Here is a 109,073-nt window from a genome sequence, read left to right as displayed (position 1 = left end):
GGGCGCTCAACCCCGGCTTCGGCCTCAACAACGTGAACAACCGCACGCGCTTCCACACGATCCGCGCGGGCATCAACTACCACTTCAACTTCGGCTCTCCGGCGCCGGTGTTGGCCAAATACTGATCGATCGTTCGAGCCCGATCGATCTCAACGAAGCCCGGCCCTCGTGGCCGGGCTTTTTCGTTCGTGACGGCGGCGGCGTAGCTCTAACGGCGGCAAGGTCTGTTGGCGCCCGGAGCAACCGCGCACGTCTCCTGACGGCAAGACTATTTTTCCGGCAAGACTATTTTTTAGGTGGCGTCGAGAGCGATTGTTGTGCGCGCGCCACATGGGGCTGTGCACGCAGGCGCCAGAGAGGCCGACGCGGCGACCCAACGCCCGAAGACACGGATTTCTTCGACAAACAGCGGCGTCCACGCGTCCGCGTTCAATTCCCCGGCGCGGTCCCTCAGTGACTCTCTCAACTTTGCGCCCGCCTCTCGGCTGAATCATTTGCCGAAATACGCTATCGCGCGCCCGTTGGGCGCCGAGCCGAAGCCATCGCTGCTTTAGAGCAACTTATTGATTTTTTGGCGCTCCCTAGGGGACTCGAACCCCTGTTTTCGCCGTGAGAGGGCGACGTCCTAGACCGCTAGACGAAGGGAGCGGGAAGGAGCGTTCTATAGACCGCCGCGACCCGCCGGGCAAGCCGCCGCTTTAAGCGCCGGCGGAGGATTTGCGGCCGATGAGCGCGCGCGTCGTGACGCGCTTTTCCTCGCCGTCGGCGGCGAGATAGAGACCGCCTTTGCCGCCCTTGGCGCTGCGCACCGCCTCGTTGATGCGCTCGATCGACGACGGCTTCGGCAGCGCGCCCATGACCTCGACGCGTTCGGCGCTCGCTTTCGCCGCGGACGCCGGCTTCGCGGCGCCATATTCCTCGAGCGCGGTCAGATCCCCGACGATGACGGCGCCCTTCTCGAGCTCGATTTCGCCATAGGTCACCTTGCCCTCGACGCGTCCGGTGGCGCGGACCACGAGCAGTTCCTTGATCTCGACGTGATCGGAAATCCAGCCGCTGACGTCGGCTTCCGTCGCGGTGACGCTGCCGCGGATGACGCCCGCCTGCCCGACCTGAATGACGCGCGCCGAAACATCGCCCTCGATGGCGCCGTCGACGATGATGAGATCGGAGGCCGAGATTTCGCCCTTCAGCGTCACGCCGGCGCCGATATAGGCGACATTCTCTTCCTCGGGTCGAAAAACCATCGCATTCTTCGCCATCGCCAAACTCCCTCAATCACAAATAAGCGCCGAAAAGCTTACGTTGGGCGCGTCACAACATTCAACGGGAAAAAAGCGCATGCCGGCGGACGACTGAGCGCCGTTCAGTCGCCCTCGGACAGCGGATGCAGATCGCGCACCATCGCGCGCATGCGCTCGTCGAGCACATGCGTATAGATTTGCGTCGTGGATATGTCCGCGTGGCCGAGCAGCTCCTGCACGACGCGCAGATCGGCGCCGTTTTGCAGCAGATGGCTGGCGAATGCGTGGCGCAGCGCATGCGGATGCATGGCCGCCGCCGGCAGGCCCGCCGCGCCCGCGAGCGCCTTGAGGTCGCGCGCAAAGGCCTGGCGCGTGATGTGGCCGCTGTCGCTGTCGGCGGGAAAGAGGAAGCTCGCGCCGGCGCGCCCGGGCTCCGTCTCCTCGAGCAGCTTGCGATAGGCGAGAAGCGCGCGGCGCGCGCGATTGGTCAGCGGCGCCAGACGTTCGCGCCCGCCCTTGCCGCGAATGACGACGAAGGGGTCGCGCGAATGCGCGGCGCTTCTCGGCAGCGAGACCAGTTCGGAGACGCGCAGGCCGGTGGCGTAGAGCGTTTCGAGCAGCGCATAGAGGCGCATGGCGCGCAGCCGCTCGCGCGGGGGCCGGCTCTCGTCCTCCAATCCTTCGCTCGCAACGGCGAGCAGATGATCGACCTCGGCTGTGGTGAACACGCCCGGCGCGCTGCGCCGCATGCGCGGACCCTCGAGCGCCGCCGCGGGATCGTCGTCGCGATGCCGGTCCACATAGAGAAATTTGTGAAACTGGCGAATCGCCGAAATGCGCCGCGCGATGGTCGCCGCCGACATGCGGCGCGGCTCCAAAGATGCGAGATAGGCGCGAATGTCCGCGGTCGTCGCCACGCGCGGCGCGCAGCCGTTTGCACGAAGATGCGCAATGTAATCGGAAAGATCGCGCCGATAGGCGTCCTGCGTGTTGCGCGCCGCGTCGCGCTCGGAGGCCAGCATATCGAGAAACGCGTCGATCTGAGACGCTGCGTCGGATGTCATGCGTTCAATTTCGCATCAGTTCCGTGGACGTCGAATGACAGAAGCTCCGTGGACGTCAAATGACAGACGTCATTTATTCAGCCGTTGCGCCGGGACAGTATAGGTCATCTCGCGCGGCTGCGGCGTCACATAGGTGACGAGCGCGACCATGACGCCGTAGACAATTCCGACGATGACCCCAATGATGATCAAAAAGCGAATGAGACTGGGCAAGGATTCGACTCAGCCCCCCTGTAAAGCCTGCGACTCTATTCGCCCGAACGCGCCGCGATTGCAACCCGGACGGGGTTCGAGAGGCCGCACGCCCCGGGAATCCCGGACGCAGCGGCGCGCGCCATCATGACAGGAAATTCATGTTTAACCGCCTAACGGCGCGAGGAAATTTCCTGGTCGCCCCGCATGCGAACCCGCGCCACGCGCGACTTCAGAAATGCGCTTCCGGATCTTCGTCCTCGGGCCGGATTTCATGGCGCATGATGAGCGGCGCCTGAGACACGGCGAAAATGAGCGTCAGCGGCAATATGCCGAAGACCTTGAAATTCACCCAGTCGTCGGTCGTCAGCACGCGACGCAGAACTTCATTCAATCCCGCAAGAGCGAAGAAGAACAGGCCCCAGCGCCATGTCAGCTTGCGCCAGCCGGCGTCGTCGATGTGAATCGCCATGTCGAAGACGATCGGCAACAGCAGTTTGCCGAAATAGAGCGCGCCGATCAGCCCCGCGCCAAACAGCGCATAAAGGATCGTCACCTTCAGCTTGATGAAGGTCTCATCATGCAGAAAATATGTGAGCGAACCGAAGACCAGCACCAGCGCCGCGGTGACGACCGGCATCGCCGGCAGATGCCGCGTAATCGCCCAGGACACGGCGAGCGTCAGGACGACGCCGGCCATCAGCACGCCGGTCGCGGCGAAGATGCCGTATTTCGAATTGGCGACGAAGAACAGCAGGAGCGGTCCTAATTCAAGCGCGAGCTTCAGCCAGGGATTGAGCTTTTTCTTCGCCGCGACGGCCGTTTGCTGCGTCATGTCTCTCTAGCTTTCCGCCTCTGTCGTCTCTTCAAGTCCCGCAATCGCCCGCGCGAAGTCGCGCGCCGCAAAGGGCTCCAGATCCTCCGCGCCTTCCCCCACTCCGATGAAGTGGATCGGCAGCCCGTAGGCCTCGGCGATGGCGACGAGAATGCCGCCGCGCGCGGTGCCGTCGAGCTTGGTCATCACGAGGCCGGTGACGCCAGCGACGCGCTCGAAGACATCCACCTGCTGCAGCGCGTTCTGACCGACGGTCGCGTCGAGAACGAGCAGCACCGCATGCGGCGCATCGGCTTCCGCTTTTTTGATCACGCGCACGATTTTTTCAAGCTCGGCCATCAGTTCGGCGCGGTTTTGCAGCCGCCCCGCCGTATCCATGAGCAGAATGTCGGCGTTCTGCTCTTTCGCGCGCCGGATCGCATCGAAAGCGAGCGCCGCCGCGTCGGCGCCTTCGGCGCCCGACACGACCTCGGCGCCGAGCCGCGCGCCCCAGACCTTGAGCTGTTCGACCGCGGCGGCGCGGAACGTGTCGCCCGCCGCAAGCACGACGGTCCTGCCCTCGCCGGTCCATCTGGCGGCGAGCTTGGCGATGGTCGTCGTCTTACCCGAACCATTGACCCCGACGACCAGGATCACGAACGGCTTTTTGCTCTCGTCGACGACCAGCGGCGTGGCGACCGGCTCCAGCACCCGCTCGACTTCGCGCGCGAGGATTTCGCGCACTTCCTCCTGCTCGATGTCGCGTTCGACGCGCGCCTTGCCGACGGCGTCGGTGATGCGCGTCGCGGCGCCGACGCCGAGATCGGCGCGCAGCAGCACGTCTTCCAGCTCTTCGAGCGTCAGCGCGTCGAGCTTGCGCTTGGTGAAGACGTCGGCGACGCCCTGGGTGATCGCTTGCGAGGTGCGCGAGAGGCCGCCGGAAAGACGCGACCACCAGGACCGCTTTTTCTCCTCGGGCGCCGGCTCGGGCGCAGCGTCTTGCGCGGGTTCGCTCTGGCCGCCGCCGAACAGGCGGGAGAACATGCCGCGCTTCTTGCCGTCTTCATTGCTCATGCAGGCGGATGCCTACACCAGACCGGGAGAAAGGGCCAGAAGGCGCCCGGCGTCCCGCCGGCGCTTGAAGTTAGATAGCACTCCTATATATTCTGCCTCATGATGGAGCCGACCGCCCTCCCGCGCAGACTGCACGACGGACTCGAACGTCTCGGAGCGGCGCTGCGCGCCGATCAGTGGGAGGCGTTGTCGAAGACGCCGCTCAATCCGACCCAGGCGCAGATTTTGAGTTTCCTGTCGCGACGCGGCGGCGCGCGCGTCGGCGCGGTGGCGGCCGAGCTTCGCGTCTCGCAGCCGACGGCGACGGATTCTATCGCCGCCCTGGAGCGCAAGGGGCTCGCCGAGCGGCGCGCGGAGCCGCAGGACGCCCGCGCCACCACGGCCTCGGCGACGGCGCGCGGACGCGCCCTGGCGAAGAGCCTCGAGTCGCGCGTCGGCGCGACCGAACGCGCGCTGGCGGCGCTCGACGTCGGCGAGCAGACGCAGCTGCTGGCGCTGGTCGTCAAGCTTATTCGCCATCTGCAGCGCGAAGGCGCCATCGCGCCCCAGCGCATGTGCGTCGCCTGCCGGCACTTCCGTCCCTATGCGCATGCGGACGCCGCGGCGCCGCATCACTGCGCCTTCGTCGACGCCGCCTTCGGCGACGGGTCATTGCGGCTGGACTGCGCCGATCACGAAGCGGCGCAGGATCCGGAAGAGCTTTGGCGACAGTTTTCTTGCGGCCCGCCGCCCGGCGCGGCCGCGAGAGAGACGCGGCCCAGCGCGGCCGCAGAGCCGGCGCCCTCGGGCGTCAAATGAGGCGGTCCGCCGAGTTGGCGACAGCGAACCGCCCCGATCCCGCTTCGCAGCACGAAGGAGGAATCCCACTATGTCAGAGAAAGCGATTTTCTACCACGCCGGATGCCCGGTCTGCGTCGACGCCGAGCGCAAGCTCGCCGACAGTCTCGATCCGTCGAAATATGAGGTCGAGCACGTCCATCTCGGCGTCGCCAAAAGCCGCATCGCCGAAGCCGAGAAGGCCGGCGTGAAGTCGGTGCCGGCGCTGGTCATCGCCGGACAGCCCTATCACATCAATTTCGGCGCCGATCTCGCGGCGCTGAAGTAACGGAAATCATGCGGGCCGGCCCCGCCGGCCCGCTGTCCGCTTCCGTCAGGCCGTCGCGTCGGCGCAGCCCTTCGCCATCGCCTCGCGCCCCGCCGCCTGGATCTCGTCCGGCGTCATGTCGCGCACATGCGTGGCGATCGACCAATGATGGCCGAAGGGGTCGATCACCTGCCCGTAGCGATCGCCCCAGAACATGTCGGCGACCGGCATCTTGACCGCAGCGCCGGCGGCGACCGCCTGCGCGAAGACGGCGTCGACGTCGTCGACCATGAGATGGATCGTGACCGGCGAGCCCTTGAGCGCCTTCGGCCCGAGTGCGCCCCATTCGGGCATTTCGTCGACCAGCATCACCATCGAGTCGCCGATCTTCACCGACGCATGCATCAGTTTTCCGTCCGCGCCCGGCAGGCGGAACATCTCCTCAGCGCCGAACGCCTTCTTGTAAAATTCGATCGCGTCGGACGCGCCGGCGCAGATGAGATGCGGCGTGATCGAGCGCAGGCATGGCGGAGTGTTCTCGGCTTTGGCGTTCATGGCGTCGCGTCCTTTCCTTTAGGTGTTTCAGCCCCCAATGTGCGCAGCGCTTTGCGCAGTCTTTGGCCGTCGCTTTGCGAAAAGCCGGCGTCGATCGCGGCATGTTCGCGCCGCCAGATCGGCAGCGCGGCGGCGAGCAGATCGCCGCCCGCATCCGTCAGATAGAGCCGGCGCGCGCGGCGATCCTTCTCGTCGGGCCGCGTGACCACCAGCCCGCGCCGCTCCAGCGATTTCAGCGCGGCGGTCAAGGTCGTGCGATCCATGGCGAGCGCCTCCGCGAGACGTCCGAGAGTCGGCGCCTGCGGCGCATTCAGCGACATCATCAGCGAGAACTGCCCATTGGTGAGTCCGAGCGGCGCGAAGGCGCGGTCGAAGCGGCGCGCGAGCCGGCGCGCGGCGCGCTGCGCGGCAAGGCAGAGACAGCAGTCGCGGACTTCATGAACGACCTCGATCGGCAGCTTCTTTGACATGGCGTTATTATATTGATATCAACGTTTATAGGAATTGTCCAGCTTTTCGTTCGAAGCGCAATACAATCGCAACGTGTCATTCCCGACAGGCCGCAGGCCTGATCGGGAATCCAGACTCACACCAAGCACGTCGGGTGAAGTCCTGGATTCCCGATCGCGCGCAAGCGCGCGTCGGGAATGACAGCGCCAAGGAGCAACCATGAATCCGAACGTCAGAACCTGCATCGCCTTCAAGGATCAGGCGGAGGAAGCGGCGCGCTTCTACGTCTCGGTCATTCCCGACTCGGTCTTCGAAGGCGCCTTCCGCCGCGAACCGGACGGGCCCGCGCTGCTCGTCTCCTTCACCCTCGCCGGGACGCCCTATCAGGCGCTGAACATGGGCCGCGAGACGATCCACAACGAGGCCTTCTCGATCTCGGTGATGACCAGGGACCAGCGCGAGACCGACGAGATCTGGGAGAAGCTGCTCGCCGGCGGCGGCTCCCCGATCCAATGCAGCTGGCTGAAGGACCGCTACGGACTCTGCTGGCAGATCGTGCCGGAGGCGCTGCCGCGCATGTTCATGGATGAGGATCGCGCCGCGGCCGAGCGCGCCTTTCAGGCGATGCTCGGCATGGTGAAGATCGACCTCGCCGCCGTCGAAGCGGCGTTTCGCGGCGAGTCCCCTTAGAGCGCTTCCCGATCACATGGAATCATGTGATCGATAAGGAATCGCTCAAAATAAAAACGTTGGAGCAGGTTCTCATCGAAAAAGTCTGTCAACTTTTTCGGAGCCTGCTCTAGGCCGAACGCGACATCTGCGCGGCGGCCTCGCTCTTCGCGGCGACGGCGTTCCACTCGCGCTCCCAGAAGTCGGCGACGCCGAATCGCGCGACGAACGCGCCGTTTTCGTCGAGGATGATCACCTCGTCGAAATCGACGACGTCGAGCGCCTTGGGACTGGAGAGCTCCAACTCGAAGAAGCGGCTGACCTCGGCGATGACGCTCGCCGCATCGGACGCTTCGCGCTCATATTCGCGCAGCGGCTTCAGCTTCACATGGCCGCCTTCGGTCTCGATGAATTTGACTTCGCGAACACGATAATTGTGCATTGAACCACCCTCGCTGAGCGCTGGGGCATATGCGTGTGACATTGGCTGCTTGAGCCGCAGGTCAAGAGGATAGCGAAAGCCTCGCTGTCGTTTGGAAACATGCGAGCAAGGCTGTCATTTCCCAAGCGCGGCGATGTAGCGTCATTCCCGACGCGCGCCTTTGGTGATAGGCCGTGGTGTCATTCCCGACGCGCGCGCAAGCAGCCCTGTCATTCCCGACGCGCGCAAGCGCGCGATCGGGAATCCAGAAAAGCCGATCATTCGCGATCTCTCTATTGCCGATCGCGCGTGACAGCCATCGGGGTCGTCATTGCGAGCCGGAGGCGAAGCAATCCAGAATCCGCCTGCGACTTTTGGATTGCTTCGTCACTGCGCTCCTCGCAATGACGACCCCGACGCGCACGCTTGAAATTGACCCCAGTGTCATTCCCGACGCGCGCGCAGCGCGCGATCGGGAATCCAGAAAAGCTGATCCTTCGCGAACCTGCTCTGGATTCCCGATCAGGCCTTCGGCCTGTCGGGAATGACACTGGACCCCTTTATCTGGGCCCCAAGCGCTGCATCGCTCAGTTCTGTCATTCCCGGCGCACAGCGCGACGAGAATCCACGGCTCTCGTGAAGCGCGGCGCGAAGGAAAACTCCTTTTTGGACACGAAATCGGCAAGTCGGTCCGTCTTGACCGTTTCGGGCAGTGACAGCTGGTCACCCGCCATGAGACGCTCCTGTCGCTAGGTCCGGGGCATAGTGTTTGGGTTTGCATCTTGTTAGAGAACAAACCTCATTGAGCACCGCGGATCTGCTTTCTGCCGGGAACCACCGTTCAAAACCAATGATCGGAACGCATTTCCCCTCAGAGGTTGTCTTCCCCTTTCCTTCGTCGAACGTGTGAAAAACGATGTCGTTTAAGCCCATCGCATCACGCAGGAAAAGACAAGCTGAAAGGTGAATCGCGTCAGCTGCGCCAACTTTTCGTTTCAGATCGTCGGCGATATTTGGGTCGGCTGGGTTTATCGGATCAACGTCACGGATACGGCCGGCCTCAATAAGTATGTTTGCGTTAGGGTCGATTGGGACAAACGCGCTCCCCCAGTGGTCAAAAAACTCCTCAATAGAGCCATAAGCGCTCTCCTTGAAATACCTCGGCCTGATTTCAGCGAACGCAATCGTGCAAAAATGGATTGCAATGCTGCCTTCACGCGCCTCCTTAATGTACTGCTCCATATCGGCAAGAAGTTCTGGATATCTTGTGATGAAACGAATGAAGCAACAGGAATCCCAGAAAACATTTTTCGGACGAATCATTCATCGTCCTCCGGCCAAGTCTCGACTTCAAATGGCTCAAATGCGCCAGACCATTTTGTGAAGTCCCCGTGGTCGCGAACAAGCTTGATCTGCGAAACCACTATGCGGAGCGGCAGGGGCTGAGACTCGTCATAGATTGCCTTTCCAGAAACAGTGACACGACTATCGGCCGAAACGGCTGCGCCAATTTGCTGGCGCAGTTTATCAGTGCAGATGCAGTTAATCTCAGCGCCTCCAGCTGTAAGGCAGAGCGTAATTTCTGGCAGAGAGCCACGAAGTTCGACCGCGCGGATTTTCCCATCGAATGTCCCGAAGACACTGCCGTGGAACCAACGTTTTGATGGCCCGACGATCGACTGGAGGGGAGAAGGCTCTAATACTCTGGCTGCTCTCGATTTAAGGAAATCATCTACGCGCAGGCCATCGGCGCTAGCTATTTTTACCTCGGCGTAACTAAAAGCCTTGGTCGCGGCGCCGGCGGCGAGTTTTGCGATCCGGTTCACCGTCGCCCCGAATTCCCTCGCTCTATCGAAGTCGCCTTCAATGATGGCTTCTGCGCACGACTTAAAAGCTGAAATTCCAGAATTTGCCCCGTAAATGCGTTGAGGTTTTTCTGTTTCTTCGGAAAGGATTGCAGTGGGCGTATCGGAGTGCTCTGTTGTGACGAAGTAGTCATGTATGCGCCTGCCATTTACAGCTGCGTCAGCCGCTTTCAGCGCGGAAACGAGAGCGTGCAGTTTAAGCGCGAAAATAGTACCGGAGATCCGTTCAATCTCCGACGCAGGCCCATGGAGGCAAAAGCTTATCTGGTTCCCCGCGAGGGCAGTCATACTCATTACCAAAAAATCGGGCTGTTTAGCCTCGGAGTGTCTCACAAACCCGTCGGCTTGTGAATCGGGCGCTGTAACTTGTCTCAGCGATGAATTCTCAAGTGGACGGCTATGAGGCTGCGAAACGGCTAAAGCGCCGCCTTCGAACTTCTCTGACGAGACCTCAGAATCGTGACTAAGTCTAACTGGCTCTCTTGACATCCTATGAATAAATTCCTATCATCCGCTCGCCTTCGTCAAGCGAGGGCGCGGCTCAGGGTCGAGCGGCGCCGGCGAAGGACGGATCCGGCGGGACGAACGACCCACGTTCCCTGATCCGGCGGCGCGTCGCCGGTCTGGGCTTCTCTCCTTCGCGCGGAGACGCATGAGCCCCTTCGAAGCGCCGCAAGGCGCGACGAAACTCATGTGCAGGCTTTGAAGGCCCGGACCATAATATCCGAGGTTGGCGCGGGCGTTGGTTACCCGAACGATGGGGAGCGGCTCCCTCGGCCCGGAGGCGGCGAGACGACGCGATCCGTGTCCGGGAGAAACCGGATGTCGAAGACAGTTCTCTGCGCTGCGGCCAGCGACGGCCGGGGCGTCCCGGACCGCTCGCACCCCGCGCCGCACGGCGGCGGGACATCTTCGCGCGCCCGCATTCGGGCGCGCCGGCGTCACCGCACTTCCGCGACCACCATGGCGACGTCGTCGGTCGCCGGCGCCTCGCCGCGGAAGGCGCGCACGTCGGCCAGCACCGCCTTGATGAGATCGCCCGGCGAAAGCCCGCGATGCTGCATGAAGGAGCCGGACAGGCGTTCGAGCCCGAAGAAATCGCCCTGGCGGTTTTGCGCCTCGGTGATTCCATCCGTGTAGAACAGCAGCCTGTCGCCGGCGGCGAGTTCGACGCTCCCCTCCTTGAAATCGACCGCGCGCAGGACGCCGAGCACGAGGCCATCCGCGTCGAGCTGCGCGCACGCCGCGCCCTCCGCGCGCAACAGCAGCGGCGGATTATGTCCGGCGTTGGCGTATTGCAGCATGCGCGTCTGCGGCAGGAAGCGCACGTAAAACATGGTGATGAACAGGTCGGCGGCGAACAGATCCTCGTGCAGCAGCTCGTTGAGGTCGCGCAAAAGTTCGGCCGGCCCGCTCAACGTCGCCTTGCGCGTCTCGGCGCGCAGCGTGCTGCGCACTTCGGTCATGATCAGCGCCGCGCCGACGCTGTGGCCGGACACGTCGGCGATGACGATGTCGACGACGCCGGAGTTTTCGAAATAGTCGAAATAGTCGCCTCCGACATGCGTCGCCGGCACGCAGATCCCGGCGATCTCCATATGCGGCGTGCGCAATGGCGCGTTCGGCAGCAGCGACAGCTGAATGTGCTTGGCGATCTCGAGTTCGTGACGGCTCTCCTCGACCCGGCGCCGGTCGGAAATATCGGCGTGGACGCTGACGAAATGGGTGATGCGCCCCGCCTCATTGGCGACCGGCGAAATCAGCAGCTCGTCCCAGAACGCCGTTCCGTCCTTGCGGTAGAATTTCACCGTCACCTGGCAGCTTCCGCGCTGGTGGATGGCGGCGCGAACGGCCTCGAGCGCCGCGGGATCCGTCTCCGGCCCCTCCAGCAGATGCAGGCTGTGCCCGAGCAGCTCCTCGCGCGTAAAGCCGGTGATCCGGCTGAGCGCCGGATTGACGTAGACGTTGGGCACGCCGGGGGCCTGCGCGTCCCACACCGCAATGCCGATCGGAACGGCCTCGATCGCGCGGTTGCGCACGCGCAGCAGGTCCTCGAATTTTTTGCGGGAGGTGATGTTGTGGTCGACCCCCCGCCATTTGATCAGGCGTCCGGCGTCGTCGAAGATCGGCGCGCCGGTCGACTCGGTGAAGACGTCGCCGCCGTTTTTGTCCCGGTAGTGATTGACGACGCGGTGGAAGGGCCGGCGCAGCGCGATCGGGCCCTGCGCGTCGCCGGCGTCCTGCGGCGCCCGCCTCGCGAAAAGATCGACATAGGATTTGCCGACCACCTCTTCGGGCGTCATGCCGAGCACGTCCTCGACGGCGCTGCTGCTGTAGGTGTAGCGGCCGTCCTGATCCTGCTCCCACAGCCAGTCGCCGGCCATGTCGGCGATTTGCCGGAAGCGCTGTTCGCTCTCGAGCAGCGCCTCCTTGTCGCGCTTCTGCTCCGTGATGTCCTGCTGAATGGCGAGATAATGGGTGATCTCGCCCTTGGGGTCGCGCAGCGGCGCGATGATTTCCGACGCCCAATAGAGCTTGCCGTCCTTGCGTCGGTCCTGGATCTGCCCGCGCCATTCGACGCCGGCGCTGATGCTTTCCCAGAGCCGGCGATACTGCTCGTTCTCGGTCCGCTGCGATTGCAGGATGCGCGGGTTCTGGCCGATGAGCTCATGCGCCGGATAGCCGGTCAGCGTCGCGAAGCGGCTGTTCACATATTCGATTTCGCCGTTTCGGTTGGCGATCATCAGCCCGATCGGACTTTGCTCGACGGCGGCGGAAAGCGTCAGCAATCTGTCCTCGGCCCGTTTCAGTCGGGTAAGATCATGCGTGACGCCGACGAAATAGCGCTGGCCCTGCAGCCGGATTTCGCCGATCGACAGATACATCGGAAAGGTCGAGCCGTTCTTTCGCCGGCCGACCACCTCGCGGCCGACGCCGATGATCTTCTTGACGCCGGTCTTCCGATAGGCGGCGAGATAGCCGTCATGCGCCTCGTGATAGGGCGACGGCATCAGCAGCTTGACGTTTCTTCCGAGCGCGTCTTCGGCGCGATAGCCGAACAGTTTCTCCGCGCCCCGGCTGAACAGCAAAATGTCGCCGACCTCATTGATCACCACGAGGCCGTCGGCCATGCCGTCGAAGATCGTCGCAAGCATCTGCTTGGCGTCGTCGAGCGCATCCGTCGCGCCTGACCCGTCGACCGGACGAAGCTTGAGAAGCGAGCCGCCATTGCCGTCGCCGGAAAGCGGGTCCACTTCGCAGCGAATGTCGAGCGTCGTCTGGTCCTTGCGCCGGACGCGCAAGGAGAGCCGCGCGCGCTCCCGCTGCGAGGGCGACACAGGCTCGCAATCATCCGCCGCCGCCGCGGCAATGCGCGCAAGGAACGGCTGGCCGCGAAGCTCGCATTCAGCATAGCCAGTGAGACGTTCGGCGGCGCGGTTCATCGACCGCAAGGCCCCCGACGACTCCAGAATGCAAAGAGCCTCATCGAAAGCGTCAAGGATGGCGCGATCGGCCGTGAGCGTTTCCATCCGGCTAGGGCGCTCCTGCTTCGGCTGACGCGCCCCGGCGCCCTCTCGGTTCATCGCCGCGCCCGGTCCAGCTCTTGCGATAAGCGGCGTCGCATGCGTCGACGAGCGCGTTCAGCTCGGCGACGAAAGCCGCAAAGGGCGTGAAGGTCGCAAACAGCGACGATTCGAGTTTGAACGCCAGCCGCTCCAGGCCCGCAAGACGAAATTCGAGGCCGACGTTGCGGAACAGCGCTCTCGCGTCGCCGACGCCGTTCAGCAGCTGCATCGACGCGATGCGCGCGCAGGCGTCTCGCATCCTTGCGTCGAGCGCCGCCTGCAGCTGCTGCTCCCAGCGGTCTCTCGGCTTCACATCCGCCAGGAAGCCGGTCAGCTTCTGCAAGCCGAACAGATTGGCCGCCTGATCGAAATACGCCCCGGCGACGCGCATATCCTCGCCCGATTCGCGGGTGAGCGCGACGAGGAAGGGGAAGTTCCCCAGCCGATCGAAATAGGGCGCGCCCAGCGCGCGTCCGTCAGCCGGTTCGGCGGCGTCGACGCGTTCGCGATAGGCTTTGAGATCGGACCGCCACTGCTGAATCTCGGCGCCATCCGGGCTCAGCCGATGTCCGCGCCGCATCGACCAGCGGCACATATAGCTCAGCGCGTCTTCGAGCTGCAGAAACAAGCCGTATTGGCGCGCCATGTCGGTGTCGCCGCGCGCGCCGAAACTCGTGCGCCACCTGTCGCCTTCGAAGATCCGATCGAAGGAGAAATAGAGCTTCACGGCGTAGCTGAGCAGAGTCGGCACCAGCCCCTCGCCCAGCAGCAGGAAACAGGCGCCGGCCTGATCGATCGCCTTGTTGCAGATCGTCGTCACGGCGATTTCGCGCGCCAGCGAATGCGTTCTGATGCGCTCCGGAAATTGAGACCGCAGACGTTCCGGGAAATAGCTCGCGAGCATGTCATAGGCCCATGCGCCCTGAAAAAACGTCTCGTCTTCAAGCAGTCTCTGCTTCAACGCCAGCTTCGAACTCGCCATGAGCAGCGCGAGTTCAGGCCGCGTCAATTCCTTCGTCTCGCGCGCAGACACGTCCTTGCGCGTCGGGAAGGCGTCCGCCGCGGGATTGACGTATCCGGCGTTTTCGAGCTGCTCGGCGACATCCATAAAGGCGTCGAGATTGGCGCGGCAGCGGGCCTGATCCAACGACAGGCAGAGACTTTGTCGATCATTGTCCTGCAGCACCGAGGCGCAAACCTCCTCGGTTAGCGATTCGAGCAGGCGATCGACGTCGCCATGTTCGGCGGCGTCCTGATCGGCGGCGTCCTGATCGGCGGCGTCCTGATCGGATTGCCTGCGGAGCAGAGTCTTCAGATTGACTTCATGGTCCGAGAGATCGACGCCGGCCGAATTGTCGACCGCGTCGGTGTCGATGCGGCCGCCGCGCAGCGCATATTCGATGCGCGCGCGCTGCGTAAACGCGAGATTGGCGCCCTCGCCCACGACTCTGGCGCGAAGCTGGAGCGCATCGACGCGCGCGCCGTCATTGGCGCGATCGCCGACGCTTTCATTCGTTTCGGAGCTCGCCTTGACATAGGCGCCGACGCCGCCCATCCACAACAGGTCGACAGGCGCGGTCAACAGCAGGCGCACCAGCGATTCGCCGTCGATCGCGCTGTGGCGCACGCCGAGCCACTGTCGTATCTCCGGACTGAGCGGCACATCCTTGGCGTCGCGCCGATAGACGCCGCCGCCCCCAGAGAGCAATTCGGGATTATAATCGCGCCAGGAGGAGCGCGGCAGTTCAAACAGTCGGCGGCGCTCGGCGAACGACACGAGCGGATCCGGATTGGGGTCGAGGAAGATATATTGGCCGTCGAATGCGCCCATCAGCCGAATGTTCGGCGTGTGCAGCATGCCATTGCCAAAAACGTCGCCGTCCATCGAGCCGACGCCGACGACGCTAAACGGCTCAGCGTCCACGTCGTGGCCGAGTTCGCAAAAGTGCCGCCTGACGCACACCCACGCGCCCCGCGCCGTGATGCCCAGACGCTTGTGGTGATAGCCATGCGCGCCGCCGCTGGCGAATGCGTCGCCAAGCCAAAAATTGTAGGCGCGAGAAATCTCGTTGGCGACGTCAGCCCAGGTGGCGGTGCCCTTGTCGGCCGCGACGACGAGATACGGATCGGCGTCGTCGTAGACAACAAGCTCCTCAGGCCGCACGACTTTGCCATCCTTGAGATTGTCCGTCAGATCGAGAAGGCCGCGCAGGAACTGCTCGTAGGCCGCTTTCCCGAGCTGCCGCCGCTCTGCCCCCTCAGCGAGAGTATGCTTTAAAATAAAGCCGCCCTTGGCGCCTTGCGGCACGATGAGCGCGTTCTTGATCATCTGCGTCTGCATCAGCGCGAGGATCTCGCTGCGGAAGTCCTCCGGCCGATCGGACCAGCGTATGCCGCCGCGCGCGACCTTGGCGCCCCGCAGATGCACGCCTTCCATCGAACGGGAATGAACGTAGATTTCGGCCATCGGCTTTGGCGAGGGCATGTTGAACACGCCGAGACTGCTGATCTTCACGGCGATGAAGTCGCGCGATCGATCGCCGGAAAAGTAGAAATTGGTCCGCACGGTCGCGTCGATGAGATTGAAAAGGTCGCGCAGGATACGATCGTCGCCGCCGTCGGCGACCTTGTCCAGAGCATCCGCCAGCTGCGCCCTGATCGGAGTGAGCGATTCAAGCTCAATCTGAAAAGCGTCGCGTCCGCTGTGATCCGGTTTGAACCGCGCCTCGAAATATCGATAGAGCAATTCGACCGCCGCCGGACTGCGCAAAAGCGCCTGGTAGATGCGGTCGCGGCCAAGGCGGACGCCAAGCTGCCGATAGTAATTGCAATAAGCGCGAAAGAGATCGATCTGTCGCCAGTCAAGCCCCGTGGCCAGGATCAGGCCGTTGAGCGCGTCGCTCTCGACGTCCCCCGAGAGAGCCATTCTCAGCGCCTGCAGCAAGCGCGCGCGCGATCGCGCCACGCTCGCCCCGTTCGACGCCGCAGGCTCGACGACAAAACTTCGAATGAAACGCGAGCCGACGCTGATGTCGAGTTTGAATCGGATCTGATCCGTGACGCGCAGTCCGAGGTTCTGCAATATCGGCAGAAGTTCGTCGAGCGCGCGATCCTTCGCTCCAATCAGGCGAACTTCGTAGGCCGCGTCGCCGGCCGAGGCGCCGTACAACGGCCGCAAGTCGACGATCTCGCGCGTGTCGTCTTCGTTGGCCGCAATCAATGCAAGATCGCGCGCGGCGCGCCGCGCCGGCACAAGGCGACGATAGGACTCCGGGAGCTCCTCGATCCCGTCGATCGATCGTTTGAGCCCCAGACGGCGGTCGGCGCGACGGAGGAACGCCCGCGCCGCGCCTTCCCAGCCGCCGTCGGGCGTCAATGTCTCTGAAGAGCGCAGCACGGGAGCCACAAGGCTAGGCGATCTTCTTGCGCATCTCGAGCACATTGCCCGAATCCGTCTTATGATATTGGACAGAGTCCATCACCGAACGGATGAAGAATATGCCGCGGCCGCGTTCGCGAAGCTCGTCGAAATCCGGCGTCGGCACAGCGGCCAGATCAAAGCCTTCGCCGTGATCGAAAACGCGGACGGAAAGATAGGCGTCTTCAACCGAAAGACAGATTCGAATGGAGTCGTCCGCATGCGCTGCGACGCTGTACTGGATGGCGTTGGCGACGGCCTCGGTCAGCGCAAGGTTCAGATGAAAAGCGAGAGTGTCTCGCTTATCCTCCTCAACTTCCAATTCTCTCGCAAGCTCTTCCGCAATCGCGCCCACGAGACGCAGATATCGCGTTTGATTGGGAACGACGATGTCCAAATTGACGATTGTCTCGCACATAGCGCACCGCCCGCCACTCCCGCCTCAAGCGCTCAGCGCCAATTGCAGGCTTGGATAGATGTCGAAAACCCGATGCAGCCGCGTCAGTTCGAACATCGACCTCACACGCGGCTGCAGACCCGCCAGCGCGAACCCGCGCGAGCGCAGGCTGGCGTTTTTATAGCCCGAAAGCAGCGCCCCCAGGCCGGAACTGTCGATGAATTGAACTCGCGCCAAATCAATCACCACGTTTTGAGCGCCGCCTTCGAGCGTCTTCAAAACCAAGTCCTTGAGCTCTCCAGAATTATGCGCGTCGATGCGATCCTCCTGGACGCTCAGAACCGTTCGGTCGTCCCGAACTTCCTTCGCTACTCTCATTGGCCAGTCTCAGCTCGATTTCGGATCTGAAAGACCCTTTATAGATATGTCCGCGACGCGCGATTAACAGGGCCCAGCGCGCAGCTTCCGGTTACGTCCAATTGTAGGCGCCCCCGCCGCCTTTTCAACCAAACGCCTGGATGAGATCGGCGACAAGATCATCCGGATGTTCGATGCCGATCGATACGCGAATCAGCGCCGGCGTGATGCCGATTTCCCGGCGGGCCTCTTCGCTGAGCCCCGAATGCACGGTCGTCGCCGGATGGCAGATCAGGGATTCGGTGCCGCCGAGACTGACCGCGAGCTTGAAGATCTGCAGCCGGTTGAGGAAGGCGAAGGCTTCCGCCTGTCTCCCCACGACCTCGAAGGAGAAGGTCGAGCCGGCGGAACTGGACTGACGCTCCATCAGCAGTCGCTGCGGATGGTCGGCCGGGAGCAGCGGCGGATAGTGCACCCGCGCCACCTTGGGATGAGCCGCGAGACATCCGGCGACAATCGCCGCATTTTCGGCCGCGCGGTTCATGCGCAACGACAATGTCTCGAGCGAGCGGCCGAGCATCCAGCAGGAATGCGCATCGAGCTGCGTGCCGATAGCGCTGCGCATCGCGCGAATGGCTTTGAGATGCGCACAGGCGCCGACGACGGCGCCGCCGATGAGATCGCTGTGTCCGCCGACATATTTGGTCAGCGAATAGAGCGACAGATCCGCCCCGTGCCGCAGCGGCGACTGAAAGACCGGCCCCAAGAGCGTGTTGTCGCAGCAGATGACCGGCGTCGAGCCCTGTTTTTCCGCGATATCGTCGGCGACGCGCCTGACCAGGGCGATGTCCACCAGCGTGTTCATCGGATTGGAGGGCGTCTCGATGAAGATCATGGCGACGCGGCCCGTCTGCATGGCGCGCTCGGCTGCGGCGCGGATATTTGCTTCGTCGAGACCATCCATAAAGCCGACGCCGGTCAATCCGAACGGCGCCAATGTCTTGTCGATGAGAACCTCGGTCCCGCCATAGAGCGGGCGGCTGCGCAGAATCGCTTCGCCGGGGCGCGCGAATGCGAGAATCGTCGTGACGATGGCCGACATGCCGGAGGAGAAGACGAGACCGCATTCGGCGTGCTCATAGATCGCCAGACGGTCCTCGACGATTTCGAGATTGGGATGGTTGAAGCGCGAATAGACGAGACCTGTCTCTTCGCCCTCCGCCGGCGCGCGACGGCCGGCCATGTAGTCGAAGAAGTCGCGTCCGTCCTCGGCCGTTCGGAACACGAAGGTCGAGGTCAGAAACACCGGCGGCTTGACCGAGCCTTCGGACAGCGCCGGATCATAGCCATAGCCGAGCATCAGCGTTTCCGGCTGAAGCAAACGGTCGCCGATGCTCGCCTTGTGGTAACGCGCGCTATCCATGGCCCTGTCCTCGACTCGCACGCACGCTGCAGACGGCGCCGCCACCGTAGAAATAGGGCGCTAAGGCTCCGCCCGCGCCGGGGCGTTCGATGTCGCCATCTCGGCCAGCGCCGCCAGGGCCGCGTCGATGTCCGCGGCGGTGTGGTCCGCGCTGATCTGGAATCGGATTTCCTCGTCGCCTCTCGGCACGACGGGATAGGTCAGGCCGGTGGCCAGCACGCCCCAACGCCGCAGATGCGCGACAAGCGCCAGGGCGCCGGCGCTGTCGCGCGTGATAAGCGGAACGACAGGATGCTCTCCGGGCAAGGTCTCGAACCCCAGCCTGACAAGTCCCGCCTTGAAGCGCCGGGTCATGGCGCGCAGATGATCGAGCAAGGACACGCCTTCGGGGCTGTCGAGAACATCGATCGCTCGATGCGCGGCGGCGGCTTCCGCCGGGGTGATCGGATTGGAGTAGACATAGGTCGGCGCGCGTTCGCGCAAGTAGCGAATGAGAATCTCGTCGCCGACAACATAGCCGCCGTTAACGCCGAACGCCTTTCCGAGCGTCGCCACCAGAATATCGACCGGGACTGATCGCGTGTATTCCTCGGCGCCGCGTCCCGTCGCGCCCAAGGCGCCGACGCCATGCGAATCGTCGACGACGACGATCGCCCCTTCGGCGAAGGCGCTGTCGCGACTATGCGCCAGCGTCATGATGCGATCGAGCGGCGCATGATCGCCACGCATGCTGAACACGCCGTCAGTGACGATGACGGCGCGATCGCATGATTTCGCCGATTCATCGAGACAGCGCTCGAGTTCGCCCAGATCGAGATGCTTATAGATTCGCTTTTCGGCAGGCGCCGCAAGCGAGATCGCGTTGATGATGCAATTGTGATTGAGTTCGTCGCTGATGACGGCGGTCTTCCTGCTGACGATCTGCGGAATCACGCCCAGCACCGCCGCATAGGCCGACGAAAAGATGATCGCCGCCGGACGCGAATGAAAGGCGGCGATCCGATGCTCCAGCGCAAGATGCGGCGACCAGGAGCCGCTGATGAAGCGCACAGCGCCGGGGCCAGCGCCATATGTCGCAGCCGTCTCTTCCTCGGCGGCGATCACCTCCCTGCGCAACGACATGCCGAGATAATTATTGGCGTTCATGCGCAGAAAGGGCGTGTCGCCCTCGCCTTCGACGAGAAAGCGAGGGCCGTGCCCCTCATGAGGCGGAACGACGCCGCAGAGGACGCTTTCCCTGCCCTTGAGGAGACCCGCGCGCGACAGCTCGTCGAGCTGCGACGCGAGCGCCTCAGCCAATCCCTGCGTCGGCATTTGGAGCCTCACTTGAAACGGGATCGTCAAACCGGCCTGTCGCCGCGCCAAGACGCGCGAGCATGTCCCGGGTCATGTCGGCGAGGCCGAAACGTGGGCTGAAGCCCCAATCTTCCCGCGCCGCCTCGGCGTCGAGCGATTCCGGCCAGGAATCGGCGATCGCCTGACGCTTCGGATCGACGCAATAGTCGACCGCGAATAACGACGTATGCCGGCGAATTTCGGCGGCGATCTCGCGCGGCGTGACGCTCATGGCGGTGACGTTATACGCATTGGCGTAGCGCAGGCGCTTCGGATCGGCCTCCATGAGATCGATCATGGCGCGTATCGCGTCCGGCATATACATCATGTCGAGACGCGTCTCTGGGCGCAGAAAGCAGAAATAGCGCCTGCGTCGAGCGGCGGAGTGAAACATTTCGACGGCGTAGTCGGTGGTGCCGCCGCCCGGAGGCGCCGCCCAGGACACGAGGCCGGGCAGGCGCAACCCGCGCACATCCACGCCGAAGCGCGTCGCGTAATAGTCGCACAGCAATTCGCCGGCGACCTTTGTGACGCCGTAGATCGTCGTCGGCCTCTGAATGGTCGTCTGCGGCGTATGACGGCGCGGCGTCGAGGGGCCGAACGCCGCAATCGAACTTGGGAAGAACACTTTGCACCCAAAGCGGCGCGCGGCCTCCAGCACATTGTAGAGACCATCCATATTGACGCGCCAGGCGTCCTGCGGCCGGTCCTCGGCGATCGCCGAGAGGATCGCCGCGAGGTGGTAGACGGCGCCGACGTCTTGTCGTCCGATCAGATCCGCGACCGCCTCCGCTTGCGTGCAGTCAAGTCGCTCGTAGGCTCCATCCGCAGACTGCGCCTCAGGGAGATCCGAGGCGATGACGCGCGCCGCGCCAAACGCCTTGCGCAACGCCGGCGTCAGCTCGGCGCCGATCTGGCCAAGCGCGCCGGTGACGAGAATCGGTCGCATGCGCCTTCCACTCTCGCGACGCCTCCTCAGCGGAGTTGAGCGCCATGCTCCTCAGTTATGGCTGAACCTGCCCACGCCAATAGCCGGTCAACCCGATTTTGCCGGCTCCGGAGCGGCAAGGTTTTCGATGCCGAGCGCCTGCAGGCTCGGGGCCAAGGACCGCGTCTCAGCCTCCTCATACAGCGCGAGTTCATTGAGAACCGGCGCGCCGAGCGCCGCCTCAAAGGCGCGTTGGTCGGCGCGCTCCACGCGCTCTTCCGCGCCGCGCTCCCCGAGATTCGAGCGAAAGATGCCGGCGGCGCTGACCGGCAGGAAATCCTCGTAAACGATCGGTTCGGCGCGCAGCGCCCCGGCGCCGAGGAGATCGTCCAGTGAGGCACGGGCCGTCCACTCCCTTGGCCTTGCGCGCGGATCGGCCGAATAGCGAAAGAAGGCGAGCTTGTCGCGGCCCAGCGCCGTCCACTCGTCCGGGAAGGCGGCAAAGCGCCGCGACAGCTCGTCGTGGAACGTCCGCGCATTGGCGCCGTCCGCCGCAAGCGGCGCCGCGGCCTGAGCTTCGGCGAGGAGCCTGTCGTACGCCGCCCGCCCCCGCGCGGTCAGCGCCGCGCCCCTTTGCTCGATCTCGCCGAAGCGCGCCGCATGCGCGCCGCTGACGCGCCGGCCGTCTTCCTCGATGAATGCGACGGGTTCGGGATTCGCCTTGAAGCTGGTCTGGCGCAGCAGGATCGGGCAGTGGCGACGCGGCGGCCCTTCGATGATCGCCTTGGGATTCATATCGCGCGCCGCCATGGCGCGGTGTGCGGCGTCGATGTCGAGCGCGTGCAGGGTGAGATGATTAATGTGCGGACCCTTGAAGCAGACGATGTCGGCGAGCAGCGGATGCGTCGCATGGAGCCTTTGATAGACCGCCGAGGAGACGGTCGCCCGCCCATCCCAGCGTAGGGTTTTCTTCGCTTCAACAACGAACGCGCGCGCCTCATCGTCGTCGAATCCGCGCGTTTCGAAGATTTCGATCAACGCCCGGCAGCGCGGCGTGAAGATATCTCGCTGCGCGAGAATCTTTGTCGCCATCTCGCGCGCTTCGGCGTCAGGGATGAGATCCAGTCTGAGAAGCGAGGTGAAGATGCGAAAGGGACTGGCCCGCAACGCGCTGTCGCTGATCGGCCGGAACGCCGTCGAATGTACCGGAATTCCGGCGACCGACAGGTCGTAATAGCCCACCGGCGCCATGCCCATGACGGCGAAGAGCCGGCGCAGCGTCGACAGTTCCTCGGCCGTCCCGACGCGGATGGCGCCATGGCGCTCGACGTCGAGTCGCTGGAGGTCGCCGTTCTCCGCAAGCCGCCGCGCAAGTTCTCGATCGGCGGCGAGCGTCTGCCGATTCACGTCGGCGACGAGCGTTTTCATCGCGCGATACCGCGGCGCTTCGGCCTGATACATGTCCGAAACCGCCGCGGCGAACATCGCCCGAACGGCGTCGGGAAGCGTGTCGCCCATCATGGCTTTGACCGATCGATGGTTGCGTCCTCTGTGATGACCGCCTCCCGAATCTAGTGGTCAGCGCCTGGAAACCATGCGCGCAGCGACGTTGGCGCTAGGCCTCCAGATCGAACTTGACGCCCTGCGCCAGCGGCAGTTCGCCCGAATAATTGATCGTGTTGGTGGCGCGGCGCATGTAGAACTTCCAGCAGTCGGATCCCGCTTCGCGACCGCCGCCGGTATCCTTCTCGCCGCCGAAGGCCCCGCCGATTTCGGCGCCGGAAGGGCCGATGTTCACATTCACGATGCCGCAGTCCGATCCGTCGGCGGCCATGAACCGTTCAGCTTCATCCAGACGCGAGGTGAATATCGACGAGGCGAGGCCATGCGCGACATCGTTGTTCAACTGAATGGCTTCGTCGAGGCTGCGGAATTTCACCACGTAGAGAATGGGCGCAAAGGTTTCCCGTCGCATGACGCCCGTCTGCTCCGGCATCTCCACAAGCGCCGGACGCACGTAGAACGCGTCGGGGAATTGATCGGCCAGCACGCGTTCCCCGCCGTGGACGACGCCTCCGGCGGCGCGCGCTTCATCGAGCGCCGCGCGCATCGCCGCATGGGCGCTTTCGTCGATCAGCGGGCCGACGAGCGAGGCGCCGTCGCGGGGATCGCCGACCGGAACTGAAGCGTAAGCGCGCCGCAAGCGGCCGAGAAGCGCGTCATAGACATCTTCATGCACGATCAGCCGCCGCAGCGTCGTGCACCGCTGGCCCGCCGTGCCCATGGCCGCGAAGGCGATCGCCCGGACGGCGAGATCGAGCGAGGCGGACGCGCAAATGACGGCGGCGTTGTTGCCGCCAAGCTCCAGAATCGATTTTGCAAAGCGGCGCGCGAGGCGCGGCGCGACGGCGCGCCCCATCGCCGTCGAACCGGTCGCCGAAACCAGCTGCACCCGCGCATCCTCGACGAGCGCTTCGCCTACCTCGCGGTCGCCGATGAGCAGACCTGACAGCCCTTCCGGCGCCTCGCCGAAACGCGCGGCGGCGCGCGCGACCAGCGCTTGCGTCGCCAGCGCGACAAGCGGAGTCTTTTCCGATGGCTTCCAGATGACGGCGTTGCCGCAGACAAGCGCAAGCGCCGCATTCCACGCCCAGACGGCCACCGGAAAGTTGAAGCTGGTGATGATTCCGACGACGCCGAGCGGTCGCCAGGTCTCCATCAAGCGGTGGCCGCGGCGTTCGGTGGCGATGGTCAGGCCATGAAGCTGACGGGAGAGGCCCACGGCGAAGTCGCAGATGTCGATCATCTCCTGAACTTCGCCGAGACCTTCCGTCACGATCTTGCCGGCCTCGATCGTGACGAGCCGCGCCAGCGCGTCCTTGGCCGATCTGAGCTCCTCGCCCAGCAAACGCACGAATTCGCCCCGGCGCGGCGCCGGAACGTTGCGCCAGATGCGAAACGCCTCCTCGGCGCGGGCGACAGCGTCATGCGCAGCCGTCGCATCCACGCTTTCGACGCGCGCGACGATCTCCCCGGTGATCGGCGTCCGGATCGCCAGCGAGCCGCGCGTGAGGAGCTGAGAATTGACTCCCAGTTGATTGAAAAGAGCCGCAGTTTCAGCGGCTATGTCGCCCTGCGGAACGCGCGCCTCCATTTCGACTCCCGCTGTTCGCTCGGACATTGCGGCTGGCGCCGCCCGCCGCATCTCCTATGTAATAGACACGCGCCTGTGCGCACGCATCTATCTAATGCGGGCGCGCGCAAAAGCTTCCGGATATGCACAACTCGGAGTTCAGCAACCCGCACGTCGCCCGTAACTACGCTCCGCTGCCTGTCATGCTCACGCGCGGCGAGGGCGCGTATCTGTGGGACGTCGCAGGCCGGCGCTACATCGATATGATGAGCGCCTATTCGGCCGTGAGCCTCGGCCATGCGCATCCAAGAATTCTCGCAAAGCTTGCCGAACAGGCGCAGCGGCTCGCCGTCCCCTCCCGCGCCTTTTTCGATGACAGGCTTGGCCCTTTCCTCGAAGAGCTCTGCAAAGTGACGGGGCTCGACGTCGCTCTGCCGATGAACTCCGGGGCGGAGGCGGTGGAGACGGCGATCAAAGCGGCGCGCCGCTGGGGCAATCACGTCAAAGGAATCGACAGTCCGGACATCGTCGTCGCCGACAATAATTTCCACGGCCGCACGACGACGATCATCAGCTTCTCGTCGCAAAGCCAATATCGTGACGGGTTCGGGCCGTTCACGCCGGGCTTTCGCTCTGCGCCGTTTGGCGATCTTGCGGCGTTTGAAGCCGCCGTCACGCCAAATACGGCCGCCATTCTCGTCGAGCCGATCCAGGGCGAGGCGGGCGTCATCGTGCCGCCCGACGGCTGGCTCGCGGGGCTGCGCCGCCTATGCGACAAGCGCGGGATTTTGCTGCTGCTGGATGAAGTGCAATCTGGATTGGGGCGCAGCGGAACGTGGTTCGCCTTTCAGCATGAGAATGTCGTTCCCGACGGCGTCATGCTCGGCAAGGCGCTCGGCGGCGGGGTGCTGCCCGTCTCCGCCTTCGTGGCGAAACGCGACGTGATGAACGTGTTCACGCCGGGCTCGCATGGGTCGACTTTCGGCGGCAACACGCTCGCCGCCGCTGTCGGACTCGAAGCGCTGCGCGTCATTCGCGATGAGCGGCTGGTCGAGCGCAGCCAGGCGCTCGGCGCGAGAATGCTGCAAAGGCTGCACGGCATGCGCGCCCCGGGGCTCGCCGACGTTCGCGGACGCGGCCTCTGGGCCGGCGTCGAATTGGACCCGCGCTACGCAAGCGCGCGCGACATATGCGAGGGCCTGATCGACAGGGGCGTGCTGACGACCGCCACGCATGACACGGTCGTTCGCCTTGCGCCGCCTTTCGTCATCTCCCAAGACGACCTCGATCTCGCGCTCGACGCGGTGGCGGAAACGATCTCGTCCTTTGACGCGCCGCGTAATGTCAGAGACGCGGCCGCAGGCGCAGACCGACGACTCAAGACATAGTCTCGGGACTACGAGCGAATGCGTTCGCCCTTGGGATCGTAGAACGGCGAGAGCGAAACGCTGGCCGGATGGCGCTCGCCAGCGATTTCGAGTTGATAGTCGCCCGAGAGGACGAAAGACGGATCGACGCCTTCGTCGCGACGCACATAGCCGTAGCCGATTGGCTTGCCGATCGAATAGCCATATCCGCCGCTCGACAGCCATCCCACGCGCTGGCCGTTGCGATAGATCGTTTCGCGCCCCAGAAGCACAGTGTCGGGATCGTCGAGCGTGAAACCGGCTAGAAGACGCGGCAGGGGCGCGGCGGCGGCCGCAACAAGCGCGTCTTTCCCCTGAAATGGGACGCCGGACTTCATCTTGACGGCGAAGCCCAGGCCAGCCATCGGCGGCGTGTGATCCGGACCGATATCGGAGCCCCAGGCGCGATACCCCTTCTCCAGACGGAGAGATTCGATGGCCCTGTAGCCGGCGTCGACGAGCCCGAGCGACGCGCCCGCCTCGCACAGCGCATCATAGACCGTCGCGGCGAAATCGACCGGCGTGTGAAGCTCCCAACCGAGTTCGCCAACATAAGTGACGCGGATCGCCAACACCGGCGCGCCCGCCAAATGGATTTCGCGGGCGGTCATGAACGGGAAGCCGGCGTTCGACACGTCGTCATCGCAGCATGACTGCAGGATTTCGCGGGCGCGCGGTCCCATGAGCGCCAGCACGGAATTTGCCGGGGTGACGTCGATCAAGGCCGCGTCCAGCCCCTCGGGAATCGACCGCCTGATCCAATCGAAATCATGCGTTCCGAAGGCCGTTCCCGTCACGACATAGAAGCGGTCCTTGGCGAGTCGCGTGATCGTCAGATCGCACTCAATGCCCCCCTTGTGATTCAATAGTTGCGTATAAGCGACGGCGCCCGGCGGTTTGGCGACATTGTTCGCGGCGATCCAGGAAAGCGCCGCTTCGGCGTCCCTGCCGACAATGACCGCCTTGGCGAAGCTCGTCTGATCGAAAAGCGCCGCTGCTTCGCGGCACGCGCGATGCTCGCGCCCGACCGCCTCGAACCAGCCCGGCCTGCCGAAAGAATAGCGATCGCGAGGCTCCTCGCCGGCTTTGAGATCCGCAAACCAGTTGGGCCGCTCAAAGCCCATTTTCTCGCCAAAGCAGGCGCCCTTCGCTTTCAGCCGGTCGTAGAGCGGCGAGCGCCGCAACGGCCGGCCCGACGTAAATTCCTCGAAAGGCCAGGCGATGCTGTAATGGCGCGCATAGGCTTCGAGCGTCCGCACGCGCACCCAGTTTGGATCCCTGTGCGGCGCGCCAAAGCGGCGAATGTCCACCGGCCAGAGATCGAAGGGCTGTTCGCCGTCGGCCGCCCATTCGGCAAGCGCCATGCCGGCGCCGCCCGCCGACGCGATGCCGAAGGCGTTGAAGCCGGCGCCGACGAAGAAATTGCGCACTTCCGGCGCTTCGCCGATCATCCAATTGCCGTCGGGCGTGAAGCTTTCGAGGCCATTGATCATCTGCTTGATCCCCGCCTCGGCAAGCGCGGGAACGCGGCCGAGCGCGAGATCCATGATCGGCTCGAAATGATCCCAATCGTCCTCGAGCAGCCGGAAGGCGAAATCCTCCGGCACGGCGCCCGACGCCCAGGGCACGGGATTGGGTTCATAGCCGCCCATGACGAGGCCGCCGACCTCTTCCTTGTAATAGGTGAGCCGATCGGGATCGCGCAGAGTCGGCAGGCCGCTCGTCACGCCGTCGATTTTTTCCGTCACCAGATATTGGTGATGCACCGCCGACAGCGGGACGGGCACGCCGGCGCGCGCGGCGAGCGGCGCGGTCCACAGACCGGCGCAGAGCACGAGCTTTTCGCAGGCGATCACGCCGCGATCGGTGACAACCCCGCGCACGCGCGCGTCTTCGACGACAAAATCGGTGACCGCGACGCCTTCGATGAGTTTCGCGCCCGCAAGCCGCGCCCCTTTTGCAAGCGCCTGGGTGATGTCGGACGGATTCGCCTGTCCGTCCGTCGGCAGGAACGCCGCGCCGACGACGTCATCGACATTCATCAGCGGCCACAGCGCCTGCGCCTCCTTGGCGTCGAGGAGCTGCATGTCGAGGCCGAAGCTTCTCGCCGAAGTGGCCTGCCGCTTCACCTCGATCCACCGATCGGCGTTGCAGGCGAGACGCAGCCCGCCATTGCGCCGCCAGCCCGTCGCATAGCCGGTCTCTGCTTCGAGCCGGTCGTAGAGCTCCACCGAATAGCCGAGCAGCCTGGTGATGTTGGCGTTGGTGCGCAGCTGTCCGATCAGCCCGGCGGCGTGCCATGTCGACCCGGACGTCAGTTGATGGCGTTCGATGAGCAGCGTCTCGACGCCGCGCTTGGCGAGATGATATGCGACGGAGCAGCCGACGATCCCGCCGCCGACGACGACGATCTGGGCGCTTCCTGGAAGGTCGCTCATGGTCTTTCCATCTGCTGGAACGCCGCCCAGGCGTCATCGAAGCGCAACATGTTCTGATCAGAATAGGCGACATAGTCGAAATCGATCGTCGATCGACGTTCGGAGACGAAACTCCACAGCGCCTCGCGCAACAGCGAAGCGCAGAGCATCGCCTTGAACCGCCGGCGCAGCGCCGCCGTCGGCGCCGCCTCGAAATAAGTCTCGAGCATCGCCTCATCGTCTGCGGCGTCGAAACCATTGTTTGACGACAGGCCGCCGAGATCGAACAGCGGCGTATTCCAGCCCGCATAGTCCCAGTCGACCAGCCACAGGCGTCGCCCGTCGTCGATGAAATTGGCGGCGAGAAGATCGTTATGGCCGAAAACGAGATCGATCGGACCCGTCGCCCGTTCCAGACTCTCGCTCGCGGCGAGCAGGCGCGGCAATTTCGCCGATATCCGGCTTTGATCCTCGATCAGCGTATGCGCGTAATCGCGGATGATATGAAAGACGTTGAACGCCAGCGTCGGCCCGCGCAGATGCAGCGCGACCTCGCGATGCACGCGCCTGACGAGATCGACGCAGCGTTTGCGATTCGCGCGCACGTCCTGCGGCTCATAGGTCCGGCCGACGATATATTCGAGCGCCAGCGCCATGGGCGCGGCATAAAGAACCTTCGGCGATATGCCGGCGGCTCCCGCAGCCCGGCTCGCCGCGAGTTCGTTGAATCGCATGACGCCGTGAACCGGAATGTCGCCGCCAAGGCGGATGACGACGCGGCGATCGCCGTCGGTTACGATATAATTCTTATTGGTGATGCCGCCGAGCAAGGGCGCAATGTCGATGGGCCCGCGCCAGAGCGGAAGCGCACGTATCAGAGTTTCGGAATCTGCGTTATGGGCTGACATCGGCTCCGGCGGCGCGAAAACAAACTCTGACTGGACTAATATATCCGGCCCGCGCGCAAAGGCCATGGGCTGCGAAGCGGCTGGGGAAAACCTTTCAGCGGAAAGATGACAGGTCCGCAGGGGCGCCCTAGCCTGAATGAGTCGTACGAGGTCGGCTATGTATGCGACGACGATTCGCGGAACGCGCTATGCGTTTCCGGACCTCAAAACGCTGATGGCGAAGGCGACCCCGTTGCGGTCAGGCGATTGCCTCGCCGGAATCGCGGCGACGAGCGCCGCCGAGCGGGTCGCCGCGCAGATGGCTCTCGCCGATCTGCCGCTCAGCGCTTTCCTGAATGAAGCGCTCGTTCCCTATGAAGAGGACGAGGTCACGCGACTGATCCTCGACGGTCATGACCGCGAGGCATTTGCGCCGGTCGCGTCGCTGACCGTCGGCGCATTTCGCGACTGGCTTCTCTCCGACGCCGCCGACGAGGAAGCGCTCTCGGCTCTGACCTACGGGCTGACGCCTGAAATGGCGGCGGCGGTCTCGAAAATCTGCCGCAATCAAGACCTGATCCTGATCGCCGCCAAGCGGCGCGTCGTCACGAGATTCCGCAACACGCTCGGCCTGCGCGGGCGTCTGTCGTCGCGCATCCAGCCGAACCATCCGACCGACGACGCGCGCGGCGTTCTCGCCAGCGCCATCGACGGGCTTCTCCTGGGCAACGGCGATGCGGTGATCGGCGTCAATCCGGCGTCGGACAGTCCCGAGCAATGTTACGAACTCCTGAACCTGCTCGACGAATTGCGTCAGACGCTCAAGATCCCCACCCAGTCCTGCGTGCTTGCTCATGTCACGACCACGCTGCAGCTGATGGAGCGCCGCGCGCCTGTCGATCTGGTGTTTCAATCGATCGGCGGAACGCAAGCCGCCAATGCGAGCTTCGGAATCGATCTGGCGATGTTGCGCGAGTCGCGCGAAGCCGCGCTCGCCCTGAAGCGCGGGACGATCGGCGCCAATGTTATGTATTTCGAAACCGGCCAGGGCAGCGCGCTTTCGGCTGACGCCCACTGGGGGTGCGACCAGCAAACGATCGAAGCGCGCGCCTATGGCGTCGCGCGGATGTTCGAGCCTCTGCTGATCAATACGGTCGTCGGCTTCATCGGCCCGGAATATCTTTTCGACGGCAAGCAGATCACGCGGGCGGCGCTCGAAGATCACTTTTGCGGCAAGCTGCTCGGACTGCCGATGGGCTGCGACGTCTGTTACACGAACCATGCCGAAGCCGATCAGAACGACATGGACGATCTGTTGACGCTGCTCGCTGTCGCCGGCGTCAATTACGTCATGGGCGTTCCCGGCGCGGACGACGTGATGCTGAATTATCAAAGCACCTCCTATCATGACGTGCTCGCCGTCCGGCGCATGCTGAATCTGGCGCCGGCGCCCGAATTTGCGCAATGGCTGGCGGAGACGGGACTGACGAACGGGCGCGGCGACCTGCAGCCGCAAGATCTGCCCGCACAATTCCTGCCGCTGCTCGAAGGAGCCTGATCGATGGCCGACAATCGCCTGTCGCCTCTCGACATGATTTCGAAGCTGCGTTCGGCGACGTCGGCGAGAATTTTTCTCCCGCGCGCCGGGGCGGCGCTGACGACGCGCACCACCCTGGATTTCCAGCTCGCGCACGCCGAAGCGCGGGACGCCGTCGGAGAGCGGCTGGACGCCGAGTCTCTCGTCGACGACCTGACGTCGCGCGGGCTGACGGCGGTGCGCGTGAAGAGCGCCGCGCGCGATCGGCGCAGCTTTTTGCTGCGTCCTGATCTCGGGAGAAGACTTGATGACGACTCCCGCGAGCGGCTGAAGTCCTTCGCAGGCGACTATGACCTCGCCTTCGTGATCGCCGAGGGGCTATCCGCCCGGGCGATCGCTCGCCACGCCCTACCAGTCCTCGAACAGACGCTGCAGTCGCTCGATCGGTCTTCGTGGAACATCGCGCCGATCATTCTCGCCGAACAGGGACGCGTCGCGCTCGGCGACGACATCGGCGAAACGCTTGGCGCAAAGCTCGTCGCGGTGTTCATCGGCGAGCGGCCGGGGCTCTCCTCTCCCGACAGTCTGGGCGTCTATCTGACATTCGCGCCGCGCGTCGGGCGCACCGACGCCGAACGCAATTGCCTCTCGAACATCCGGCCGCAAGGCCTCTCCTATCCGGAAGCGGCGCGGAAACTGCTCTATCTTTGCAACGAGGCGCGACGGCGCCGATTGACCGGCGTGGATCTCAAAGACGAAGCCGAGACGCTGGCGTCGGCAGAGTTGCGTGAGATCGACGCCAAGAAATAGGCTCCGCCTGACGACGCGGCGCTTCACGCTCCGCGCATCGCGTTGATGACGAGCAGCTGGTCGTCAACGATCGCGCAAACTTTGGCGTCGCGTCCGCGCACCAATGCGCCGCCGGTAAATGCGCCGAAGGCCGGCAAGATGATTTGCCTCTCCTGCAGCACGAAACAGGGCAGACGGACGCTGTCGCGCGCCGCGCCGTTCAGGCGGACGCTCGGGTGCAGATGTCCGGCAAGAACGGTTGCGCGCTCCCGCCGGCATTCGTCGGGCGCAAGCGGATGGTGGCGCGCGACGACGCCTGCCGACTCATGAGGTTCGTCGACGAGCGCAATTCCAAGTTCAGGCGGCGGATCGCCCGCGCGCAGATCATGATTGCCGCGAACGAGCCTCAGCTCCAGAGCGGCGCGCCGCCGCCGCCAGTCGAGAAAGGCGGCCGCCACGCCCGGCGCATGCGCCTGACGCGCGTGAAACAGATCGCCAAGGAAGACAATCTGCGCAGGATCGAAGCGCGCGACCAGCGCGTCGAGCCGGTCGAGATTGTCGCGCGTCGTCCCTTTCGGCGACGGCTGGCCCAGCGCGCGAAAGGCCGCCGCCTTGCCAAAATGCGCGTCGGCGATGAATAGCGTGCGGGTCTCGGCGCGCCAGACGGCGCGCTGCGGCAGCAGCGAGAGGCCGCGATGCTCATGATGGGAAACGAGCCGGGCGTCGGCCCGCTGCGCCGAAAGCTCTAACATGTGTCCGCAGCGCGCTCGAGTTGCGATGTCATGCGTTCGATGCGGGCGGCGAGCGTTTCATTGCTGAGGCGTTCGCGCATTCTTTCGACCATCAGAGGAAAAGCGAGCGGCGAACAGCGCTTCAGCGCGACATGAACGAGGTCTCTATTGTGCAGCCGCTCGAAGCTTTCGGCAAGTCGCGCAATATCGAGCGCGTCTTCCAAGACTTCGCGCTCAGCCTGGCGCAACAGGCCATTGTCGGGGTCGAATTTACGAAACACGTCGTAGAACAAGCTGGACGAGGCCTGGAGCTGGCGCAGGCTCTTATGTCGACCGGGATAGGCCGTGACGACCAGACCGGCGATCTGCGCAATGTCGCGAAAGCGACGGCGCGCCAGCTCCGCCGCATTGAGGCTGGCGAGCGTTTCGATCGTCAAGTCAGGCGCTGCGCGCGGCGCAATCAGTTCGGGCAGCATCGCCGCCCAGTCGCGCGCATCGGCGCTCAGCAGTTCGAACCCGTAATCATTCACCGCAATCGAAAAGGTGCCCGCGTTCTTCTGTGCGGCGCGCCATGCGATGAGGCTCGCCATGCCGACATGGGCGTTGCGTCCGGCGAATGGATAAAGAAACAGATGCCAGCCGTCGCGGCTTTTCAGAGTCTCGGCAAGCAGAGTGGCCGGCGTCGGCAGCTGGGACCACCGCGCCTGCAGTTTGAGCATCTTCTCGGCGGCGCGCAGTTCCGGCGTGTCGAAACGGCCTTCGGCCGCGCGCTGCAATTGCTCGACCATGGCGTCGGCGAGCGTGGTCGACAGCGGCATGCGTCCGCCGTCCCAGCGCGGCACGGCGCCGCTGCGCGCCTTTGCCGGCCGCACATAGGCGACGAGGTCGCGCAGCCGCACGAATTCGAGCAGTCGTCCTGCAAACCAGAAACTGTCGCCGGGCTTCAGTCGCGCGATGAAGCTTTCCTCGACGACGCCGAGCTTCTGGCCCCGGGGCGCGGGTCCGTATTGCACGAGCACGCTCGCATCCGCGGCAATCGTCCCGATGTTGAGACGATGACGCAACGCGACCTGCTTGTTCGTCACACGCCAAACACGGTCCGCGTCAGGGCCGCAGCGCCGATATTCGGGATAGGCCGCAAGGCTCGGTCCGCCGCCGCTGACGAAATCGAGACACCAGCGCCAGCTTTCGTCGGAAAGAGTTTCATAGGCCGCCGTCGAAGCGATTTCGTCGCGCAGTTCTTCCGGCGTGAAGCCGCCGCCAAGTCCGATGGTGACGAGATGTTGCGCCAATACGTCAAGCGGCGCGTTTGGACTATGGCGGCTTTCGATGCGACGCTCCCGCACCGCCTGCTGAACAGCTGACGATTCGACGAGCTCCAGCGCATGGCTCGGCACGAGCGTGATGCGCGAGGCGCGCCCCGGGGCATGGCCGCTGCGGCCGGCGCGTTGCAGAAGCCGTGCGACGCCCTTCGGCGAACCGACCTGCAATACGCGTTCGACCGGAAGAAAGTCGACGCCGAGATCGAGACTCGAAGTGCACACCACCGCTTTGAGCTTGCCGGCTTTAAGTCCGTCTTCAATCCAGTCGCGCGAGTCTTGCGCGAGCGATCCATGATGAACCGCAATCAGTCCGGCCCAGTCCGGCCGGGCGAGCAGCAGATTGTGATACCAGATTTCAGCCTGCGAACGCGTATTGGTGAAGACGAGCGCGGTTGCGGATTTGTCGATTTCTTCGACGACCTGAGCCGCCATTTTGATCCCGAGATGCCCGGCCCAGGGAAAGCGCGCGGAATCTTGCGGCAGCAGCGTGTCGACGATCAATTCTTTTCGCAGACGTCCCGCGACGATCACGCCGCGCGGCGCGTCGTTCGGACCAAGCAGCGCGCGCTTCGCTTCATCGAGATTGCCGAGCGTCGCCGACATTCCCCAGATGAGCAGATCCGGGCGCCAGCGTTTCAATCGCGCCAGCGCCAGCTGAGTCTGCACGCCGCGCTTATTGCCGATGAGCTCATGCCATTCATCGACCACGACGCATCTGACCGCGCCGAGAAAATCACGCGCGTCCGCGCGTGACAGCATGAGCGACAGACTCTCCGGCGTCGTGATCAACACGCTTGGCGGACGGCGCGCCTGGCGCGCGCGCTCGGCCGAAGGCGTGTCGCCGCTGCGCACCCCGACGGCCCATCTTTGTCCCTTGGCGGAAAGCACGTCGAACGCCTCGCCCAGCGCGCGCGCCGTGTCGGCGGCAAGCGCCCGCATCGGCGTAATCCAAAGCATGCAGAGCTGCGGCGGTTCTTGCCCTTCGTCGGCGAACGCCTGCCATGCGCCAAGCGCGACCGCCAGAGTTTTGCCGGCGCCGGTTGTGGCGTGCAGCAGGCCGCTGCGCCCCTCCGCCATTTCGCGCCACACCTCGCGCTGGAAGGCGAAGGGCTTCCAGCCGCGTTCTGCGAACAAGGCTTTGACCGCGGACTGTCTCCGGCGCTGGCCCGTCATGCGCGAACGCCGGGCAGCAGCGCGCGCAACGCGTCGATCGTGTCAGCGTCCTCGACCGGCTTGTCCTGCCGCCAGCGCAACATGCGGGGAAATCGGACGGCGACGCCGCTCTTGTGGCGATTGCTCGGACTGATCCCTTCGAAGCCGAGCTCGAAAACCATCGTCGGGCGCACGCTGCGCACAGGGCCGAAGTTTTCGATCGTCGTCTTTCTGATGGTCGCGTCGACCCTGCGCATCTCCTCGTCCGAAAGCCCGGAATAGGCCTTGGCGAAGGGCAACAGAATGCGGTCGGTCTGCTCCGGCGGCCCGCTCCACACAGCAAAAGTATAATCGCTGTAGACGCCGGAGCGTCGTCCATGGCCGCGCGCCGCATAGATCAGCACGGCGTCGACACTCATCGGATCGAGTTTCCACTTCCACCATAGATTGGCGCCGCTCTTCTGGCGGCCGACGCCATAAGGCGCGGCCATCGCCTTCAGCATCATGCCTTCCACGCCGCGCGCCCGCGCCTCCTCGCGCCGCCGCGCGAAGCGTTCCCAGTCGGGCTGGGTCAGCGCTGGGCTGAGCCGTAACGGCAGATCGGCGCCGACCTGCGTCGCGGAATAATGCGCGCGCGATACGACGTCTTCCAGCAGCGCGCGCCGCTCGCGCTGCGACTTCTCGCGCAGATCGTGGCCGTCTTTCTCGAGCAGGTCATAAGCGATCAGCGCCACCGGCCGCTCGCGCAGCATTTTTGCGGTGAGAAGCTTGCGTCCCAAACGCTGCTGCAACTCCGAAAAAGGCCGCAGGTCGTTGAGATCGTCCGGCGCGCAACGCGGGGCGGAGTCGGACGCGACCACGACGAGTTCGCCGTCGAACACGATATCGTCCGGCAGAAAATCGACGAGCGCGGCAAGCTCCGGAAAACTGTCGCTGACAAGCTCTTCGCCGCGCGACCACAGCCACCACGCGCCGGCGCGATGGATGAACTGCGCGCGTATGCCGTCGAATTTCCATTCGACGAGCCAATCGTCGACAGGGCCGAGCAGGTCCGGAAAGGCGGACAATGGCGCCTGCAGCGGATGCGCGAGAAAGAACGGGTAGGGCTGGCCGCGCAGAGGCCGTCCGTCTTCCGCCGTCTCGGCCGGCGCAACGAGCGCGACGAAATCTTGCGCCTGTGGCGTGCGGTTCGCCTGCGTATAGCCCATCATCCGCTGCGCGACATGCTTGGCGTCAAGCTGCGTGGCCTCGGCGATCGCCTGCGTCATTTGCAGTTTCGACACGCCGATGCGCAACCCGCCGGTGACCAGCTTGAAGAACGGCAAGCGGTCCCCGGACGGCATGGCGTAGATCCAGTCGCGCAGCGCCGACAGCCGCGCCGCTTCATCAATCTCGCGCAACGGCAAAAGCCGCGCGTTCATCCACACGTCGAGCGGAACGTCTTCGCCGCGGGTCGGCGGCGGCAGCAGAAGCGCCAGCGTCTCGGCGAGATCGCCGACGCTGTGGTAGCACTCGTCAACGAGCCACTCGGGCAGGCCGGTCGCCTCCAGCGTGAACTGGCGCAGGAGCTTGGTCGAGATCATCTGGCGCGGCTTGCCGCCGGCGAGGAAATAGACGATCCAGGCGGCGCTGGCGTATTGCGCCGGATCGCCGACCGCGACGCGCAGATAGTCGACCAGCGCCTGTCTCTTATGCTGCGTCGAGGTCGCGGCGTCGATGCGCCGGTAGAGCGTGGCGAAGGTCCTCATGCGCGGTCAGCGTCGGCCTCGCCGGTCGGGTCAGCCTCACCTTCCTCGTCGCCATATTCGGTGGCCAGCGGCCGCGCGTCATATCCCTTCTCGCGCAGATAGCGCGAGAGCGCTTCCCCGCTTCCGTGCGTGACAAGAACCCGCTCGGCGCCAGTCGCGGCGATCGCCTGCAGCAGCCCCGGCCAGTCGGCGTGATCCGAAAGCGCGAAGCCCTGATCCACTCCGCGACGTCGACGATTGCCGCGCAGCTGCATCCAGCCGCTGGCGAAGGCGTCGGCATGCGCGCCGAACCGCTTGATCCATGGACTCTCGATCGCCGAAGGCGGCGCAAGCGCGAAGCATCGCGCCACCGACGATTTGTCGAGCGCCGCAACATTCACGGTCGGCGGCAGCGCGACGCCGAGATCGCGATGGATCTGATTGAGCGGTTCGATCGCCCCGTGGCAGACGATCGGCCCGACGCTGGCGTCGAGATGTCTGAGCAAGCGCTGCGCCTTGCCGAGCCCATAGGCCTGCATGACGCTCGCCCGCCCCGCGCGCGCATTTTCCGCCCACCATGCGTTGACGTCGGCCATGACTTCGGCCTGCGGGCGCCAACGATAGATCGGAAGGCCGAAGGTCGATTCGGTGATGAAAACGTCGCATTGAACAGGTTCAAAAGGCGTGGAAACCCCATCCGCCTCGAGCTTGTAGTCGCCGGAAGCGACCCATGTTTCGCCGCGATGTTCGATGCGCGCCTGCGCCGAGCCAAGGACATGGCCCGCCGGATGCAACGAAAGCCGCACGCCGCCGATGTCGCGGATTTCGCCGTAGCGCAGCGTCTCGATGCGCACGTCGCCAAGCCGCTTGCGCAGGATCGGCGCGCAATCCTCGTGACAGAGATAGGCGCCACTGCCCCATCGCGCGTGATCGGCATGGCCATGCGTTATCACCGCCAGGGCGGCCGGGCGCCAGGGATCGATGTGGAAGTGTCCTGCGGGACAGTAGAGTCCCTCTGCGGCGGGAACGATCAGATCCTGATTCATTTCGTTGAAGGCATGATAACCTCGCCGGGCGGCGGTCAATCCCCGACAGCATAGATAGGGATTCGATCGGATCTCTTCACCTCAGTCCTCGATCGCCGGGGATTGCGCTTCGAACGCTCAGCGTCGCAAGGGAAATCCTTGATTGATTGCAAAGCTTGCGCTCCCCTATATGATTCCCGCCGATAAGATCGTCCGCCCGTCGCCGGGCTCACTCACGCTGAAGTGGAGCGTCGAATGCCTCTAGGGGTCGATTTCATCCTCGAAGCGCTGGCGTGCGAAGGACTCGACCATCTGTTCATGGTCCCCGGCGGGCTCGTCGATCCTTTTCTGCCGGCGTTCGGACGGCAGACGGCGCTCACCCCGATCGTCGCCGCGCAAGAAGGCGGCGCCGCCTATATGGCCGACGGCTATGCGCGGGCGAGCGGAAATTTCGGGGCCGCGCTCTGCATCGGCGGACCGGGCCTCGCCAATACCGTCACAGCGGTCGCGACCGCGCAGTCCGACGGTTCGCCGCTTCTGTTGATGAGCGGCGAAGTGGCGACGGTCCTCGAAGGCTTGGGCGTCTTTCAGGATGCGAGCCCGCAGACGCTGGACGACGTCGCGATCATGAAACCGCTGACGCGCTATTCCTCTTCGATCGACAATCCGAAGAATATGCCGCATCTCATTCAGCATGCGCTGCTGCAGCTTCGCACACGGCCCGCTGCGCCGGTGCATCTCTCATTGCCGGGCGACTGCCTGGCCGCAGAGCTTTCCGTCAGCCATTCTCCGATCGATCGCGCGCTGGTCGACTACAATGCTCTGTCGATCGCCTCAGCCGAATCGTCGCTTCGACATTTTTCGGGCGACTCCACGGGCCAACCGCCGGTGAAAGTGGCGATTCTCGCCGGCGCCGGCGTCGAGCATGCGAACGCCGCCAGCGCGCTGAAAGAGTTCGCCGAGCTCTGGCAGATTCCCGTCGCGACGACGCTGCGCGGCAAAGGGGTCTTTCCGGAGGACCATCCGCTTTCGCTCGGCGTCTTTGGCTATGCCGGGACGCACCATGCCCGCGCCGCGCTGATCGACCCGTCCCTCGATTTGCTGATCATACTGGGATCGGGACTGAACGAGCGCGACACGATGCATTGGGCGCTGCAGGTGAAGCCCAATGCGGCGATCTGCGTGAATTTGCTGCCCTCGGCGATCGGCACGCACGTCCAGGACGGCGGCATCGTCGGAAGCTGCGGCGCCTATCTTCGCTATCTGCTCGATCACAGCGATCGGCTGCTCGGCGCGCTGGAACCGACAATCGTCCAGCGTGTGAACTGGGTCTCGGAGATTCGCGCCATGCCGCGACTGCAAGACCCCGAAAATTGCGAGAGCGACGCCGTTCCAATTCATCCGGCGCGCGTCGTCAGCGAGCTGCGAAAGGCGTTCCCGCGCGATGGCGTTCTGGTGGTGGATTCCGGCGCGCATCGCGCGTTCGCCGGGCATTATTGGGAGGCGTTCGAACCGAGAACCTATGTTTCCGCCACCAATCTCGGCCCGATGGGCTGGGCGATCGGCGCCGCGATCGGCGTGCAATGCGCGCAACCGAGCCGGCGCGTGGCGGTCATCACCGGCGACGGCTGCATGCGCATGGGCGGCATGGAGATCGCGACCGCTGCGCGCTATCAACTGCCAGTGATCTATGTCGTCATCAACAATGCGGCGCTCGGCAATGTCTGGTTGCGCGCGCATGGACTCGGCCCCATGCCCGACGAACTGACCAGATTGCCGGATCACGACTGGGCCGGTTTCGCGCGCGCTTTGGGCTCTCGCGCCGAAAGCGTTCATGCGCCTGGCGATCTTGCCGGCGCCTTCGAGAGCGCCTTGCAGGGGAAAGGCCCCTGCCTCATCGACGTCAAAGCCGACAAGGCCTTCACGACGCCGGTGAAGGATTGGGCGGAGGCGATTGCCGCCTACTCCTACCACGAGTGAGAGAACGCCAATGGCTCAGCTGCCTTTCGATCCTTCAACGTTGTCGCCGGCCGATCGCGCGCGCTACGATCGCATGGTCGACCGGCGAAAAGCGCAAGGCGCAGGTTTCGGCGGGCCCTACGCCGCTCTGATGAACCATCCGCAGCTTTGCGAAAAAATCGAAGATCTCGGCTATTATCTGAAGTTTCAGGGTCACCTGCCGCGGGACGTCTATCAATTTGTCGTGTTGTTCGTGTCGCGTCGGACCGGCGCAGCCTTCGAATGGGTCGACCACATTCATCACGCCGAAGCGGCTGGAGTTCCGTCCTCACTCATCGGCGCGCTGCAAAGAGGCGAGGACCTGGGCCCCGTCGCAGCGCCGCCCTATGATTTCGTCGTCCAAGCGCTCGAGTCGACGCTGTCATGGAAAAACATTCCGCAGCCCGTTCAGGATAAAGCCATCAAGGCGTTCGGCGTCGAAGGCTTCGTCGAACTCGTCGTCTTGTCCGGCTTTTATCAAATGTTTTCGTCGATCAACGAAGGCTTCGACGTCGCTTTGCCGCCGGGCGTGGAGACGCCGTTCAAGTGACAGGCCGACGTTCCGCCGTTCAGGGAACATTGGCCGTTCCCGTTGAGTTTACCTCTCCGGCGAACCGCCGCGCTTACCGGTGCTCAACTTGCAGACGCAGACCCTCCAGGATCAGCCGCCGCTCGAACCCTCGCTCGATCTCCAGAGACTGACGTCCTGGGCGATCGTCGGCATCTTCGTGCTGATGCTCGCCGTGTCGCTGAACCTCGCCCGAACCCTGTTGGTGCCGATCGTTTCAGCGGGCGTGCTCGCCTTCATGCTCGGTCCCTGGGCAAGCGCGATGCGACGCTGGGGCGTCCCGCCCGGCGTCTTCGCGGCGGCGATCGTCTTCGCCGCATTGTTGATCATTCACGCAGCGCTTGCTCAGGGTTCGGCAATAGCCCTCGATTGGATTGGCCGCGCGCCTGAACTGCTCGACTCGTTCAGCGACAAGCTGCGATCCGCCTTCGGTCCGGCGTTTTCGCTGGACCGGCTGCAAAACACATTCGCGCGAAGCGAGGGCGGGCCCTTTGACCCCGCCGCGGTGCTGGAATCGGCGATGAATTTTCTCACGCCCACCATTGGCGAGTTGATCGTATTCCTCGCGGCCTTGTTCTTTTCCTTCTCGGGACGAGAGCAGTTTCGGCGCTCTCTCGTTTTTTTCTTCGAGGAAAAGGAGATGCGGCTACGTACGCTGCGGCTCCTGAACGACATCGAGCGAGATCTCAAGAGCTATATCGCCGTAGTCGCGGGCATCAATCTGACGCTGGCGCTGATCGTGGCGGCGACCGCTTTTGCCGTTGGTCTGCCCAATCCCCTGCTCTGGGGAATCGTCGCCTTCGCGCTCGAATTCATCCCTTACGTCGGGCCGATCACAATCTATGCCGGGCTGTTTCTGGTCGGCTTCGCCACCTTCGGTTCAATCGCGCAGGCGCTCGTCGCGCCGCTGATTCTCCTCGTGGCCGATACGTTGGACTCCTACGTCGTGACGCCGAGCGTCGTCGGCAGGCGGCTGACGTTGAATCCCGGAGTGGTGTTCCTCGCGCTCGTGTTCTGGACATGGCTCTGGGGGCCGGTCGGCGCGGTCCTCGCGACGCCGCTGCTGATCGCCGGCACAGTCACGCTCAGCCATGTGTTCCCTCAACACGAAATTAACCTTCCCGAGTAGGCGTTTGCCCGAGCCTGCGAGGATCCGGCGAGGAACAATCAACCAATCTGGACGTTCAATATCCGTAGAGCGGGGCAATAACAGCGGAGAAGAGGACATGAGCGTAACATCGCAGGTCACGAACAAGGTTCACGAGGCGCAGGACGCCATCAGCAAAGCGTCGGCGAACGCCGCGGCGAGAGCGGCCGCCATTGCCGAGGATGTGAACGCCAGGGTTGACGAAACGATGGACAAGGCTGGCGCGGCGTTGACCACCGTGAGCGAGCAATCCCGGCAGGCCGCGGAGAAGGCCAAGTCAGCGGGCGAGGACGCCAAGACGACGGTCGAAGACGTCGTGCGTCAGCAGCCGATCGCAGCGCTTCTGTTGGCGGTGGCAGGCGGATTCCTGGTCGGCGCCATGTGGAAGGGCCGCAGCTAATCTCAAACGCAGCTCGTCAGGTCGCATCATGATACTGGATCCGGTGTTTCGAAAGGTTGACGAAAGCGTCGAGAACGCGACGCGCGGCGCGTCGCGGCTCGCCATCGTTTGGATCCTCTCGCTGCTTGCGCTCGGCTTTGCGACGGCCGCCGGGCACGGCTACGCAACCCGCATGTGGGGCGAGATTACTGGCAATCTCGTGATCGCCGGAGCCTTTCTGTTCGCGGCCTTCGTCGTTTACTTCGCGACGGCGAATAGACAAACGGGGCTTGGCGAGACCCAAGCTTCAACAACAGCCGAGCTGGAACACGGCGGCCTGTCGGCTCTGCCCTTCGCCGAACAGCTCTTGAACCCGGACGGAGATCTGATGCGTTCGCTCGGCGCTTCGATCACCGCAATGGCGCCGGCGGCCGCGAAAGCTGTCGCGCAACGCGTGACGCCGAACCTTCATCTGATCGCCGGCGCCGCCGTAGGGCTGATGGTCGCGTCAAAACTCGCGGAAAAGCTTGACAGCACGAAGACTCCGGAAACGTAATCAGAGTGCGGGCGCCCCGCCCGCAAGCGTAAGAGGTGTGCGTTGGCGCCGAGAGCGAACTGGAAGGGCTCTCTCAGGATTGCGGAGCTCGCCTGTCCGGTGGCGCTCTATTCCGCGACCTCGACATCCGACAGGATCGCGTTCCACACGATCAACCGAGCGACCGGCCATCGCGTCCGCCGGACCTTTGTCGACAGCGAGACGGGCGCGCCCGTCGAATCCGCCGATCAGGTCAAGGGCTACGAAGTCGACAAGAACGAATATGTCGTTCTCGAGCCGGAGGAGATCGCGCAGGCAAAGCCACAAAGCGATAAAGTCCTTACGATCGAATCTTTTTTGGACGGCGACGACATCGACGACGTTTATTTCGACAAGCCGTACTATCTGGCTCCCGCGCAGAGCGACGCGAACGAGCTGTTCGTTCTGATCCGCGACGGCATGCGCAAGAACAACGTCGCCGCCGTCGCCAAAGCCGTGTTGTTTCGACGCGCGCGCACAGTGCTGGTCAGCGCTTATGGCGACGGGCTTCTCGCAACCACGCTGAACTTCGACTACGAGGTGCGCTCGGCGCAGCAGGCGTTCGACGAGACGCCCGAAGTCAAAATTCAGGGCGAGATGCTTCAGCTCGCCAAACACATCATCGACACCAAGCGCGGCGTCTTTGATCCATCGACATTCGAAGATCGCTATGAGAAAGCCCTCGCCGAATTCGTGAAGGCGAAACTCGAAGGCAAACCGATTGCGACCCCGCGCAAGGCGCGGGAGGCCAAAGTCGTCAATCTGCTAGAGGCGCTGCGCGAAAGCGCCGCGCTCTCCGAGAAGAGCCGCGAATCTGCTTCCAGGAAGCGCGCGACGCCGCCGCGCAAGGGCAAAACCGCCGCAACGCGCCGGAAAGCGAGCTGACCTCGCATGTCGCTGGCCGACTATCGCAAGAAGCGCGACTTTTCGGCGACGCGAGAACCGCAAGGGCGAGGCGCTCGAAAGACCTGCAGCAGCTTCGTCATCCAGAAACATGCGGCGCGGCGGCTGCATTATGATCTTCGCCTGGAGATGGACGGCGTTCTGAAAAGCTGGGCCGTCACCAGAGGCCCGAGCCTCGTGCCGGGCGAAAAGCGGCTTGCCGTGCACGTCGAGGACCATCCTCTCGACTATCGCAATTTCGAAGGCGTCATTCCGAAGGGGCAGTATGGCGCGGGCGAAGTGATCGTTTGGGACAAGGGCGTCTGGATTCCGGAAGGCGACCCGCACAAAGCCTATGCGAAAGGCCATCTCGATTTCGAGCTGCGCGGCGAGAAGCTCCGTGGCCGTTGGCATCTCGTGCGCATGGCGCGAAAGCCGCGCGAGAAGCATGACAACTGGCTTCTGATCAAGAGCGACGACGCCTTCGCGCGGTCGCCAGAAGACGAAGACATTCTTGAAGAATCGCCGCAGTCGGTGAAGACGGGGCGAACGATCGGCGATGTCGTGGCCGATCCCGCGCCGCCCTCCCCGAACAAGGGCGCGAGGCCGAAACGCGCCGCCGCATCGCGGTCGGTCAAGACAAGCGCGCCAACGGAGCCGCCCGCGCGCGACATCGATCCGTCGCGCGTGAAGGGCGCAAGAAAGGCGCGGTTGCCGAACTTCGTTGCGCCGATGCAGGCCCGTCCCGGCGCCGCGCCGACGAGCAAGGCATGGGTTCACGAAATCAAATTTGACGGCTATCGCGTCCAGGCGCGGATCGAAGCGGGGCGCGTTCGGCTGCTCTCGCGCAGCGGCCTCGATTGGACGAAGAAATTTGGCGACGAGATCGTCGCGGCGCTGCGCGCTCTGCCTCTGGGCGCCGCGCTCATCGACGGCGAAATCGTTGTCGAGACGGGTTCAGGCGCTTCGGATTTCTCCGCGCTCCAGGCTGATCTGAGCGCGGGGCGCACCGATCGCTTCGTCTATTGGGCCTTCGATCTGCTTTACCTCGACGGCTATGATCTGCGCGCGGCGACATTGCTCGAACGCAAAGACGTTCTGGAACAACTTGTCAGCGATGTCGGCGACAAAATCCGCCTGAGCGGTCATTTCGAAGACAGCGGCGCGGTCGTGCTGTCGCATGCCTGTCGGCTCGGGCTCGAAGGGGTTGTGTCGAAGCTGCGGGATTCGCCTTACCGCTCCGGCAGGGTAAAGAGCTGGATCAAGGCGAAATGTTTCGCGCGTCAGGAATTCGTCATCGGCGGCTATACGCCTTCGACGGTGTCGCGACGCGCGATCGGCGCCCTGGCGCTTGGCGTCTACCAGAATGGCGTGCTCCGCCATGTCGGCCGCGTCGGCACGGGATTCACCGACGAAATGGCGCATGATCTTTTCAACCGGCTCGATCCCATGCGCATCGCCTCGAGTCCTTTCGGCGCCCGCCTGAGCGCCGAGGCCGCGCGCCATCTGCGCTATGTGCGTCCTGAGCTCGTGGCGGAGGTCGAATTTCGCGGCTGGACGGCCGATCACGTTCTTCGGCACGCCTCCTTTCGCGGTCTGCGCGAAGACAAGGACGCGCGCGACGTCGTTCGCGAAAAAGCGCCGCGCGCCGAGCGCACCGCCGCGGCGCGAGCAGAGGGAAGCACGGTGAAGCTCACCCATCCCGATCGGCTCTATTGGCCCGATCAAGGCGTGACGAAGCAGGGCCTCGCCGATTACTACGCCGAGATCTGGCGCCATATCGCGCCCTTCATCGTCGATCGCCCGCTGGCGCTGCTGCGCTGTCCAAATGGCGTCGAGGGCGAGAAGTTCTTCCAGAAACACGCCTGGAAAGGCATCGATCCCAGCATCTTCCTCATCGACGACCCCAGGGAGACGGAAGAAGAGTCGTTGCTCAGCATCAGGGATCTCGATGGACTGATTGCGCTGGTTCAATCCGCGGCTCTGGAAATTCACCCCTGGGGCTCGACGGCGTCGGACTGGGAACGTCCCGACGTCATCGTCATGGATCTCGATCCCGGCGAACAGGTCGCATGGGAGTCCGTCATTGCGGCGGCGCAAGAAACGCGGGATCGTCTCCAGGAGTTCGGACTCGCGGCATTCGTCAAGACATCCGGCGGAAAGGGGCTCCATGTCATGGCGCCCCTGACGCCCAAGGCGGAATGGCCGCAGGTGAAGGCGTTCACGAAAAGCGTCGCCGACGCCATGGCCAAGGACAGTCCGGGCAAATTCGTCGCGACGATCGCGAAGTCCAAGCGCCACGGCAAGATACTCGTCGACTATCTGCGCAATCAGCGCGGCGCGACGGCTGTCGCGCCATATTCGACGCGCGCCCGTCCCGGCGCGGCGGTGTCAGTCCCGCTCGCCTGGGACGAGCTCAGTCCGGCGATTGGGCCCGACTATTTCACGATCGTGAAAACCCTGGCGCGTCTCGACTCGCTAAAGAGCGATCCCTGGGCGGATTTTCGTCAAGCGGGGGCGCCGATCGAAACGCCGAAACCGCGCAGGACGAAAAAGGCCTAACGGCGCTTCGGGCTGCGCTTGTCCGCATCGATGCTCTTGCGCAGCGCATCCATGATGTTGACGACATTGCTCAGCGTCGCGGGCGATTGTTTTTTGCCGCGCGCCGGCCTGTGCTCTTTCTTCTTTTCGGAAATGATGTCGAGCAATTGCTCCTGAACCGGATCGCGAGTCATCACGGGGTCCCAATGGCTCTTGCGTTCCTCGATCAATTTCGAAATCAGGCCGAGGGCTTTCGCGCTCGGCGGCGCGGCAAGCGCTTCGTCGAAATACGCCTTGGCGTCACGCACTTCATCGGCGAAACGCAGCGTCCAGAGCACGAGTCCCTTGTCGCGCGGCTCGATCATCACGGCGCGCTCGCGCCGATACATCACCAGTCGCGACAGGCCGACCGTGCAGGTCGCTTTCATGGCGTCGCGAATGACCGAAAAGGCCTCGACTCCGATCGGATCGTCGGGAACGAGATAATGCGGCTTATCGAACCAGATCCAATCGACGCTCGCCGCCGGCGCGAATGTGTCGATATCGATCGTTCGCGTGCTGTCCAGACTCAAGGCGTCGAGCTCTTCGTCTTCGAGCAGCACATATTCATCCTCGCTGCGCGGATAGCCCTTCGCCGCGTCGTCTTCGCCAATCGGCGCGCCGCTGACCGAGTCTACATATTGGCTGACGACCCGATTGCCGGTGTTTCGATTCAGGATATGGAAACGCAGTTTTTCGCCTTCTGTGACAGCCGGCGTCATCGCGACCGGACAGGTCACGAGCGAGAGTTTCAAATAGCCTTTCCAGAAGGACCGCGGCGCCATTCCCCATTCCTCTCAGTAGGGGAAACTCTCACATAACGCTTGAGGAAGCGCATCGTTCCGCTTGCGCCTCAGCGCGACTTCAGCGTCTCGGTTCTGAAAACGAAAGACAGATGGCGTCAAAAAAAGATTGCCTGTCGTAGCGACAGGCAATCACCGGTGAGTCAATGTCGGTTGCGCAGCCAATCTTCGATTTCCGCGCGCCTGGGTTCGCGCACATAGATGCGCCGCTGGCGAAGTTCGTCATGATCTTGAATAAAAAACAGCATCCTGGCGAACGCGCCGCAGACTTCATGAATAAACTGTCGCCAGTTCACTCCAACTTTGGGTTTCGAACTCATTTCGCTCTCCTATCATCGGAGACGGGTAAGAAGAAAACTCTCGCTTCTAGAGAATGTTCCAAAGTCGATGGCCAGGCGCTGACGCAAGTTCTGTTGGATGCGTGGGGCGAATGACGAGCGTGGCGTGCCTGACCCGAGGGGCCGCGCAACAAAAAAGCCCGAACCTAAAGGTTCGGGCTGAGGCGCCAAGGAGAACGCGTCGCTCGAGAACTGCGACGCGCCAAAACTCGATCTAGTTCAGGGTCTTCAGCCAGCTGTCGACCTCTTCGCGAATCCGATCCCGGCCTTCGCCGTAGCGCTCCTGGAGAATGCCCTCGAACTGCTCGCGCTTGCCGTCCATGCGCGCGAGATCATCGTCGGTCAGCTTGCCCCATTGCTCGCGCACCTTGCCCGAGAACTGTTTCCAGTTGCCTTCGATGCGATTCCAATCCATCACGATTCTCCCAAGGTTAAGAAGCGCTCCATGCCCACAAAACGCGGGCGGAGCCGTCCTGTTCCAGACCTTGGCGTTTAAGAATCGTGATGGCTCGCACGGCGCCGTCAGACCAAGTCGATCGTCAGGCTGCGGCGCCGCAGCACTTCTTGAACTTTTTTCCCGAACCGCAGGGACAGGGATCATTGCGGCCGGCCTGCTTGCCCTTCACGATCGGCGCATTCTTGCGATTGGCTTCTTCAAGGAAATACCAGCGGCCATCCTCCGCGTCGTGGCGGAACAAGGATCGCTCGCGATGCGCATAGCGCTCGCCTTCGCTGGTGAAATGCGCAACGAATTCGACATAGCCCGTCGCGTCGCCGGGCAGTCCCTGCTCCACGGACATGATCTCAAGTCCGTGCCATTGCGAATTGCGCGACCAATGCGTGATCGCCTTGCGATCGAAATCGTACCGCGATTCCGGCGCGAGCGAATCGACGAGATAGTCGATGTCGCCGACGACGAAGGCGGTGTACCGCGAGCGCATCAGCGCTTCGGCGCTCGGCGCCGGCGACCGTTGTTCGATATAGGGGGCGCAGCACGCCGCGTAGGAAAGCTGTTGCGCGTCCATGGCGCGGCAGGGGCAGGTCTGATCGGTCATCGCTCGGTCGGCGTAAGAAGTATCGCGCGGTCGCTGCGCCTAGGCTTTCAGACCTAGGCGACGAAAGCGGCGGCGTCCAATGTTTTTGCGGCTTCGCTTTTCGCGCCGCGGTTCGGCGCAAGCCCCGAACATGCGTCAGCCGTCGGCGCCGCCCTCGCCCGGACGCAATCCGGAAGCGGCCGCGCCGGCCCGATGTCTCAGGCGCCGCACCGCCTCGATCGCGATCGGATCAAGTCCGGCGCCGCCGTGATCGACATGCGAGATGATCGCCTCGCGCATGCGAGGGTCCCAGAACTTCTTCAAATGATCCGTCATGCTCGCGACGCCTTCGGGATGCTTCTGCGCCACGAAGAACTTGCCGATCTGGTTAGCCATTTTGACGAGCTTATCGACCGAATCATGCGACATGTGCGGAAACCTGTTCGAGAATGCGTCCTGGATGGGTGAAGATTTCAAAGTCTCGGCCGCGCATGATCGCCACGAGAGTCATGCCGCAGTGCTGCGCGCTGCGCACGGCGAGCGCGGTCGGCGCCGAGACGGCGGCGATGATCGGCGCGCCCATGCGCGCAGCCTTTTGCACGAGTTCGACGGAGACGCGGCTCGTCATCAGCACCACGCCTTGCGTCGCTGCGATCGCCTGACGCGTCAGCGCGCCGGCAAGCTTGTCGAGGGCGTTGTGGCGGCCGACGTCTTCACGCGCGATCAGCGCGCCCGAGGCCGGATTCCAGAAGGCGGCCGCGTGGATCGCGCGCGTCTCCTGATTATACGTTTGTATCGCCGGCAGCCGCTCCATTGCCTCGATCAACGCCTCGGCGCGCACCGAGAGCGTCGTGTCCAGCATCGGCAGCGCGCGCGTCGCCGCCTCCAGACTCTCGATGCCGCAGAGTCCGCAGCCGGTCGGACCCGCCATCGAACGGCGGCGTTCCGCGTAGGCTTCCTGGCGCCCGCCCTTGAGCCAGGCGCGCAGCTCGATCCCCGCTTCGGAGACGACGATCTCGACGTCGCCGGCCTGTTCCGGCGAATCGATGAGCCCTTCGGTCAGCGCAAAGCCGATCGCAAAATCTTCGAGGTCCGCCGGCGTCGCCATCATCACCGCATGCGTGGAGCCGCCATAGGTGAAGGCGATCGGCGTCTCTTCAGGGATCACGCGAGAAGAACGCGCCGTCACATCGTGACGGCGCGCCAGGCATTCCACCCGAAGAGTCGGCGACGGCGTTCCTGTCATTCCGCCGCGTCGATTGCGCTCGCGATGCGGCGGCTCTGCGCCGTCAGCTCGCGATACTGATGCTGCCATTCGGTCGGCCCGTTCGACGTCGAGACCTGCACCGCCGTGACCTTGTATTCCGGACAATTCGTCGCCCAGTCCGAATTGTCGGTGGTGACGACATTGGCCTGAGTGGCCGGGTGGTGGAACGTCGTATAGACGACGCCCGGCGCCACGCGATCGGTGATCTTGGCGCGCAGCGTCGTTTCGCCGGCGCGGCTCGCCACCTTCACCCAGTCGCCGTCGCGCACGCCGCGATCCTCGGCGTCATGCGGATGGATCTCGAGGATGTCCTCAGGATGCCACTGGCTGTTCTCGGTGCGTCGCGTCTGCGCGCCGACATTGTATTGCGACAGGATGCGGCCGGTGGTGAGCAGCAACGGGAAACGCGGCCCCACCTTCTCGTCGGTCGGGACATATTCGGTGATGACGAATTTGCCCTTGCCGCGCGCAAAGCCGTTGATGTGCATGATCGGCATGCCGTCCGGCGAATCGGCGTTGACCGGCCATTGCAGCGAACCGGCTTCGTCGAGGCGCTTGAACGACACGCCGGCGAAGGACGGCGTCAGCCGCGCGATTTCGTCCATGATCTGGCTGGCGTCGGTGTAATTCCAATCCAGCCCGAGCTTGTTGGCGAGCAGCTGGGTGACTTCCCAGTCAGCGTAGCCGTTCTTGGGCGACATCACCTTGGTGACGCGCTGGATACGCCGCTCGGCGTTGGTGAAGGTGCCGTCCTTCTCGAGGAAGGTCGCGCCGGGCAGGAAGACATGCGCATAATTCGCCGTCTCGACCAGGAAGAGGTCCTGAACGATGACGATGTCCATATTCGAAAGCGCGCGCGACACATGGCGCGTATCGGGGTCGGACTGCAGAATGTCTTCGCCCTGGACGTAGAGCCCCTTGAAGGTTCCCTCGATCGCCGCGTCGAACATATTCGGGATGCGCAGACCCGGCTCCGGATCGAGGGACACGCCCCAATCCTTCTCGAAAGTCTCGCGCGCCGCTTCGTTGGAGATGTGGCGATAGCCGGGCAGTTCATGCGGGAACGAGCCCATGTCGCAGGAGCCCTGCACATTGTTCTGCCCGCGCAGCGGATTGACGCCGACGCCGCGGCGGCCGAGGTTGCCGGTCGCCATGGCGAGGTTGGCGATGCCCATGACCGTCGTCGAGCCCTGCGCATGCTCGGTGACGCCGAGGCCGTAATAGATCGCCGCGTTGCCGCCCGTGGCGTATAGCCGCGCAGCGCCGCGAACGTCGGCGGCCGGGACGCCCAGCACGCTTTCCAGCGCCTCGGGACTGTTCTTCGGCAGCGAAACGAATTCCGCCCAATCCTGATATTCGTCCCAGTCGCAGCGCGACTTCACGAAATCGAGGTTGACGAGATTTTCCGTCACGATGACATGCGCGAGCGCCGTGATCATCGCGACATTGGTGCCGGGCTTGAGCGGCAGATGAAAATCCGCCTCAATGTGCGGCGACTTCACGAGGTCGATGCGGCGCGGATCGATGACGATCAGCTTCGCGCCCTCGCGCAGACGCTTCTTCATGCGCGAACCGAACACCGGATGCGCGTCGGTCGGATTGGCTCCCATGACGAGAATGACGTCGGCGTCGTCGACCGAGTCGAAATCCTGCGTGCCGGCCGACGTGCCGAAGGCCTGCGCCAGGCCATAGCCCGTCGGCGAATGACAGACGCGCGCGCAGGTGTCGGTGTTGTTGTTGCGGAAGCCCTGGCGGGCGAGCTTCTGAACGAGGAAGCTTTCCTCATTCGTGCAGCGCGATGAGGTGATCACGCCAACGGAGTTCTTGCCGTATTTCTCCTGCGCGGCCCTCAGCCGGTCGGCGGCGAAGCCGATCGCTTCGTCCCAGGAGACGACGCGCCAGGGCTGATCAATCGACTCGCGGATCATCGGATCGAGAATACGGTCGCCGTGATGCGCGTAGCCGTAGGCGAAGCGGCCCTTGATGCAGCTGTGGCCGTGGTTGGCCTTGCCGTCCTTCCAGGGCACCATGCGGACGACTTCCTCGCCGCGCATCTCCGCCTTGAAGGTGCAGCCGACGCCGCAATAGGCGCAGGTCGTCACTTCGGAATGTTCGGGCTGGCCCACGGCGATGACCGACTTCTCGATCAGCGTCGCGGTCGGGCAGGCCTGAACGCAGGCGCCGCAGGACACGCATTCCGATTCCATGAAGGCTTCGTCCATGCCGGGCGAAACCCGCGAGTCGAAGCCGCGGCCGGAAATCGTCAGGGCGAAGGTGCCCTGCACTTCCTCGCAGGCCCGCACGCAGCGGTTGCAGACGATGCACTTCGACGGGTCGTAGCTGAAATAGGGGTTCGACTCGTCTTTCGGCTTCCAGTTGAAATTCGCGTCGCCGCTGTTGCGGGCGAAGACGTGATTGGCGCCGTCATAGCCGTAGCGCACGTCGCGCAGGCCCACCGCGCCGGCCATGTCCTGCAGTTCGCAGTCGCCGTTGGCGGCGCAGGTCAGACAGTCGAGCGGATGGTCCGAAATATAGAGCTCCATCACGCCGCGGCGGATGGCGGCGAGGCGCGGCGTCTGGGTCTTGACCGAGATGCCCGGCGCGACCGGCGTGGTGCAGGAGGCCGGCGTGCCGTTACGGCCCTCGATCTCGATGACGCACAGTCGGCAGGAGCCGAAGGATTTGATGCTGTCGGTGGCGCAGAGCTTGGGGATTTCGGTGTCGACCTCCATCGCCGCGCGCATGATGGACGTGCCCTCGGGCACGGTGACGCTCTTCCCGTCGATGGTCAGCGTAACCAGTTTCTCGGATTTTGATTCGGGCGTGCCGTAATCGATTTCCTTGATAAGCGTCATGGCTGCTACCTCACTCAGCGGCTTCAAGGGCCGGCTTGTGGAAGTCCTCGGGAAAATGTCGAAGCGCGCTCTCGACCGGATAGGGCGCAAAACCGCCCAATGCACAGAGCGAGCCAAACTTCATGGTGTGGCAGAGATCCTTCAGGAGCTCGATATTCGCCTCGACGTTCTGGCCGTCGCGAATTTTGTCGATCGTCTCGACGCCGCGCGTCGATCCGATCCTACAGGGCGTGCATTTGCCGCAGCTTTCGATCGCGCAGAACTCCATGCCGAAGCGCGCCATCCAGGCCATGTCGACGGTGTCGTCGAATACGACGATGCCGCCATGGCCGATGAGGCTGTCCTTCGCGGCGAAGGCCTCATAGTCGATCGGAAGGTCGAAAAGCGACACAGGCACATAGGCCCCGAGCGGGCCGCCGACCTGAACCGCCCGGATGGGCCGACCCGAGCGGGTGCCGCCGGCGATCTCGATGACGACCGTGCCGAGCGGAATGCCGAAATCCGTCTCGAAGAGGCCGCCATATTTGACGTTGCCGGCGATCTGCAGCGGCATGGTGCCGCGAGAGCGGCCGACGCCGAGATCCGCGTAATGCTGGGCGCCTTTCTCCATGATCATCGGCACCGTCGCCATGGACAGCACGTTGTTGATGACCGTGGGCTTGCCGAAGAGGCCGACATGGGCCGGAAGCGGCGGCTTGGCGCGAACGATGCCGCGCTTGCCCTCGAGAGATTCGAGCAGCGAGGTCTCCTCGCCGCACACATAGGCCCCGGCGCCGATGCGCTGTTCGATGTCGAAGTCGAACCCCGAGCCCTTGATGTTCTTGCCGAGCCAGCCGGCCTCATGCGCCTTCTCGATCGCGGCCTGGAAGACCTTGGCGACAATTGGATATTCGGAGCGCAGATAGATATAGCCCTTGGAGGCGCCGACCGCGTATCCGCAAATGAGCATGCCTTCGATCAGCGAAAGCGGATCGCCCTCCATGATCATGCGGTCGGCGAAGGTGCCGGAATCGCCCTCGTCGGCGTTGACGACCACATATTTCTGGCCGGGCGGACAGTCCGCCACCGTCTTCCATTTGATGCCGGTCGGAAAGCCGGCGCCGCCGCGGCCGCGCAGGCCCGACTTGGTGACTTCCTCAACGACCGCCGCAGGCCCGATCTCAAAGGCGCGCTTAAGGCCCTTGAATCCGTCATGCGCCTCATATTCGGCGACCGACAGCGGATCGATCACGCCGCAGCGCACGAAGGTGACGCGATTCTGCTTCTTCATCCAGGGATGTTCGTCGACGATCCCGACGCAGAGCGCATGCGCGCCGCCGGCGAGGAAGCCGGCGTCGAACAGCGACGCGACGTCGCTGACCTTGGCCGGGCCGTAACCGACACGGCCCGCGGGAGTCTCCACCTCGATCAGGGGCTCGAGCCAGAGCATTCCACGCGAGCCGTTTCTCACGATCTCGATATTTTCGCCGCGCGCCGCAGCCTCCTGCGCGACGGCGGCGGCCAATTTGTCGGCGCCCATCGCGACGGCGGCCATGTCCAGCGGAATATAAACCTTCGCCATCAGTCGCGCGCCTCCGCGGCGAGTTCATCAAGTTTTTCGGCGTCCACGCAGCCGATCGGCGCGTCGTCGTAAAGCGCCGAAGGGCTGTGGGCGCACAGGCCCAGACAATAGACCGGCTCGACGGTCAGGCCGCCGTCCGGCGTCGTTCCGCCCCAGTCGAGCTTCAGCTTGTCGAGAAAGGCCCGCGCCTGTCGCTCCGCGCCCATCGACTGGCAGGATTCCGCGCGGCAGATCTTCAGGATATGGCGCCCGTGCGGGGCGCGATGGAAGTCGTGGTAAAAGGTCACGACGCCATGCATTTCGGCGCGCGAAATATTGAGCGCCTCGGCCAATTCTTTAACGGCGGCGTCCGGCACATAGCCGAATTCTTTCTGAAACGCGTGCAGAATGGGCATCGCGGGTCCCTCGAGACCCATGTGGGCGGCGATGATTTCCCGCGCGCGCTCGTCGCTATACTGAGCAGCGCCAGCCATTTCTTCCCTTTCAGTCTGGGCGTTGCGCACAGGCGGCCGCCCTTTTTAGATTAATTCCGAGGACACTGCCGGAAATCCAGGGCGCGATCAATAGCGACCATTCGTTACCCGATAGGGCGAACCTATCAAGCGACGAGCGCTTGGCTTTCGGCCAGCTTCTTCGCCTCGGCGACCAGCGCCGCCACCAGCGGGATCACCGGCTCGCGCTGCGGCGCGACAAGGCCGATTTCATGGACGGCCTCAGGCTCGACGATCGGGATCGACCGCAACGGCGCCGTCACGTTCAGCGTCTTGACGAGCTTTTCCGGCAGCACGGTCGCCCAATGGCCGAATTTCACATGGTCGAAGAGCAGGATGACGCTGTTCGATTCGAGAATCGGCGACGGCTCCGCCCCGCCCTTGCGAATGAGCCGTTCGATGATGCGGCGGTTTTGCATGTCCGGCGTCAGCAGGCAGAGATCGATGCGCCCGATCTCCGCCCAGGTCACCCGCTCGCGGTCGCCAAGCGGATTGTCGGCGAAGGTCAGGAGCCGGTAGCGTTCGGTGCACAGCGGCACCGCGCGCACGCGGCCGAGCGGCTCATTGTCGAGATAGGTGATGCCGGCGTCGATCTCGAGATTGTCGAGCATCGTCAGCACCTCGCTCGACGAGGCGGAAATCACCGAAAAACGGACGCCGGGATGCTTCTCGCGATAGGGCGTGGTGAGCGCCGAGACGATGCCGAGCGCGGTGGGTATGACCGCGATCTTCAACTGGCCGACAAGGCCTTCCTTGAGCGTGCGGACTTCCTGGCGCATGGCCCGCGCGTCGCCGACGATCCGCTTCGCCCATTCGAGCACGCGCTCGCCTTCCGCCGTCAGCCCGTGGAAGCGCGACGAACGGTTGATGAGCAGCACGCCGAGGGAATCTTCGAGCTGCTTGACGCCGGCGGAAAGCGTCGGCTGGGTGACGCCGCAAATCTCAGCCGCGCGCGAAAAGCTTTTCTCTTTTGCGACGGCGATCAGGAATTCAAGCTTTTCGATCACGACCGGAGTCCACAGGCGCGGGACGCGCCAAGATGCGCAGATCCCCTCGCCGGCCAATTTGAGCGACCCGCCGCATCTCGGCCGGTCCAGGGCGTCGCTGGCGCTTTCTTTGACCGCGCAGGCTTCACAATAGCATATCCGCTCCGGCAGCGCCGAAATTTTCCAAGGAATACAAATCCGCTACGGACGATCGGGCATTTTGCCCGATATAGGCCCGCAAGCCGTCGCGCGCATTGGACCGCATTGCGATTCCTGCTCTACTGAGCGGCGGATCCTCAACGGGGAATACGCCCATGCGACTGATCATCGGGCTCGTCCTGCAGCTTGTCGGCATCGCCCTCCTGTGTTTCACGCTCACGGCGGGCTGGGTGATGTTCGACGCGCATCGCGCGGTCGAAGCGGAAGCGACGACCTCGGCGGATCGCGTCGCGCATCAGCTCGAAAATCTCTACTGGCACGCGATTCTGTGGCGCGGCAGCATGCGCCGCGACAACATTCTGCCGATTCCCGAATGGCAATCCCTGACCACTTTGAAGCTCGTCTCGCCGGGCGTCTGCATCAGCTATGCGCCGGGAGCGCAGGAGCCGGACACGCTGTGTAGTCAGCTCGAAGGCGTCGGCGCGGCGGCGCCCGCATGGTTTTCGAACGCCTATGAGCGCATCTTCGGCGCACATGCGCCGATCGTTCGGCCGCTGACCGTGCGGCAACCGGAGACCGGGGCGATCGTCGTCAGGGCGGATCCCGACGCGGCCATCCGGCAAGCCTGGCGACAGATCTCAATCATCGTGAGCGTCGCGGCGTCGATGGCGTTCTGCATCTGCGCGCTCGCCGCCATCGCCATCGTGCATGCGCTGGCGCCGACGCGCGCCATCGTCGACGGGCTGCGCCAATTGGAGCAGGGCAACTACGGGAGCCGGCTCAACGCCGTGACCAAGGGCGAATTCGGCCTGATCGCCCGCGCGGTCAATGACCTCGCCGAACGCCTGGCGCAGACGACGGCGGAGCGCGCAGCGCTCACCAAGCGGCTGTTCGAGGTCCAGGAAGAGGAACGCCGCGCCCTCGCCCGCGACCTCCACGACGAATTCGGCCAGTGCCTGACCGCGACCCTGGCGTTCGCAGGCTCGATCGAGGCGGCGGCCGCCAAGACTGACCCGGGCGTCACTGAAGACGCGCGTTCGATCGCGCGCGTCGCCAAGCGCATGATGACCAGCCTGCGCGACGCGCTGGCGCGACTGCGCTCGCAGGACCTCGAAGAGCTCGGGCTCGAAACCTGTCTGCTCCAGCTCGCCGCGACCTGGAACGCCAAGGCCGGACGGAAGGCCGTCGTCCACGTCAGACTCTTCGGCGAGCTTGGCGACGTGCCGCAGACCATTTCGACGAGCCTCTACCGCATCGCGCAGGAATGTCTCACCAATGCGATGCGGCATGGCGATTCGAAAAACGTCTATCTGCGCGTCGAGCGCGGGACGGCAAACGACGGACTCGTCGCGCTGACGGTCGAAGACGACGGCGGCGGCGACGCCTCGCGCCTCGCCGCCGCCTCGGGCCATGGCATTCTCGGAATCCGAGAACGGATCGCGGCCTTTGGCGGAAGCCTCTCGATCAGCGACGCCGCGCATGGCGTGCGCGTCGTCGCGCGCATTCCGTTCGCCGGCGGCGGCGTGGCGGCGATGAACGGTCTCGCGCCGGCATGAGCACGATTCTTCTCGTCGACGACCACCCGATCGTTCGAGAAGGGTATCGGCGGCTCCTGGAGCGACAGCCGGGGCACAAGATCGTCGCCGAGGCCGACAACGCCGCGGAGGGCTATCAGGCCTATCGCCGTTTCTCGCCCGACGTCGTCATCATGGACCTTTCTCTGCCGGGCGCGAGCGGCGTCGAAGCGGTCCGTCATATCCGGCAATGGGATAAGGGCGCGCGCATTCTGATCTTCACCATGCACAGCGGCGCGGCTTTTGCGCTGAAGGCCTTTGAAGCCGGCGCGTCCGGATATGTCACGAAAAGCAGCGACGCCGCCGAGCTTCTACGCGCGGTCGCGATCGTCGCCAAGGGCGGCCGGGCGCTGAGCGACGACGTCGCGCGCGAAATCGCCGCGGAACGGCTGAGCGAGGGATGCGCGTTCGTCGACGAGCTGGGCCCGCGGGAGACGGAGATCCTGCGGCTTGTCGCGTCCGGGCGCACCACGGAGGACATCGCGGCCCTCCTGAATCTCAGCCCGAAAACCGTTCAGAACTACCATTATCAGATCAAATCCAAGATCGGCGCGCGCACCGACGCCCATCTCGTCTGGCTCGCGATCGGCGCCGGACTCGTCGACGACGCGTCGGCGCCCTGATCCGCCCCGGAAGGGAAAATTGCCCAAGCCGCCATGGGCGAAAGGCCGAAGCCGGAACGGCGGCGCGCGGCTACGCCTGTCCCGGCAGGGAGAGCGGAGCTTGGCCATGAGAACCACGGGAAAAAAGACGCGCTTGCGAATCGTCATGTCGGCGCTGATCGCGATCATGATCGCCGGAGCCGCACAGGCCCAGTCTTCTCCGCTCCTCAAACTCGCGGTCTTCGGCATTGAACTCGACGATTTCACCGCCGGAGGGCCGATCGCCGGCGAAAGCCCCGAAGAAACCGCGCGCCTTGAACGGATGACCGCGCTCGCCCGGGAGCTTCTGGCGCAATCCGGACTGTTCGAGATCGTCGACGGAAGCGTTTCGACGGACCAGAACGTCAAGGACCATTGGCTGCGCAAGTGCAACGGCTGCGACGCGGACATCGCGCGCGATCTCGGCGCAGACCTGTCCTTCGTCGGCTTCTTTCGAAAAGTCAGCGTGATGGAGCAATATCTCGAACTGCGCATCCGCGACGCGCGCACAGGCGGCCTCGTGCATGTGTCGCAAACCGATCTGCGCGGGGAAACCGACCAGTCGTGGAGTCGCGCGCTGAAGTTCCTGATCCGATACCAGCTTGTCGAGCCGGAGCTTGCGCGCCACAATCGTCCTGCTCAGCCGTGAAGACCGCGCCGCGCCTTGCGAAAATGAGGTGAAGATCAGGGTTAAGACTTCGCTAATTGCCCCCGAATCGCCCTATTCGCCGCCTATTTCGGCTGTGCGCCTCCGGCGCTATTATGAATGCGGCGTTTTCAAGCGAGCCTGCGCGTTTCGGCGTCTGGTGATGGGGCTATGCGGATGATCTTCTCGAAGTCCACATTGATTGCGGCGACGAGCGCGGCATTGATTGCTTTCGGCCTCGTCGCGCCCGCCCGCGCCACGCCGTCGATCGTCGTCGACGTCACGTCGGGCGCCGTGCTCTCGCATGATCAAGCGACCGCCTCCTGGTATCCCGCCTCTGTGACGAAACTGATGACCGTCTATGTGGCGCTCGAGGCGGTGCGCCAGGGCCGGATCTCGCTCGACACGCCGGTGATGATGTCGCCGCGCGCCTGCCGCGAGGCGCCTTCCAAGATGGGCTTCAGACCCGGCTCGGAAGTCACCCTGCACAATGCGCTCGTCATGCTGATGGTGAAGTCCGCGAACGACATCGCCGTCGCGATCGCCGAAGGCGTGTCCGGCTCGGTTGAAGCCTTCGCCGACGAGATGAACCGCGCTTCCGCCGCGCTTGGCATGACGCAGTCGGTGTGGGTCAACCCCAACGGCCTGCCCGACGCGCGGCAGGTCACGTCCGCCCGCGACCTCGCCATTCTCGGCCGAGCGCTGTACCTGCAGTTTCCCGAGCACGCCAATCTGTTCAACATCGGCGCGATGCAGCTCGGCAAGCAGATCATTCCCACGCATAACCACCTTCTCGGCCGCTATCCCGGCGCGGATGGCATGAAGACCGGCTTCACCTGCTCGGCCGGCTTCAATCTTGTCGCGTCCGCCAGCCGCGGCGGCCGGCGTTTGATCGCCGTCGTCCTCGGCGCGCCCAACCCCATCTTGCGCACCGCGAAGACGGCGGCGCTGCTCGATCGGGGATTCCAGAGCGGCGCCGTCGCTTCGCTCGCCACGCTGGCGAGTTCCGGCCCGACGGCGGCGCCTGACTTGCGCGAGTCGGTCTGTCACCACCGCGGGCCGGCGGCGGCGGAATTCATGGCGGAGATCGAGGACGCGTCCGTCCCGGTCGGCTCAGGCGTTCCGCTGCTCGATACGCTTGGCGGCGTTCAGCAACAACGCATGACCGCCAAGGAGATTGCGCACCTGCCCCGCCCGCGCTTCGATCCCGTGACCGTCTATGTGGGACGCGCGCCCGGCTATGTCGGACCGGTGGCGCGGACGCGCGCGCCGGGAGCGCCCGTGGGCGAGCAGACTGACCTTGCGGCTTACGCGTCGCAGTCCGAGCCCAGCGGCGCGGGCGCTTCGCCAATCAGCAAGCCGGCGCCGGACGCCGTTTCGCTGCGCCGAGGCGCGAAGCGCGCCAAGGCCGGGAAAGCGGCGCGCGCCGCAAAGGCGGCCAAGGCTGCCAAAGCGGCCAAGTCGGAAGCCCCGAATGTAGAGATCATTAGCGACGAGCCGCGCCCGAAGCCCAAGGCGCAGAAAAGCGCGACGAAGCCGAAGCCGGCGGCGCCGCGCGCCGAAGCTCAAAAGCCGGCCGCGCCGAAGACGCGCTCCGCCGCCGAACAGGGCAAGAGCTGACGTCGTCGAAGCGTTCGTTCTGGAAGCGCGCGTCGTTTTCGGCGAAGATGCGCGTCTTCGGCAAGCGGAAAATCTCTTCCGCTCCGACGCGAGTTCCGCCTGAATGAATGACCTGACCAAGCCCGCCGCCGATCCGGCGACGCGTTCCGCGCCGCCGCCAATTCCGCTGACCGTCGTCACCGGATTTCTTGGGGCCGGCAAGACGACGCTGCTCAATCGGCTGCTCGCCTCGCCGGCGCTCGCGGACACGCTCGTCCTCATCAATGAATTCGGCGAGATCGGCCTCGATCATCTCTTCATCGAGAAGATCGACGGCGACATGGTGCTGATGAGTTCGGGCTGCGTCTGCTGCACGATCCGCGGCGATCTGGTGAATACGCTCGAAGATCTGCTGAAGCGCCTCGACAATGGCCGGATCAAGCCGTTCCGGCGCGTGGTTCTGGAGACCACCGGCCTCGCCGATCCCGCGCCGATCCTACACGCGATCATGTATCATCCCTATCTGATGATGCGCTATCGGCTAGACGGCGTCGTGACGCTCGTCGATGCGGTCAATGGCGAGGCGACGCTCGACGCGCATGAGGAAGCCGTCAAACAGGCCGCCATCGCCGACCGGCTCGTCCTCACCAAGGCCGATCTGCCGGAGGGCGCGAAGCGCCTCGACGCGCTGAAGGCGCGGCTCGCGCACCTCAATCCGGGCGCGCTGCAGCTTGACGCCGCCAAGGGCGAAGCGACGCCCGAGGCGCTCATCGACTGCGGCCTGTACGACGCCGAAACCAAGACGCCGCGCGTGAAGCAATGGCTGAACGCGGAAGCGGTCGAAGCGGCGCAATCGCATGATCATGCCGACCACGATCATAGTCACGGCCACGATGATGATCATGATCACGACCATCATCACGGCCGCCATCGACATGACGTGAATCGCCATGACGCGCATATCCGCGCGTTCTGCTTCTCGGCGGATACGCCGCTGACGCCGGCCTCCTTCGACATTTTCATCGATCTTCTGCGTCACACGCATGGGCCGCGCATGTTGCGCGTAAAGGGAATCGTCGCGCTCGCCGACGATCCGTCGCGTCCCGTGGCGATCCACGGCGTGCAGCATGTCTTCCACCCGCCGCACCGCCTCGACGCCTGGCCGGACGACGACAGGCGCACGCGCATTGTCTTCATCGTCAAGGATCTCGACGAAGCCTTCGTCCACGGGCTCTACGGCGCGCTCGTCAATCACCCCGCGCCGGACCGTCCCGACGCCCAGGCGCTCGCCGATAATCCGCTGGCGCCGAAAGCCGGCGGCCTGCTCGGCTGACGCGCGCGACCCCTATTTTGCCGGACCGCTGAACAGGTTTCGAACGCGCTGCTCGAATCCCTGCAACTCGTCGCGCCATTGCGGGGAGAGCCTGGCCAGTCCGCTGGACGCCTGCGTCGAGAACCAGTCGGCGACGGCGTGGGCGACCAGCGAGACGCCGCTCTCGAAACGGGATTTTTCGTGCGGTCCGCGAAGCCAAAAGGCCACGGTCGGAAACGCCGTGACGGTCACCATCGCGGCGCCGACAAGCGCCGAGGCGGTCTCCGGCGTCAATTGACCTCTCGCGACGCCAAGATAGGTCAGCGCGACGACCAGCGGCAGCGTGGTCGACGACAACAGCGCCAACGCCGGCATATCCTGATCGGGCAGCGTCCCGCGATACAGATTGAGCGGCGCCAGGCGGATGACCAGGAACGCCGCGCAAAAGACGATGAATTGCACGACGCTGGCCGGACTCGAGACCAGCGCCGGCAGATCGAAGGACGCGCCGCTCTCGATGAAAAACAGCGGGATGAGGAAACCGGAGCCGATGGCGGTCAACCGTTCTTCGAGAATCTCGGCCTTGGTGCCATGCACCAGGACGGCGACGGCCATGCCCGCCATGTAGGAGCCGACCACAAGCTCCATGCCCAGCCGGTCGGCGAATGAGATGAAGCCGAGCAGGATGACCAGCGAGATTCGAATGGGAAGCAGCTCGCTGTCGCCAAGCCAGCTGACGACGCTATCCGCAAGACGATCGGAACGCGCGCGCTTGAGAAACACGATCGTCGCCAGTCCGATCGCCATGAACAGCGCGCTCAACAGCGTCTGGTGGAGATGATGATCGTGTCGCGCGAGAGCGATCGATGCGAGAATCAGCGGCCCGATTTCGCTGACGGCCGCGACGCCAAGGACATAATGTCCGAATTCATTGTCGAGCTCGCCGGACTGCCGCAGCATCAGGATCAATATGCCGAACGCCGTGGTCGGCAGGATCAGCGCGACAAGAAGCGGCGACTCCACGAGGCCGACGACGTAAAGCAGTCCGGAAATGACGATCGAAAGGCCGAGGGACACAAGCCAGGCGTAAAGACCGAGCCGAAGCGGCTTTCCGGTTATCTCCATCTGGTTGAATTCGAAACCCGCCTGAAAAAACAGATAGGCGAGCCCGAATTCCCTGAGAAAGTCCAAGGCGCTGTCGGCGCTGACCAATCCCACGCCGCTTGGGCCGACCAGCATGCCGAGCAGAAGTTCGATGGCGACGATCGGCGCGCGCGCAAAAATCGGAATTCGATTGAGCAGCGGCGCCAGCACCGCGATGCAGGAGATGACGAAGATCGCGTGGAACTCTTTCATATGCGTCTGTCTCCTCCTGGGCCGACGTCGCACGGCGCCCGTGCATCGCCAAGGGCGCGACGCGGACAAGCGATTCTTTTCCGGGTCGGCACAATGCGTTAGAGTTCCGTCCGCGCTCAACCCCTGATTTCGCAAGCGCGGCAAACATTCATTTGGAAGGATGGATTGACCGGGTTTCGACCCTTGACGCGGGGCGCCGCGACCGGCCTCTCTCGACGCCTTGCATCGGCGGGACAGGCGCTACTCGATCTCGTCTATCCGCCCTCCTGTCTTGTCTGCCGGAAGGCCGTCGCCGCGCATGGCGCGATCTGCGCCGAATGCTGGCGCGACATCGCCTTCATCGAGCGCCCCTATTGCGAGCGGCTCGGCACGCCGTTCGAGCGCGATTTGTCGCAGCCGGGCCTGATCTCGCTGGAAGCGGCGGCCAATCCGCCGGCTTTCGGCCGCGCCCGAGCGGTCGCCCGCTACGACAGCGACAAGGCGCGCGCGCTGGCGCACCGGCTGAAATATTACGACCGGCTGGAGCTCGCCGAGCCGATGGGCCGCTGGATGGCCCGCGCCGGCGCCGAACTCCTCGCCGACGCCGACGTCATCGCGCCCATCCCGCTGCATCGGCTGCGGATTCTCGCCCGGCGGTTCAACCAGTCGGCGGCGCTTGCCCAGGCGGTCTCGCGCGCCAGCGCCGTGCCGGTGGAGACCATGGCGCTCGAGCGCGTCAAGCCGACCGCGCCGCAGGTCGGGCTGACGCGGGCGCAGCGCGCCGCCAACCTCTCCGGCGCCTTCCGCGTCGCGCCGGAGCGCGCCGACGCCGTCCACGGCCGCAATGTCGTCCTCGTCGACGACGTGCTGACCACCGGCGCGACCGCCAACGCCGCGACGCGCGCTCTGCTCAAGGCGGGCGCGGCGCGCGTCGACCTCCTCGTCTTCGCACGGGCCGTGACAAGCGCATGAAGGCCGGCGTATAAGCGCGCCATGGCCCCGCGCATCGAAATCTACACAACGCCGACCTGCCCCTATTGCATCGCCGCCAAGCGGCTGCTGACGCAAAAGGGCGCCGAGTTCGAAGAAATCTCGGTGGCGTGGGATCCGCTCGGGCGCCGCCGCATGAGCCAGCGCGCCAACGGCCGCTCGACCGTGCCGCAGATCTTCATCGACGACCGGCACATCGGCGGCTGCGACGATCTCTACGACCTCGAACGCGGGGGCGAACTCGACGCGCTTCTCGCCGGCGGAGCGGCGGCATGATCCGCTATTCGCTCATCTGCGACGCCGGCCACAGCTTCGAGAGCTGGTTTCGCGACAGCGCCAGCTACGAAAAGCAGGCGGCTGAGGGACGGATCGCCTGCCCTTTTTGCGAGTCGACGAAGATCGCGCGCGACGTGATGGCGCCGAACGTCGCCAAGCAGCGCGACGAGGCGGCGCGCGATCTGCGCGTGAAGCTGCGCGAGCTGCACGACACCCTGGTCGCGAACTCGGAAGACGTCGGCGACCGCTTCCCCGAGGAGGCGCGCGCCATGGAGGACGGCGAAACTGAACGGCGCGCGATCCGCGGCCGCGCCACCTTCGAGGAAGCGAAGGCGCTGCTCGAAGAGGGCATCGAAATTCTGCCGATCCCGGGACCGCCCAGCGACGGCAACTGAATTTGTCCACGCCGGTCGTCATTGTCGGCGCCAGTTTTTCTGGGCTCGCCTGCGCTCAGGCGCTCGCCGAACGCGGCGTCGCCACCACCATCATCGAACGCAAATCCGAACCGGGCGAAAAGCCGCATACGACCGGCATTCTCGTGCGCGAGGCGGCGCACGCCATCGATTGGCTCGGGCCGCTGCCGGAACATGTCGCGCGGCGCGTCGACGGCGTGCGGCTCTATGCGCCCGATATGCGCTGCATCGATCTTTCAGCGCCGGGCTATTACTTCCTCGCGACCGACACGCCAGAATTGATGCGCCTGCTCGCGCGGCGTTGCGAGGCGGCCGGCGTGCGCATTCAATATGGCGCGCCGTTCACCAAAGCGGCAGCGCATGCGAATGGCTATGCGCTGCCGGATGGAACGGTCGCCTGCTATCTCGTCGGCGCCGACGGCCCGAAGTCGCATGTCGCGAAAACGCTCGCGCTCGGCGAGAACCGTCACTTCATCTTCGGCGTCGAACATGAATATGAAGGCGCCGATTTCGACGCGAGCGACCGGCTGCATTGCTTCATCGATAAGCGGCTGGCGCCGGGCTACATCGGCTGGATCATCGCCGGCGTCGGCGTCACGCAAGTGGGACTGGCCCGCAGGCTTGGCGCGACTTCGGCCGCGGAGGCGAAGAGCGCCATGGCGGCGTTCCTGGAAAAAATCGCGCCCGTCGCCGATTTTCGCGATCGCGCGCCGACCAATGTGCGCGCCGGACTTATTCCGTGCGGCGGCCTCGTTTCGCCGCTCGCGGCGCCGCGCGCGCTGCTTGTCGGCGACGCCGCCGGCATGGTCTCGCCGGTCACCGCCGGCGGCATTCACACGGCGCTGCGCCATGGGCGCGCCGCGGGCGTCGCCATCGCGGATTTTCTCGACGGCCGCGCGCAGGACCCAGCGCTTTGGCTGCCAAAGTCTTATCCGCGTTTTCGCTTAAAGCGGACTCTACGCTGGAGCTACGACAACTTCCAAAACGACGCGGCGTTCAATCTGCTGCTGCGCTCGTCCGCCATGCGCGCGGCCGCCAGCGTCGTGTTCTTCCACAGAATGCGCGCGCGATGAGGCGCACATCCCGCGCCGTCCTTACAATTGTCCTTCATTTAGTTCGCCAATTTCGAACGTGTCCAAAAGCTGTTCCAGCTTGCGCTTGATCTCCGGCCACATCGGCATGAATATTCGTGGAAAGTCGGCTTTAATCACCGCGTCCAGGCGCGCATAGCGGAAAAACATCTGGCATTCGGGGCGACGATCCCATCCCGAATCTTCCGTGTGATCCTTGATTTCCTCCGCCTGACACTCAAAAAATAGATCGATCGGCTTTCTGTCGACATAGTAGAAATCGACGGCCTCACCCCCACCCAGCTCGGTCTTGTAGCGGGACATATCTCCGATGACGCCGATGCGCTTCAAATTGAACTTGTCCGGCTTCGGACCAACCGTCAGGTTTCTGGATTTCAAAGAAACATTGTCAGGGTCGAGAGAAATCCGTTGTCTGCCATAGAACATTTTCTGAATCACTCGAACCTTTTCAGCCTCCCCACCCTGCACTTTTACTTCGGAATCCACGCTTACAATCATCTTTGTCCTGTCGAGGCCTCGACGTCGGATGTGTCGATCTGTCGGTTGCAGGACCGTGAAATCCGGCAGATCCACGCCGATGCTGAACCCATGCGCATAAACGTCCCGATAGTTCGGATCTGGATAGCCGGGCATTGTCGCGGACTCGCACCCGACATCCGCCCATGTCACATATTCGGCGGGCACGCGCAGGCGGACGCGCCAGCCCGGCGGGTCCATCAGCCAGCGCAGTTCGAGAAAACGACGCCCGTCCGGATCATTGACGAAGCGTTCGTTCGGGACGCAGTCGGTCTTCTCGGTTTTTCCCGCGAAGACAGTGCGGCCGATATGGTTCGCCACCCAAAAAAGCGCGGCGACGATTGCGAGAGGGCCAACAACCCAGCCCACAAACCGATGAACGGAAACGCCGGTAAGCGCCGATGTGAACGCAGCGAAGCGGATGCGGCTCCAGGCGAATAGGCTGGTCAACATGTGAAGCCCGCGCGGCCGAACGACGCCGCTCATGTTTTTCTCCGGCGAAAGGGTTCAGCCACATTCCGACGCGACGCTTTCACTGGAATTTACGGCAACAGCAACATAATGATCGACCACATAAAAATAGCTGACCCAATGAAAGGACCAACAAGCTTTTGTTTGGCGTCTACGATATCAAAATCTCGACTATTGCGCGGGTTAACCATCACCCTGACGCGCTCGCCCTTTTTTCTCTTGGTCAAGCCACTCGTGACGCTAACAATTTCAACTTGCTCTCCATCCTTCAACTCTATCAGACATTCATAGACGATGTTGTTGTCTCCTTTAAGAGAGCCCTCACAATCGACTACGGCGCCGTCTAACTTTTTCCAATTTTTAAGCCGCAAGTAATACGCAAATCCGCTGTACGTCATGAACGCGACCGCAAATCCTGCGGGAACAATCCATATATATTTATCATTGCCAGGCATTAAGTGGATATAAACGTTGTGAAAGCGTCGACCAACTGAAACCGGCGCGCATTCCAAATCACTTGCACATCTCCTCAAGAGCCGCTGTCGCGTCAGCTCTATTCAAGCCAATCTTAATTTTATCGCTATAAAGCAGCGCCACCGATTTGCTTAAAAAGAAAGATCTTTTCTCATCTGTGACAGTCTCGTTTGACGCATTCATCAGATACGCAAAGGATGGCGCATTCCACGCTCCGATCGCCTCCGAAACGGCTACCTGCGCGCACAACATAGATTGATTGATATTTATCAAAGAGTACGAACGAAAAATTAAAGATCTGCCAGCAATGTAAAGACTTCCACATCCACCAGATCTTTTAATATGATCCGCGACAACCACAGGATCTAGAACTTTAGCCTGTTCGACTTCCGGGAGACTGTCTAAGGTTTCTTTAACTGCGGGCGAACTTATAAGGAATTCCGTTAGATAACCGATTCGTTTGCCGATATAGCCTTCGACGTCAGTTGTCATAACTATTACATAGTCGACTTCTCCATGGTCAAGAAAACGAACGCCCAGGTTGGCTATTTGAAACCAACTTGCGATTTGTGATTTTATTTGTTCGATTTTTCCAATTTCATGGTCTTGCGTCATCCTCTCGTCGAGGACAATCCTTACCTTTATGATGGCGTCTTTTGGCCATCTTTGAACCTCTGCAATCCCATCTGACGAATCAAGCGCGGGCAACCACGCCTTTGCAATAAACTTGAATGATAGACATTTCCTACTCTCCGCATGCGCATCAGACAAAGGAAGCGCTAATGACAAAAGAGCGAACAAAACGGCGCCCGCCGCCTTCTTCGTCCCGCTCGACGCGTCAATTCGACGTAATTTCCTTGCAGTCCTCATCCAACTCGCCTGCCTTCTCGGGCTAATCTAGTCCAGCTGGGATCGCGTTGACCGCGCATAATCAGTCACTGACATGGCTTGGTCGGGGGAGATCCGCATGCCTGCAGACGCTCTCATTCTGAACCTGCAATATTGAGGCGCTTTGGGTTTTCGTCCGCGCATGCACCGATTCTCCGCCGCACCTTCAACCGCCGACTGCGTCATGCGCCGCCTTTCCCCCTGAAAACGACAGACCGGCTCTCCGGCCAAAAAACGGACGTCTCATGCCGCGCGACGATCTTTGTCGCCGCGTCCGATCGAAATCACTTGCACATCTCCTCAAGAGCCGCTGTCGCGTCAGCTCTATTCAAGCCAATCTTAATTTTATCGCTATAAAGCAGCGCCACCGTTTTGCTTAAAAAGAAAGATCTTTGCTCGTCTGTAATAATCTCGTTTGGAAAATTCATTAGATACGCAAAGGATGGGGCGTTCAAAACTCCCATCGCCTCCGAAATGGCCACCTGCGCGCACAGCACCGGTTTACCAACATCGATTAATGAATATGAACGAACAATCACAGCGTTATTAGCAATATAAAAACTTCCACATCCACCAGCTTTCTTAATACGGGCCACGATTACCGCAGGATCTGAAAATCTAGCCCGCTCTACTTCAGTGAGACTAGCTAAACCTTCTTTGATCGCAGGCGAACTTAACAGGAAACCCCCTACGTAGTCGAGCTTTTTACCAATATAACCTTCGACGTCAGTTGTTAAAACTAAGACATAATCGGTATCGGCATCGCCTTGGTCAAAAAAACGAACGCCTAGGTTAGCTAATTGAAACCAACTTGTTATTTGCGATCTTATTTGTTCGATTTTTTCAATTTCATTGTTTTGCATCGTCATATCGTCGAGGGTAACTCTTACCTTGATGATAGCTGCATTTGGCCATTTTTGAATTACTGTAATTCCATCTTCCGAATCATTTTTGGGCAACCACGCCTTTGCAGCAAACTTGAATGATAGACATTTCCTACTCTCCGCATGCGCATCAGACAAAGGAAGCGCTAATGACAAAAGAGCGAACAAAACGGCGCGCGCCGCCTTCTTCATCCCGCTCGACGCGTCAATTCGCCGTAATTTTTTCGCCGTCCTCATCGAACTCGCCTGCCTTCTCGGGCTAATCTAGTCAAGCTGGGATCGCGTTGACCGCGCATGCGTCTGTCGAGTTTTCGGGTGATGAACTCAAGCGCGGAGCAGCAATTTCCTGCTGGAAGTCGGGCGGTCGGAGCGAGCGCTGATTTTTGTTCAAGATCAGTGCGCCGAGTGTGCAGAGCGCGACCGCTCACGCGATGAGGTTCATCGCCGATGAAGGCGCCTTATCCCTGCGGCAGATCGAAACGCTGGCAGCTGATCGCGCTTAGGCGGCCGCGCGCGCGCTCCTGATCGGAGGCGCGCTTCGCCAGAGAGCGGATCAAGATGAAGCCGCGCTTGGTCGGCGCCGTGAGCCGCACTTCCTGCGGCGGCGGGGCGTCGCCCTCATCCGCGCTCGCCATGGCGTCGATCTGGCGCGCGTCGCCGACGACGATGTCGATCTTGCCCTTGATCGCCGAGCGGTCGGTCATCGCATGATAGATTCGGCCGGCGTTGGCGTGAAAGGACAGGCCGAGAAAATCCTCGCCGTCGACGCTGGTCTTGACCCGCAGCGGACCCTTGGCGAGATCGTAGACGCAGACCGCCTCGGCGAAGGCCGGATCCTCGAAGGGCAGCGTCTCGGCGCCCGGCGCCATCGGCGGCAGCATCACCAGCCCCTCGGCCGGCGCGGCGCTCTTCACATAGGTCGCCAGTCGCGCCAGCGCGTCATTGGGCGCCACGGTCGGCATCAGCAGCACCGATATGATGTGCACGATGCCGGCGACGAGCAGCGTGGCCACCACCCAGGGCAGGAATTCGAGAATGCGATCGGGAATGTTCAGGCGCATCCGACTTTCACGATTTTCGGGAAGGAATTCGAATCCGCAGCCGCTTCGGTGTCGAGCGGCGTATCATAGAGCCGCAGCATGACGACGAAGCCCTGCGCCCCGCCCGGCGAGAGCCAGTTGCCGGGCCGCGCGTCGCGCGCGACGTCGATGTCAAACGCGCCGCCCTCCTTGCGCAGAATGTCGATCGAAGAATAGCCGTAGCGCTCCGCCGGATTGGCGAGCAGACGGCCGTCGGGGCTTGCGAGCGCGATGGTCCAGAAGCGCGCGGTGGGCAGCGGATCGATAATCCGATATTCGCAGTCGGCCTTGAGCGGCGCGCCGTTCGAATCGGTCCGCGCGATGAAGGCCAGCCCCTGATCGCGGCCGAGCGGCGCCTCTCCCGAACGCGACACCACCGCCCGCGCATAAGGATCGATCGTCGCGCCGCCGATGTCCGGCCAGGCGGTCCACGGCCCGGCGCGGAAGGCGTTGAACCCGTAGCCGGCGTTGAGCGACAGAACGGTCGCCCCCAGGCCGATGACGAGGCCGGCGATCATCGCCGAGGCGGCGCGCAGATAATTGGCGTAAGGCTTGAGGTCCAAGACGCGCTCCCGCTATCGAATCACGCCATCGGCGGCGCCGCTCGCGCGCTGCGCCTCGCGCCGCACGGCGTCCGACCCGGCGGGTTCGGGCGCCTCGAGCGCGCTCTGCTTGTCGCCCGCGACCGCCTTGATCTTCGACTGAATCGATTCGAGCGCCTGCATCGCGCCCTTGGACAGGGTGGCGGGACGCTGCGGCGCGCCGAGCTCGAGCGGCTTGACCGTGTTGGCGTTGGCGGCGGCCGTCGCACCCTTGGGATCCGGCCGCAATCCGACGATCGGCTTCAGGATCGCGCCTTGATGCGCATAGGCCATGATGTCGTGCCAGGTGCCCGCCGGCAGCGAGCCGCCGGTCATGTTGTTCATCGACGTGTTGTCGTCATTGCCGTACCAGACGCAACCGCCCATCGTGCCGGAAAAGCCGCAGAACCAGGCGTCGCGATAGCCGTTGGTGGTGCCGGTCTTGCCGATGACGTCGATCCCCTGCCCGAGCTGCGCGCGCCTGCCGGTGCCTGCCTCGACGACCTTCTTCATCATGCCGGCGAGTTCGACCACCTTGCTGAACGGCACGGCCTGCGTCTGCGGCGGCGCATCGCGATCGTGGCGATACAGCAGATCGCCCTGGCGGTTGCGGATTTCGACGGCGGCGTAGGGCGTGACTCTCTTGCCGCCGTTCACGAAGGATCCATAGGCCGCGGAATGTTCGAGCAGGATCACGTCGCTCTGTCCGACCGGAAGCGACGGCGTGTCTTCGAGCGGCGTGCTGATGCCGAGCCGCCGGCAGGTCTCGATGATCTTGGCGCGGCCTTTCCGCGAATCGCCGCCGCCGATCGCCTGCGAGAGCTGGATGGCGATCGTGTTCAAGGATTTCGCCAGCGCCATGGCGAGCGGCATGGAGCCGGCGTAGCCGCCGCTGTAATTGTGCACGCAATAATTGCCGATGCAGGTCGGCCGGTCGGTGACGATGGTCGTGGGCTTGAATTTGCCGGTCATCAGCGCCGTCAGATAGACGTACGGCTTGAACGAGGAGCCGGGCTGGCGCGCGGCGTCGGTCGCGCGGTTGAATTGGCTCGCACCGTAATCGCGCCCGCCGACGACGGCGCGCACGGCCCCGTCAGGCTCGATCACGACCGCCGCGCTCTGCTTGACCCGGAAGCTGCGGCCCTGCTCGCGCAGATTGGTCTCGATGACCTCCTCGGCGCGCTTCTGAACATTGGAGTCGAGCGTGGTGCGCACGCTGAGCACGCGATTGTCGCCGAGCTTGCCCTCCTGAGCGAACTTGCGGATCTCGCTGTAGGCGTAGTCGAGATACCAGTCGGGGCTCGTCTCGCGCGCGCGATCGATCGGCGTCGCCGGACTGCGCAAGGCGGGGATGACCTGGCTTTCGGTCATGAAGCCGGCGTCGACGAGATTGTTGAGCACGTCGTTGGCGCGGGCGCGCGCCGCCGGCAGGTTGACGTGCGGGGCGTATTTCGTCGGGGCCTTGAAGAGGCCGGCGAGCATCGCCGCTTCGGACAGGGTGACGTCCTTGACCGACTTGCCGAAATAGAATTCGGCCGCGGCCTGAATGCCGAAGGCGCCGCCGCCCATATAGACGCGATCGAGATAGAGCTTGAGGATCTCGCGCTTGGTCAGATGATGTTCGAGCCACAGCGCGAGGAAGGCCTCATTGATCTTGCGGGTGATCGTGCGCTCGTTCGAAAGGAAAAGATTCTTGGCGAGCTGCTGGGTGATCGAGGAGCCGCCCTGCACCACGCCGGACGAGCGCGCATTGACGGTCAGCGCCCGCAGCGTGCCGATCGCGTCGATGCCGAAATGCTCGTAGAAGCGGCGGTCTTCCGTCGCCAGCACCGCCTTGATGAGATGATCGGGATATTGTTCGAGCGGCACGGCGTCGTCATGCTTGATGCCGCGCTGGCCGACTTCGGCGCCGTAGCGATCGAGGAATGTGACGGCGAGATCGGTCTGCTTGAGCCAATTCTCGTCGCTCGTCATCTGAAAGGCCGAGGACGCGAGCGCCATGGCGACGATGCCGGCGCCGAGCCCGAGAGTCAGCGCCTCGCAGGACAGCTCCACGCCGACCCGCGCGAGGCCGGAGACGTGAAACCGCTCCATGAAGGTCGAGAAATCTTCATAGAGCTCGCGGGCCCGCCGCCCGCTCTGAAACATCGCGGAATCGATCAGCGCGTCGAACGCGAGCAGGATGCGCTTGACGCGCTTGGTGAAAGCAGAAGCCTGGAAACGCTTCAACACAGCGCAGATGCTCCCTGCGTCCGATAAACCTACCGGCGCTTCATGGACTTTAACACTTTTTAAACCATCTTGACGACCGTCCGCGCGGCCCACATTGCGTTATGGTTTCTGTCACGCAAAGCGCAAGTCGAAAGCGAAGGATGGCGTTAAAAAAAGGCGAAAAAGCTTCCGATCGCGCCGCATCTGAGCGGAATCGCCCAAATGCGGACAATGCGATCAGTTCCGCGAAAGCAGCGCACGCGTCGCGCGAAAATCCGGGTGTGGCGCTTTCGCAGCGCGCGGGCGCGGCCGCGCAAACCGAGACGCCGTTCTGGGCCAAGCCGCTCGCGGAGCTGACCCGCGCCGAGTGGGAAAAGCTTTGCGACGGCTGCGGACGCTGCTGCCTTGTGAAGCTCGAGGACGACGACACCGGCGCGATCTACCACACGAGCGTCGCCTGCAAATTGCTGGATCAGGAGAGCTGCCGCTGCGGCGATTATCCGCGCCGGCGCCGCTACGTGCCCGACTGCGTGCGGCTAACGCTTGAGAAACTCAAGGATATTCGCTGGCTGCCGCCGACCTGCGCCTATGTCCTGCGCTTTCAGGGCAAGCCGCTGCCGCCCTGGCATCCGCTGATCTCCGGCGATCCGGAAAGCGTCCATCGCGCCGGCGTGTCGGCGCAGGGGCGGATCGAAGCGGGCGAGGACGACGTCGAGACCGAGGATCTGCCGGACTACATCCGTCTCTGGCCGAAGCGCTGGCCGAAGAAGGCGCGATACTAGGGGAACGCCGGAGGGCACTTCTCAGCAATGAGGCGCCGATAGAAATTCTCCTCAAACAGCAGCATTTCCGGCGCTGAGTCCTGGCGCGCAGCGCCGAACGGGCTCTGGCGCATCAACATTCCTCGACACCTCAGGCCTGCCGAGCGGGCTTTGGCCAGCGCGCCGACATGGGAGCGATAGGCGCCGCAGCGGCTGGCCCCGGGTCGCTCGGAGAGCGTCAAGACATTGGCGCGGCTTTGGTCCATGGCCTCGACAGTCGCTGCATATTCCCGGCAGTCGCTTTGGTCCGCCGTCCCCGGCAGATAGGCCATGTAACCCAAGCCTCCCAACAGGGTTGCGAAGATCGCCAGGCAGCCGAGACAGTCCAGCGGAATCAGACGCTGCGCGCGCCTCAGGAATTCGATCCTTGCGCGTCGCACGGGTTCGACCGCGCGCCGACGGATTGCGAAATTCAGGTCTGCGCCCACGACGACTCCGATGCGCAAAAGGCAAGGAAAGAGCCCGGCGCATTCAATCCCGCTCGCGCGTCGTCATCCGTGCCCTATCGCACAGGCCGATGGCGGCCCGCCCCAACAGGCGCGGGCGCATCCAAAAAAATCGGCAAAAGTTTCGGCAAAAAACTTGGCGTTCCTGAATATATTCCTTGACAGCGGGACGGTGGTCCTATAGAAAACCGCCATGCTCCAAAATTGCGCTTGAGCGGCGCACCCCCGGTTCCCACGGCGCGGCGTCCTCTCCTCCCGTTCCCCGCGCCCGCCTAGATCCCCTCGCGCCTTGAGACGCATTCGCGTCTTGCGGCCGAGGGGATCTTTTTTGGCCCGTCCAATATTGAAAGCGCCGCAGCGCTGTCATGCCCGACGCGCGCAGCGCGATCGGGAATCCAGCGGCGACATCAAAGACCTTCCAGCCACTCTGGATTCCCGATCAGGCCTTCGGCCTGTCGGGAATGACAGACCTGATGCCTAGTTATTCAGATCAAAATAGAGGTCTTTCCATGTGGGATTGAGCTTCTCGATCAATTCGAGCTTACAGCGGCGCTCCCACTTCTTGAGCTGCTTTTCTCGCGCGATGGCTTCGTTCACATCGCCATAGGTTTCATACCAGACGAGCACGTGGACGTTGTATCGTGATGAAAAACCGCGGACTCGTTTCGTCTTATGCTCGTGAATGCGCCGGGCCAGATCATTGGTCACGCCGATATAGAGCGTGCCGTTTCGCGCACTCGCGAGAATATAGACAAAATAGGTCTTCTCCATCTTCGATGCTTCCACGGCTGTCATTCCCGACGCGCGAAGCGCGATCGGGAATCCAGGGGCAAGATCAGACATGGTTGTTGCGACTCTGGATTCCCGATCAGGCCTTCGGCCTGTCTAGAATGACACGCTAATCGCCTGAGCAAACACAACTTCGACGTTACAAACAAATTTTCGGAGACCGCTGATGGCGGCCAAATCCGTCCCGCCGTGCGACGAAAAGATCGCGCAGGCAAAACTTCTCTATGACTCGGGCGTGGCGCCGATCGGCGAAATTCTCGAACTGCTCGGCATGAGCGTCGGGCAGTTCCGACGCTTTCGCGAGGCGCACGGCTGGCCGCTGCGCGCTTCCGCCTGCGCGCCGCGCAAGAAAGCGGCGAACGCCGCCGCGAAGAAGCCGCGCGACGCGAACCGGCTCATCGCGCGGCTCGAAGACGCGGTCGAACAGGAATTCGCCCGCGCCGAAGCGGCGCTCGCCAAACATGCGCCAAAGACCATCGAGGCGAGCGCCCGCACCCTCGCAAGCCTCGTCAAGACGCTCGGCGAATTGAAGCGCATGCGGCGCGAGAACGAGGCTCACGAGAACGACGCAGACGATGACAGCGACCACGCCGCGAGCGAGCGAGACGGCGACGAGCCGCCGCGCGAATTGGCCGAACTCCGCGCGGAGCTTGCTCGACGGCTTGAGCGGCTGCGCGGCGCAGGGCCGGCTGAATGACGCGCTCGACGGTTTGAGCGCGCGAGAACTCCAACGGCTTCTCGACGATTGGGAATTCGTCGCGCGGCGCGATCAATGGCCGCCGTCATTGGCGGCCAATGGCGCGCCGTGGCGCAGCTGGCTCATTCTCGGCGGACGCGGCGCAGGCAAGACGCGCGCCGGCGCCGAATGGGTGAAGGCGCTGGCGCTTGGCCGCGCGCAATTTTCGATGCGCCCGCTCGGCCGCATCGCGCTCGTCGGCGAAACGGCCGCCGACGTTCGCGAGGTGATGGTCGAAGGCGTCTCCGGGCTTCTCGCCGTGCGCGGAAGACGCGAGCGGCCGCGCTGGGAGACGACGCGGAGACGACTTGTTTGGGATTCCGGCGCCGTGGCGCAGGCCTTCTCGGCGGAAGATCCGGAGAGCCTGAGAGGCCCTCAATTTCACGCCGCCTGGTGCGACGAACTCGCAAAATGGCGCTACGCCAGGGAGACATGGGACATGCTGCAATTCGGCCTGCGTCTCGGCGACTGGCCGCGTCAGCTCGTGACGACGACGCCACGGCCGCTGCCACTCTTAAAGGAGCTTATCGCCAATCCGACGAGCGTCGTGACGCGCGCGCTGACGCGTGAGAACGCCGCCAATCTTGCGCCGTCCTTTCTCGAAAGCGTCGTCGCGCAATATGCCGGCACGCGATTGGGCCGCCAGGAGCTCGATGGCGAAATCCTTGACGAGCGCAAGGACGCGCTGTGGACGCGCGACATGCTGGAGCGCGCCCGCGTCCAAGAGGCGCCGCCCTTGAAGCGCATCGTCGTCGCGGTCGATCCGCCGGCGAGCTCCGGCAAACGCGCCGACAATTGCGGCCTCGTCGCCGCGGGGATTGAAGAGAGCGGGACGCTTTACGTTCTCGCCGACGCAACTTTGTCAGCGGCGCGGCCGGCGCAATGGGCGCGCGCGGCGATCGCGCTCTATCACAAGCTCTCGGCCGACGCGCTTGTCGCGGAAGTCAATCAGGGCGGCGAAATGGTGCGCGCCGTATTGAACGAAGCCGATACTTCCGTGCCGGTGACGATGACGCGGGCGACGCGCGGCAAATATTTGCGCGCCGCGCCGGCTGCGCAGCTTTATGAACAGGGACGCGTCAAACCTGTCGGCGCCTTTCCGGCGCTCGAAGACGAGATGTGCGACTTCGGCGCCGACGGACTTTCATCCGGCCGCAGCCCCGACCGGCTCGACGCGCTGGTCTGGGCGATCACCGCGCTGGCGCTGACGCCGAAAGCGCCGGAGCCGCGCATGCGGCGGGTGTGAACGCGGAATTCGCTCTCCCTTGGGGAGAGAGTTAGCGCGAAACTCTTTGCGCGGGCCAGACGCTTTCCTTTCAAAGGATCTTTCATGCTCTCTCTGCTCTCGCGCCTCATCGGCGCGGCGCCCGCGCGCGAAACCAAATATTCGCGCGCGGCGAAGCTCCTCGCCATGCATGCGCTCGGACAGCCGCATTGGAGCGCGCGCAATTCGACGACGCTGACGCGCGAAGGTTATGAGCGCAACGCCGTCTGCCATCGCTGCGTGCGCATGGTGGCGGAAGCCGCCGCATCCGTTCCCTGGCTCGTCTATGAGGGCCGCGAGGAGGCGATCGACCATCCGCTGATCTCTCTTATCGAGCGGCCTAATCCGTTCGACACCAGCGCCTCCTTCATCGAGACGATCTGCGCCAATCTGCTGCTTTACGGAAACGCCTATGTCGAATCCGTTTTGATCGACGACGAGCTGCGCGAGCTTTACGCGCTGCGGCCCGACCGCATGAGCATCGAGGCGGGGCGCAACGGCTGGCCCGCCGCCTTCATCTATCGCGCGCTCGGACAGGAAGCGCGCTACGAAATGCGCGGCGAAGGGATCGAGCCGATCCTGCACATCAAATTCTTCAACCCGCTCGACGATTATTACGGCTTTCCGCCGCTCGCCGCCGCGCAGGTGGCGCTCGACACGCATAACGCCGCGAGCTTCTGGAACAAGGCGCTCTTGGACAATTCCGCGCGGCCTTCGGGCGCGCTCGTCTATGCGGGGCCTGAAGGCGCGCATCTCACCGACGCGCAATTCTCGCGCTTGAAAGAAGAGCTGGAGGAAAATTTCTCCGGCGCGACCAACGCCGGCCGGCCGCTGCTGCTCGAAGGCGGGCTCGACTGGAAGGCGCTGTCGCTTTCGCCAAAGGACATGGACTTCACCGAGTCGAAGGCGGGCGCCGCGCGCGAGATCGCGCTCGCCTTCGGCGTGCCGCCGCTGCTCTTGGGTCTTCCGGGCGACAACACCTTCAGCAATTACACTGAAGCCAATCGCGCCTTCTGGCGCCAGACCGTACTGCCGCTCGTCGCGCGCGTGCAGAAGAGCTTCCAGGCCTGGCTGCAACCGGGCTTCGGAACCTTTCGTCTCGACTATAACGCCGATCGTCTCGAGGCGCTGGCGAGCGAACGCGCAAGCGAATGGGAGCGCGTCGGCAAGGCGGCGTTCCTCACGCGCGACGAACAGCGCGAAGCGCTGGGCTATGGACCGGGGCCGAAAGAAGTGCTCTTCGCCAAACGCGATGTCGCGCTGGAGCGCCGCTATAGCGCGGATCAGCCGCGCGTGCCGGCGGGAAATTCCGATGGCGGTCGATGGACAAGCGGCGGCGGCGGGTCTGGCAGCGTGCGAGATGTGGGGGGCCGCGTCCAGACTGCGCAGAACACAGATCCGAGAGTGGCGAGCGACGTGGATGGGTCCATCACGTTGGCCCAGGCGCGTGGCGGCCGCGGCAGAGGCGGACGCTTCAGCGGACCCGGCGAAGCGACTCCCTCGCAACTCGATCGACTGGAAGATACGGCGCGCCTGGCGAGAGAAGCCGAGACCCGCGTGCGCGAAATCGATCCAAGCTGGAAACCCGAACCTGCGCTCATCGATCCAAACAACATTGAAGCGCGCATCGCCCGCAACGAAAGCGCAACGCGACAGGCGAATGCGCGCTATTCGGAACACTTGCGAGAGCTCTATGGAGACCTCGCGTTGCCTGACCAGCGGGACAGCGCACCGAGAGGCGATCTGACTGGGCCGCGCGCGCTCGTGCGAAGACAAGACGATCCTGAAACGAGGCGCGGCGCCGAACAGGAAAATAAGTCAGCCCACATCCTCTGGCTAAATGGCCACAACGTGGAGCAAAAGCCGAACGTTCCTGGACCGAAACGACCCGATTATCGGATCGACGGCGAGGTGTTTGACAATTACGCCCCGAGGACTGGAAACGCGAGGAACATATGGGATTCTGTAGCCATAAAGGTTAGTGAGAAGCAGGCGCCAAACATAATTTTCAACCTGAGCGACAGTTCCATTTCGACCGCGGAAGTGGAAGCGCAATTTGGAAGGCATCCGATAGACGGCTTACACCGGCTCTGGGTTATCGATCGCAATGGTAAACTGATTTACCTAAAGGGGGGATTGTGATGTCAATTTTTGTAATATGTTCGAGCGCTTACTCCCCTGAAGAAACTCGTCGAAAAATCGGAGAGGCTGACGAACGTTATCATGACGTTCTAAAGCACTTTTGGATTTCGGGCGTCGGTGCGGCTCAGAAGCACGACGGAGCGCGTGCAGCCGAGCACGGCCTCATCGCCCATAGCACTTTCCTCATTCAGTGGAACAAGGAGGGCGGATCGGAGTATATTCCGGAAATCCCTCGCATCATTTACGAGGTCTTCGGCCGGGACAAGGTATTGGTGTTCGACCTAGACTACGAACTCATTCCACCTTCCTGAAGGCGCCCACGATGGTGGGCTGAGGTGAATTATGTCATCGCTCGTCACGTTCAATGCAATCCAGAAGAACTGGTTGCCGATTTCTCGGGGCCAGTTCGAAGCGGTCTTGGGGGGCGCTTATGAGCTTTATCTCGATCGCCGAGTAGCGCCTCTCGTCGCGAGAGAGCTGGCGCCAATTTCTACCGAGTTTCAGCATGACTACTGGCCGGATAAGTACCCTGAACCCGATGGAGCCGACATGGACTTCTTCAAATTCAGCGACTATCCGCGCGAGGAGCGGATAGAATTGTTGCGTGCGATTGAGGCCTATTACGCTGATTTTCAGCGCGACCAACTCGACCCTGGGGTGACCTGGATGCGCGAGCGCAAGGAGATTTTCACCCCTGCTTTCGAGGAGGTGATCACGCTCATGCGCGAGGAGCTCGCGGCGACATCATAGGCGACGCCCGCGCCTAAGCGAGCGTCGCGCGCGAGATTGCGCTCGCCTTCGGCGTGCCGCCGCTGCTCCTGGGTCTTCCCGGCGGCGGCGCCCGTCGCTTCTCGATAACGAAGCGAGTGGGAACCAGAGCAGAAAACGAGACTCCTGATTGCCGTCCTGGATTCCCGTTCGCGCGTCGGGAATGACGCCCAAACACGTCGCCAGCCCAAAGCCGACCGCCCATGTCCGACATTCTGAACGCCATCTTGGACCGCGGCGATCTCGCGCATCTCGCGCTGTTTCTCTGGGCCTGCGCGGCGACCGCGCAAGCCTATCTCGCCATGCGCGAACTCGGCGACGCGACCCGACGCCTCGACGCCTTCGTGCGCGAACTCGCGCGCTTCAACCGACGCTGCAGGAGCGATCCATGAGTGGGAAAAACTGGCTGCCGTCTCTCGTCAGGCGTCCGCGCGCGCGCCATACGCGCCTGCGCGAGGACCCTTCCGCCGTCTTCAAGACCTTTGTCGAATTGCTGGCGCAACTGCGCGCCGACGCGCGCGCGGCAAGCCATGCGCCGATCAACGCCCAGGCGGAGAAGAGCTGATGGCGGCGCTGCGCTTAAAGGACGCGCCGGAAGTGAAGCGCGTCGAACTGCCGCTGCTGCGGACGAACGAGGCCGGAGTGTTCTCCGGCTACGCCAGCCTGTTCGGCGTCGTCGACTCCGGGGGCGACATGGTGATGGCCGGCGCCTTCGCGCGTTCGCTGATCAAACGCGGCGCCGCGGGCGTCAAAATGCTGTGGCAGCATCAGGCGGCGGAGCCGATCGGGACGTGGGTCTCGATCGTCGAAGATTCGCATGGACTGAACGTCGAAGGCCGGCTCGATCTCTCCGTGGCGCGCGCGCGCGAAGCGCTATCACTGATGCGCAAGGGCGCGATTGACGGACTCTCGATCGGCTTTCGCACGCTGCGCGCCACGACGGAAAAGTCGAGCGGCGTGCGCCGCCTGCATGAGATCGACCTTTGGGAGATCTCCGTCGTCACTTTTCCGATGCTGTCGCAGGCGCGCATTGGGGCGGTGAAACAAAATTGCGGCGCCGCGCCGAGCATCGAGGCGCTTGGCGCGAAGCTCTCGCGTCTGAGAGCGCAACGCGCCGCGCTTGAATTCGCCCATGCGCTGTGGCGCATGTCCGAAACTTCCTGAACGCTCGCATTGATCCGCGCTCCCGCCGTCGGGCGCAAATACATTTCAAGACGGTCTTCCCAAACGCGGACGCAGCCGCCGGCGCGAGCCGCGCGGCTTTTTTGTCGCCCGCATCAGCACGAGGCGCTTCCCCATGTCAGCACTTGAAACGAAATCCGCCGGCGACGACATTCTCGCCGATCTCAATCGCGCCTTCAGTGCCTTCAAGGAGACGAACGACGAACGCCTGACGCAGCTCGAAAGCCGTCTCGGCGTCGATGTCGTGACCGAAGAAAAGCTCTCGCGCATCGACCAGGCGCTCGACGACACCAAAAGCCGGCTCGATCGCCTGGCGCTCGAAATGTCGCGGCCGCGCATCGGCGGCAAGCTCGTCGACGACGTGAGCGGCCGCGAGCACAAGAGCGCCTTTAATCACTACATGCGCTCGGGCGAAGCCAGCGGCCTGAAGGCGCTCGAAGCCAAGGCGCTGTCGCGCGGCTCCGGTCCCGACGGCGGCTATCTCGTGCCGCTGCCGACCGAACGCGAAGTATTGCGCAGGCTCGCGAAATTCTCGCCGATCCGCGCCATCTCCAGCGTGCGCGAAATCTCCGGCGCCTCGCTGCGCCGCGCCTTTTCGACGACGGGACCCGCGGCCGGATGGGTCGCGGAAGCCGACCCGCGTCCGCAGACCAATAATCAGCAGCTCGCCGACATGACCTTCCCGGCGATGGAGCTCTACGCCATGCCGGCGGCGACTCAGGCGCTGCTCGACGACTCCGTCGTCGACATCGAACAATGGATCGCCGAAGAAGTGCAGACCGCCTTCGCCGAACAGGAGGGCGCGGCTTTCGTCAATGGCGACGGCGTCAACAAGCCGAAGGGCTTTCTTTCCTATGCGACGATTGACGACGCGAGCTGGAGCTGGGGCAATGTCGGCTATGTGCCGACAGGCGCGGCCGGCGCCTTCGCCGCTTCGAATCCGTCCGACGCGCTCGTCAATCTCGTCTATGCGCTGCGCGCCGGCTTCCGCCAGAACGGCAAATTCGTGATGGGCCGGCGCGCGCAATCGCTCGTGCGGCAGTTCAAGACGACGACGGGCGATTATATCTGGGCGCCGCCGGCAACCGCCGACGGCGCCGCCGCGCTGATGAATTTCCCCGTCGTCGAGGCGGAGGATATGCCCGACCCCGCCGCCGACTCGTTCTCCATCGCCTTCGGCGATTTCGAGCGCGGCTATGTCGTGGTCGATCGCGTCGGCATTCGCGTGTTGCGCGATCCCTATTCCGCCAAGCCCTATGTGCTCTTCTATACGACGAAGCGCGTCGGCGGCGGCGTGCAGAATTTCGAAGCGATCAAGCTGTTGAAATTCGCGGCGTCGTAAACGCCCTGCGACGTCGGCCGCGATGATGCGATCGCGGCCTTTCAATTCTCACAAAAACAGGATGCGCAATGCGACCGATGCTCTTCGGCGCGCCGGCGATCGAGCCCGTCTCGCTCGCCGACGCCAAGTCATGGCTGCGCGAAGACGGCGCCGAAGAAGATCAGCTGATCCAGGCGCTGATCGTCGCCGCGCGCATGACGCTCGAGGCCTATACGCGGCGCTTCTTCATCACGCAGAGCTGGCGTCTGATTTTCGACGGCTGGCCGTCCTCGGTGGCGGCGCATGCGACGCTTTACATCCCCTTCGCGCCTTTTCAGGCCGTGACGGCGGCGCGCGTGTTCGACGCCGACGATGTGGCGCAGACGCTCGCCGCGCCGCCTATCGCGCGCCGTCCTCGATCGAGGGCGGCCGCATCAGCTTCACATCGGCGCCGCCGGCGCCGGGACGCGCCACGGACGGCATTGAAATCGATTTCGACGTCGGCTTTGGCCCGCTCGCGAGCGACGTTCCGCAACCGCTGCATCAGGCGATACTGACCCTCGTCGCCCATTGGCGCGACCATCGCGGCGATGACGCCGAAGACGCCGTGCCGAAGGCCGTCGCGCAGCTCGCTGCGCCATTTCGCCGGGAGCGTTTGCGGTGAGCCTGCTGCGCATCGCCGCATTGCGCTATCGCGTGACTTTGGAGGCGCCGATCGATACGCCCGACGACGCCGGCGGATATGCGCGCAGCTTCACGCCGGTCGCGAGCCTTTGGGCGCGCATCGCGCCGTCGGGCGCGCGCGAGGATTTCGTCGAACAGCGCGCGGAACAGGCCACGACCCATATCGTGACGATCCGCTGGCGCAGCGACGTTGCCAAGGACATGCGTTTCGTCCATCGCGGCCGCGAGCTGCGCATTCAATCGGCGTTCGATCCCGATGAGCGGCGACGCTTCTTGATCTGCCAGTGCGAAGAGATTTCTTGAAGGACTCGCCATGAGCGCTTCACCTGTCGTCGCGCTGCGCAAAGCGATCCGCGTCCATCTGCTCGCAGACGCCGGCTTCGCCGCCGCGCTTGGCGAGAAGCTTTACGACGAAGCGCCGCGCGGAGCCGACCCGCCCTATGCGCTCTTCGCCGAAGCGCAGCTGCGCGACTGGTCCGCCGATCTCTCGCGCGGCGCCGAGCAATTGTTCGCCATCGGCGTCACGTCGACGATGCGGGGATTGTCCGAGGCGCTCGAACTCGCGCAGCGCGTCGCCGATCTCCTCGATGAAGCGCCGCTCGCTCTGCAGGATCACAGGCTGATCGACCTGCGCTTCCTCTCCATGGAGACGCGGCGGGATCAGAACGGGCGCATCGCGCGCGTCAATCTGCGCTTTCGCGCCACAACCGAATATCTCTAGAACATTCTCGTTCTGAGCATGTTCCACAGTCTTCCGGTTTACGCATTTTCTGCGCCGATCCGGCATTCCCTTTATCAGAAAATGCTTTCGAACGGAGCCCACCGATGGCCGCCCAAAAAGGCAAGGATCTGCTCTTGAAAATCCATGACGGCGCAAGCTTCGTTACGGTCGCCGGATTGCGCACGCGACGCCTGGCGCTCAACGCCGACACGGTCGATGTGACCGACGCCGAGTCGAGCGGCCGCTGGCGCGAACTGCTCGACGGCGCCGGTCTGAAACGCGCAAGCGTTTCCGGAACAGGCGTGTTCAAGGATCAATCGTCCGACGCGCTGTTGCCGCAGACGTTTTTCGACGGTCTGTTGCGCGAATGGCAGATCGTCATTCCGGATTTCGGCGTCCTCTCCGGCCTGTTTCAGATCGCCAATCTCGACTATCGCGGAGAATATGCCGCGGAGGTCACCTTCGACCTTTCGCTCGAATCGGCGGGCGCGCTCGCCTTCGAGGCGCTTTGATGTCCTGCCGGCGCATCCGGATGGACTGATGTCTCCCCATTGAGGATCTCATGGCCAACGCAAAACGCGGCGAAATCGACGCGACGCTCGACGGCAAGACATTTCGGCTTTGCCTGACGCTCGGCGCCCTTGCCGAACTCGAAAGCGGCTTCGGCGCCAGCGACCTTGTCGCGCTCGCCGGTCGCTTCGAGGAACGACGGCTCGCCGCGCGCGACATTCTGCGCATCATCGGTTGCGGATTGCGCGGCGCAGGGCACGACATCAGCGACGAAGAGGTCGCGAGAATGAAAGTTTCGGGGGGGCTTGCGGACTATGTGCGCATCGCGGCGAACCTCCTCGCCGCGACCTTCGGCGATCCGCCGGAGCAAGGCGCGCCGGCAAACCCTCCGACGCCGCAGGACGCCTGACGCAAACGACTGAAACGGTGCGCGACGCCTCTCCTCGCGCGCCCTTTCCCTTTGCGCGCGCCATGGCCTTCGGGCTCGGCGTCCTGCGGCTGTCGTCACGCGACTTCTGGTCGATGACGCCGCGCGAACTCTTTCGCGCCGTGGAGGGCGTCTATGGCGTCGCGCCGGGCGCGCCGCCGCGCGCCGCGCTTGAGGAACTCATGCGCCGCTTCCCTGACTCGACAGGATCGACATGACGACGCGTTTCAACCCATTTCCGGACCCGTTCAATGCGGCCGGCGCGAATGAGCCTTTCGCCGCCGCCGATCTGCAGGCGACGAAACTGCTGCTCGATCAGATCAACGTCTCCGCCGGCAATGTCACGAAAACGCTTCAACTGGGCTTTGGCTCCGCGGCCGCAAGCGGCCGGAGCTTCAACGACGTGCTCTCGACGATCGCGCAGTCGCTCGCGCGGATGGCTCTGCGCGCGGGAACCAAGGCGCTCGCGGAAGGGCTGGTCAGCGGATTGAGCGGCATGTTCTCCAGCGGCTTCGGCGGCGCCGGAACGGTTGCGCCCTTCGCCGAAGGCGGCGTGGTCGCCAGTCCGACCTTTTTCGCTAATGGCGGCGCGATGGGGCTGATGGGCGAGCGCGGCGCTGAAGCGATCATGCCGCTGGCGCGCGGCGCGGACGGCCGACTCGGCGTCGTCGCGCAAGGGTCCGGCGCACGTCCGGTTGCGGTCACCGTCAATATCGCCGCCCAGGACATCGAGAGTTTCCGTCGCTCCGAAGCGCAGATTACCAGCGCGCTGGCGCGGGCCGTGGCGCGCGGCCAGCGCAATCTTTAATGGGGTCAAGTCGGCATGAGCGATTTTCACGAGGTTCGCTTCCCGCTCGACGTCTCGTTAGGAGGGCGCGGCGGTCCGGAGCGGCGCACCGAGATCGTGGCGCTTGGCTCCAATCGCGAGTCGCGCAACGCCCGCTGGGCGCATTCGCGTCGCCGCTATGAGGCGGGCTATGGCGTCAAGAGCCTCGCGCAGCTTTCGCAGATCATCGCATTTTTCGAGGAGCGACGCGGCCGGCTCTATGGCTTTCGCTGGCGAGATCGCGCGGACTTTGCCTCCTGCGCCGCCGGCGCGACGCCAGGCCCGACGGACCAAACGCTCGGCGCTGGCGACGGCGCACGGGCCGCATTTCATCTCGTCAAGACTTACGGCGGCGCGTTTGCGCCCTATACGCGCGACATCGCAAAGCCTGTCGCCGGAACGGTGCGCGTCGCAATCGACGGCGTCGAGAAATCTGCGCCGGATGTGAGCGTCGACGTCACGACCGGAGTCGTAACCTTTGCGCCCGGCGCCATTCCCTCGGAAGGCGCCGTCGTCGCCGCGGGATTTCTGTTCGACGTGCCGGCGCGCTTCGATTCCGATTATCTCGAGATCGACATGCAGGCGTTCGAGGCCGGCTCGATCCCCAATATTCCGATCATCGAAATCGTCCCATAGCCGGCGCGCCACGACATCGGCGAACATGTCCGTCAGGAAGGCCCTTCATGCTGTCGCTCTCTCCTTCCATGCAGGCGAAGCTCGATCACCGCGCCACGACCTTCTGCCATTGCTGGCGAATCTCACGCCATGACGCCGCGGTGATGGGCTTCACCGATCATGATCGCGATCTGACCTTCAATGGCGTGACCTTTCGCGCCAATACGGGTCTCTCCGCTTCGCAAGTCGAATCGAGCGTCGGCTTCGCGCCGGGCGCAGGCGACGCCGCCGGCGCGCTGAGCGACGAAAGCCTGACCGAGGTCGATCTGCTGAACGGCCTTTACGACGGGGCGTCGGTCGAAACATGGCTCGTCGATTGGAGCGAGGTCGCTGACCGGGTCTTGCTGGATGTCGCCACGATCGGCGAAGTCCGTCGCGGCGAGACAGCCTTCTCCGCGGAGCTGCGCTCCAGCGCGCATCTCTTCGATCAGCAGCAGGGCCGCGCCTTTCAACGCAGCTGCTCGGCCGATCTCGGCGACGCCCGCTGCGGCTTCGACCTCATGACGCCCGGCTTTCACGCGACTGGCGTCGTCGTCGCCTTTGCTGGAGGCGTTCTGGACGTCGATCTTTCGGAAAGCTTCGACGGCGGATTCTTCGCAGGCGGCGCGCTGACATTCGCGAGCGGCGCAAATGAAGGCGCCCGCTGCACGCTCAAATCGCATCTGCAGGATGATCTTCGCGCGCGCGTCACGCTCTGGACGCCGCCGGGCGGCGCGGTCCTCGCCGGCGACGCCGTTCTGGTGACGGCGGGATGCGACAAGTCGCCGACAAGCTGTCGTTTGAAATTCGCCAATATCGTCAACTTCCGCGGCTTCCCCCATATGCCGGGCAATGATCGAGTCATCGCCTATCCAAGCACGCTCGCGCCGGCGATGGACGGCGGGAGCTTTTTTCGTTGACCCGCGCCGACATTGTCGCGGCGGCGCGCCGCTGGGTCGGAACGCCTTATGCGCATCAGGCCTCGCTCATTTATGTCGGCTGCGACTGTCTCGGACTCGTGCGCGGCGTCTGGCGCGAGATGATCGGCGAAGAGCCGGAAGCGGCGCCGGCGTATACGCCCGACTGGGCGGAGGCGTTGGGCGCAGAAACCTTGCTGGACGCCGCGCATCGGCATTTCCGCTCGATCGCTTCGCGCGATTTTCGTGAAGGCGATGTTCTTCTGTTCCGCTTTCGGGAGCATCTGCCGGCGAAGCACATCGGCGTCGCGACATCGCCGACGCATATGATTCACGCGCATGCCGGCGCGTGCGTCGCCGAGGTCGCGATCGGCGCGCATTGGCGCAAACGGATCGTCGCCGCCTTCGCTTTTCCCGGCGTCGCGGATTGAAGGCTTCCGGTTTGTCGGTCCCGGCAGCTCGGAAATCCAGAGTCGCGACGCGCGCCATTCAAACGCGTTCCGAATTCCCGATCGCGTGCAAAGCGCGTGTCGGGCGCGCTTCGGGAATGACATCGCAAGACTCGATAAGAGGCCTTCATGGCGACGCTCGTATTGCAGACGATCGGCTCCGTGGCCGGAGGCGCCATCGGCGGGCCCGTCGGCTCCTCGATCGGCCGGGCGCTCGGCGGGTTCGGCGGCTCCTATGTCGACGCCGCGCTGCAGCCGCACGCATCGCCGCGCTATTCGATCGGCCCGCGGCTGAAATCCATGGATGGGATCACCTCGACGGAAGGCGCCGGCGTGCCGCGCATCTACGGTCGCGCGCGCATCGGCGGCCAGATGATCTGGTCGACGCGTTTCATCGAACGCGTCAATGTTTCCTTCGAGCAGAGCCAAAGCCAGGGCAAAGGCGGCGGCGGCGGCGTCCAGACCATTCGCTTCACCTATTCCTATTCGGCGAATTTCGCGATCGGCCTCGGCGAAGGGCCTGTCGCGTTCGTGCGGCGCATCTGGGCCGACGGCGCCGAGCTCGACATGACGACGCTGCCGATTCGCATTTACCCGGGAACGGAAGATCAGGAGCCCGATCCGCTGATCGTCGCCAAGGAAGGAGCTGAAAACGCGCCCGCCTATCGCGGCCTCGCCTATATCGTTTTCGAGGATCTGGCGCTCGCGCCCTTCGGCAATCGCATTCCGCAATTCACCTTCGAAGTCGTCAAACCTGTCGAAGGCCTTGGCGCGATGATCCGCGCCGTCGATCTCATTCCCGGCGCCACGGAGGCGGGCTACCACCCCGCCCTCAAGCTCAATTTCTATTCGCCGGGCGCCACCGCTGCGGAAAATCGCCATCAGCTGACCGCCGCGACTGATTGGGCCGCGTCGATCGACGCGCTGCAAGCGCTCTGCCCCAATCTCGAGAGCGTCGCGCTGGTCGTCGCCTGGTTCGGCGACGATCTTCGCGCCCAACATTGCACGATCGCGCCGCGCGTCGACGCGACGTTCAAGACGATCGGACAGTTCAATTTCATTGTCGGCGGTTTCTGGCCGCCCGACTGGTCGGTCGCGGGGCTGACGCGTTCGACCGCGCGGCTCGTGTCGCAAATCGACGGACGTTCGGCCTATGGCGGCACGCCGAGCGACGCGTCGGTCGTCGCCGCGATCGCCGACCTCAAGGCGCGCGGCCTCGCAGTGACCTTCTATCCTTTCGTGATGATGGACGTGCCGCCGGAAAACGCCTTGCCCAATCCTTACGCCGGAGAGGTTGGACAACCGGCGTTTCCCTGGCGCGGCCGCATCACCTGCGACCCTGCGCCGGGCCAGCCGGACTCGCCCGACGCGACCGCGACGGCGGGGACGCAGGTCGACGCCTTCTTTGCGCGATATCGCGATTTCATTCTGCATTACGCCAATCTTTGCGACGGGGCGGGCGGCGTCGACGCTTTCCTCGTCGGCTCCGAGCTGATCGGCTTGACGCGCGTGCGTTCGGGCCCGGGCGACTATCCCGCGGTCACGGCGCTGACGAGTCTCGCGGCGGACGCAAAGGCGATCCTCGGCGCGCAGACAAAAGTCTCCTACGCCGCCGACTGGACGGAATATGGCGCGCATGCGCCTGCGGCCGGCGAAGCGCGTTTTCCGCTCGATCCGCTCTGGGCGTCGAGCGCCGTCGATTTCATCGGCGTCGACGTCTATTGGCCGCTCTCCGACTGGCGCGACGGCGACTCGCATCTCGACGCGCAGGACGCGGCGAGCATCTATGATCTCGCCTATCTCACATCTCGCGTCGCCTCGGGCGAGGCTTACGACTGGCATTACGCCGACGGGGCGGCGCGACAGGCGCAGGATCGCGCGCCGATCAGCGACGGACTCGGCAAGCCCTGGATCTTCCGCCAGAAAGACATTCGTTCATGGTGGTCGCAACCGCATTACGAGCGCGTCGGCGGCGTCGAACTGGCCGAGCCTACGGCATGGGTTCCGCAGTCCAAGCCGATCTGGATTGTCGAAACGGGATGCCCGGCGGTCGATCGCGGCGCCAATGCGCCGAACGTCTTTCCAGACCCGCGCTCGAGCGAGGGCGGGCTGCCTTATTTCTCGCGCAACGGCCGCGACGATCTCATGCAGGCGCGATTCATCGAGGCGATGATCGCGCATTTCGATCCGACGTCTCCCGACGGCGCCGCGCGCAATCCGACGTCGGCGCTCTACGGCGGGCCGATGGTCGATCCGGCGCGGCTTCACATCTGGTGCTGGGACGCGCGCCCCTTTCCCGCCTTTCCGACGCAGGCGGACGCTTGGAGCGACGCCGCCAATTGGGAGACCGGCCATTGGCTGAACGGCCGCCTCGAAGGCGCGCCGCTCGACCGTCTGCTCCCGGCGCTCGCCGGCGCGGTTTTCGCGCCAGAACTCCTTGCGCAGCGGCCCAACGTCGCCGGCTTTCTCGACGGCTATGTGCTGGAGCGGCCGATGTCGCCGCGCGAGGCGATCGATCCGCTCGCCGCGCTCTTTTGCTTTGACGTCGTCGCCGGCGCGGGCGCGTTGCGCTTCGTCGATCGGCGCGGGAAACCCGTGCGCGACATCGACGAAGACGATCTGGTCGCCGGCAAATCCGCATCGCTGGCGACGCTGACGCGGGCGCAGGAAAGCGAGCTGCCGCAGGAAATCGCCCTCTCCTTCTCCGATTCCGAAAATGATTTCCAGATGGCGCGCGTGACGTCGCGGCGGCTTGAAGGCCGCTCGTCGCGCCAAAGCGAAGCGCAGGCGGCGGCGATGACGCATCGCGCCAATGCGCAAGCGCTCGCGGAAATTTGGCTGCAGGATCTGTGGGTCGGACGCGAAACCGCGGAATTCGCGCTGCGGCCCGGACTCATCGCTCTGCAGCCCGGCGATCTGGTACGGATCGGCGCGGCCGGGGCCGATCGGCTGTTCCAAATTCAGCGCATGACGGACGGCGCCGCGCGGCAGGTCACCGCCCGGGCGGCGGACGCTTCCGTCTATGACGCTGCGGCGCCGCTGCTTGGTCGCGCCAATGTCGCATCGCCGAAGATGGTCGGCCCGGCGCGGGTGGAAATCCTCGACCTCGCGATCGCGCGCGACGAAGAGGCGCTTTCTTATGTCGCGGCCTTCGCCGATCCCTGGCCAGGGCCGCTTGCGATCTGGAAGATGACGTTCCAAGGCGGCTTCGAGCAGATCGCGATTATCGACAAGCGCGCGACGATCGGCGAGACGCTCGAAATTCTGAGCGACGGTCCGGTCGGACGCTTCGACAATGGAAACGCTGTCACCGTCAGAATTGGCGCCGGACAGCTCTCGTCGGTCGGCGATCTCGCCGCGCTCGGCGGCCGTTCGGCGATGGCGATCCGCGTCGACGACGCCTGGGAGATCTTCGCTTTCGCGCAAGCCGAGCTGATCGGCGACAGGACCTATCGGCTGTCGCGACTCATTCGCGGCCTCGGCGGCGAAGAACATCTCGCCAAGCGCGATGCGCCCGCCGGCTCGACGGTCGTGCTGCTCAATGACGCGATCACGCCGCTTGCGCGCAAGGTCGCCGAGATCGGCGCGCCGATCGCCTACCGCATCGGCCCTGCGGATCGCGATTATGCGGAGCCGATCTTCGTTCAGCCGACGGTCGCGGCCACGAACAAGGCGTTGCGCCCCTATGCGCCAACCAGGGCGCGCGCGCGCCGCACGCCGGCGGGCGTCGTCATCGACTTCGTGCGGCGCGGGCGCCTCGACGCCGACGCCTGGGAAGCGTTCGACATTCCGCTCGGCGAAACCAATGAATCCTATGAAGCCGAAATCGCGCTGCCGGCGAGCGAAACGCGCACGCTCACGGGCGACTCGCCATCGCTGCTTTATCCCGCGGATGAAGAACTCGCCGATTTTGGCGCGCCGCAGAGCGCGCTGACGCTGTCGATCTATCAAATGAGCGCGACGGTCGGACGCGGCTTTCCGCTGACGATGACGCTGCCGATCCGATAGGAAAAAAGATGACGCAAACGACGCATCTTGCGCTGCCCTTCATCGACGCTGCGCAAGCGCAGAAGCACGTCACGCATAATGAAGCTCTGGCGCTGATCGACGCGCTGACGCAGCTTTCGGTCGCGGCGCGCAATGTGACGTCGCCGCCGGAGACGCCAATGGAAGGCGACCGCGTGCTGGTCGGCGCCGGCGCGACGGACGCATTCGCGGATCGAGACGATTGGATCGCGACGTTTCTTGCCGGCGGCTGGAGCTTTCTCGCGCCGCAGGCCGGCTGGCGCGCCTATGTCGAAGCGGAATCGCTGCTGCTGCTCTATGACGGCGCAGGATGGATCGACTGCGGCCTGTCGTTCCGACAGCTGCAAAATCTCTCTTTGCTCGGGATCGGCGCGACCGCCGACGGCGCCAATCCGCTTCTCGCGAAACTCAATGCGACGCTGTTCACGGCGAAGGGCCTCGGCGAAGGCGGCTCCGGCGATCTGCGCTTTGCGCTCAATAAGGAGAGCGCCGATCGAACCGTCTCGCAGCTTTATCAGTCCAACTATTCGGCGCGCGCCGAAACCGGACTGACCGGCGACGATCATTTCCATGTCAAAGTTTCGCCGGACGGCGCGGCGTGGAAAGAGTCGATCGTGGTCGACAGCGCGAGCGGCGAGGTCGCCTTCCCGAGCGGCGGGCCGACGAAGGTCCGCCTCTTCGCGGCGAGCGCAACCTACACGCCGACGCCAGGACTGCGCTTTGCTGAAGTGCTGCTGTTTGGCGGCGGCGGCGGCGGCGGCTCAGGCGCCAGAACCGCGCCAGGCGCCGCTGCGTCGGGCGGCGCGGGCGGCGGCGGCGGCGGGCTGGCGCGCGGACGATTCACCGCGGCGCAGATCGGCGCCTCGAAATCCGTGACGATCGGCGCTGGCGGATCGGGCGGCGCGCCGCAGACGACAAATTCCACGAATGGAAGCGCCGGCGCTCCCGGCGGCGCCACGACATTCGGAACGCTGCTCCATGCTGGCGGCGGCGGCGGCGGCGCCGGCGGCCAGATCGGCGGCGCCTCGGGCGGCGGCGGCGCCGGCAGCCACGCCTCGTCGGGCGTCTCGGGCGCGGGCGGCGCGGGCGGCGTCGGCTCTTTCGGCATTGGCTCGGGCGGTTCGGGCGCCGCGGGCGGCGCCGGCTCGCAATTCTTCGGCGGCAGCGGCGGCGGCGGATGCAACGCCGCCGGCGCGACGGCGGCGGCTGGCGGAACATGCCTCTACAGCGGACCAACCGGCGGCGGCGCCGGCGGCGGACTCACCGCGGCCAACGCCACAGCGAACGGCGGCGCCGGCGGCATTGTCTACGTGGCTGGATCGGCCATAGCCGGCGCGACGGGCGTAACCGGCGGCCCCGTCAACGGCGGCGCGGGCGGCGCATGGGTCGCCGGCGCCGGACCGCTCGAACAGGGCGGCGGCGGCGGCGGCGGCGGCGCGTCCAGCCTGACCGCGCCGGGCGCAGGCGGCGCCGGCGGTCTTGCAGGCGGCGCCGGCGGAGGCGGAGGCGCCGTCCAGAACGGCGCCAACTCCGGCGCAGGCGGCGCCGGCGGAGACGGCTACGCCGTCATCTTCGAATTCTTCTGATCTGTCCGCGTCGCGCCAAAACGCCTGAAGCCTGATGAGCTGAGGGCGCTTTCCGCTCTCAGGCCACTGTCTGCGAACGCGCCTCGCGCAACCCGCGCAGGCGCCGGGCGCATTCAGCCGCATCCACCCAACCCATCGACGAAACCGAAGGAGTCGGCTCATGGCCTTCGCCGTGAAGAATCATGTCCTGCATCGCGACGGCAAGCCCGTCGCTCAAAAGCAAACGCCGAACATCGGCGGCGCGTTGAAGCCGTCGTTGTTGATCATGCACTACACCGCATCGCAATCGGCGAAGAGCGCGATTTCCTGGCTGTGCAATCCGCATGCGAAGGCGTCGGCGCATCTCGTCATCGATCTCGACGGCGCGGTGACGCAGCTCGCGCCTTTCAATCGAGTCGCATGGCACGCAGGCAAGAGCGTCTGGAGGCGGCGCGCAAACTGTAACGGCTTTTCGATCGGCGTCGAGCTCGCCAACGCCGGACCGCTGACGAAACTCGCCAACGGCAAATTCGCCGACGCATACGGACGAAGCGTGCCGGCAAGCCAGGCGGCGATGCTCGCGCACAAACTCGACAAGGGCCGAGAGAAGCCCTGGATGATCTATCCCGCCGTTCAAATCGCGGCCGCCATCGATATCGCGAAGGCGCTTTGCGAGACATACGGCATCAGCGACATCGCCGGCCACGACGACATTGCGCCGACGCGCAAACGCGATCCCGGCCCCGCCTTCGCCATGGACGCGTTTGTCTCGCGAGTCCTTGGCCGCAAGTGAACCCGCGCCGGCGGCTTTCCGGCATTATGAAAGGAAATTCGAACATGCAAGGCTATCGCACATACATCGCTGCGGGGCTCGTTGCGCTTTTCGGCGCGCTCGCCTCAACCGATTGGATCGCCTTCCTCAATGATCCGAAGGCCGGCGCCGTCGCCCTCGGTTCGGCGGCGCTCATGGCGATCATGCGCAGCATCACGTCGACCCCGCCTGGAACGGCCTGACGATGACGAAGCTGATCGCGCTCGGTCTCGTCGCAGCCGTCGGCGTCGTTCTCTATGCGCTGGGACGCGCGGTCCTCGCGCGTCTCGTCGCCGGCGGCGCCGATCGCGAGAAGGCGCGCCGCGCCGAAGCCGACCTGAGCGCCGCGAAGCGACAAGCCAAAATCATGGTTGAGCGCAGGAGCGTCGAAGATGTTGCGCAAGATCTCGATCACGGGCGCTTTTAGCCTCGCGCTCGCCGCATGCCACTCGACGGGTGGAGGCTGTCCGCCGCTCGTCGCCTATTCGCTCGAAGAGCAGAAGATTGCGGCGAAGCAAATGCGGGCTTTGCCCAAAAACGCGCCTCTCGCCGCCATGATTGTCGATTACAAGAAAATGCGTGACGCCTGCCGCGCCTCGGGAAGCTGAAACGCGCGGCCCGATTGACTATACTATTCATTGCGCATTCATGGCTTTCGGCCGAGTATGCGCTTGGGAGAGGCGCATGCGGGCCGCTGGACGTTCTCGGAGACGGGCGTTTACTGTCGCCGCCCTCGCGGCGACGGCCGTCGCTGCGCGTCCGAACGCCGCCCGCGCCGAGGAAGCCGTTCAGATGCGCCTGCAATGCTTCACCATGGCGCAGGCGCGCGCCAAAATGGAAGCGAGCAAGCTCGCCGACCCATTCCAGTGCATGCGGGAGGCCGCCCTGCGCCTGCAGGGCGAGCCGCTCGGCGCGCGGCTTTGCCAATTGGGCGAAGGACTTATCTATGAGATCAGCTTGCTGCGCAAGGATGGGCATATCATCAAACTGCTTGTCGATGCGTTCAGCGGCCGACCTCATTCCAGTTCCATAGGCGCCGGCGCGATCAGCAAGTGAATCGAACCAGGCAGGGAGGACGCATTGCGGCTGCTCGTCGTTGAAGACGACAAGGATTTGAACCGTCAGATTGTTCGCGCTCTTGAAGAATCGGGCTATGCGGTGGACCGCGCCTTCGACGGCGAAGAGGGATGGCATCTCGGCGAGACCGAACCCTACGACGCCGTCGTCCTCGACATCGGCCTTCCAAAGAAAGACGGCGTGACCATTCTCGAAGAATGGCGCGCGGCCGGTCGCGACATGCCGGTGTTGATACTGACCGCGCGCGACCGCTGGAGCGACAAGGTGCAGGGCTTCGACGCCGGCGCCGACGATTACGTTTCGAAGCCCTTTCACATGGAGGAAGTGCTCGCGCGCATCCGCGCCTTGTTGCGCCGCGCAACCGGCCACGCGACGAATGAAATCGTCTGCGGCGCCGTGCGCCTCGACACCAAGGCCGGCCGCGTCGTCGTCGACGGCGCGCCGGTGAAGCTCACTTCGCACGAATACCGGCTGCTTGCCTATCTCATGCATCACAGCGGCCGCGTCGTTTCGCGCAGCGAGATCATCGAGCATCTCTACGATCAGGACTTTGACCGGGACTCGAACACGGTCGAAGTCTTCGTCGGCAGGCTGCGCAAAAAGCTTGGCGTCGATCTGATTCAGACGGTGCGCGGTCTCGGCTATATGGCGGCGCCGCCGGCGAAAAACGCCGGCGACAAACGCTAGGCGCATGCGCCTGTCCTTCGTCACCATCCGCTCCATCGCGGCGCGTCTTTTCCTGACTGCGGCGGCGATGAGTTCGGTCGTGCTGCTCGTCGCCAGCATTCTTCTGACCGCCTACTACCGAAGCGAAGCGCAGGAGGTGTTCGAGCGGCGTCTCGATGTTTACCTGCGCGCCATCGTGGCCGACGTTTCGGAGTCGGGTCAGGAGGGACGCACCGGCCCGGGCCAGCTTGGCGATCCGCAATTCGAGCTGCCGGGTTCGGGCTGGTATTGGCAGATCACGCGGCTCGACGACAAGTCGCATGAGATCAAGGCTTCGCGCTCGCTTTTCGCCGGCACGCTGCCGAAGCTTTCGGATCTCGGCGTCCCGGCGGAGGTCGGCGGCTTTCGCCGCGGCTACGGACTCGGCCCTGACGGACGAAGACTGCGCATCGTCGAGCGCGTCATCGACGTCGGCGACGTCGGCATCTATCTCGTGCAGGTCGCCGGCAGCGGCGAAGAGATGGAAGAGCAGATCGCGCGCTTTCGCTTCGCGCTGATCGTCGCCTTCGCCGCGCTCGCCATCGCGCTCGCCATCGGCGCCGCCTTTCAGGTGCATTTCGGCTTGCGCCCGTTGCGACAGCTGCGGCGCGAACTCGCGACCATACGCCGCGGCGAACGCGAGCGCATCATGGGCGGCTATCCGAGCGAAGTCGCGCCGCTCGCTGACGAACTCAATCTGCTGATCAGCGCCAATCGCGACATTCTCGAACGCGCCCGCACGCAGGTCGGCAATCTGGCGCATGCGCTGAAGACGCCGCTTTCGGTGATCGTCAACGAAGCCGATGCGGCGCCGGGGCAGCTCGCGGGGAAAGTTCAAGAGCAGGCGGAGATCATGGGCGACCAGATCTCCTTTTATCTCGACCGGGCGCGCGCGGCGGCGCGCGGCGGCGCGCTCGGCGCCGCGACGCAGATCGCGCCGTCGATCGACGCCTTTCTGCGCGCCTTCAGCAAAATCTACGGCGACAAGGGCGTGATCTTTTCCGGCGGCGCCGATCCGCGTCTGCGCTTTCTCGGCGAGCGCCAGGACCTCGAGGAAATGATCGGCAATCTGCTGGACAACGCCGGCAAATGGGCGAAGAGCCAGGTGACCATCAACGTCAGCGTCGAAAACGACGGCGACGGCGCGGCGCGCCCGTCGCTGCGCGTCACAATCGACGATGACGGACCAGGACTCGCGCCGCACTTGCGCGCCGCGGCGACCCAGCGCGGGCGTCGTCTCGACGAAACAAAACCTGGATCAGGTCTCGGCCTGTCGATCGTCGTCGATCTCGCCGCGGCCTATGGCGGCTCGCTGCAACTCAATGACAGTCCGAGCGGCGGTTTGCGCGCGGAACTTCGACTGCCGGGATTTTAGCGCGTCCCACGCCGACGACGCGCGCGCTCTGGGCGGATCGGCGATCGCGTATCGCCGATTTTGTCGCGTCACTCTTCTTCGAGATCGAAGTCGAGTATGGCGACTTGCAGCGTGAAGCTCGAGAGCTTCGGATCGTCCGCCGAAATGACGCCGAGAAACTCGCCGTCGGCGTTGAGTTCGACGGAATCGGTCTTGCGGCCGCGCGCCGCAATCGAGAGACGATCGTTTTCGAACAGCTTGCGCAGATAGGACTGCAGCACTTCGCGTCCGACCGGAACTTTCATCTCGAACGCAAAGGAGCGATCGCCGTCTTCGTCGTCGACGGAAATCGACGCGATCCTTCGCTCGCCGAGATGCACGGCGGCGTTGTCGGGATTCTTCGGATCTGCGGAGACGCGAATGCCGTCGTTGCCCAGCGAGCGGCGCAGAAAAGACTGCAGTTTTCGTAATTCTGTTTTATCCAAACGCCGCTCCCGTTTTTCGATCTGCTTTTTCATTCCTCTGCCACGACGCGTTGCGCCGGGCAAGATTGCATGAAAAAGCCCGGCGGCAAGCCGCCGGGCGATCGCAAAAAGCGCAGCGCCTTATTCGCCTGCGGCCTTCAGCTTCTTGTTGCAGTCGCTCCAGAATTTAGGCCAGGTGATTTTCGGGTTGGACTTTTTCAATTCGCGTCTCGTCGACTTCCATTCAACGCTGCATTTCTTTTGGCGCGCGCGCATCGCGGCCTTCGTGTCGGCTGCGGGTTTCGGCGCGGGAGCGGCTTCAGCCGCGGGCGGCGGCTCGGTCGGCTTCGTCTCCGCTGCGGCCGGCGGCGGCTCCTCGGGCTTCGCTTCGACAGGCTTGGCGGCTTCCGCCGGCTTCTCTTCGGGCTTCGTTTCCGCTGCAGCCGGCGGCGGCTCCTCGGGCTTCACTTCGACGGGCTTCGCGGCTTCCGCCGGCTTCTCTTCGGCGGGCTTCGCCTGCTCCGCCAGTCGCGCGCGACAGGCCTTCAGAAATTCCTGCCAGCTCTGGCCGCCGAGCTCGTTGGCGGCCTTGGCGGCTTGATATTGCGATCCGCATTCCTTCAACACATTGGCCTGCGCATACGCGTCCCCTGAGGTCGCGGCGACAGCGGCGGCGATGGCCAGAGCGCCGGCCGCGGCGTGAGAAACAGCGATACGGATCCCCATATAAATCTCCATTTTGATGGACGGCGCGAACCGAGCCGCAGCCATTGCGACCGCGCAGGGAAGCAGGACGCGCGCCATCTGCGTCCGCCGAGGCGACGATAGTCCCAACTTGGTTGTGAACGCAAATCGAACGCGCGATAAAGCCCCCGCACAACAGCGTGATCCGCATATATCCGAGGAGGGAGCCGTTTTGACGAGCGTCAGGGAACAACCGGCGCGTTGGCGCGGCCTCGTGGTCGTCTCTCACGTCGACGGGCTGAAGCGCTGTCCCTGGCCCGGCGTCGACCCGCTCTACATCCGCTATCATGACGATGAATGGGGCCGTCCCGAACGCGACGGCCGCGCGCTCTTCGAGAAACTGATCCTCGACGGCTTTCAGGCCGGGCTGTCCTGGATCACGATCTTGCGCAAACGCGAGGCGTTTCGCGCAGCCTTCGCCGGATTTGACCCGGCGATCGTCGCGAGATTTGATCAGAAGCGCATCGCCCAACTGATGCGTAATGATGCAATCGTGCGCAATCGCGCAAAAATCGAAGGCGCCGTGCACTCGGCGCAGGCGTGGCTGGAGATTGAAGCGGAAACCGGCTTTTCGGATTATCTCTGGGATTTCGTCGACGGCCAGCCGATCGTCAATCATTGGACGCGCATGAGCGACGTGCCGACGCAAACGCCGCTGTCCGAACGGCTCTCCAAGGATCTCAAGGCCCGCGGGTTCAAATTCTGTGGACCGACCATCGCCTACGCCTTCATGCAGGCCGTGGGGATGGTCGACGATCACCTGGCGGGCTGCCATCGTCACTCGGGAAACGGCGACGGCTGACGCGATGCGCGCACCTTCCACGAAGCGCGGGCGCGCGACGCCCGCCGAAGCGCCCCGCGCCTGGCAGCGCATGCTGTCGGGACGTCGGCTCGATCTGCTCGACCCTTCGCCGCTCGACGTCGAGATCGAGGATATCGCGCATGGGCTGGCGCGCGTCGCGCGTTGGAACGGCCAGACGGTCGGCGCGCATATTTTCTCCGTCGCGCAACACAGCCTGCTTGTGGAAAAGGTGGCGGGCGCGCTCGATCCCGCCATCGGCCGAACGGAGCGGCTCTACATGCTGCTGCACGACGCCCCGGAATATGTGATCGGCGACATGATCTCGCCCTTCAAGGCGGTCATCGGCGAGGCCTACAAGGCGGTCGAGGATCGCATATTCGGGGCGATTCTGCTGCGCTTCTCCCTGCCGCCGACCGCCGCGCCGACGGTCAAGCGGCTGTGCAAGGAAGCGGATCGCGCCGCCGCCTTTTTCGAAGCGGTGACGCTTGCGGGCTTTACACGCGCGGAAGCCGAGCGCATCTTTGGCCGCCCGGCGATCTCGCCGAAGCCCTTCATGGACGAACTCGCCGCGGCTCCCATCGACGAGACCAAGGCGCGTTTTCTCGCTCGGTTCCGGGCGGTCGACGAAAATTGAAGAAGAACGTCGGGGAGAGAAATGCCGAATGGGCGCCTGTACGTCTGTTCCCTGACTAAAGTGGTCGACACCGTTCGGGCGAGCGGCGCGCGCTCGCTCGTGACCATTTTGACGGCCGGGGCCTCGCTTGTTCGACCTTGCGAAATCGCCAGAGAGCGCCATTTGCGGATCGCTGTCTCCGATATCGACGCGCCGCGGGAGGGGCATATTCTCCCCGGCGAGGAACATATCGATCGGCTGCTAGCTTTCCTTGACGCATGGGACCGCTCCGCGCCGCTTGTCATTCACTGTTATGCCGGGGTGAGCCGTTCGCCCGCGGCGGCCTATGTCGCGGCCTGCGCCCTGGCGCCGCGTCGCTGCGAACTGGAAATCGCGCGCGAACTGCGCCGCGTGTCGCCGACCGCCACCCCGAACAGACGGCTGGTGGCGCTCGCCGACGAAAGGCTGGGCCGAGGCGGCAGGATGTCCGCAGCCATCGCTGCGATCGGACGCGGGGCCGACTGCTATGAGGGAGCGCCTTTCGCCCTGGAGTTCGCCGACGTCTAGCCAAGCCGTCGAAGAGCGCGCGTCTCTATCCCCGCCCGTCGAAATCGGCCTCACCGCCGCAATCGTCGCCATCCGAGAGGACGAGCCCCTCATTCTGACGACGCGCGCCGATGGGCCGGCCGGCGTCGCCGCCCTTCCCTCCGGACCTTTCGATCCGATCCGCCACCGCACCTTCGAAATCGGGCTTCGCGCGTGGGTCGCCGAGCAGACCGGCGCGCCCCTGGGCTATGTCGAGCAGCTCTACACATTCGGAGACCGCGGCCGGCATGCGCGCGCCGGGGACCGCGATCCGCATGTCGTCTCAGTCGGCTATCTGGCGCTCACCCGCATCCGCGACGACGCCGACCGGCGCGCCGGCGTCTGGAGGAACTGGCACGATTTCTTTCCCTGGGAGGATTGGCGCAAGGGCCCGCCCCCGATCATCGATGAAACGATCGCGCCCGGACTGTCGAGCTGGGTCGCGGAAGCGCCCGACGCGGTTTCTTCCTCGGGTCTCTCCCGCCATGTGCGCGTCAGCCTGCTCTTCGGCGGCAAGGGCCGCGCCTTCAACGAGGAGAACGTGCTCGAACGCTACGAACTTCTGTACGAAGCTGGCCTGCTCGAGGAAGCGCTGCGCGACGGCCGCGAATCGGCTCAAAAAAGGATCCATCCGGCGCCGCTCGGGACGCCCATGCGCCATGATCATCGCCGCATTCTCGCCACCGCCATGGGGCGACTGCGCGCCAAAATGAAATATCGGCCGGTTATCTTCGAGTTAATGGCCCCGGAGTTCACGCTCACCGAACTGCAGCGGGCAGTAGAAGCCATCGCCGGCCGGCATCTCCACAAGCAAAACTTCCGCCGTCTTGTCGAAACAACGGCCATTGTCGAGCCTACCGGCGAGATGTCCTTGAAAACAGGCGGACGGCCGGCGGCTCTATTTCATTTTCGCCGCAATGTTCTGCAAGAACGGCCTGCGCCAGGGCTTCGCGTCGGCATTCGAGGCTGACCTCGCGCTTTAAGCCGATGTTCACCGAGAGATGGTGAATGTTTGCTGAAGCGTAAGCCCGCCATGCGTAGGGTAGAGGTGCGTTTTGGGCTATTTGTCGCCGCCTCCGATGCCGGCGCCGGTCGTCGTCTACAAGGACGTCGGCGGACTCGTCAGCGATTATGAGGCGATCACCGAACGATATCGCCGCGAGAACCGCGAGGTCAGGCTGCACGAATGCCGCTCGGCCTGCACGCTGGCGCTCAGCCTGCCGAACGTCTGCGTCTATCCTGACGCCAAGGTCAAATTCCATCAGGCCTACAACGCCATCAACAGAGAGGTCGACCTCGGCGTCTCGTCGCAGCTGTTCTCGTCCTATCCGGCCGCCGTGCAGGCGCGCCTTGGCCATCTGACCAGGGAATATCGCGTGTTGACCGGAACGGAGCTGATCGCTCTCGGCATGCGCAACTGCGAGGGCGGCCCGACCATGATCGCCAGCCGCAAGCAGCGGGCGCCTGCGACGCGCGTCGCCAGCGCACAGCCCAGCGGCGGCGGCCTCTCCTCCTTCGGCGACATTGCGCAGAAGGTGCAGTCCGCCGTCGCCACCGCCCTTGCGAGCGGCGGCCAGCCCGCCGCGCCGATACGCGTCGCTGTCGCCGATCGGCGGCAGCTCACGAGTTTCGCCCACGGCGACGAAGCGGCGACTGCGCTTCCCGAACCCGCGCCGCTGCCGCCGCGCCGGCCGTCGTCTGAGGCCTTCCGGCTGCAACGCGTGGCCGCGCTGTCGCCGGCCTATCTGCAGCTCATCAGCGGCGCGCAGCCAATTCTGGAGACGCAGTTTGTGCGCACGGTGGCCTCGAATTGAGATGCGGCGAAGCTTGAGCAACTTTTCGCCATGATGTTGCCCTAGCCTCGAAACTGGCGGGGAAATCAGGGCGGTAGCGTCGCCTGAGGGGCAAAACGCGTCTAACTGCGTATTCCGTATGTGATTCTCGCCATCAGCCTTGCGTCGTCCGGCGTAAGGCTCGCCTTGCGGCCAAAAGGCCAAAGGTTTTTGTGAGTTCTGGGGCGGCGTCGGTTGAGGCGCGCTTCAAGCGAGACGGGAAGCGACCTATTGACGACGCCTCGCTCCAATACGCGCCTGCGTTTTTTGCCGCTTTCGAGGGCTCTTGGCCTCGTGATCCTCTGTCTGGCGACGTTCGCCCCGAAGATCACCGAAACGGCGGTCGCAAACGGCGACACGAGGACGATCCATCTCTTCCACGCCCATACGCATGAATCGATCTCGGCGACATATCTCGTCAACGGCCAATACGACCCCAACGTCCTGCAGCAGCTGAACTGGTTCCTTCGCGACTGGCGACGCGACGAGCCGACCAATATGGATCCGCGCCTCTTCGATGTCGTGTGGGAGGCTTATCGCTCTGCGGGCGGCGGCGAACAGTTCGTGCATGTGGTCTCCGCCTATCGCTCTCCCGAGACGAACGCCATGCTGCGCTCGCGCTCGCGCGCCGTCGCCAAATATTCGCAGCACATGCTGGGCAAGGCGATGGACACCACCATGCCGGGAATGCCGATGTCGCAAATTCGCGAGATCGGCATGCGCATGCAGCGCGGCGGCGTCGGCTATTACCCCACGGCGGGCACGCCTTTCGTCCATCTCGACGTCGGCAATGTGCGGCACTGGCCGCGCATGCACTATGACGAGCTGGCGCGGCTTTTCCCCGACGGCAAGACGGTGCATTTGCCGACCAACAATCAGCCGCTGGCGCGCTACGATGAAGCGCGCGCCGAGATCGAAGCGCGCGGCAACGGCGCCTATGTCGTCACGCCGAGGCGCACGGCGCGCAACTTCTTCGCCATGCTGTTTGGCGGCGGCGGCGAAGAGGACGATTCCGAAGCGGCGGCGCCCGCGCCAAGCACCCGCAAGCAGTGGGCTTCGCTCGCGCCGCGGCCGACCCGCGACGCAGGAGGCGAAACATACGAGCAAAGCGCCGGCGCCGAAACCGGCGGCTACCGTTATGGAACGGACGAGCTGGCGCGCGCGGAGGCGGATCTGCCGCGAGGCGAAACCACCCTCTCGGCGCCCGGCGCCGAACCCGCAGCACAAGAGTCTTCCGCAAGCACTCCGAGCGTTCGAGCGCCGTTGCCGCCGCAGCGCCCGGCCTCGCTTGCCGCCGGCGGGACGCGTGAAGCGCGAAGCGCGAAGCCGTCCCAGCAAGCCAGCAGCGCCGCCGATCGGGGGTCGAGCGCAACCGACGCGGCGCGCCGCCGGACGAAGGTCGCGGCCAAGCCCGTCCCTCCGGCGCGTCCCCCCTTCGCCGGCGCAAAGGCGACGAGCGCGATCGCGAGACTGGTCGATTCGCCGAAATCCGAAGCCAGAACGCCCAGAGCGGCGGCGCGGCATGAATCGCTCGCCTACGCGCCTGAACCTGCGGCGGCGGCGTCAGTGGCGACGCCCGATCAGGGCAAGAAGAGCAATTCCAAGGCGGTCGCCGCGAAAACGGAATCGCGCGGCGCCGCCTCGCTCCTCGGCCCGTCCACCGGTCTCCGATCCGCCGCCCGCGCGCGCGGCCTGTCCAACAAGGACGGCCAGGCGAAAGAGAGCGCAACCGCCGCGCGCTAAGACATTTCGCGCAGAGCGCCAAGGCTTGGGCGGGCGACGCCAATAACGCTTCATTTCAGACGATTTATCAGCGCGCAGGCGTGCGTTCGAGCGCCTGAAACGTCAGTATTGCTTCTCCGCCAAAAGACAAACTACTCAGGGCAATAGAGCGATCGCATTTATTGCGGCCGCTCCGATAAGAAGCGCCGCCCTCGCCGCAAAGTAGAGCGCGCCAGCAAGCGCAAGCATTTTGACAAAGCCATAAGCGTCAGGGTCGAACATGGCTTCCAATCCATTCCAACAAGCCTGATCCTCTCAAGGAGAATCAGTCTTCCAGACAGACTAACCCTATCTTGCAAAGAATGTTCCGGCCGCCCGGCGGCTCCCTTGGAGCGCCGTCAGCGCAAGCGCATACACTAAAATTTACCGGAGGCCGACCGTCGGCGGGTCGGCTGAAACCTTCAGGCGAAAGCGGCGTCCAGCGATTTTGCCGCTTCGATCAAGGTCCGCACGGACGCGACCGATTTCTCAAACATCGCCCGCTCAGTCTCGTCGAGGCGAATCTCCATCACCTTCTCGACGCCATTCGCGCCGATGACGACGGGAACGCCGACGTAAAATCCGTTCACGCCATACTGGCCCGTGAGGTAGGCGGCGCAGGGCATCACCCGTCGCTTGTCCTTGAGATAGCTCTCGGCCATCGCGATCGCAGCGGTGGCCGGCGCATAATAGGCGGAGCCGGTCTTGAGCAGGCCGACGATCTCGCCGCCGCCCTTGCGCGTCCGCTCGACGATCGCGTCAATGCGCGCCTGCGTGGTCCAGCCCATGGCGACGATGTCCGGCAAGGGCACGCCCGCCACCGTCGAATAGCGCACCGACGGCACCATATCGTCGCCGTGGCCGCCGAGCACGAAGGCGCTCACATCCTCGACCGACACGTCGAGCTCCTCCGCCAGGAAATAGCGAAAGCGGGAGGCGTCGAGCATGCCGGCCATCCCAACGACTCGATGCGTCGGCAGGCCGGAGGCCTTCTGCAGCGCCCAGACCATCACGTCCAGCGGATTGGTGATGCAGATGACGAAGGCGTTCGGCGCATAGCGCTGAATTCCCGCGCCGACCTTGGCGATGACGCCGAGATTGATCGACAGGAGATCGTCGCGGCTCATGCCCGGCTGGCGCGGCACGCCGGCGGTGACGATGATGACGTCTGCGCCCTCGATCGCCGCATAATCCGAGCCGCCGGACAATTTGGCGTCGAAGCCTGCTACGGGAGAGGACTGGGCGATGTCCAGCGCCTTGCCTTGCGGCACGCCGTCGACGATGTCGAAAAGAACGATGTCGCCTAATTCCTTGAGGCCCGCGAGATGGGCAAGCGTTCCGCCGATATTGCCGGCGCCGATCAAAGCGATTTTTCTTCGCGACATAATCAAACTCGTTCTTTGCTTCTATGAAACAGCTACCCCGGTTTTGCGGCGGTGGGAAGTCTTCTCGCCGCTTTCCCAAGCAGAGCTTAACGACGCAGGCGCAGGCGCCCCTGAACGCCAGCGCGCGTCGGCCACGGCGGGCGTACGTCGCTGGCTGCGCGGCCGCTCCCCCCGAGCGCGGCGCCGAAGCCAGACGCCGCGACGGTTGCGGCGCAAAAACGGACGCCGAGACCGCCCGCGTTGGGAACGTTCTACGGGATTCCTGAGCTGATCTTGTGACGAAACCCGGCAAATCCGGAAATTGCGCGCGCCCGACTCGGCTCAGTCGGAGCGGAAATTGCCGGATGGAGGCGCGGAGCGCTGGACAGCGGCGACCAGGTTTGATATTCGCACCGCTCGTTCGGCTGAGCGCCGCGCTCGCGGCGCGCGCGGAACGGGCGCATAGCTCAGTTGGTAGAGCAGCTGACTCTTAATCAGCGGGTCCAAGGTTCGAGCCCTTGTGCGCCCACCAATAAAATCAAAGACTTAAATACACATCTGCCGCGGCCGCGTTAGCTACGGCGTGGTCTGGTAAGCAGTCGGTAAGCAGAATTGCCGAATTGGCTCAGCCTGCGGACAAATTTTCGATTCTGGCGAACCGGCTCACAAATCACGCCCGGACAGGCGATGACATATTGATCCCGCGTCGGCGATGTATCGTTGCCCTCAGCATCGACGCTCATTGAGAGGAGGCAAACGGTGCGCGTCATGATTCTCGTGAAAGCGACGCTGGAAAGCGAGTCCGGTCTCCTCCCGTCGACCGAGCTCCTGGAGGCGATGACGAAGTTCAACGAGGAACTGGTCAACGCCGGCATCATGCTCGCCGGCGAGGGCCTGCAGCCCTCCTCAAGCGGTAAGCGCGTAGCGTTCAACGGGGCCGACCGAACCGTCTATGACGGCCCATTCGACGAGACGACCGAGTTGGTTTCTGGCTATTGGCTCTGGGAGGTTAGGGACATGGCTGAGGCGGTCGAATGGGTGAAGCGCTGCCCTAACCCGATGCCCGGCCCAAGCGAGATCGAAATCCGTCCGCTCTATGAAGCGGCGGACTTCAGCGAGACCATGACGCCCGAGATAGCTGAAGCGGAAGACCGGATTCGCAAGAAGCTGTCAGACGTCTAGACTCGACCGGCCACGCTCGCGTCGTGCGCCCTGCCCCTCCGACGATCGCCGGTCTTCGCGCTGAGGGGCGTCGCTAGGGCTTGGGGTCGCCGCTCAACACATTGCGTTGAGAAGGACAATGGCGTCGTGCTTATCGCTCACGCCGGCGTCAAGATCGCTCTCCCCAGGCAGTTGCGCGGATCAAAGTGATGGCGGCTTAGCTATTTCTCTTCCTCGGAACCCCGCAGATCGATTGATCTACAGAACCGTACCGGGTCTTCCGCGCGCAGTGCATTGGACTCGACCCGGAAACCGTCTGCAGACCAGGCTCTTGTCGCAGGCTTTATCAAAGTCCGCCCAACGCGGCCCGTCATGTATTCTCGCTTGCCGTTCCCACGCGCTCACAGCGTTGTTTCGAACCCGCGCAACCGACCATCCGCGAGCATTCCCGGTACGGAAGTGACTTTTACATATATCTCGCGCCTGTACACCCGCTGCGGACGCGGCAAGCATTATCGCTATTGCACCCGCAGCGGTGTTTCGAATGACTGTTAGCGCCCTCATATTCTTCCTCCTCAAAATCATTTTTTGAAGTGCCCGATTGACGGACGTTGAACGCACTCGCCGAGATACCACTCGCAAAAAGCGCGTGACTACCGAAATAGTCGCACTGTGCAAGGATTTCGCGGACGAGCGAGCACACGAAAAAGCCCAGCCATTGCTGACCGGGCTATAGAGGAACTATGGGAATGCCGGCCCGTGGACCGGCGCATGCGCGTCAGGTAGGGGCCCATGCCCGGAATGCAAGCCGATCGCCCACGAAAAAGCCCGGTCGTCGCCGGCCGGGCTGGAGGTGGTCTTTTAGACAGTCGAACAGCGCCGGTCCTGTATGGCCACGGCGCAGGTCATTTATAGGCGAGCAGAGCAGCCGAAGCAATGCGCGTCGGCCACGCTTGTCTTGTTGCGCTTGTTTGCCAAGTTGACGAATGCGCCGTTCTCTGAGCCGTCCGGGAACGACGCCATTTCAGCAATCTCGCCCGCGGCGACTCGACCCGGGTTTTTCCCGTGCAATATCGGCGCTGCGATCACGCTGCCCTATGCCCTGCCCCTGCGCGAGGAACTGACCTCTATGCAGCACAACGTCCGGCGGTCGGGCTCGATCGCCTACAGCGCCCCTTCTGGAAAGCACGACGACCTGATAATGGCGCTCTCGCTCGCAGTATTCGGCTTACGACGGATCGGGGGAGCGCCGGCGAGGCGGCGGGCTCAAAAGCGCGATGCGCCGAGCGCGCTCGGGTGGACGTGAAAGTCCCAGTTCGCTTCATTTTCCAGGGCGGGTACGGCTCCCACGCCGAAGTCGACGCGGCAGTGGCGGATTCTTAAGGTTGCCCAGCTAATACTCCGGAGAACGACGTTTTAATGCGTCAGCTGGCGTTCAATTTGGACTGAACGCCGTCGAAATCGAAAGCGGGCTTGCTTCAGTTCTACCGATTCCGGAGGAACCATGAGCTTCACCAATACTAGGCTCGATAAAATTCAGAGAATACTGAGCGAGGCGAGTCAGGCCTTTTCATCGCTGAATGGCGAGCTCGCCGTCCTAAAGTTCAGCCAGAGCGACGCCGCCAGTCTTGGAGTAGCGATCATACAGATGGAAGAGGCCGTCGATGCAAAACTCGCCCCCTATCAGGGGAACATGTTGGTTGACGGAATTCGGAGGCAGATGAAAGAAAAATGCCGCGAGCAAATCCTCGAAGCGGCTACGGGGAAGCGAGGCAAGAGCGGCCCGAAAACAGCAGGTTCGCCGGCTTTCGATCCGCTGATACTGCGACAGATCGAAAACACGGTGGAGGAGCTACGCCGGGCCGACTTCAACTCATTCGCGCGGCGAATAAAGAAGCTATCGAGACTCATGCACTCAGACAGCTTGGAACCACTTACCCAACAGTTGATTGCAGACATTGACATTGATGCGTGGTTAGAAACCGGCCGGAATTCGCCGAGCAGCATGACAGGAAGCGCTGATCCAGACTGGCCGACCGACGAAAAAGAAGGACTTGGCACCGTCGCGCTTCTCGTTGATCGCTTTGCCGAGGATACCCGTCACGCTTACGAGTTTGCGCTTACCTACTATTACAATGGCAAAGATATAGGTTCGATCCTGCAAAATATGACTGGGCGGATGATCGTCCCGTTCTGCCGCAATTATGCAGACTTCGTTAGGTCGGGGACGGCAGGATTTGAGAGTGCTACGAAAGCGCCCGTGCGGTTACCTCATCAGTTAAGTTCGTCCTCTGCGGATGATCGCCTCTTGCCGCGGGACAGAACTACAGCGGCAATACCGGCCCCATAGCGCGCTGGTGTGGACCTAGGCATAGACGAAGGCGAGAAATGCGACAGGCGGCAGAAGAACGCACAAGCCCAAGGCGAAAGGCAGGTAGCGATTGATAAACGCCAAGAATAGAGCGGGGGCGACGAATGCGAGGTATGGCAGACCAAATATTATAACTGCGCCCCATGCCAGCTCACGGCTAAGTGGCTCCCCCGAAGTAAGCTGTCCGCTCGCAACCACGATACCGATGACAACTGTAATAGCGATGGCTTCCAACCCGGATATAAAAAATACTAAACTGCGCAACACTTTACCCCTGTCCCCGACCGTAACCCTGCCTGAGAAGAGCGGCGGTCATCGGCCGAGCGCTTCACTGCGTTGTCGACTGTAGGCCTTACTCAAAGATTGAGTGCCCGGGAGTTTCCGCCTGTCAACTCACCAGCGATTTCGAGAAACAGTAAGACGTTGAGAACAACTGCGACCGTCACCAGCACTGCCGCAAGTTTGAGCCATCGTCCATCTTTGCTCATCACGAGCGCGGGACTGACTAAGCCGAAGAAGATGAACCCGAAGGGCATGACGGCAACCCATTCCATTCCGTCGCCCATCCAATTCGTATTCACGTAAATCAGACGGAAGGTATAGAGCCAGTACAAGCCCTGAGCGCCGCCGAGGATCAGCGAGTAATTACGAAGGAAGCGATTCATCGGGTCATCCATGAAAATTCAAGCTTTGTCACCTTGTGTAATTATAGACGCGAATGATCGACGCTGACGATCATACTTACTTAGCTCCAGCCCGCGCCAACCCATGAGCGCAGGCTAAACGAGTTCCTGGAGCGCTGGAAGAGATGACGCCCCCGCCCTATGCCCTGCAGCTGCGCATCCGCAAGGCCGCTGAGTTCGTTGTGGAAGACGCCGGCGGCGTGGCGCTTGCCTACGTCTATTTCGAGGAAGATCCGGGCCGGCGGAGGCTCGTCAATCGGCTCTCCACCGCCGACGCCAAGGCGGTCACGCAGACGATCGCGCGGGCGCTGACAGTCTCGACAGAATCGACGAAATTTTAAGTAAGTGGCGGGACGATCATTTTGGGGCTTGGGGAGCGCCTGAAAGGGGCGCACGCGTTCAAACGGAGTAGCGTCCATGCAACGCTTTGTTTCCACTATTAGTGCTACCGTTGCCTCGGCTGTGGTTCGCAGTCTCGGAAAATCCCTCACGTATGTCGTCTGGCGGATCAGGGCCGCGCGCGACGCGTTTGTCGACGCGTTAGGTCGTGTGGACAGTTATCGCATCCACAGGACGATTGCGGCGATTGTTATGACTGCCCGATAATTTTGGGCGGTCTTCTCGAAACGGGTTGCGACGCGGCGGAACTGCTTGAGTTTTGAGAAGCAACATTCGACGAGATGTCGCTGGGCGCAGAGATTCTTGTCGAGCGGATATTTGATCGCACGCGACGGGTTGTTGGGGATGACGGCGCGCGCCCCCTTGGCGGCGATGACGTGACGCAAATGATCGGCGTCATAGGCGGCATCGGCCATGACGACCTCCGCAGGCAATCCCTCGATCAAAGCGGCGGCTTGCGGCGCATCGCCCTTCTGACCTGCGGTCAGCGTGAACCGCACAGGGCATCCCAAGC

General features: G+C 63.9%; 112 protein-coding genes, 2 tRNA genes and 1 pseudogene. 65 read left to right on the top strand and 50 right to left on the bottom strand.

Annotated features, from left to right (window positions below; all coding sequences use genetic code 11):
* Window positions 1–125: pseudogene (locus tag AB7F41_RS03370) on the top strand (porin family protein); the annotation flags it as partial.
* Window positions 126–572: 447 nt separating this feature from the next.
* On the opposite strand, the gene AB7F41_RS03365 reads toward AB7F41_RS03370, so the two are convergent.
* From AB7F41_RS03365 to ftsY, 6 genes are all read right to left on the bottom strand, one after another.
* Window positions 573–648 (bottom strand) — tRNA-Glu (locus AB7F41_RS03365).
* 50 nt (window positions 649–698) lie between these two features.
* Window positions 699–1,262 (bottom strand): bactofilin family protein, encoded by a 564-nt coding sequence (locus AB7F41_RS03360; RefSeq protein WP_428406439.1) that lies wholly within the window; start codon window positions 1,260–1,262, stop codon window positions 699–701.
* Window positions 1,263–1,366: 104 nt separating this feature from the next.
* Window positions 1,367–2,308, bottom strand: a complete 942-nt coding sequence (locus AB7F41_RS03355) for a tyrosine recombinase (RefSeq protein ID WP_428382222.1) — start codon at window positions 2,306–2,308, stop codon at window positions 1,367–1,369.
* A 69-nt stretch (window positions 2,309–2,377) separates the two neighbouring features.
* A complete protein-coding gene (locus AB7F41_RS03350) occupies window positions 2,378–2,521 on the bottom strand; it encodes an oxidoreductase (protein WP_428382223.1) in 144 nt (47 codons plus the stop codon).
* Window positions 2,522–2,732: 211 nt separating this feature from the next.
* The gene (locus AB7F41_RS03345; RefSeq protein ID WP_428382225.1) at window positions 2,733–3,335 is read right to left on the bottom strand and encodes a septation protein A; all 603 of its coding nucleotides are present in this window, start codon (window positions 3,333–3,335) and stop codon (window positions 2,733–2,735) included.
* A 6-nt stretch (window positions 3,336–3,341) separates the two neighbouring features.
* Window positions 3,342–4,388, bottom strand: coding sequence for a signal recognition particle-docking protein FtsY (ftsY, locus tag AB7F41_RS03340; RefSeq protein ID WP_428382226.1), 1,047 nt, complete (start codon window positions 4,386–4,388; stop codon window positions 3,342–3,344).
* 99 nt (window positions 4,389–4,487) lie between these two features.
* Between ftsY and AB7F41_RS03335 the strand changes: the two genes are divergently transcribed.
* Window positions 4,488–5,186 carry a MarR family winged helix-turn-helix transcriptional regulator gene (locus AB7F41_RS03335; RefSeq protein WP_428382228.1) on the top strand — a complete coding sequence of 233 codons (699 nt, stop codon included), beginning with the start codon at window positions 4,488–4,490 and terminating at the stop codon, window positions 5,184–5,186.
* A 70-nt stretch (window positions 5,187–5,256) separates the two neighbouring features.
* Entirely contained in the window at window positions 5,257–5,493 is a 237-nt protein-coding gene (locus tag AB7F41_RS03330) for a thioredoxin (protein ID WP_428382230.1), read from the top strand.
* A 45-nt stretch (window positions 5,494–5,538) separates the two neighbouring features.
* Here the strand turns inward: AB7F41_RS03330 and AB7F41_RS03325 are convergent, their stop codons facing one another.
* A complete protein-coding gene (locus tag AB7F41_RS03325; protein WP_428382232.1) occupies window positions 5,539–6,027 on the bottom strand; it encodes a VOC family protein in 489 nt (162 codons plus the stop codon).
* Window positions 6,024–6,497: a MarR family winged helix-turn-helix transcriptional regulator gene (locus tag AB7F41_RS03320; RefSeq protein ID WP_428382234.1), complete on the bottom strand. Its 474-nt coding sequence runs from the start codon at window positions 6,495–6,497 to the stop codon at window positions 6,024–6,026. The genes AB7F41_RS03325 and AB7F41_RS03320 overlap by 4 nt, the downstream gene beginning before the upstream one ends.
* Before the next feature lie 199 nt (window positions 6,498–6,696).
* Between AB7F41_RS03320 and AB7F41_RS03315 the strand changes: the two genes are divergently transcribed.
* The gene (locus AB7F41_RS03315) at window positions 6,697–7,167 is read left to right on the top strand and encodes a VOC family protein (RefSeq protein ID WP_428382236.1); all 471 of its coding nucleotides are present in this window, start codon (window positions 6,697–6,699) and stop codon (window positions 7,165–7,167) included.
* A 109-nt stretch (window positions 7,168–7,276) separates the two neighbouring features.
* On the opposite strand, the gene AB7F41_RS03310 is transcribed toward AB7F41_RS03315, so the two are convergent.
* The 12 genes from AB7F41_RS03310 to amaB form a co-directional block, all read right to left on the bottom strand.
* Window positions 7,277–7,588, bottom strand: coding sequence for a hypothetical protein (locus AB7F41_RS03310; protein WP_428382237.1), 312 nt, complete (start codon window positions 7,586–7,588; stop codon window positions 7,277–7,279).
* A 702-nt stretch (window positions 7,589–8,290) separates the two neighbouring features.
* The gene (locus AB7F41_RS03305) at window positions 8,291–8,890 is read right to left on the bottom strand and encodes a type II toxin-antitoxin system VapC family toxin (protein ID WP_428382239.1); all 600 of its coding nucleotides are present in this window, start codon (window positions 8,888–8,890) and stop codon (window positions 8,291–8,293) included.
* Window positions 8,887–9,726, bottom strand: coding sequence for a hypothetical protein (locus AB7F41_RS03300; protein ID WP_428382241.1), 840 nt, complete (start codon window positions 9,724–9,726; stop codon window positions 8,887–8,889). Before AB7F41_RS03300 ends, AB7F41_RS03305 begins: the two co-directional genes overlap by 4 nt.
* Before the next feature lie 647 nt (window positions 9,727–10,373).
* Window positions 10,374–12,962 (bottom strand): PAS domain S-box protein, encoded by a 2,589-nt coding sequence (locus tag AB7F41_RS03295; RefSeq protein ID WP_428382242.1) that lies wholly within the window; start codon window positions 12,960–12,962, stop codon window positions 10,374–10,376.
* A gap of 4 nt (window positions 12,963–12,966) precedes the next feature.
* Complete coding sequence (locus AB7F41_RS03290; protein WP_428382244.1) at window positions 12,967–16,404, bottom strand: NAD-glutamate dehydrogenase domain-containing protein; 3,438 nt, start codon at window positions 16,402–16,404, stop codon at window positions 12,967–12,969.
* Window positions 16,405–16,408: 4 nt separating this feature from the next.
* On the bottom strand, window positions 16,409–16,834 hold the full coding sequence (locus AB7F41_RS03285) for an ATP-binding protein (protein WP_428382246.1): 426 nt from the start codon (window positions 16,832–16,834) through the stop codon (window positions 16,409–16,411).
* Window positions 16,835–16,858: 24 nt separating this feature from the next.
* Entirely contained in the window at window positions 16,859–17,191 is a 333-nt protein-coding gene (locus tag AB7F41_RS03280) for an STAS domain-containing protein (protein ID WP_428382247.1), read from the bottom strand.
* 124 nt (window positions 17,192–17,315) lie between these two features.
* Window positions 17,316–18,593: a cystathionine gamma-synthase family protein gene (locus AB7F41_RS03275; RefSeq protein WP_428382248.1), complete on the bottom strand. Its 1,278-nt coding sequence runs from the start codon at window positions 18,591–18,593 to the stop codon at window positions 17,316–17,318.
* Window positions 18,594–18,653: 60 nt separating this feature from the next.
* Window positions 18,654–19,907, bottom strand: a complete 1,254-nt coding sequence (locus tag AB7F41_RS03270; RefSeq protein ID WP_428382250.1) for an aminotransferase class I/II-fold pyridoxal phosphate-dependent enzyme — start codon at window positions 19,905–19,907, stop codon at window positions 18,654–18,656.
* Window positions 19,885–20,877 carry an NAD-dependent epimerase/dehydratase family protein gene (locus AB7F41_RS03265; RefSeq protein WP_428382252.1) on the bottom strand — a complete coding sequence of 331 codons (993 nt, stop codon included), beginning with the start codon at window positions 20,875–20,877 and terminating at the stop codon, window positions 19,885–19,887. Before AB7F41_RS03265 ends, AB7F41_RS03270 begins: the two co-directional genes overlap by 23 nt.
* 87 nt (window positions 20,878–20,964) lie before the next feature.
* The gene (gene hglS / locus AB7F41_RS03260) at window positions 20,965–22,374 is read right to left on the bottom strand and encodes a 2-oxoadipate dioxygenase/decarboxylase HglS (RefSeq protein ID WP_428382338.1); all 1,410 of its coding nucleotides are present in this window, start codon (window positions 22,372–22,374) and stop codon (window positions 20,965–20,967) included.
* 97 nt (window positions 22,375–22,471) lie between these two features.
* Complete coding sequence (gene amaB, locus AB7F41_RS03255) at window positions 22,472–24,010, bottom strand: L-piperidine-6-carboxylate dehydrogenase (protein ID WP_428382339.1); 1,539 nt, start codon at window positions 24,008–24,010, stop codon at window positions 22,472–22,474.
* A 122-nt stretch (window positions 24,011–24,132) separates the two neighbouring features.
* Here amaB and rocD point away from each other — a divergent pair, with 122 nt between their 5' ends.
* The gene (rocD, locus tag AB7F41_RS03250; protein WP_428382254.1) at window positions 24,133–25,377 is read left to right on the top strand and encodes an ornithine--oxo-acid transaminase; all 1,245 of its coding nucleotides are present in this window, start codon (window positions 24,133–24,135) and stop codon (window positions 25,375–25,377) included.
* 8 nt (window positions 25,378–25,385) lie between these two features.
* Here rocD and AB7F41_RS03245 read toward each other — a convergent pair whose 3' ends face one another.
* Window positions 25,386–27,833, bottom strand: coding sequence for a GcvT family protein (locus AB7F41_RS03245; protein WP_428382256.1), 2,448 nt, complete (start codon window positions 27,831–27,833; stop codon window positions 25,386–25,388).
* The gene (locus AB7F41_RS03240) at window positions 27,830–28,720 is read right to left on the bottom strand and encodes a phosphotransferase (RefSeq protein ID WP_428382257.1); all 891 of its coding nucleotides are present in this window, start codon (window positions 28,718–28,720) and stop codon (window positions 27,830–27,832) included. The genes AB7F41_RS03245 and AB7F41_RS03240 overlap by 4 nt, the downstream gene beginning before the upstream one ends.
* A 157-nt stretch (window positions 28,721–28,877) precedes the next feature.
* Here AB7F41_RS03240 and AB7F41_RS03235 point away from each other — a divergent pair, with 157 nt between their 5' ends.
* The gene (locus AB7F41_RS03235; protein WP_428382259.1) at window positions 28,878–30,257 is read left to right on the top strand and encodes an ethanolamine ammonia-lyase subunit EutB; all 1,380 of its coding nucleotides are present in this window, start codon (window positions 28,878–28,880) and stop codon (window positions 30,255–30,257) included.
* 3 nt (window positions 30,258–30,260) lie between these two features.
* Window positions 30,261–31,046, top strand: coding sequence for an ethanolamine ammonia-lyase subunit EutC (gene eutC / locus AB7F41_RS03230; protein ID WP_428382261.1), 786 nt, complete (start codon window positions 30,261–30,263; stop codon window positions 31,044–31,046).
* A gap of 23 nt (window positions 31,047–31,069) precedes the next feature.
* On the opposite strand, the gene pdeM is transcribed toward eutC, so the two are convergent.
* Genes pdeM through AB7F41_RS03210 form a run of 4 tightly spaced genes read right to left on the bottom strand, consistent with a single transcriptional unit; the run spans window position 31,070 to window position 37,003 of the window.
* Window positions 31,070–31,777 carry a ligase-associated DNA damage response endonuclease PdeM gene (pdeM, locus tag AB7F41_RS03225; protein ID WP_428382263.1) on the bottom strand — a complete coding sequence of 236 codons (708 nt, stop codon included), beginning with the start codon at window positions 31,775–31,777 and terminating at the stop codon, window positions 31,070–31,072.
* On the bottom strand, window positions 31,771–34,212 hold the full coding sequence (locus AB7F41_RS03220) for a ligase-associated DNA damage response DEXH box helicase (RefSeq protein ID WP_428382265.1): 2,442 nt from the start codon (window positions 34,210–34,212) through the stop codon (window positions 31,771–31,773). Before AB7F41_RS03220 ends, pdeM begins: the two co-directional genes overlap by 7 nt.
* A gap of 35 nt (window positions 34,213–34,247) precedes the next feature.
* Entirely contained in the window at window positions 34,248–35,978 is a 1,731-nt protein-coding gene (locus AB7F41_RS03215; protein WP_428382267.1) for an ATP-dependent DNA ligase, read from the bottom strand.
* Complete coding sequence (locus AB7F41_RS03210; RefSeq protein ID WP_428382269.1) at window positions 35,975–37,003, bottom strand: ligase-associated DNA damage response exonuclease; 1,029 nt, start codon at window positions 37,001–37,003, stop codon at window positions 35,975–35,977. Before AB7F41_RS03210 ends, AB7F41_RS03215 begins: the two co-directional genes overlap by 4 nt.
* Before the next feature lie 234 nt (window positions 37,004–37,237).
* Here AB7F41_RS03210 and AB7F41_RS03205 point away from each other — a divergent pair, with 234 nt between their 5' ends.
* The 7 genes from AB7F41_RS03205 to ligD all read left to right on the top strand — a co-directional run bounded on the left by AB7F41_RS03205 (window position 37,238) and on the right by ligD (window position 45,092).
* Window positions 37,238–38,962, top strand: a complete 1,725-nt coding sequence (locus AB7F41_RS03205; RefSeq protein ID WP_428382271.1) for a thiamine pyrophosphate-binding protein — start codon at window positions 37,238–37,240, stop codon at window positions 38,960–38,962.
* Between the two features lie 10 nt (window positions 38,963–38,972).
* Window positions 38,973–39,530 (top strand): carboxymuconolactone decarboxylase, encoded by a 558-nt coding sequence (locus AB7F41_RS03200; RefSeq protein ID WP_428382273.1) that lies wholly within the window; start codon window positions 38,973–38,975, stop codon window positions 39,528–39,530.
* A gap of 79 nt (window positions 39,531–39,609) precedes the next feature.
* Window positions 39,610–40,677, top strand: a complete 1,068-nt coding sequence (locus AB7F41_RS03195) for an AI-2E family transporter (protein WP_428382275.1) — start codon at window positions 39,610–39,612, stop codon at window positions 40,675–40,677.
* A 97-nt stretch (window positions 40,678–40,774) separates the two neighbouring features.
* The gene (locus AB7F41_RS03190) at window positions 40,775–41,095 is read left to right on the top strand and encodes a hypothetical protein (protein WP_428382277.1); all 321 of its coding nucleotides are present in this window, start codon (window positions 40,775–40,777) and stop codon (window positions 41,093–41,095) included.
* 43 nt (window positions 41,096–41,138) lie between these two features.
* Window positions 41,139–41,630 (top strand): hypothetical protein, encoded by a 492-nt coding sequence (locus AB7F41_RS03185; protein WP_428382278.1) that lies wholly within the window; start codon window positions 41,139–41,141, stop codon window positions 41,628–41,630.
* A 42-nt stretch (window positions 41,631–41,672) separates the two neighbouring features.
* On the top strand, window positions 41,673–42,533 hold the full coding sequence (locus AB7F41_RS03180; RefSeq protein WP_428382280.1) for a Ku protein: 861 nt from the start codon (window positions 41,673–41,675) through the stop codon (window positions 42,531–42,533).
* A gap of 6 nt (window positions 42,534–42,539) precedes the next feature.
* Window positions 42,540–45,092 carry a DNA ligase D gene (gene ligD, locus AB7F41_RS03175; RefSeq protein ID WP_428382282.1) on the top strand — a complete coding sequence of 851 codons (2,553 nt, stop codon included), beginning with the start codon at window positions 42,540–42,542 and terminating at the stop codon, window positions 45,090–45,092.
* Here ligD and AB7F41_RS03170 read toward each other — a convergent pair.
* The gene (locus AB7F41_RS03170) at window positions 45,089–45,895 is read right to left on the bottom strand and encodes a Ku protein (protein ID WP_428382283.1); all 807 of its coding nucleotides are present in this window, start codon (window positions 45,893–45,895) and stop codon (window positions 45,089–45,091) included. The genes ligD and AB7F41_RS03170 overlap by 4 nt on opposite strands.
* A gap of 164 nt (window positions 45,896–46,059) precedes the next feature.
* Here AB7F41_RS03170 and AB7F41_RS03165 point away from each other — a divergent pair, with 164 nt between their 5' ends.
* Window positions 46,060–46,347, top strand: a complete 288-nt coding sequence (locus AB7F41_RS03165) for a hypothetical protein (RefSeq protein WP_428382285.1) — start codon at window positions 46,060–46,062, stop codon at window positions 46,345–46,347.
* 118 nt (window positions 46,348–46,465) lie between these two features.
* Here AB7F41_RS03165 and AB7F41_RS03160 read toward each other — a convergent pair whose 3' ends face one another.
* The 8 genes from AB7F41_RS03160 to AB7F41_RS03125 form a co-directional block, all read right to left on the bottom strand.
* Window positions 46,466–46,666 (bottom strand): CsbD family protein, encoded by a 201-nt coding sequence (locus AB7F41_RS03160; protein ID WP_428382287.1) that lies wholly within the window; start codon window positions 46,664–46,666, stop codon window positions 46,466–46,468.
* Between the two features lie 124 nt (window positions 46,667–46,790).
* A complete protein-coding gene (locus tag AB7F41_RS03155; RefSeq protein WP_428382289.1) occupies window positions 46,791–47,306 on the bottom strand; it encodes a YchJ family protein in 516 nt (171 codons plus the stop codon).
* A gap of 135 nt (window positions 47,307–47,441) precedes the next feature.
* Entirely contained in the window at window positions 47,442–47,714 is a 273-nt protein-coding gene (locus AB7F41_RS03150; protein ID WP_428382291.1) for a formate dehydrogenase subunit delta, read from the bottom strand.
* A complete protein-coding gene (fdhD, locus tag AB7F41_RS03145; protein WP_428382293.1) occupies window positions 47,704–48,531 on the bottom strand; it encodes a formate dehydrogenase accessory sulfurtransferase FdhD in 828 nt (275 codons plus the stop codon). Before fdhD ends, AB7F41_RS03150 begins: the two co-directional genes overlap by 11 nt.
* Window positions 48,528–51,407, bottom strand: a complete 2,880-nt coding sequence (gene fdhF / locus AB7F41_RS03140) for a formate dehydrogenase subunit alpha (protein WP_428382294.1) — start codon at window positions 51,405–51,407, stop codon at window positions 48,528–48,530. Before fdhF ends, fdhD begins: the two co-directional genes overlap by 4 nt.
* 10 nt (window positions 51,408–51,417) lie before the next feature.
* A complete protein-coding gene (locus AB7F41_RS03135; protein WP_428382296.1) occupies window positions 51,418–52,968 on the bottom strand; it encodes a formate dehydrogenase beta subunit in 1,551 nt (516 codons plus the stop codon).
* Entirely contained in the window at window positions 52,968–53,441 is a 474-nt protein-coding gene (locus AB7F41_RS03130; RefSeq protein WP_428382298.1) for a formate dehydrogenase subunit gamma, read from the bottom strand. The genes AB7F41_RS03135 and AB7F41_RS03130 overlap by 1 nt, the downstream gene beginning before the upstream one ends.
* Before the next feature lie 125 nt (window positions 53,442–53,566).
* Window positions 53,567–54,466, bottom strand: a complete 900-nt coding sequence (locus AB7F41_RS03125; RefSeq protein ID WP_428382300.1) for a LysR family transcriptional regulator — start codon at window positions 54,464–54,466, stop codon at window positions 53,567–53,569.
* 293 nt (window positions 54,467–54,759) lie between these two features.
* On the opposite strand from AB7F41_RS03125, the gene AB7F41_RS03120 reads away from it, so the two are divergent.
* The 5 genes from AB7F41_RS03120 to AB7F41_RS03100 all read left to right on the top strand — a co-directional run bounded on the left by AB7F41_RS03120 (window position 54,760) and on the right by AB7F41_RS03100 (window position 60,397).
* Complete coding sequence (locus AB7F41_RS03120; protein ID WP_428382302.1) at window positions 54,760–56,160, top strand: histidine kinase; 1,401 nt, start codon at window positions 54,760–54,762, stop codon at window positions 56,158–56,160.
* On the top strand, window positions 56,157–56,801 hold the full coding sequence (locus AB7F41_RS03115) for a response regulator (RefSeq protein WP_428382303.1): 645 nt from the start codon (window positions 56,157–56,159) through the stop codon (window positions 56,799–56,801). Before AB7F41_RS03120 ends, AB7F41_RS03115 begins: the two co-directional genes overlap by 4 nt.
* Before the next feature lie 106 nt (window positions 56,802–56,907).
* Window positions 56,908–57,468: a DUF3280 domain-containing protein gene (locus AB7F41_RS03110; RefSeq protein ID WP_428382305.1), complete on the top strand. Its 561-nt coding sequence runs from the start codon at window positions 56,908–56,910 to the stop codon at window positions 57,466–57,468.
* 174 nt (window positions 57,469–57,642) lie between these two features.
* Window positions 57,643–59,085, top strand: a complete 1,443-nt coding sequence (locus AB7F41_RS03105; protein WP_428382307.1) for a D-alanyl-D-alanine carboxypeptidase family protein — start codon at window positions 57,643–57,645, stop codon at window positions 59,083–59,085.
* A gap of 103 nt (window positions 59,086–59,188) precedes the next feature.
* Entirely contained in the window at window positions 59,189–60,397 is a 1,209-nt protein-coding gene (locus tag AB7F41_RS03100; protein ID WP_428382309.1) for a CobW family GTP-binding protein, read from the top strand.
* Window positions 60,398–60,409: 12 nt separating this feature from the next.
* Here AB7F41_RS03100 and AB7F41_RS03095 read toward each other — a convergent pair whose 3' ends face one another.
* Entirely contained in the window at window positions 60,410–61,732 is a 1,323-nt protein-coding gene (locus AB7F41_RS03095) for a cation:proton antiporter (RefSeq protein WP_428382310.1), read from the bottom strand.
* Between the two features lie 183 nt (window positions 61,733–61,915).
* On the opposite strand from AB7F41_RS03095, the gene AB7F41_RS03090 reads away from it, so the two are divergent.
* Genes AB7F41_RS03090 through AB7F41_RS03075 form a run of 4 tightly spaced genes read left to right on the top strand, consistent with a single transcriptional unit; the run spans window position 61,916 to window position 64,463 of the window.
* Window positions 61,916–62,683 carry a ComF family protein gene (locus AB7F41_RS03090; protein WP_428382341.1) on the top strand — a complete coding sequence of 256 codons (768 nt, stop codon included), beginning with the start codon at window positions 61,916–61,918 and terminating at the stop codon, window positions 62,681–62,683.
* A 21-nt stretch (window positions 62,684–62,704) separates the two neighbouring features.
* Window positions 62,705–62,977 carry a glutaredoxin 3 gene (gene grxC, locus AB7F41_RS03085; RefSeq protein WP_428382312.1) on the top strand — a complete coding sequence of 91 codons (273 nt, stop codon included), beginning with the start codon at window positions 62,705–62,707 and terminating at the stop codon, window positions 62,975–62,977.
* A complete protein-coding gene (locus AB7F41_RS03080; protein ID WP_428382314.1) occupies window positions 62,974–63,372 on the top strand; it encodes a DUF1178 family protein in 399 nt (132 codons plus the stop codon). The genes grxC and AB7F41_RS03080 overlap by 4 nt, the downstream gene beginning before the upstream one ends.
* A gap of 2 nt (window positions 63,373–63,374) precedes the next feature.
* The gene (locus tag AB7F41_RS03075) at window positions 63,375–64,463 is read left to right on the top strand and encodes an NAD(P)/FAD-dependent oxidoreductase (RefSeq protein WP_428382316.1); all 1,089 of its coding nucleotides are present in this window, start codon (window positions 63,375–63,377) and stop codon (window positions 64,461–64,463) included.
* Window positions 64,464–64,484: 21 nt separating this feature from the next.
* Here the strand turns inward: AB7F41_RS03075 and AB7F41_RS03070 are convergent, their stop codons facing one another.
* The 7 genes from AB7F41_RS03070 to AB7F41_RS03040 form a co-directional block, all read right to left on the bottom strand.
* Window positions 64,485–65,483 (bottom strand): hypothetical protein, encoded by a 999-nt coding sequence (locus tag AB7F41_RS03070; RefSeq protein WP_428382317.1) that lies wholly within the window; start codon window positions 65,481–65,483, stop codon window positions 64,485–64,487.
* Window positions 65,484–65,539: 56 nt separating this feature from the next.
* On the bottom strand, window positions 65,540–65,866 hold the full coding sequence (locus AB7F41_RS03065; RefSeq protein WP_428382319.1) for a hypothetical protein: 327 nt from the start codon (window positions 65,864–65,866) through the stop codon (window positions 65,540–65,542).
* Window positions 65,867–65,981: 115 nt separating this feature from the next.
* Window positions 65,982–66,812 (bottom strand): hypothetical protein, encoded by an 831-nt coding sequence (locus AB7F41_RS03060; RefSeq protein ID WP_428382321.1) that lies wholly within the window; start codon window positions 66,810–66,812, stop codon window positions 65,982–65,984.
* Between the two features lie 302 nt (window positions 66,813–67,114).
* On the bottom strand, window positions 67,115–67,951 hold the full coding sequence (locus AB7F41_RS03055) for a hypothetical protein (protein WP_428382323.1): 837 nt from the start codon (window positions 67,949–67,951) through the stop codon (window positions 67,115–67,117).
* 221 nt (window positions 67,952–68,172) lie between these two features.
* Window positions 68,173–68,775: a DUF1254 domain-containing protein gene (locus tag AB7F41_RS03050; protein ID WP_428382325.1), complete on the bottom strand. Its 603-nt coding sequence runs from the start codon at window positions 68,773–68,775 to the stop codon at window positions 68,173–68,175.
* Complete coding sequence (locus AB7F41_RS03045; RefSeq protein WP_428382327.1) at window positions 68,766–69,356, bottom strand: DUF1214 domain-containing protein; 591 nt, start codon at window positions 69,354–69,356, stop codon at window positions 68,766–68,768. The genes AB7F41_RS03050 and AB7F41_RS03045 overlap by 10 nt, the downstream gene beginning before the upstream one ends.
* 12 nt (window positions 69,357–69,368) lie before the next feature.
* On the bottom strand, window positions 69,369–71,603 hold the full coding sequence (locus AB7F41_RS03040; protein WP_428382343.1) for a transglycosylase domain-containing protein: 2,235 nt from the start codon (window positions 71,601–71,603) through the stop codon (window positions 69,369–69,371).
* A 263-nt stretch (window positions 71,604–71,866) separates the two neighbouring features.
* Here AB7F41_RS03040 and AB7F41_RS03035 point away from each other — a divergent pair, with 263 nt between their 5' ends.
* A complete protein-coding gene (locus AB7F41_RS03035; protein ID WP_428382329.1) occupies window positions 71,867–72,367 on the top strand; it encodes a YcgN family cysteine cluster protein in 501 nt (166 codons plus the stop codon).
* Here the strand turns inward: AB7F41_RS03035 and AB7F41_RS03030 are convergent.
* Together AB7F41_RS03030 and AB7F41_RS03025 are read right to left on the bottom strand one after the other, a co-directional pair.
* Entirely contained in the window at window positions 72,364–72,834 is a 471-nt protein-coding gene (locus AB7F41_RS03030; RefSeq protein ID WP_428382331.1) for a hypothetical protein, read from the bottom strand. The genes AB7F41_RS03035 and AB7F41_RS03030 overlap by 4 nt on opposite strands.
* Before the next feature lie 495 nt (window positions 72,835–73,329).
* Window positions 73,330–73,623, bottom strand: coding sequence for a GIY-YIG nuclease family protein (locus AB7F41_RS03025; RefSeq protein WP_428382344.1), 294 nt, complete (start codon window positions 73,621–73,623; stop codon window positions 73,330–73,332).
* Between the two features lie 184 nt (window positions 73,624–73,807).
* On the opposite strand from AB7F41_RS03025, the gene AB7F41_RS03020 reads away from it, so the two are divergent.
* The 29 genes from AB7F41_RS03020 (at window position 73,808) to AB7F41_RS02880 (ending at window position 95,801) form a co-directional block, all read left to right on the top strand.
* On the top strand, window positions 73,808–74,338 hold the full coding sequence (locus AB7F41_RS03020) for a hypothetical protein (protein ID WP_428382332.1): 531 nt from the start codon (window positions 73,808–73,810) through the stop codon (window positions 74,336–74,338).
* Window positions 74,292–75,623, top strand: a complete 1,332-nt coding sequence (locus AB7F41_RS03015; protein WP_428406438.1) for a DNA-packaging protein — start codon at window positions 74,292–74,294, stop codon at window positions 75,621–75,623. The genes AB7F41_RS03020 and AB7F41_RS03015 overlap by 47 nt, the downstream gene beginning before the upstream one ends.
* Window positions 75,624–75,707: 84 nt before the next feature.
* Window positions 75,708–77,783: a phage portal protein gene (locus AB7F41_RS03010; protein ID WP_428406437.1), complete on the top strand. Its 2,076-nt coding sequence runs from the start codon at window positions 75,708–75,710 to the stop codon at window positions 77,781–77,783.
* Window positions 77,783–78,094, top strand: a complete 312-nt coding sequence (locus tag AB7F41_RS03005) for a hypothetical protein (RefSeq protein WP_428384849.1) — start codon at window positions 77,783–77,785, stop codon at window positions 78,092–78,094. Before AB7F41_RS03010 ends, AB7F41_RS03005 begins: the two co-directional genes overlap by 1 nt.
* 31 nt (window positions 78,095–78,125) lie before the next feature.
* Entirely contained in the window at window positions 78,126–78,533 is a 408-nt protein-coding gene (locus tag AB7F41_RS03000; protein WP_428384848.1) for a hypothetical protein, read from the top strand.
* A 221-nt stretch (window positions 78,534–78,754) separates the two neighbouring features.
* Window positions 78,755–78,943 carry a hypothetical protein gene (locus AB7F41_RS02995; protein WP_428384847.1) on the top strand — a complete coding sequence of 63 codons (189 nt, stop codon included), beginning with the start codon at window positions 78,755–78,757 and terminating at the stop codon, window positions 78,941–78,943.
* Entirely contained in the window at window positions 78,940–79,116 is a 177-nt protein-coding gene (locus tag AB7F41_RS02990) for a histidine kinase (RefSeq protein WP_428384845.1), read from the top strand. The genes AB7F41_RS02995 and AB7F41_RS02990 overlap by 4 nt, the downstream gene beginning before the upstream one ends.
* Window positions 79,116–79,715, top strand: coding sequence for an HK97 family phage prohead protease (locus AB7F41_RS02985; protein WP_428384843.1), 600 nt, complete (start codon window positions 79,116–79,118; stop codon window positions 79,713–79,715). The genes AB7F41_RS02990 and AB7F41_RS02985 overlap by 1 nt, the downstream gene beginning before the upstream one ends.
* 133 nt (window positions 79,716–79,848) lie before the next feature.
* Window positions 79,849–81,075 (top strand): phage major capsid protein, encoded by a 1,227-nt coding sequence (locus AB7F41_RS02980; protein ID WP_428384841.1) that lies wholly within the window; start codon window positions 79,849–79,851, stop codon window positions 81,073–81,075.
* Between the two features lie 68 nt (window positions 81,076–81,143).
* Window positions 81,144–81,611, top strand: coding sequence for a head-tail connector protein (locus AB7F41_RS02975; RefSeq protein ID WP_428384839.1), 468 nt, complete (start codon window positions 81,144–81,146; stop codon window positions 81,609–81,611).
* Window positions 81,536–81,718 carry a head-tail connector protein gene (locus AB7F41_RS02970; protein ID WP_428384851.1) on the top strand — a complete coding sequence of 61 codons (183 nt, stop codon included), beginning with the start codon at window positions 81,536–81,538 and terminating at the stop codon, window positions 81,716–81,718. The genes AB7F41_RS02975 and AB7F41_RS02970 overlap by 76 nt, the downstream gene beginning before the upstream one ends.
* Entirely contained in the window at window positions 81,715–82,041 is a 327-nt protein-coding gene (locus tag AB7F41_RS02965; protein WP_428384837.1) for a phage head closure protein, read from the top strand. Before AB7F41_RS02970 ends, AB7F41_RS02965 begins: the two co-directional genes overlap by 4 nt.
* 10 nt (window positions 82,042–82,051) lie before the next feature.
* Window positions 82,052–82,459: a DUF3168 domain-containing protein gene (locus AB7F41_RS02960; RefSeq protein WP_428384835.1), complete on the top strand. Its 408-nt coding sequence runs from the start codon at window positions 82,052–82,054 to the stop codon at window positions 82,457–82,459.
* 104 nt (window positions 82,460–82,563) lie between these two features.
* A complete protein-coding gene (locus AB7F41_RS02955; RefSeq protein ID WP_428384833.1) occupies window positions 82,564–82,971 on the top strand; it encodes a phage major tail protein, TP901-1 family in 408 nt (135 codons plus the stop codon).
* Between the two features lie 50 nt (window positions 82,972–83,021).
* Window positions 83,022–83,378 carry a gene transfer agent family protein gene (locus tag AB7F41_RS02950; RefSeq protein ID WP_428384832.1) on the top strand — a complete coding sequence of 119 codons (357 nt, stop codon included), beginning with the start codon at window positions 83,022–83,024 and terminating at the stop codon, window positions 83,376–83,378.
* Window positions 83,379–83,395: 17 nt separating this feature from the next.
* Window positions 83,396–83,614 carry a rcc01693 family protein gene (locus tag AB7F41_RS02945; protein WP_428384830.1) on the top strand — a complete coding sequence of 73 codons (219 nt, stop codon included), beginning with the start codon at window positions 83,396–83,398 and terminating at the stop codon, window positions 83,612–83,614.
* The gene (locus tag AB7F41_RS02940; protein WP_428384829.1) at window positions 83,611–84,204 is read left to right on the top strand and encodes a phage tail tape measure protein; all 594 of its coding nucleotides are present in this window, start codon (window positions 83,611–83,613) and stop codon (window positions 84,202–84,204) included. Before AB7F41_RS02945 ends, AB7F41_RS02940 begins: the two co-directional genes overlap by 4 nt.
* Before the next feature lie 15 nt (window positions 84,205–84,219).
* Entirely contained in the window at window positions 84,220–84,858 is a 639-nt protein-coding gene (locus AB7F41_RS02935) for a phage distal tail protein, Rcc01695 family (RefSeq protein WP_428384827.1), read from the top strand.
* Window positions 84,859–84,905: 47 nt separating this feature from the next.
* Window positions 84,906–85,796 carry a DUF2163 domain-containing protein gene (locus AB7F41_RS02930; RefSeq protein WP_428384825.1) on the top strand — a complete coding sequence of 297 codons (891 nt, stop codon included), beginning with the start codon at window positions 84,906–84,908 and terminating at the stop codon, window positions 85,794–85,796.
* On the top strand, window positions 85,793–86,224 hold the full coding sequence (locus tag AB7F41_RS02925; RefSeq protein WP_428384823.1) for an NlpC/P60 family protein: 432 nt from the start codon (window positions 85,793–85,795) through the stop codon (window positions 86,222–86,224). The genes AB7F41_RS02930 and AB7F41_RS02925 overlap by 4 nt, the downstream gene beginning before the upstream one ends.
* Before the next feature lie 147 nt (window positions 86,225–86,371).
* The gene (locus AB7F41_RS02920) at window positions 86,372–90,250 is read left to right on the top strand and encodes a baseplate multidomain protein megatron (RefSeq protein WP_428384822.1); all 3,879 of its coding nucleotides are present in this window, start codon (window positions 86,372–86,374) and stop codon (window positions 90,248–90,250) included.
* Between the two features lie 8 nt (window positions 90,251–90,258).
* Entirely contained in the window at window positions 90,259–91,854 is a 1,596-nt protein-coding gene (locus AB7F41_RS02915) for a DUF2793 domain-containing protein (protein ID WP_428384820.1), read from the top strand.
* 160 nt (window positions 91,855–92,014) lie between these two features.
* The gene (locus AB7F41_RS02910) at window positions 92,015–92,626 is read left to right on the top strand and encodes an N-acetylmuramoyl-L-alanine amidase (RefSeq protein ID WP_428384818.1); all 612 of its coding nucleotides are present in this window, start codon (window positions 92,015–92,017) and stop codon (window positions 92,624–92,626) included.
* Window positions 92,627–92,670: 44 nt separating this feature from the next.
* Window positions 92,671–92,847: a hypothetical protein gene (locus AB7F41_RS02905; protein WP_428384816.1), complete on the top strand. Its 177-nt coding sequence runs from the start codon at window positions 92,671–92,673 to the stop codon at window positions 92,845–92,847.
* A 2-nt stretch (window positions 92,848–92,849) separates the two neighbouring features.
* Window positions 92,850–93,071: a hypothetical protein gene (locus tag AB7F41_RS02900; protein WP_428384814.1), complete on the top strand. Its 222-nt coding sequence runs from the start codon at window positions 92,850–92,852 to the stop codon at window positions 93,069–93,071.
* Window positions 93,037–93,252 carry a hypothetical protein gene (locus AB7F41_RS02895; protein WP_428384812.1) on the top strand — a complete coding sequence of 72 codons (216 nt, stop codon included), beginning with the start codon at window positions 93,037–93,039 and terminating at the stop codon, window positions 93,250–93,252. The genes AB7F41_RS02900 and AB7F41_RS02895 overlap by 35 nt, the downstream gene beginning before the upstream one ends.
* Before the next feature lie 205 nt (window positions 93,253–93,457).
* A complete protein-coding gene (locus tag AB7F41_RS02890) occupies window positions 93,458–93,700 on the top strand; it encodes a PepSY domain-containing protein (RefSeq protein WP_428384810.1) in 243 nt (80 codons plus the stop codon).
* 24 nt (window positions 93,701–93,724) lie between these two features.
* Window positions 93,725–94,408 (top strand): response regulator transcription factor, encoded by a 684-nt coding sequence (locus tag AB7F41_RS02885; RefSeq protein WP_428384808.1) that lies wholly within the window; start codon window positions 93,725–93,727, stop codon window positions 94,406–94,408.
* Between the two features lie 4 nt (window positions 94,409–94,412).
* Entirely contained in the window at window positions 94,413–95,801 is a 1,389-nt protein-coding gene (locus tag AB7F41_RS02880) for an ATP-binding protein (protein ID WP_428384806.1), read from the top strand.
* A gap of 68 nt (window positions 95,802–95,869) precedes the next feature.
* Here the strand turns inward: AB7F41_RS02880 and AB7F41_RS02875 are convergent, their stop codons facing one another.
* Entirely contained in the window at window positions 95,870–96,265 is a 396-nt protein-coding gene (locus tag AB7F41_RS02875; RefSeq protein WP_428384804.1) for a DUF3126 family protein, read from the bottom strand.
* Between the two features lie 120 nt (window positions 96,266–96,385).
* Complete coding sequence (locus AB7F41_RS02870) at window positions 96,386–96,970, bottom strand: hypothetical protein (protein ID WP_428384802.1); 585 nt, start codon at window positions 96,968–96,970, stop codon at window positions 96,386–96,388.
* 190 nt (window positions 96,971–97,160) lie between these two features.
* Between AB7F41_RS02870 and AB7F41_RS02865 the strand changes: the two genes are divergently transcribed.
* From AB7F41_RS02865 to AB7F41_RS02840, 6 genes are all read left to right on the top strand, one after another.
* Entirely contained in the window at window positions 97,161–97,790 is a 630-nt protein-coding gene (locus AB7F41_RS02865) for a DNA-3-methyladenine glycosylase I (protein ID WP_428384800.1), read from the top strand.
* A 4-nt stretch (window positions 97,791–97,794) separates the two neighbouring features.
* Entirely contained in the window at window positions 97,795–98,424 is a 630-nt protein-coding gene (locus tag AB7F41_RS02860) for a hydrolase (protein ID WP_428384798.1), read from the top strand.
* Between the two features lie 21 nt (window positions 98,425–98,445).
* Window positions 98,446–98,970 carry a tyrosine phosphatase family protein gene (locus tag AB7F41_RS02855; RefSeq protein ID WP_428384796.1) on the top strand — a complete coding sequence of 175 codons (525 nt, stop codon included), beginning with the start codon at window positions 98,446–98,448 and terminating at the stop codon, window positions 98,968–98,970.
* Window positions 98,930–99,958, top strand: a complete 1,029-nt coding sequence (locus AB7F41_RS02850; protein WP_428384794.1) for an NUDIX hydrolase — start codon at window positions 98,930–98,932, stop codon at window positions 99,956–99,958. The genes AB7F41_RS02855 and AB7F41_RS02850 overlap by 41 nt, the downstream gene beginning before the upstream one ends.
* Before the next feature lie 85 nt (window positions 99,959–100,043).
* Window positions 100,044–100,802: a hypothetical protein gene (locus AB7F41_RS02845; protein ID WP_428384792.1), complete on the top strand. Its 759-nt coding sequence runs from the start codon at window positions 100,044–100,046 to the stop codon at window positions 100,800–100,802.
* Between the two features lie 312 nt (window positions 100,803–101,114).
* Window positions 101,115–102,563: a DUF882 domain-containing protein gene (locus AB7F41_RS02840; RefSeq protein ID WP_428384790.1), complete on the top strand. Its 1,449-nt coding sequence runs from the start codon at window positions 101,115–101,117 to the stop codon at window positions 102,561–102,563.
* A 440-nt stretch (window positions 102,564–103,003) separates the two neighbouring features.
* Here AB7F41_RS02840 and mdh read toward each other — a convergent pair whose 3' ends face one another.
* Window positions 103,004–103,966, bottom strand: a complete 963-nt coding sequence (mdh, locus tag AB7F41_RS02835; protein WP_428384786.1) for a malate dehydrogenase — start codon at window positions 103,964–103,966, stop codon at window positions 103,004–103,006.
* A gap of 435 nt (window positions 103,967–104,401) precedes the next feature.
* Here mdh and AB7F41_RS02830 point away from each other — a divergent pair.
* The 4 genes from AB7F41_RS02830 (at window position 104,402) to AB7F41_RS02815 (ending at window position 107,456) form a co-directional block, all read left to right on the top strand.
* A tRNA-Lys gene (locus tag AB7F41_RS02830) sits at window positions 104,402–104,477 on the top strand.
* Window positions 104,478–104,704: 227 nt separating this feature from the next.
* Complete coding sequence (locus AB7F41_RS02825; protein WP_428384784.1) at window positions 104,705–105,127, top strand: YciI family protein; 423 nt, start codon at window positions 104,705–104,707, stop codon at window positions 105,125–105,127.
* 868 nt (window positions 105,128–105,995) lie between these two features.
* Window positions 105,996–106,412, top strand: coding sequence for a hypothetical protein (locus AB7F41_RS02820; RefSeq protein ID WP_428384782.1), 417 nt, complete (start codon window positions 105,996–105,998; stop codon window positions 106,410–106,412).
* 198 nt (window positions 106,413–106,610) lie between these two features.
* A complete protein-coding gene (locus AB7F41_RS02815) occupies window positions 106,611–107,456 on the top strand; it encodes a hypothetical protein (protein WP_428384780.1) in 846 nt (281 codons plus the stop codon).
* 377 nt (window positions 107,457–107,833) lie between these two features.
* Here the strand turns inward: AB7F41_RS02815 and AB7F41_RS02810 are convergent, their stop codons facing one another.
* Complete coding sequence (locus AB7F41_RS02810) at window positions 107,834–108,142, bottom strand: hypothetical protein (protein WP_428384778.1); 309 nt, start codon at window positions 108,140–108,142, stop codon at window positions 107,834–107,836.
* A gap of 143 nt (window positions 108,143–108,285) precedes the next feature.
* On the opposite strand from AB7F41_RS02810, the gene AB7F41_RS02805 reads away from it, so the two are divergent.
* The gene (locus AB7F41_RS02805) at window positions 108,286–108,501 is read left to right on the top strand and encodes a hypothetical protein (protein ID WP_428384776.1); all 216 of its coding nucleotides are present in this window, start codon (window positions 108,286–108,288) and stop codon (window positions 108,499–108,501) included.
* Between the two features lie 216 nt (window positions 108,502–108,717).
* Here AB7F41_RS02805 and AB7F41_RS02800 read toward each other — a convergent pair.
* Window positions 108,718–109,073: IS5 family transposase (locus AB7F41_RS02800; protein ID WP_428406436.1), on the bottom strand; the 356-nt coding region annotated here is incomplete at its 5' end.

Source organism: Methylocystis sp., from assembly GCF_050251305.1.
Classification (GTDB): Bacteria; Pseudomonadota; Alphaproteobacteria; order Rhizobiales; family Beijerinckiaceae; genus Methylocystis.
This window is presented reverse-complemented; position numbering and strand designations above follow the sequence as displayed.

Bases quoted from the DNA above. Each gene is read 5' to 3' on its own strand.
- AB7F41_RS03360 (WP_428406439.1), bottom strand. From the start codon at position 1,262: ATGGCGAAGAATGCGATGGTTTTTCGACCCGAGGAAGAGAATGTCGCC.
- AB7F41_RS03355 (WP_428382222.1), bottom strand. From the start codon at position 2,308: ATGACATCCGACGCAGCGTCTCAGATCGACGCGTTTCTCGATATGCTG.
- AB7F41_RS03345 (WP_428382225.1), bottom strand. From the start codon at position 3,335: ATGACGCAGCAAACGGCCGTCGCGGCGAAGAAAAAGCTCAATCCCTGG.
- ftsY (WP_428382226.1), bottom strand. From the start codon at position 4,388: ATGAGCAATGAAGACGGCAAGAAGCGCGGCATGTTCTCCCGCCTGTTC.
- AB7F41_RS03335 (WP_428382228.1), top strand. From the start codon at position 4,488: ATGATGGAGCCGACCGCCCTCCCGCGCAGACTGCACGACGGACTCGAA.
- AB7F41_RS03330 (WP_428382230.1), top strand. From the start codon at position 5,257: ATGTCAGAGAAAGCGATTTTCTACCACGCCGGATGCCCGGTCTGCGTC.
- AB7F41_RS03325 (WP_428382232.1), bottom strand. From the start codon at position 6,027: ATGAACGCCAAAGCCGAGAACACTCCGCCATGCCTGCGCTCGATCACG.
- AB7F41_RS03320 (WP_428382234.1), bottom strand. From the start codon at position 6,497: ATGTCAAAGAAGCTGCCGATCGAGGTCGTTCATGAAGTCCGCGACTGC.
- AB7F41_RS03315 (WP_428382236.1), top strand. From the start codon at position 6,697: ATGAATCCGAACGTCAGAACCTGCATCGCCTTCAAGGATCAGGCGGAG.
- AB7F41_RS03310 (WP_428382237.1), bottom strand. From the start codon at position 7,588: ATGCACAATTATCGTGTTCGCGAAGTCAAATTCATCGAGACCGAAGGC.
- AB7F41_RS03305 (WP_428382239.1), bottom strand. From the start codon at position 8,890: ATGATTCGTCCGAAAAATGTTTTCTGGGATTCCTGTTGCTTCATTCGT.
- AB7F41_RS03300 (WP_428382241.1), bottom strand. From the start codon at position 9,726: ATGAGTATGACTGCCCTCGCGGGGAACCAGATAAGCTTTTGCCTCCAT.
- AB7F41_RS03295 (WP_428382242.1), bottom strand. From the start codon at position 12,962: ATGGAAACGCTCACGGCCGATCGCGCCATCCTTGACGCTTTCGATGAG.
- AB7F41_RS03285 (WP_428382246.1), bottom strand. From the start codon at position 16,834: ATGTGCGAGACAATCGTCAATTTGGACATCGTCGTTCCCAATCAAACG.
- AB7F41_RS03280 (WP_428382247.1), bottom strand. From the start codon at position 17,191: ATGAGAGTAGCGAAGGAAGTTCGGGACGACCGAACGGTTCTGAGCGTC.
- AB7F41_RS03275 (WP_428382248.1), bottom strand. From the start codon at position 18,593: ATGGATAGCGCGCGTTACCACAAGGCGAGCATCGGCGACCGTTTGCTT.
- AB7F41_RS03270 (WP_428382250.1), bottom strand. From the start codon at position 19,907: ATGCCGACGCAGGGATTGGCTGAGGCGCTCGCGTCGCAGCTCGACGAG.
- AB7F41_RS03265 (WP_428382252.1), bottom strand. From the start codon at position 20,877: ATGCGACCGATTCTCGTCACCGGCGCGCTTGGCCAGATCGGCGCCGAG.
- hglS (WP_428382338.1), bottom strand. From the start codon at position 22,374: ATGGGCGACACGCTTCCCGACGCCGTTCGGGCGATGTTCGCCGCGGCG.
- amaB (WP_428382339.1), bottom strand. From the start codon at position 24,010: ATGGAGGCGCGCGTTCCGCAGGGCGACATAGCCGCTGAAACTGCGGCT.
- rocD (WP_428382254.1), top strand. From the start codon at position 24,133: ATGCACAACTCGGAGTTCAGCAACCCGCACGTCGCCCGTAACTACGCT.
- AB7F41_RS03245 (WP_428382256.1), bottom strand. From the start codon at position 27,833: ATGAGCGACCTTCCAGGAAGCGCCCAGATCGTCGTCGTCGGCGGCGGG.
- AB7F41_RS03240 (WP_428382257.1), bottom strand. From the start codon at position 28,720: ATGTCAGCCCATAACGCAGATTCCGAAACTCTGATACGTGCGCTTCCG.
- AB7F41_RS03235 (WP_428382259.1), top strand. From the start codon at position 28,878: ATGTATGCGACGACGATTCGCGGAACGCGCTATGCGTTTCCGGACCTC.
- eutC (WP_428382261.1), top strand. From the start codon at position 30,261: ATGGCCGACAATCGCCTGTCGCCTCTCGACATGATTTCGAAGCTGCGT.
- pdeM (WP_428382263.1), bottom strand. From the start codon at position 31,777: ATGTTAGAGCTTTCGGCGCAGCGGGCCGACGCCCGGCTCGTTTCCCAT.
- AB7F41_RS03215 (WP_428382267.1), bottom strand. From the start codon at position 35,978: ATGAGGACCTTCGCCACGCTCTACCGGCGCATCGACGCCGCGACCTCG.
- AB7F41_RS03210 (WP_428382269.1), bottom strand. From the start codon at position 37,003: ATGAATCAGGATCTGATCGTTCCCGCCGCAGAGGGACTCTACTGTCCC.
- AB7F41_RS03205 (WP_428382271.1), top strand. From the start codon at position 37,238: ATGCCTCTAGGGGTCGATTTCATCCTCGAAGCGCTGGCGTGCGAAGGA.
- AB7F41_RS03200 (WP_428382273.1), top strand. From the start codon at position 38,973: ATGGCTCAGCTGCCTTTCGATCCTTCAACGTTGTCGCCGGCCGATCGC.
- AB7F41_RS03190 (WP_428382277.1), top strand. From the start codon at position 40,775: ATGAGCGTAACATCGCAGGTCACGAACAAGGTTCACGAGGCGCAGGAC.
- ligD (WP_428382282.1), top strand. From the start codon at position 42,540: ATGTCGCTGGCCGACTATCGCAAGAAGCGCGACTTTTCGGCGACGCGA.
- AB7F41_RS03170 (WP_428382283.1), bottom strand. From the start codon at position 45,895: ATGGCGCCGCGGTCCTTCTGGAAAGGCTATTTGAAACTCTCGCTCGTG.
- AB7F41_RS03165 (WP_428382285.1), top strand. From the start codon at position 46,060: ATGTCGGTTGCGCAGCCAATCTTCGATTTCCGCGCGCCTGGGTTCGCG.
- AB7F41_RS03160 (WP_428382287.1), bottom strand. From the start codon at position 46,666: ATGGATTGGAATCGCATCGAAGGCAACTGGAAACAGTTCTCGGGCAAG.
- AB7F41_RS03155 (WP_428382289.1), bottom strand. From the start codon at position 47,306: ATGACCGATCAGACCTGCCCCTGCCGCGCCATGGACGCGCAACAGCTT.
- AB7F41_RS03150 (WP_428382291.1), bottom strand. From the start codon at position 47,714: ATGTCGCATGATTCGGTCGATAAGCTCGTCAAAATGGCTAACCAGATC.
- fdhD (WP_428382293.1), bottom strand. From the start codon at position 48,531: ATGACAGGAACGCCGTCGCCGACTCTTCGGGTGGAATGCCTGGCGCGC.
- fdhF (WP_428382294.1), bottom strand. From the start codon at position 51,407: ATGACGCTTATCAAGGAAATCGATTACGGCACGCCCGAATCAAAATCC.
- AB7F41_RS03135 (WP_428382296.1), bottom strand. From the start codon at position 52,968: ATGGCGAAGGTTTATATTCCGCTGGACATGGCCGCCGTCGCGATGGGC.
- AB7F41_RS03130 (WP_428382298.1), bottom strand. From the start codon at position 53,441: ATGGCTGGCGCTGCTCAGTATAGCGACGAGCGCGCGCGGGAAATCATC.
- AB7F41_RS03120 (WP_428382302.1), top strand. From the start codon at position 54,760: ATGCGACTGATCATCGGGCTCGTCCTGCAGCTTGTCGGCATCGCCCTC.
- AB7F41_RS03115 (WP_428382303.1), top strand. From the start codon at position 56,157: ATGAGCACGATTCTTCTCGTCGACGACCACCCGATCGTTCGAGAAGGG.
- AB7F41_RS03110 (WP_428382305.1), top strand. From the start codon at position 56,908: ATGAGAACCACGGGAAAAAAGACGCGCTTGCGAATCGTCATGTCGGCG.
- AB7F41_RS03105 (WP_428382307.1), top strand. From the start codon at position 57,643: ATGATCTTCTCGAAGTCCACATTGATTGCGGCGACGAGCGCGGCATTG.
- AB7F41_RS03100 (WP_428382309.1), top strand. From the start codon at position 59,189: ATGAATGACCTGACCAAGCCCGCCGCCGATCCGGCGACGCGTTCCGCG.
- AB7F41_RS03095 (WP_428382310.1), bottom strand. From the start codon at position 61,732: ATGAAAGAGTTCCACGCGATCTTCGTCATCTCCTGCATCGCGGTGCTG.
- grxC (WP_428382312.1), top strand. From the start codon at position 62,705: ATGGCCCCGCGCATCGAAATCTACACAACGCCGACCTGCCCCTATTGC.
- AB7F41_RS03080 (WP_428382314.1), top strand. From the start codon at position 62,974: ATGATCCGCTATTCGCTCATCTGCGACGCCGGCCACAGCTTCGAGAGC.
- AB7F41_RS03070 (WP_428382317.1), bottom strand. From the start codon at position 65,483: ATGAGCGGCGTCGTTCGGCCGCGCGGGCTTCACATGTTGACCAGCCTA.
- AB7F41_RS03065 (WP_428382319.1), bottom strand. From the start codon at position 65,866: ATGACGTACAGCGGATTTGCGTATTACTTGCGGCTTAAAAATTGGAAA.
- AB7F41_RS03060 (WP_428382321.1), bottom strand. From the start codon at position 66,812: ATGAGGACTGCAAGGAAATTACGTCGAATTGACGCGTCGAGCGGGACG.
- AB7F41_RS03055 (WP_428382323.1), bottom strand. From the start codon at position 67,951: ATGAGGACGGCGAAAAAATTACGGCGAATTGACGCGTCGAGCGGGATG.
- AB7F41_RS03050 (WP_428382325.1), bottom strand. From the start codon at position 68,775: ATGCGCCTGAACATTCCCGATCGCATTCTCGAATTCCTGCCCTGGGTG.
- AB7F41_RS03025 (WP_428382344.1), bottom strand. From the start codon at position 73,623: ATGGAGAAGACCTATTTTGTCTATATTCTCGCGAGTGCGCGAAACGGC.
- AB7F41_RS03020 (WP_428382332.1), top strand. From the start codon at position 73,808: ATGGCGGCCAAATCCGTCCCGCCGTGCGACGAAAAGATCGCGCAGGCA.
- AB7F41_RS03010 (WP_428406437.1), top strand. From the start codon at position 75,708: ATGCTCTCTCTGCTCTCGCGCCTCATCGGCGCGGCGCCCGCGCGCGAA.
- AB7F41_RS03005 (WP_428384849.1), top strand. From the start codon at position 77,783: ATGTCAATTTTTGTAATATGTTCGAGCGCTTACTCCCCTGAAGAAACT.
- AB7F41_RS03000 (WP_428384848.1), top strand. From the start codon at position 78,126: ATGTCATCGCTCGTCACGTTCAATGCAATCCAGAAGAACTGGTTGCCG.
- AB7F41_RS02995 (WP_428384847.1), top strand. From the start codon at position 78,755: ATGTCCGACATTCTGAACGCCATCTTGGACCGCGGCGATCTCGCGCAT.
- AB7F41_RS02990 (WP_428384845.1), top strand. From the start codon at position 78,940: ATGAGTGGGAAAAACTGGCTGCCGTCTCTCGTCAGGCGTCCGCGCGCG.
- AB7F41_RS02985 (WP_428384843.1), top strand. From the start codon at position 79,116: ATGGCGGCGCTGCGCTTAAAGGACGCGCCGGAAGTGAAGCGCGTCGAA.
- AB7F41_RS02980 (WP_428384841.1), top strand. From the start codon at position 79,849: ATGTCAGCACTTGAAACGAAATCCGCCGGCGACGACATTCTCGCCGAT.
- AB7F41_RS02975 (WP_428384839.1), top strand. From the start codon at position 81,144: ATGCGACCGATGCTCTTCGGCGCGCCGGCGATCGAGCCCGTCTCGCTC.
- AB7F41_RS02960 (WP_428384835.1), top strand. From the start codon at position 82,052: ATGAGCGCTTCACCTGTCGTCGCGCTGCGCAAAGCGATCCGCGTCCAT.
- AB7F41_RS02955 (WP_428384833.1), top strand. From the start codon at position 82,564: ATGGCCGCCCAAAAAGGCAAGGATCTGCTCTTGAAAATCCATGACGGC.
- AB7F41_RS02950 (WP_428384832.1), top strand. From the start codon at position 83,022: ATGGCCAACGCAAAACGCGGCGAAATCGACGCGACGCTCGACGGCAAG.
- AB7F41_RS02940 (WP_428384829.1), top strand. From the start codon at position 83,611: ATGACGACGCGTTTCAACCCATTTCCGGACCCGTTCAATGCGGCCGGC.
- AB7F41_RS02935 (WP_428384827.1), top strand. From the start codon at position 84,220: ATGAGCGATTTTCACGAGGTTCGCTTCCCGCTCGACGTCTCGTTAGGA.
- AB7F41_RS02930 (WP_428384825.1), top strand. From the start codon at position 84,906: ATGCTGTCGCTCTCTCCTTCCATGCAGGCGAAGCTCGATCACCGCGCC.
- AB7F41_RS02920 (WP_428384822.1), top strand. From the start codon at position 86,372: ATGGCGACGCTCGTATTGCAGACGATCGGCTCCGTGGCCGGAGGCGCC.
- AB7F41_RS02915 (WP_428384820.1), top strand. From the start codon at position 90,259: ATGACGCAAACGACGCATCTTGCGCTGCCCTTCATCGACGCTGCGCAA.
- AB7F41_RS02910 (WP_428384818.1), top strand. From the start codon at position 92,015: ATGGCCTTCGCCGTGAAGAATCATGTCCTGCATCGCGACGGCAAGCCC.
- AB7F41_RS02905 (WP_428384816.1), top strand. From the start codon at position 92,671: ATGCAAGGCTATCGCACATACATCGCTGCGGGGCTCGTTGCGCTTTTC.
- AB7F41_RS02900 (WP_428384814.1), top strand. From the start codon at position 92,850: ATGACGAAGCTGATCGCGCTCGGTCTCGTCGCAGCCGTCGGCGTCGTT.
- AB7F41_RS02895 (WP_428384812.1), top strand. From the start codon at position 93,037: ATGTTGCGCAAGATCTCGATCACGGGCGCTTTTAGCCTCGCGCTCGCC.
- AB7F41_RS02890 (WP_428384810.1), top strand. From the start codon at position 93,458: ATGGCGCAGGCGCGCGCCAAAATGGAAGCGAGCAAGCTCGCCGACCCA.
- AB7F41_RS02880 (WP_428384806.1), top strand. From the start codon at position 94,413: ATGCGCCTGTCCTTCGTCACCATCCGCTCCATCGCGGCGCGTCTTTTC.
- AB7F41_RS02870 (WP_428384802.1), bottom strand. From the start codon at position 96,970: ATGGGGATCCGTATCGCTGTTTCTCACGCCGCGGCCGGCGCTCTGGCC.
- AB7F41_RS02860 (WP_428384798.1), top strand. From the start codon at position 97,795: ATGCGCGCACCTTCCACGAAGCGCGGGCGCGCGACGCCCGCCGAAGCG.
- AB7F41_RS02855 (WP_428384796.1), top strand. From the start codon at position 98,446: ATGCCGAATGGGCGCCTGTACGTCTGTTCCCTGACTAAAGTGGTCGAC.
- AB7F41_RS02850 (WP_428384794.1), top strand. From the start codon at position 98,930: ATGAGGGAGCGCCTTTCGCCCTGGAGTTCGCCGACGTCTAGCCAAGCC.
- mdh (WP_428384786.1), bottom strand. From the start codon at position 103,966: ATGTCGCGAAGAAAAATCGCTTTGATCGGCGCCGGCAATATCGGCGGA.
- AB7F41_RS02820 (WP_428384782.1), top strand. From the start codon at position 105,996: ATGGCCACGGCGCAGGTCATTTATAGGCGAGCAGAGCAGCCGAAGCAA.
- AB7F41_RS02815 (WP_428384780.1), top strand. From the start codon at position 106,611: ATGAGCTTCACCAATACTAGGCTCGATAAAATTCAGAGAATACTGAGC.
- AB7F41_RS02810 (WP_428384778.1), bottom strand. From the start codon at position 108,142: ATGAATCGCTTCCTTCGTAATTACTCGCTGATCCTCGGCGGCGCTCAG.
- AB7F41_RS02805 (WP_428384776.1), top strand. From the start codon at position 108,286: ATGACGCCCCCGCCCTATGCCCTGCAGCTGCGCATCCGCAAGGCCGCT.